A 102,681-nucleotide genomic window follows, 5' to 3' on the forward strand; every position below is an offset into this window, starting at 1 on the left:
AAGGTGAGAAAGGGCTCTGAATGGAGTAAAATAACTGAAGACAATGAAGTCAAGATTAGTATCAACGGTGATAACGGTTTTAAACAAATAATTTCTTTATTTAAAAAAACTAACCCACAGATAGCTTTAGTTAATAACTATTCTGAATTTAAGGATCAAATTAAGAGTGCTGATGTAGTTACATTTTCTTTTGGTTCTTATGATGCTCAAAAAGAGCTTATTGAATATTTACAAGATATTAACTATAAGGGAATCATTATTCCTTTTGAAAACAGCATTGTTCCTAACGAAGTAGAAAAAAAGGACAGTGAAATATGGGTAAATGAATATCCTAAAAACTTCGTTAAATCGAGCAAAATTGATAGGATTTGTCCTAATAGAGTTTTTAAAAAAGATTCTCTAACAACAGTTAATGTAGATATTGAGAATAATTATGAAATAGTTCTATATCACGATAGTGAAGAAATAAGAGATAAAATAAAATCAACTTTTTCCACTCAGTTACCCGAGAGAGATAAGAGTTTAATGATTTGTAATTCTGAAACAGAGTTTAATTTCTTCTCTGACCGTAAAAAATATTTTGTAAATGGTTTACATTTCTATTTGGCTCTTATTGCCTATGATTTATTACGTGATAGAAATATAGATAATTGGAAACAGCAATATGTAACTATCTTACAATCTGCAATTAATGAAGACGCGCATTATAAACTATTGATAGATACATTTATTAATATTCTTTCAATTCATATAATCAATAAATTACCTGAAAGCAACGATTTTACAAAAGATTACTTTCAGTTTCCAATTGATGACGAAAATTATACTTTCCTTCACAAGGAGCTACTCAATTATGCTTCGGATGTAAAAGAACGATTTAAAAACTCTAAAGATGATGCGATAACACGTGTTTTAAAAATTTTAATTGAAGAAAAATCAGGTGAAATTAAGTTACCTGATTATGAAAAGATTAAAAATAAAATGGAAATTTTTTATTCTTCTTTAAAATCAATATTTACAGTTGGATATGATCAATTATCTGCTAGTAAGAATGTAGTATCAAAGTTAGCACCAAGAGAAGAATATATATCATTCTTTAATAATTATGGGCAGATACTAAGTAATGTATTTAAAAAAACTATCTCATTTAGCAATAAGATAGTTGAAAGTAAAGACAAGGCAGTTAGCGATTCAAAGAACAAAGTTTTGCCATTCATTAGGAACATAAAAAAAATTGTAAACAAAGAGCAAAATACAATTGTTTTCTTTGATGTAGATGGGACATTATTTGACACAACAAGAACATTTGAACCTGCTATTAGGACTACTTTAGATAAATTTGGTATAACTGATTTTGAGGATAAAAGAGATTATTGGCTTGACGTAGTTGGAAAAGACTATGATACTTTAGAAAAGAAAATAAAAGAACAAGAATTTACTGGTAGTTACTTAAACTTTTTAAAAACCTTACAAGCTAAAGAGTTTGCTTTAATGTTAAAGAGTGGTGTTTTGTACAGGGACACCTCAAAATATTTAGAAAAATTAAAACAAGATGGTTATAAGTTAGGTATTTGTACAAATACTCGTGAAGGATATTATGAACAGGTAGCAAAATGTTTAGATTTAGAAAAGTTTTTTATTGATGACTTTGTTTTGTATCCAGATAAATGGAAAGATAAATTTGGAAATGGGAGGCTTCCAAAAAATAAAGGAGAAATGATTCAATCCATTTTAGATTTAGAAACCCCATACAAGTCTTTTCTTGTTGGAGATCGTATGTCTGATAAAAACGGAGCAAAAATCTCAAATTCAATATTTGTACCTATAGAAAGTCCATTTAGTGAAGATGAAATAAAAAATGACGTGGCTTGTTGTAAGTCTTTTAAAGATGTGCACGACTTCATAATTGATAATTTATGATAAAATTCTACTTAGTCAATATGCAAGTGTGTCTTTGATGATGTAATGTTCCCTATATCTAAATCTATGAAATAAATTTAATCTCCAAATCTGACCTTAATAACAAATTTTTGTCGAATTTAGAGGTGTCCTAAAATGGGATAGGCTACAAAATGGGATAGGCTACAAAATGGGATAGGCTACATATAAGGTTTACTACTACTCATATGTATGATAGATAACCAATATAACTGTTCTTCAAAATCTCTGATCACTTTATAAAATGATAGTAATTAGAAATGCGATATTAGGGGTAATCTTTATTCTAAAACCCAATCCCATTCAATATTGTCAGTTCGTGTAGTAGGTTTTTGAAACCCATCAGTTAATTCCAATACATTCTTGTATGTTAGGTCTTTTAGTTCTGATATTTTGAGGGTTTCAAGATCTTCCATGGCTTTTATAAAACTATAAGTAAAGACACCATTATTCCATTTTTCACTTTCTAAAGCGAATTGTTTGCCACCTGTTGCAGCAATAATATATGACCCATTACCGCGATTTAGATCATAGAATAAATCTCTAAGGGTTTGTAGCTCTTTGTAACTTTTTCTTAGTATTCCTTTACTTCCTCTGGTATTAACATCATACTCCTTAAGTTTATTTGATGTTGAAATAAAGCTTTCTAAGTCGGTGTCATTTTTCTCACCGCTATAGCAAGTATCAAGAAGTAAAAGTTTTTTTCGTGCTGGAATATAATTCAATAGGTTATATATTTCCTCATAAGAAAATCCCTTGGATTTTGGGTTTTCAAAATCTGTGTTATGTGTAGCGAAGTAAAAATTATCTTCTTGGTCCAATAAACCATGTCCAGAGAATGAAATAATAACAATGTCATCCACATTAGTTTGTAGAAGTTTTTCTTTAATGGACATAAGATTAGAACTTGTGACAGACTCATTGAAATATGTGTTAATTTTGATACCCGAACCGAATCTAGATTTTAAGTATTCCTCAAGTTTATTTACATCATTTACGGCATATTTTAAGTTCCAGTTAGAGTCTTTATACTTAGAGACACCTATTCCAAAGTAGTGCACTTTAGTGTGTGTGCGCTTTAATGTATTATTAATTGTTATAATTTCAGGATCACTTTCCACTCCTTCCTTATTAGTTGTTATTGCAGTAATTACATTTTTGCCATTATTTAATTCGATTTCATAATTTATGATACTTTCAAAGATCGAGTCCTTTGAAAAAACACCAACACCATTAACATAAATATTGATTTTTTCCGAATTGTTTGATACATTAAAAGACATTGGAATTTTTTCTAGCCTTACTGTAGATTGAATATTTTCTTTATTAATAATACTAATTTTTGGTGCTTCGATAGATAATAAATCAATTTGCTCACTTAGTCCGTTTTTTGCTAAGCGTTTTAAATAATAGTTTTTATATAGTTTAATGACCTTTTTATTGGCATAACCTAATCGATTTAAAATGATGTCAGGACGGTTTAAAAAGACTGAATAGTTAATAAGAGGATAGGCTTTAAGGTTTTTCACAAAATGATAATCTCTAATATTATTTTTTGTGGAACTAAAATAGCCCTCTGGTGTAACGTATAAAACTGATCTTTCAACACCCTTTTTGCTTCGTTTTTCAGATAGTACAATAGTTAGTTCTAGTGCAAATGTATCTAGATTAATAACCTTAATTTCACTATTATCTAAAAACACGAAAAGTCTTCTTCTACTTTGAATAATATCTTTACATTCTGCCGAAGATTTTAGATCTATTATCATAAGAGGTGATTTTCCGTTTTCGTTCCAAACGTATAATTCTCCATTTTCATTTGCAGATACGTACTTATTTTCTGATTTTAAATACTTAATAATAGATTTATTCCATATTCCATAAAACTTTGTGTCAATTTTCAATGTATCTTTTTCTAACCGCCCTTTTGCATAATCGCTATAACCATCACTTGCTAATATACTGCCATCATTATAAAGTTTAAAGATGTTATTATAAGTAGATTTCTCTATTTCTAATGTCTCAATGTTGATGAAATGAGTTTTATCATTATAATACTTTTCTCTACTATTATTATCATAATTCTTAGACTTTAGGCATAAATATTTACCATCATCGGAGAAAAAAGTTGTAGCTTTTTGATAGTAGAATGTGAGAGAGCCAATATCCAAAGTCTTTTCCTTTATTTTAAAATTTTCTAAATCAATAATAAAAAGCTTATCACTTCCGTCATTAACTGTTGCTATTGTGGCTGCTATTTTATAGTCCTGGGAAATGATGATTTTATGATAAGGCATGTACTCCAAATCAAAACTTTTACTTTCCCATATAAAATCGTTTAGATTTGAGAGTTTAGAAATCCTGAAAGTAAAGTTTTTATCGTCAGCATTATACTTTACGTACAATACTAAGGAATTGTTTTCTGAATTTTTAAAAATGCTAGTCGAAGAAATATTTTTTAGTTTATTATCAATTGTTCTAAGATTATTAAGGTTTATGACGAAGTCATCGTACTTTAAAATACCATTAGCTAATACTTGTGGCTTATCCCAAGTATTAAGTGTAGTTTTCGAATTCCATTCATAAATGGAGTCATTAATTGGGTTAACACTTATTAAACTATTATAATCTCTTGAAATGATGTCGTTATCATGAACAGATCGATTGGATGTAGATTCAAGATTATTGATGTGATTATCTTTTAATAGTCTATTAGTCTTATTGTTAAAGATGAGATTTTTGACTTTTAAGTGGTAGTTTATAGTGTCTTTTGATTGTGAGAAAATCGTTGTATGATCTTTGTCTAAAACTACACCAGAAATATAATCTTTATATTCTCGTTGTATAATAGTTTTTGAACCGTCGAATATATCAAGAACAACTAGCTCATTATTTTGTTTGTAAATAATTTTACTTTCAGAAAAAAAATGATACGTGTTTAATGGTCTTAAAAGTATATCTCCAGAATTTGGAACTTTAGTCCGTTTTTTTTTGAATACGTCGTATAGATAAAGATAATTAATATTATCTTTCTCAGAAACTGATTGAAAAATTACCTGATTAGAAGCCAGGAGTGATTTTAAGTGCTTAATAGCCTTTTTCTGAGACAATTCAATATCTACAAACAAACTATCTTGATTTACATAAAAAAGCTTTTCAGTTGTTTTATAAAATTGGTTTTCATAGCAGTACCAGGAATTATTGTTGATTTTCAGATTTACACATTCTAGGTTTTCATTTGGCTTAAATTTTATCATATTATCTTCATAATAGTTAAGTTTTCGCCGTTTAACTAATCCAGTTTTAAAGTCAATTATACCTATTGTACTATTTATGTCTTGGTTAAAATCGTCATATTCATTCATGCTACTTTCCTCAAAAAAGAGACAAGAATTACTATCATTGTTAAGAAAAACTTTAATAGGTCTTTTAAATTTATAATCACAGAGCTTTTTACGTTCTTTAACAGACCATATTTGGATTTGATATTTATTATGAGTTAGGATATATTCTCCATTTTGGCCTAGCTGCATTTGCATTCTACTAGATAATGTATTGTTTAAAATTTTAACACTCTCCTTTTTGTACAGTGTGTCAATCAAATTAACTGAAGGCTGATCATCGAACAAAGAATTATCTCTTACTGGATACTTGTATAGAATATTTTTATACTTAGTTGAGTCTATAGACTGATTAGGTTTGCGAAAAGATTTATCTGAAAATATGAGGAGGGTGTCCTCTATTTTTTCGAACAGTGTCACATTATCAATATTCTCAATGCGTTTTTTAACATCAGAATTGAAATCGTCATCAAAATTAAAGTAGTCATATAATGTTATACCAAAACGCATTACCCATGCATTTCCATTGATTATTTTATTGCCAATAAAGATGTCTTTCTCTGATTTTGGATGTGACAGATTTTCGGTTTTAAGTATTTCAATTATTTCATAAGCATTTGTACTATAAATTGGATTTTGGTTTTTAGTTAAGGCTAAATATTTGCCATTGCTAGAGAATTCAATTTTTTCAGGCCGATGTATTATTTCTTTTCGCGCTAAGACCTCTAAATCGGGAAGCCTTCTTGTTTCAAGTCCATAGAAAAGACTGTCATTTTGTTCCTTAATAAAATATATTACCGCAAGGTATTTGTTGTTAGGGGAAAGTTTTATTTGTCTAATTCCACTAAATGTTTTGACTGTATTTTCCTTAAATGAAATTTCTGCATTTTTTTTTAATTCATAATAAGGTGGTGTTTCTTTATTTACGGGTTTAGCTTTGTGTAAGTTAGTAGCAATGACAGCGTCATTAGTTTTAAGTGAAAAATCCAAACGAATATGACCAGGATAAACTTCTTTTGGCTTTTGTTTATTATTAAAATCAATTATAAATATACTATCTAATGGGTGCTCATAAAGCGCTTTATAATAGTAGTATCCGCCTAATTCGGTTTTTACCATAATTTCTGTGTTGCTACTTCCTTTAAATTGTATAGATTTAATTTCTCTGTCTTCATCATTAAATACTTGTATGGAATCAACTATATTAAATTTATCAAGATTTACAAGATATACGGTGTCGCCATAGAGATGTTTTCCGCCAAACATAGGAGAATAGGCAAGGAACTTTCCGTCTGCACTCAATGTTGAATTAGATACAGGGCCATTTGTTTCAATGTAGCTCTCCTGTCCAACTAATAAAGAAGAGTTAAGAAATACCAATATGAAAAAAATATAGTGAAACTTCATCTGAAAGATTTTCTAATTAAATTTAACAAAAAGAATACCTTTTTGAGGATTTTGTTAAATATTTATTTTAATCGAGACGAATAAATCTGACTACCTTTTTGTTATTCATAGTTATAGATTAGAATTATAGCAATTTGTTAAAATTAAATTTATAAATTACAAAACCTAAAGTTGTAAAACATGAAAAAAGTAATTTCTACACTATCACTGTTAGTAATTTGCTCGTGCAAAGTGCACCAAAGATCAAATATTCAATCTAACGAAGAGTTCGTTGTAGAAATGAAAAGAGCAGATACCAGAGGTGGTCTTATAGAAACCATACTTCAAGGAGTGTTTTTTGGAGCTTCTTATCTGGCGGACAAAACTTCAGAATCATTAGTAAGTACCTATTCGCAATCACTTTCAATAAATAATTATTACAATACAGATTTGGGTGACGTTGAGAAGACCTACAAACAGATTCATATTAAAAAATACTCAAAACCCAATAGTCCAGAGAAGAAAGCTCAAATTACCTCTATCGTTAAAGATGAGATCAGTGCTATGCCAAAGTCAAGGGAGAATACAGCTGCTTTAAGCATTGATGATGTTATAAGAATTGAAGAAGATGATTTGTTAAATTTTTATGCAGTAATTGAGTTAATAAGTGACCCGCAAAATCCAGGCATAACAAGATTGAGTTTTAATGAGCTTAGGGTTTTCTTTTCTAAAACTAAAGTATATACAGATGAAGATCTTAACGCAAAAATTTCAGTTGCAATTGAAGGGCAATGGAGAGGTGAAGATGGTACTCCTAAAAATGCTATATTGATAGAGCAGGAATATGATTTTAAGAACCTTAAATATGGAGTAGAAAACTTAATAGATACACCTATAGTGTCACCTTGGTATTATGATATTCCAATTACTACTCAATTGGAGGACAATGATAATTATGGAGTAGTGAAAATAAATGTAAGATTAGAAGAGTATGAGGGTAATAAAAGCAAGTATGTTAATAAACTACCGAGCATGTTAAGTGATAATAAAGATGCTATAATTTCTGATGGTGTTTCAGCAATAGAAAAAATTACAAACTAGTTAATGAAGATACGAGTTGATAAAGTCTTGTACAGAGATGCATTATTGTGTACTATAATAACATTTATAGTTGCTGGTATTCTGTATTTTGCATTTGTAAATCTTTCTATTTTAGATCCTTTTGAAAAAGCATTTAAAGACTTTAAGTTTACGGATATATTTTATTCAGAACGTATGAATAAAGAACAACGTAACAATAAAATAGTCATTGTAAACATAAAACATGCTGACCGTTTTCAAATTGCTCAGGTTATTGATAAAATTAATGCTCAAGATCCAAGTGTCATCGGTTTAGATATCATATTTAAAGACAGAAAATCAGAATTTATGGATTCTATTTTAAAGTCAGCCTTTGTATCGAATGAGCGCATTGTAACAGCTTACTTTCATGATAAAGATTCCATAGTTAACAATCACCAGTATTTCCAATTTGATGGAGAATTCAAGGGTTATATAAATTTAGATTTAAAGGGGCAGAATTCTGTTATTCGTGACTTTCAAGGTGTAAAAGGGAATAATAATGATGAGTTTGCTTTTGCGACTCAACTGTCTATAAAAGCTGGATATATGGATGAGAGTTATGCCAGAAAAGAATTAAAAAAACCGATTCCAATTAACTATACAGGTAATAAAGATGTTTTTCTCAGTTTTGATATTGAAGAAGTCTTAAATACAGATAAAATACCATCTTTTAAAGATGCAGTTGTTATCCTTGGCTATTTGGGAGATGGTAATAAAGATTATGATATTGAAGATAAACATTACACACCTTTAAATGAAGAATGGGTAGGTAGGGCTGTACCAGATACATTTGGTGTAATTATCCACGCTAATATTCTAAACATGCTCTCCAAACAGAATTTAATCCATAGAGTCTCTAAATTCACCATCTATTTATTATCATTCATCGTTTGCTTTTTTACGATATTATTTTCTATGAAACTGCATATAAAAAATGGTTTTGTTTTTTCTATGTTAGAAAAGATTATTCAATTACTACTTTCAATAATTTTGGTTTACTTGTCTTTATTATTACTACAAGCTAATATATATCTAAGCGTGGTACCTATGATTCTCTTATCTGTATTAGGAATAGGGATGATAGGTTACTATGAGCGTTTAGTTAAATATCTTAATAAAAAGTTTAAATGGAAAAGTCGTTTATCATAATAATAATAATCTCCTTTTTTACATCAATGCTATGTGCTCAAGACAGCCTTTGTGTGTTTAAAACAAGTTCAGGCGTATTAGCTAAATTTGATGGTAAAAAAAGACCATTAAACAAAGGAGATTTTTTAAATAAAAAAAGCACTGTATATATAACTTCGCCTTCAGATATTATTCTTATAGATTCTAAAGGAGAGGCCTTCAATTTAGAGGATGTTGCTTCTTATACCTATGAAAGTATATTAAATCATAAAGCTATTGAGGGTCAAAAATCATTGACCTCAAAATATTTTGAGCTTATATGGGATGAATTATTAAGCCGCAAGTCTGGTAAAACCATTGTTGGAGGTGTGTTCAGAGGAGACATACTTATGGAATTTCCTATTGATAGTACCAAAACAGCGAGTTCTAAATTAACTTTTAGTTGGAAAACTCAGACTGATGCTTCTCAATACTTTGTATTTATAAAAAGTAAAAACTTTGATGAAGTATATAAGTTTGCTACCAATGGTAATGAATTAACACTATATAAAGATAATCCTATTTTTTTTGAAGGAAATGGATTCGAATGGTCAGTATCTACATCCGAATTTCCAAACTTTAAAAATATTCCGTTTTATGCTTTTGTATGGATTGATAGGTCAGAATACGAAAAACTTAAATCTAATTATAAAGATCTAATAGAAGATTTGAAAGCTGTTGGACTATCTATTACAGAAATTGAAGACACGCTCTGTGAGAACTATGGGGTTTGTAAAAACTAATTACTATGTCCAAAACTAATTTTGTCGCATGTATTGTTTTAATTCTAGTAATAAAATTAAATGCTCAAAAGAAATTTTTAGAAACACAATATGCCATAAATGATCTTCATTTTTGTTCAAAAAATGGCGAGATAGTGTATGCAAATGATACAACACTCTATTTTGTGGACTATAAGACTTTAAAGATCAAAGATTCTATTGCACTTATTAATAATAAAACCAAGTTTATTAGCAGTTTTCAATACTTGGATACTCCTCAACCTCTTATCATAATTAAAACAAAAACAAAGCAGAAATACTATCAAAATTATTTTGAGTATCCAGAGGATTCAACTTACTTTTTTAGTCGTACACAGAATAAAATAATTAATAAATTTTCAGGAAATATTTATGCTTCATTTAATGAGGAAAATCCTTCTATTGCGGTTGTTGGCTACAATGAATACAATGATTATAAGGATGATTATGGCAATGTAAACAAATCACCTTTAATTGGGAAATTAGAGTCTTTTCCAAATCGTGTTGTGGTGGAATCGAGCGGAACAATACGAAAGATTCAGGTGAGTAATAGTGGTACAAGAGTTGCTATTATTTATCAAAAATATTTTGGAAAAGGTGACCCTTATGATCATATACTGGAAATAAGAGATTTACCAAGTTTAGATATAGTCACTTCGAAAAAAATAAAGGATAAAACAATTAGTATTAGCTTTTCTAGCAATGATGAACATGTTGTTCTTAAGAAAGATGCAAATTCTACGTATACTGATTTTTCATTATCAGAAGAAGAATACTTTAAAATTTATTTTACTTCAACGCTAGAAGAAGTTTCTGAAATACCTAAGGATTTAAAAGTAAAAGAAGCTGTAAGAAATGGAACTGTTTGGAAGCGTATTAAAACCGAGGTGATAAATGTGGATTTTAATTCAAAGCAAAGAATCCATAAAATTTGGCCTAACCTTACTCCTTTTTCCATAATAGATGGCTTTAAAGTAATAGATGATGAAATTATATTATTGTATGGTAATATGGGATATGGTTATTCTGGTGAGAAAAATGGAATCATAAAGTATGGGTTAAAGAATGAAGCTGTTTTTTCTGAGATTAAGAACGTTAGTGAAAGAGATACTTTATATAATCCATTGGATGTAAGAATAATGGATAACAAAACTTCTGTTTATGGAGTAACCTATAACTCTAAAAGTAATTTACTCTTAATAAAAGATCAGCCTAGTTATGAGTTATCGGGATTTCAGATTTGGTCTGCATTAGATAAGAAAAAGTTTTATGATGTTGAATTTCCTAAGAAGGTAAATCCGTTCATGGATAATGAAGGAGAAACGTGTTTAATATTCGAAGAATATGAAGGTACAGGTTTTCGAGAATTTAAGATGAAGGTGTTGGATATAAAGACAGGAATAGCCAAAGTCAAGTTGTTTGAAGATTCAGAATTCGATGGTTTAAGTGCAAAATGCCATAATTTAAGATCTAAATCTAATGAATGGATATGCAGTGATGGACGCTCCAAGTTTTGGAGAGTGGATATAAAAGACTTTACAATTCAGTTACTGAATGATTTATCAAATGACAAATACTATAGGGCTGATGTTGAATCTTTTAGACCTATACCTGATAGTGACAAAGTTCTTATTGCGCTAAACAGTGTAAACGTAGCTCCAAATCATAGTGTCACTGAATCTCATTTTGAAGGTTATAAAATATTCAATCCTAATAATTTATTGGTTCAAGATTTACCTGCGCTGAACAAAGCAACAGATGTATTTCCATTAAATAAGAATAAAATAGTTTTTAAAAATGGTACTAGTTTGAAGCTATATGATGTGACTACAAATAATGTTACACCAATAACAAAGATTGCAGATAATAATAGAATTGCTGATGTACTTTTACTAGACAATAAAGCGGAGATTGTAATGGACAAGAAAGATAGTCTCGTAGATAGTTTACAAATATTATCTTACGATTACGGCACTAAAAAAGTTATTGCAAACTATAAAATACCAAGCTCCAAAGGCTTATTCAAAAACTTTGAGGGCTTAAATTATTACAGTTACGATTCTTATTATACTTATAATCATAAGTTAAGAGCCAAAGTAGAATGGAATAGCCAAAAACCTAAGTATACACAATCACACGATTTAAATATTAATAGCGATGGAAAACTTCTCTATAGAGATGAGTGGTTAATTAATTTAAAAGATTTGGAAGTAGAACAACAACTATTGAGTTATACAAAAAACACCTTGTTAGAAAATGATGAAATCGTATTGTTAAATACTGATAAATACGGTGCTAAAGATTATAAATTTAGAATTGTAAATACAAAAAACACCGATTCCATTCTTTGGAAAAGTAAAACAGTTCGAATGGATTTTGGAGATAGACCAAGCTCTAGAGTGTGGACAAAAGACAAGAATTTTGTTCTTTTTTACAATTCATTCCAAACCACAGACAGTCAAACCATCTATTTATTAGATGTAAAAAATAGAGAATTAAACAGTAAAAAAATCAATTTTAAAATTAAGAAAGCCTGTTTTGCAGAAGATGCTCGTCAAGTTGTATTGACTTCGCATTCAGATATCATGCAAAAGAATAGTAATAGCGTTTTTTATAGTATTGAAGGTCTAAAGAAGATAAGAGAAATAAATACAGATTATGATGATGAGGTAGATTCAAACAACTATATCTTTACTGATTTTGAATTTCTTCTTCATTACAGTCTGGTTGATGATAAGATTGAAAAAGAGAAATCCTATTATGCCAGACGTCGATTAAGAACATCAAAATACTTAAAAGAGAAGAACTTGTTGGTCGCTGGTACCGACAAAGGTTCTCTGGTGTTTTGGAATATTGATAATAGCTCACCAAAGCATATAGAAAAGGTTTCTGACTCAGAGATAATAAAAATTGTTGAAGTAAATAATTCGTTATATGTACTAAGTAAAGACTCAGAGATTAGTGTCGTTAATCTCGATAATTTAAGCTTAGAAGTGTCATGTAAGATCTTTGAAAATGATAAACAAATAAGAATAGCTTGGTTAACACCAGAGGGTTATTTTAAAGCGAACAAATCTGATATAAGAAATTTTCATTTTGTAAAAAATGGCAAGGCATTTCCTCTAATTGATTATGAAATATACCTCAATCGCCCAGATATCATAATGCAAAAGCTCGGTTTTACATCTTCTAAATCATACGAGCTATATAAAAATGCATATTTAAAGCGCCTTACTAGAAATGGATACGACGAAAATACTGATATTTTTAATCTAGATAGACCAAAATTAAAACTTCGGAATAGGGCTCAAATCCCAATTCTGTCCGAACAGAAACAATTAAATTTAGCTATTGAAAACACATCAAATGCTGAGGAATTGATAGTTTATATCAATGGTGTTCCTACTAATAAAGAAGTTGTTAAGGATAAACATAAATTAAACACCTTAATTGAATTAAACAGTGGTATTAATCGAATTTCTATTTTAACTAAGAATGAAAGTGGCAAGGAATCAGAACCAGTTTCTTTTGAAGTTACAAGTACTGCACCGCGAACTGAATCTAAACTGTATTATATAGGTATAGGCGTTTCTAAATACCAAGATAGTACAATGAATCTGAGGTATGCAGATAAAGATGTAGAAAGAATAAGTAAGGTATTAACTTCTAAGTATGAGAATAGATCTTATATAAAAACCTTGCTCAACGAAGGGGTAAACAAGACTTCTGTCTCTGAGTTAAAGACCATATTACAAAGTACAGATATTGATGACACAGTAATTGTTTCATTCTCAGGCCATGGTCTTATAGGAAAAGACAAAGATTTTTACTTTGCCTCATACGATATAGATTTTAACAATCCAGAGGAGAAAGGAATTTCTTATACAGACATACAGAGTCTTTTAACCGATATTCCGGCGCGCAGAAAGTTATTGTTAATAGATGCTTGTCATAGTGGAGAACTAGATACAACTAATGATAAAATGACTCCAGAGACTAAAGTGGTTAAGCATGTTCCTAAAGGTGCAAAAGGGAGTAAGGCAAAAAATAAAACCGCTAAAAATGAAGAATCATTTAAGTTAATGCAAACTTTGTTTTATGATATTGATAGAGGTAATGGCTCTTATGTAATATCTGCAGCTGGTGGCTCAGAGTTTGCATACGAAAATGAAAAATGGAAAAATGGGGTTTTTACTTACAGTTTCATTAATGCTTTATATGAATTAAGCTACGACACTTGGAAAGGCGAACAAGGTATTAGAATATCAAAGTTAAAAGACTATGTTTATAAAAGTGTTGTAGAATTGACCAACAATCAACAACGGCCAACATCTAGGGCAGAAAATTTAGAATGGGATTGGGTTTTGGAGTAGTAATGTGAGTTTATAAATTTCGCATTATTTTTTTTATCAATTCCTCTCTCGTTTTGGCTGAGACTTTATATCTTAATTCCTTGCCCTTGCATTTGGTTTTATAGCTCAAAGTAATTTGGGTTTCCTCTTGCTTGTAGGTGCCAGTTATTTTACAACCGTTTGAGTATTTGTTTGCGTCCACCCAAATAACTTCATAATCTTTAGTAGATAATGAATTTAATTCTTTATCTAATAAAACAGATAATTCTAAATTGTCTTCCAACTCGTAAGTATTTAATAGATTACTTCTCACATAAACTTGTTTTGGCTCATTAATAACTATTTTACCTTGGTCGTCAGAATTTAAGATGCCGATATCAAAAGAACCTGATTTTGGAAATAAAACCAAAGGCTCTTGTATGCCGCCGATATCTTCTGCTAATCTAGGAACTTCATCTTTAGCATAGTTGAATAGAGTGCTAACGTCTACTTTTGAATTTTCTTTTAAAGCTACGCCAGACATGCCTTTTAACAATGTATAGGTTAATAATCCTTGGCCATATTTGCTGGCTTCGTAACTAACTTGATTAGCAGCGGAACCAGAAATTACAAACATACCCGTCCTGTCTTTCATCCTATCTATAGCTTTTATCTGGTCAGAGTCTATATCCCGCTTTGTCACTAAATTTTCTACCGCTTGTCCTGAGCCACAGGCATCTATAACCATTACTATTTTATTAGCAGGTATTTTTTTAATAAGTTCTACCCATTCGTTGGTAGATATGGTGGTACTTTTTCTCAAAGCTTCATCATTATAAGCTTCTTTATTGGTGAAACGGGCATCTTCTGTAAGGAAGTAGAAATCTGAAATGTTGTTGTTATCTGACCAGTTAATTCCATGCCCACTCATATATACCATAAAAACATCTTCTGCTTTAGATTTCTTAGCAATTTTCTCTACAGCTTCTTTAATGATTTCTTTTCTTGGTCGTTGGTCTATATTTGTAGCTAATTTGATAATATGTGTTTCTTTAAAGAGGTTTTTTGTGGTTAATTGCAATGCATTTTCCATAGCATCGATATCGATTACAGGATATTTTAAATCAATATCATCACCTACATAATCACTTACACCTATTAAGAGAGCATGAAAACTAGGTGTTTTAGTTTTCTTCGTTCTAATAGCTTTAGCTTTAGCTCCTCTACTGGTAACATCACCTTTTTTGTTTTTAACTTTAACCTCGTATGTGTTTTCGCCATTTATAGTTTGGTTTTCATAATTTGTGATATCAAAATAAATAGTTTGTTTGTTTAAGGTTTCATCAAAGTTTTTAGGTCTTGCGTCTTGTATAATTTCCTTACCGTTTAAATAGATATTTACATCTCCATAACCGCCCTCACGTTTGGTTAAATAAATGGGTAACATGTTATTTTCTATTTCACCTACTACGACTTCAGGATACAGTTCTACCCCGTCTTTTTTAATGTCAGCATTCCCTAAATATTCATCATTCATCACCTTTTTCCATAAACCAGGTGTATAATACTTATTTTTTAGTTGACTGAATTCTATCACCTCCAGTCCCTTTGTCCAATACATCAATTCCATAGCTTCAGGTGAGGCGTCAAATAAACCAGTAGGGTGTATATGCACCCATTTGTTATTGCCAAAAAAATAAGATTTAATTAGTTGATTACCTGACCTAATATCCCAAAATATCAAAGAGCCATTTCTTGAGCCTGAAATTAATTTTGTGTCATTTGTGCCCAATGAGACCGCCCTAACCATATCTGAGTGGCCATTTTTGTTGAACAATAGTTTGCCCGTTTCTGCATTCCAAATTTGTATCGTACCTTCTCTAAACCAAGAGACTATTTTTTTGCCTCCTGTACTAAATGATGAACTCCCAATATTAGTAGTGTCTTCTTTAAAAATTTGCGAAACCTCATTGGTTTTGGGATTCCATATTTTTACATACTTTCCAATTAATATACCTATTTCTTCTCCATTGGGGATAAATTTTATATCCTGAATCCAAGAATTAGGCATATAAAGGCTGTCGAGTAAAGCCATTGTTTTTGCATCCCTTATAGTTGTCGCTTTTCTTGACGTTGTAATGACTTTATTTCCTTCGGGATTAAAACTTGCTGCAATAATTTCAGTTTCCTGCATTTCATCTAAACTTGTATCAGGTAGTCGTGGTGTGCTTTTAAGTAAATCACCAGAATTAGTGTCCCAAATTTTAACAGATTTATGATATGATCCTGTAACTATTTTATTGCCATCAGGACTAAAACTGGCGCACTTAAACCGAAAATCGGGTTCATTTAATGTTTTAGATAATTGACCGGTTTTAACATTCCAAATTTTGACTATCTTATTTGAAACCGATAATAATTTATTATTGTCATTATTGAATTTTATCGATCGGACATAATGCTGATTTTCTAGAGTGTGAATTAATTTACCTGATTGAAAATCTAGAATCCTAATAGAACTACTTCCTTGTGCTACTGCTACATATTTCTCATTTGGGCTAAGTGCAATATCACTTATAAAACGAGCATGGTTTTCTAAATTACATATTAATTTACCTGATTCTGCATTCCATATTTTTGCTGTTTGTGCAGATACTGTAACTATTTTTTTTCCATTAGGACTAAACTCAGCATAATCATAATAAAAATATCTTTTATTTATTTTTAGACTATCTAATAATTTTCCACTTTTAGCGTCTATAATATGAGCGACGTCTTTATTTCGATAAGTAGCAATAATTTTTTTGCCATTAGGGCTAAAATTGAGGGATTTCGTACACCTTTTAAAGTCAGGTTTATATTCTCCCGTTTTGAGGTTAATAAATCTTGTTTTTAGTTTAACATCATTGTCAGATATTGTTATTAGTAGTTCTTCTTCAGGGCTAAATAAAGGATATCCTGGGATATCATAATTCATGCTTATGCTTTTTATTAGTTCTCCAGTCTCAGCATTCCATATCTTCATCGACTTTTTTGATGTAGTGATTATTTTTTTACCATCTAAACTGAATAGTGCTGAGTTGATGCTCTCTGTATGGCCCATAAGGTCGTGCAATAATTTTCCGGAGTTAGCATCCCAGATTTTTGCCATTAACTCTGTTGTTGTTATTATTTTACTTCCATCAGTATTATAAAATGCTGATTTAATACTATTTTTATGACCGACTAGTCGATGAATCATTTCACCTGTACTAGTATCCAAAATTTTAATTATGGAATCATTTTTTATAAAAGAAACTATTCTTGTTCCATCTGGATTAAATGGATTGGAAATATAGCCTTGTTGGGTATAAGGCATTGAAAACTCATAATTTGCCTCAAGATTACAGATTAATTTACCAGTCTTTGCATCCCAAATTTTAGTTGTATATCTGCGTGGTTTGGGTAATGTGTAACCACTGAGTGTAGCTATTTTGTTGCCATTAGGACTGTATATAGCATCTCTGTAGTTGTTATTTTCTTTTAAACTGAATAGATATTTACCAGTCTCTGAGTCCCAAACTTTAGCGTTTTTATCAAGTGCTATTGTAAGAACATATTTGTCGTCAGGGCTAAAAAAAGCTTTATTTACACCAGCGGTATGGCCTACAGGTAAACCCAACTTAAGTTCTTGTCCATTTAAGGCAAAAAAGGTTAATGAGATAATAATTAAAACATTGTTTTTCATAGTTTTTCTTTATTCTATTCAAACAACACAAAAGCGGCCCATTTTTCAGGATATTTTCTATATTTTTCCATCATTACAGATTGGGCTTCTTTAAATGCTTTTTTAGGATTATTAATTGCTTTCCATTTGGTGTAAAACAAATCCATAAACTCAGCAGTTTCTTTATCTGATACTTCCCATAAAGTCATAATTATGATATTTACTCCTGCCATTTTAAAGGCGCGTTGCAGGCCATAAACACCCTCAGAGCTTGGAATATCACCCAAACCAGTTTCACAAGCTGATAGAATAACAATATCTGTTTTCTTTAAATCTAGGTTAGAAATTTCTAAAGCAGTTAAGATACCGTCTTCTTCCTCATAAGGATTATTACCATGCTTCCATGCATAATTGGCATTAGCTAATATAAGACCAGAACGTAATAAGGGATTTTCAGCATGAACATAAGGTTTCTCTTCACCTAGGATTCTCTTGTCTTTTTTCTTCTCTAAATCTGGAAAGAAATACCCATGTGTTGCGATATGAAGCACAGAAGGACTATTGCCACTTAAGTTTTTAAAAGCTGTTTCAGTAGCCTCTTTACCATTTAAAACCTTACTCTGAGGAATTAGCTCTTTTATTCTGTTTACTTCTTGTTTTGTGCCATTTAAATAAGACCATGAACCAGAACCAGAACTTCTTTTTATATTGTCTTCATTACCTAAGAGTAGTTCAGACTCCAAAATAGAAAATTGTTGAGCCTCATTGACGTTTTTATTACTATCTGGTGTGTAGGTGTAATCCACACCACCAATTAAAACAATGTCCTTTAAATTAGGTTGCTTATTATATTTTTTAATATCTGCCGTATTACCCATTTGGTTTAATTCATAGACCTCGCCCAGTAGTTTATTCTCTTCATTAGGTAATGCCGCAAAAGGTATTTTATGTAAGAAACCATCTGGTGAATAATAGATGGTTTTGGAGTCTTTGGTAAACTTTTCTAAGGGTTGCCAAACTAATTGGTAAATACTATCAGCAATCGAAGTTATCCTACTGCTTTTTGAACCTCTAGTTTTATAGAGTTGATTAGCTGAGGTTATTGAGTTAAAGTATTTTGTGAGTTGTTGCTCTTCAAATAAATCAATCACTTTTGGAGTCTCCCAATCTTTTTTATAAAGGTATGCCACGTAAATGGTACTATCTGTTCGTGTTTTATTGTAAATATCAAAATATGTAAACTCTATGGCAAGTTCATCACCTTTCAGTTTTGTTTGTTTGTAATCTTTTACGTAATTAACGTCTTCACCAAAATTTTGAGTATATAGGTTAACGATTTCACGTTCTAAAGTTTCTAAATTGCTTTGCTCTTTATTAAAACTTGTTACTCTACTTGCTATTGGAAGCTGTAATTGTTTATTTAAATAGGTTTCCTTACTTCTAAATGCAGTTACTTTTTTATTAATGGTTGTATCATTTAACTTTTCAAGTTGATTGAGTATGTTTTTGGTAGCATTCAGTAGCAAGTTTTTAGTTGTTAATATATTATTAGTGGCTAAACTTATAGTTTCTGGGTAGCTATTGTTTGTTAGATAATTAAAATTTGAAGTAATGCTTAAGTTGTAATCTAATTTATTTCTAATAAATTTTTCTTTCTCCTCTCTTGTTTGATAGGCGAAATTTTTTTTGATTTGGCTTTGGGTGTGAATATTTGCTTCTATTAATAAAGGTAAAACTTTACTGTATTGTCTCTTTTTTTGATACAAACTAATTAAGTTATTTAAAGAAATTATATAATTTGAATGTTCTTTGCCAAGAGACCTTTTTGTGTTTTCCAATACTTCAATGTACATAGACAATGCTTTATCGTTTTGCTCCATGGACTCATATACTAATGCCAAGTTATTTAAACTTTTTCCATATGACGGATGTTCTTTTCCCAAAGACTTTTTAGAGTTTTTTAATCCTTCTTGCAACATGGATAAAGCAATTGAGTATTGTTCAATAGATTCATATGCTAGAGCTAGATTATTTAATCTGATTCCATAGGATGGATGTTCTTTTCCAAGTGTCTTCTCGGAAACCTCTAGTGATTCATGATATAAAGTTAAAGCTTTATTAAATTGCCCTATTGACTTATATAATAATGCTAAGTTATTTATTGTTATTATGTAAGTAGGATGATTTTTACCCAAGGTTTTTTGTTGATTTTCCAAAGCTTTTTGATATAAAGGCATCGCTTTTTCATATTGTCCAATTTCTTGATAAAAGTTAGCTAGGTTATTTAATCTCTTTCCATATGAGGAATGGTTTTTGCCAAGAGTTTTTTTTATATTTTCTAATGCCTCAAGAAGTAAGGGTAAAGCCTTGCTATATTCCCCAATATATTGATACAAATTTGCCAAATTATTTAGGCTAATACCATAAGAAGAGTGGTCTTTTCCAATAGTAATTTCGGTAATTTTCAACGCTTCTAGATATAATGATAAGGCTTTATCATATTCCCCTATAATTTGATACAAGTTGGCTAAATTATTTAATGATGTTCCATAAGAAGAATGATCTTTACCAAGTGTTTTTTCCGTGTTTTCTAATGATTCCTTGTAAAGAGGCATAGCTTTGTCAAATTGCCCAGTTTTTTCATACAATAGAGCTAAGTTGTTTAAGAAGATGCCATAAGCGGAATTTTCTTTACCAAGACTTTTACTAATATTTGTTAACGCTTGTTTAGAATAGAACAAAGCTTTGTTAAGTTGTCCTCTTGACATATAAAAAAGTGCCAAGTCATTTAAGCAAATTCCATATTTTGAATGCTCTTTTCCAAATATTTGTTCAGTTTTTTCTAACGATTTTAGATGTAATGGCAATGCTAAATTATATTTATCAGTAGATTCGTATAAAGAAGCTAAATTGCTTAAAAAAACACAATAATATTGATGAGTATCACTGTAGTAACCTTTAAATTGTCTGATAACTTCCTTATAGGTTGTTATGGCTAAATCATAACTTTCTTTTTCCTTATATTCTTTTGCCTTATTATATAGACTTAGAATCTCTTGGAATTCTTCAGTATTTTCATCTATCTCTATTTGTTGACTATAACTAGTAACAAAAAATAAAAAAGACAATATGGTGAATGAAAATCTTTTCATAAAATAGGATTACTCAAATAACACAAAAGCTGCCCATTTTTCTGGGTGGTCTTTATATTTAGTTGACATTTCTAATTGGGTATTTCTAAAAGCTTCCCTTACTTCTTTTCCTTTAGAACCAAACTTGTAAGCGACATAAATATTAATAATACCATAACCTTTTTCATAATCTTACTCTTTACTACTTACAATCTCATATACAAATTCAGTACTATAGCCATCAATTTTCCCTGTTCTTCTATTCCCAGTGTTTCCACGAGTTTGTGTATAAGATTCTCCGAGAAAATCTTCTAAGGGATTATTACTACCTGGACCTCGAGTTACAACTGGTCCTCTGGTTTTTATTGTAGGAGTGAAATTAATAGGTTTTGATGTGGCGAAACCTTTTAGAATAAGGGTTTCGTAAGGCTCTCCAAACTGAAAATAACAGGTTTCAAAAACCATGATTTTACCAGGTGGGATCAAGCGTTCATTATCATTTAAGGAACATTCCGAATTTGGCATAAATGGGACGATTTCACCTTTGGAGTTAATCTCAATGATACTAAAATAGATAGGTTTTTCACTTTTATTGGTAACTTCTAAGAATACCACATCATCTTCTGTATTTACTTTAAATTTTCCTGCTTCATCAGTAAAAGCGTTCTCTTCTACAAAATCTATTTCATCGGTTTCAGCATTATATTTACCTGGTAGTAAACGAAATTCAAACTCATAATCATAATTCTTAAGACTTAAATTTTTAAGGTATGATCCTTGTGCGTAATTAAATATCGTATTGGTAATATCCTTGAAATTATAATCACCATCTATTTTAGTTTGCTTATAAATGGTCTCTTCACTATTCAAAGACGTTTTTTGCCCACTAATAGTAAGAATAGCAATTGTATTGTCAGATTCTGCGATTATGAGATTTGCTTCTAATGTATCCTTAACGATGGCTCCAACTTTCTTCTCATTTAAGAAGGCCTCAAGTTCCTTTTTTACGGATTTTGATTTTACAGACTTATCGATATAAAGATTCATTTTAATATCTCCATATGATAATTCATCTATAAACACCCAATATCCCTTTTCATTTGTTGTTTTTAAAGGTGAATCTAATTTTATAATAGCTTCATTAAAATAGGCTTTTGTGATTTTACCTTTGGTGATTATTTTACTCTCATCCACTTTGGTAGTTCCTGCTGGCAATATTTTAATGGTGGTCTCTTCAAACAGTCGTTGTAATTTACCTGCATTAATTCTAATAATGTCTGGTCTAGACACCTTTGACACTTGGAAATAGGGTTGTTGTTTTACATACTCTCCTCCAAATAGTTTATAATCCACATCTCCTTCTATAGTAGGTGTTTGATTTGGAGAAATCACATTCATATTAGCAGCAATAGATGAGAATAACTTTCTATAAGTGACATTAGAGCCTAATTCGCTCATGGCTTTATTAAAAGCAAAGCTTAAAGATCCATAGCCTTCGTATTCGTAGTTAAGCTCATCTGCTGATGCTCCAGAAATCATAACAAATGGAGAGGCGTTAGGACTAGCTTTAGTGGGTTCCATAAGTCCGCTCCCTGATTTATTTGTTTTAGAATTTGGCATCCAGCCAGGTGGTGCAAAAGTTGCTCTGCCACCACGTGCTTTTCCACCTCTTGTTGCAGAACCAGAATGGCAGCTATCTAACAAGATTAATAATTGACCGCTTTTACCCAAAGTATTTCTAAAATTAGCAATGATATTACCTAATTCGTCATCTCTAATATGGTTTTGACCTTCATATCTTCCAGGAAGATATTCTGCAAAAGCATCATAAGGAATTATAGATTCATCTTTACCATCTATTTCTTCTCCATTGTCGTCAAATATCTGTTGACCATGAGCTGAATAGTGAATTACCACTATATCTCCTAGTTTAATTTTAGATTGTAAATCTACAATCGCTTTTAATATTCCTGATCTAGTTGCTTGTTCATTCTTCAAAACCATGATATTATCTTCTTTAAAACCCTGGTTTAATAAGACATTTTTAATTAGTGGTATATCGTTAACAGAACTAATAGAAGACCACCCCGTTTTTGTAGGATAATCACCAACAGCTATTATGAGACTATATTTTTCTGCAATAGCATTTAAACTAAATAGCAGCATTAGCGTAAGTAATATTACTTTTTTCATTTTTGAATGTTTTTTAAAATTAGTTTAAGTCAAATAAGCTGAAGGAGATACCAAAGTAGTATCCGAAATCATACACACTTCTGGTGAAGTTTTCTACATTAGTAAATGATGTTGAGTCACCAACAGACAGCCCATTGGTCAATTGTTGTACCGGTCCGTAGGCTAAACCACCAGATAGTGATAAACGGCTCTTACTACCAAAAAACATAGATGGTCCAAAAAGGAAATTAACACCTTCTATGCTATCATTTGACGATATAGGGATAGATAGACCAAAGCTTCCACCAAGGTTAAAGTTTTCTCCCATGAATGGGTAAAAATTAATCATGGTACTTAGATTTGGTACAAAGAAATCGTTTTTATCTGCTCCTATTATACCATTGTCTAAATAGAATTTGTTGGAGTTAGAACCAAAATTATTTAGCGTCATGGCAACACTTGTATTGATTTTAAACCCTCCCTTAGAAATTAATTTTATATTTCTTGTTTTTAAGGTTGTCTGCGAATCGTCTATATCTAGATTATTGGAGAACTCACTTTGGACAAATTTTAATTCAATATTTACTTTATCTGCAGATAATTCATAATCATATGTTTGTTCAAAGTTTGAAGCTTCAAGCGTCGCGTACAATGAACGTAGTTCTTCTAGATTCTCAAGACTTTGTGATGTTGATTGATTTAAATTAGACATCAATCGTTGTAAATCTGAAAGTGAAATATTGCGTGAGACCAATTCTCCTCTAGATATTTCTTCATTTTCAAATGACTTCTCAATATCATTAGACATTGCGTTGATGTTTCCTTCTAATTGTGATCGGCTATCTTTTATTAATTTTTCAACCTTCGCAAGGTATACATAGAAATTGTCTTTTGCACTAGGCAAGCGCACATCTACTTCTTTATCTGCTGTCTTTAGTAAATTTTTAAGAATAGTTTCTTTATCTAAATTTGGATTAAGCAGATTTGAAACCAACGTTGTTTTTAACGCAGATACATTAGTCATGGTGTTATTTAAATCTTCAAAATTACTACTTGCAGAGGCACTACCTCTAGTACCATTCTCTGATTTGAAAATTTTAGTGTCAGGAAGGTTAGATGTGTTTAAATTAATGTCATCATTAGTAAAGGATTTGATACCACTTAAAAGAGAACTGAAATTAAAACCTTGTCCTGCTACTAATAAGTCTTCTTCTTTTACATCCGTTTGTACTTGAACTGCAAAAGGATTTACATTTCTCAACTTAAGTTCAATTAAGCTATTCCGTTTTATTTTAGCATTATCTAAGGAGTCAGTAACCGTCCCATTTTTATCCAATTTCAAGTAATTAACCTCTTCAGTTTGGTAATCGTATGTTACTCTATATCGTTGTTGAGCCATAATGGCTTGAGATAATAATAATGTAAATACAAGTATAGAAATTGTTTTAATGTAATTTGTTTTCATAATTTTAATTTTTTTACTGTTCAATTTTCTAGTAAATATTGTCTTTAGATACACCACAATAATTCTAATCCTCTACGTCTTTAATTTCAATTTGGTTATTATCACCAAAGAGATTTTGTTGATTCTAAACCTAACTTACTAAATAGATATTAAATAATAACTTTATCTTGTGAATTAGTGATAAGAAGGAAATCACGGTAAATAGGATATTTTGATTTTTTATAAAAAATTTATTAATAGCATGTTAAAGTTATTCATTTTCATAGATTTAACAAGTAATATCTTATAATTTGTGTTAATTTTTATAACTATTTATTTACTCATAGAAAATCACTGTCTTTGAAGTTGGTCATATCTTAAAGACTTTACCGATATGTAGGTTTGCTCATCTAAGACTTTGAAGATGAGCAAATATGGAAAATTAACACATGTGTATTTCAAATGTGACTTACCACATTGTTTTCACTCCAAAATGCCATTTCCGTGTTCTGGAAGGGATAGTCGAGGCATTAGTTCAATATTATTTACAAGTAATCAGTACTTAGAAAAAGTCATTATTCAAGAAATGAATGTTTAAAAGGGATCACATTTACCTTGTTTTTTTGATATCTCCCAAGCTTTCAATATAGCAACTTATGGGAGTTCTCAAAATGAAAATAGTTATGAAGTTATTCATGCGTATTTAAATTTGAAACAGAAGCCTTATTGGGAGCCCTACTTTTAGGCACGAGGATACTTTGTTCTGTAAACTCTAATTAATGAGATAGTACCTTTTTAATTTATACTAAACCATTTTATATCAATTATAATTATTTATGTAATTTAAGGAAGTATTTTGATTTATTTTTAATTATTATGATAATATTTGTATCAAATTTGTACCAAAAATATATTAGGTCTTATGAATACTATTTATTTACTTTCTGTATCGGGAAATAGATTTGTTTTCTTTTAGTTGTAGAATGTCTTCCTTTGCTTGAGATTATAATTATAGGGCTTTTAATTTATCTTTACTTATATTTTCTTTACACCAAACTTACACCTCTTATGAAAGTACAATTAGAAAAGAGAGAACTAGCTTAGGCAAACTAGTGAATATTTTAAGTCTTCTTATTCAACTATTCATATTTTTCCTCTTAGATATCTCTTACTAAATTAAAAACGAGATCTTCTTATAAAAGAGGAACTCGTTTTTTGTCATCGAAAACTTTTTTAAGTTAGCTATGAGCACTTTTTTACTTAACCATTAAAGCTAAATAGTTTTCTGTTTTTATTATTGAACTACAATTCTTTTTGAAGTATTTCCTTTGTTAGTGGTGATTTCTACAAAATAAACATCTGTATTTACTTCAGACAGGTCTACCTTGTTTTGTTGACCCAGTGAAGATTTGATTTTTTGTCCTAGGCTATTGTAAACGGTTACATTCTCTAAGATTACTCCATCTTTAATTTTAATGTAAAAAGCATTTGATGTTGGATTTGGATATAAACTAATCTCAGAAGAAATGGCAAACTCTTCAGTGCTCAAAAGAGTATTGTTAATATCATATATTTCTACATGACCAGCAATTGAACCAGCTGATTCATTAGTAAAACCACCTATTGCTACTATTCCATTGTTTGATAAAGAAACACTAAATCCAAAATTATCTCCTAAAACATCACCTTCAATATCTGATCCTACCTGTACCCAATTACCTGACTGATTCTTATAAACTCTAGCTAAATTTCCAGTTTCTAAACCATTAGAATCTATAAAACCATTTGGGATACCTATTACAGCAAAGTTTCCATCTGGTGAAAGGTCTAAACCTGATCCGTTTCCTAATTGGCCTAACTCTATATCACCATTAATATCATTGCCTATTTGAATCCACTGATTTGTTGTGTTGTCAAAACCGTAAAATCTTGCCCTTCCTAGTGCATTCACCACTGGTGCTAAAGGAATTCCTATTCCTATTACCGTTCCATCATCAGAAATGCTAAAACCTCCAGATCCTAACTGTTCTTGTGATTCCATTCCAAGCACATCTTGTCCTACTTGTTCCCAGCTATCAGCAAAGAAGTCGTAATCAAACACTCGCAATCTTCCTTTACTATCTCCATCATTTCCAAAAGAAGTTACTGCTAATCTAGTGCCATCAGGAGTAATTGCATGATTAGATGTTCTATCATTTTCAGCTAATCCATTAATAGACTGGCCAATTTGTATCCAAGATCCTGATAAATTTTCGAATACTCTTACTTGACCTGCGTTTGTACCCGCATCACTATTAAATAAAGCGCCTACAGAAATAATACTACCGTCGCTAGATATATCAACATGATTACCAAAAGATTCATTAGGTGTAGAACCCAGAATATCTCCTCCAACTTGTACCCAAGTTCCTGATATATTTTCAAATACTCTTACACGACCTTCTGTTGAATCTGAAGCACTATCTATGTCATAATCAGGACTTGCTACAACAACAATATTTCCATTAGCAGATATAGCAACATCAGTTCCAGCATTTTCTAATTGCTGATCACCAGTTATATTTTGTCCCACTTGAGTCCATACATTAGCTATGTTTTCGTAAACACGTACCGCTCCAGTTTCTACACCACTATCATTTAAAACGCCCAGTGCCCCAACAGCTACAAAATTACCGTTAGCAGAAGTGCTTACAGCAAACCCTGAGAGCTCTCCAACTGCACCGTTAATATCATTACCTATTTGTACTTGCCCCAAGAGAGTTAAAGGTAGGCATAGTATTAAAATTAAAAATCTTTTCATAATTTGTTTATTTAAAATAATAATCTCAAGTCACTAATTCAATGAATTACTTTTTGATTACTTTATTGTTATATAAAACATTACCGTTCTCATCTATTACGTTTAGAAAATAAAGACCTGTACCGAAGTTTCTTAAATTAAGTGTACTTTTTCCTTTAAAATTTTCTTTTAGAACTACAGTACCTGAATTATCATAAACTATAATACTTGCTTTACTATCTTTTTTAATAGTAGTTCCTAAGTCTATAGTAATCTTATCTGAAGTCGGGTTAGGGTATATTAATCCTTTTACTTTAGTAGCTACCTCTTCTATGGATATACTTTGAGTCGCTCGTTTTTTTGTTTTCGCAGCTTTAACTTTAGTTTTGTTTGTTTCATTTTTACAGGCTGTCACTCCAAAAGACACTTCATAAGGAGCGCATGTTGGTCTAGAAATAGTTGCAGTATATATGTCTTCTGGCAAATTGGCAGATAAAGAGGTTCCGCTGTTAAGATTAAATGTAAAACCTAAAATTTCTACCTCAATAGGGATTAAGCTTGTACTTTTATTTGAGAATCGTATTTTTCTAGTTCCATTGTCATTACATCCCAAATCTTTTACAATAAAGTTATCTGCAAATACAGTAAATTTAGATGTGATCTTACATCCATTAGCATCTATGATATTTATCTCAAATGTACCTGGAAAAACACCAATATTTAGAGACCTATTGCTTGTAACAGTTGAGGCTTGTTGATTTGTAAATATATTTTTAATACTAAAATTAAATGGTGTTTGTCCTCCTTCTATTGTAGTATTAACACGACCACCATTACCACAATCGTTTATTGATTTTACTAAGCTTAACGATTGCCCAAAAGACTCGCAACTATTTTGTGCTTGAATATTAGTAGCATAAAAAGCTAATACTAAGATTAAGGCTTTACTTATTTGACTAATTTTTTTGCTAAGTAATCTTGTTTTCATTTTTTTCATTTTTTAAGGTTTAGAATTAAATAATTTAATTTGCTCAAAAGTAGTCTTTAACTTAAATTCCTGTTGAGTAAATACACCTTAAAAAAACTGTAATATTTCTCTATTTATATAGATATATTCTGTATTGTCTTGTTTTTTTCGGTTATCTAGCATTTTTACTTTCCTAAGTATACAGTAACATTATTTAATTACTTATTAAACTTTACTGTAAGAATAGTACTCTAGTATATCTGTTTTAAACTTATTAAACTTACAGATGTCTAGTTATATGAATAAAAAACTTTAAATATGGTATTATAAATTTGATTTTTGAGAAGTGTAAAAACTAATGGAACATTTTCTAGATTAAATTTTATTTATATAATCACTTAGTTTTACATTTTTAGGAACTTTCATTTTAGATCGTATTTTAGATCTATAGGTGTCTACACTATATACTGACAAGTTTAATTGAGCTGCTATTTGTTTTGAAGATAAATTTAAAAGTAGCATTTGAACAATATCCACTTCTTTAGGCGACAGATTTGGATAATCGTTTTTTAGATTTATTAAAAACTCACTATTATTCTCTTGAACCTTAGAATACATCTCTATTTTTGTCTTATTATACTTGATATCGTTATTTATATAGGTATGGATATTAGATAAAAGTGCTTTTAATTTTGGATCTACCTTGTATACTTCTGAAATTTTATTTTTTATATTTTCTAGAAGCAGATTCTTCTCTTTTATGTGAATAGAAAAAGTTGTGATCTGTCTTTTATTAAATTCTAAATTCTGTTTTAACTTATCTTGTTCTATTTTTTGTGTTCTCTTTTCATTTGTATAAAGTCGGCGTTGTTTAATAAAAACAATAACTGCTAGAAATAATAATAAAATAATGCAAATGATTAAGATGGTATTATACGTATTTTTTGTTTTATTTTTTTCGGATAAGTATTGATATTCGGTTTCCTTCTTTTCTAAATCTACTTTTACTTTTTCTAAATTAAACATGGTTTTAAAAAATTCTGCATTGTTAGAATTTTCTATTGCTAGGATACTATCTTTTATAATTATGTAATCATTTAAAATTTCATTGGATTTTTTATAATCTTTTAAATCGACATACAAGTCAGATAACATAAGTAATACAGTGCTTTTATGACCTAATCGTTCGTATTTGTCTATGTTATTAATTGTTTTTTCTAGTATATTAATTGCTTTTTTAGTTTCACCTAACTTATTAAAAATGATTGCTTTTTGATGCTCAGCGCTTAAAATGAAGGGAATACTATCTATACTACTGTTTTTTACAGACGTTATCGCTTTATTTACATATAATAAAGCGTTTTTATAGTCACTATTATTTAAGTGTATTCCACTAGTATAGTAATTTATATAGAACAAATGTTCTGGTTCATTTAGAGTATCTGGTAATTTATTTAAAAGCGATTGGGCCAATTCATATTTTCCAAATTCTGAATTGAGCGCAATCATATTTAACTGGTTAGAAACGATACCTTTATGATCACTAATATTTTCAAGTATACCCTCAACATCTTTTAAATAAGTGATCGCTTTTTTATAATCATTTTGCCTCATATAAATCTCTGCAATACAACTATATACTTGAGCTAGAGGTTTTTTGTCTTTCAGAGAATTTGCTAAGTCTTGTGCTGTATTTAAAAACTGTAAAGATTCTGAAAATCTTGATCTAATTGTGTAAAGAGTAGCTAAATTTGTTAAGTTTAGTATTTTTGATCTTGTGACAGTTTTTGTTTTCTGATATACAAAATTACCTAAAGAATAATATTCTAAAGCTTTCTTTTCATCGCTTAATGATTCGTAATTTTTTCCGATTAAATTATAGCAATATCCTAAATCTAAAATAGCATCTTCTGTTTCAAGTATCTCTACAGCTTTAAAAAGTAATTCATTTGACTCTCTATAGCTTGTTTTTTCTATAAATTCCTTTGCTTTTTCAATTAAAATTATCACTGAAGAATTAGTAGAAACTAACTCATCAATATTTTTATTTTGGTTTAAATTAAAAAGGACTGCACTAGAAATAACATTAGTCATTAAACCATTTACAGCTGGAGGTATACAAGAATCTAAAGTGTTATAGTTTCTGTTTGATTTTGAAAAAGCAAATTGAATTATAAGTATATATAATAAAAATGTATAACTTATTTTCATCTCGGGTGAAATTATTTAAAACAAAAATAAATGATATTGAAACATTTAACTAGTGTTTTATTGATGATTTTATGCGAATAAAAAAGGCAACCACTTTTAAAGTATTAAATTTCCATAGGAGGAATAGCTTTTTGAGAATCCAAATTTAATATTTTTTCGTCTAGCTTCTCCATTAAGGGAAGCTTTAATCATATTGAAGATATTTAGAAAGTTTACACCTCGTTTTCCTCTGTAGAGAAGTTCTTTTTTGTCATTACCGTCTGTTCTTCTTTTTTAAATGGTAATGACATTACTCAACATCATTTTGATTTCGTAAACTTTTCAAACAACATCCAACTAAAAGCAACTAAAGTGTTACACCTTGAAGTCTTCAACCCCAATGAATATGGTAATAATTACTTTCTGTATCAGCAAATAGACAGTAATTTTATTTGATGTCATTTGAACGCAAATGACTATAAATCAAATAGTTGTTAGTATCTTTTGAAACCTTTCTTTCTCTTGCCTTAACTATTCTTGTACTTTTATACCATTTCTTGTTTGGAATTACAGTAAAATAAAATAATGATTTTTTGCTTTATACAAAATATAAAAATAAAGCATAGCCTAAGTTACGGTTTCTTTTTCTATTGAAGTAGAAGGCGAAAAAGGGTGTTTTATTACGGTTATTTCAAATGAGAATTGGTATTATTACACCAGATTGACACCTCAAATAAGGTTTTTACACTTGAGGTGCAAAAAATGGTAAAAGCAGAATATGAAGTCATGAAAAGGGTATGAATTTAATTCATGACAGACTAACTAGTTGGGTTAGTTTACTCATTGAAAATTGGGTTTTACGCATTATGATTTTACTTTTGTTAGATCATGTACTTATTTAGTGAAAAATTAACCACATGAAAAAAATACTACTTATAGCCATACTGACTTTTGGAATTCAGATTATTTATGCACAAGAGAAGTACAATAAGTTATGGTCGGAAGTTGAAACCTTAGAATTAGAAGGAAAGTTTAAGAGCGCTAACGACGTAGTCAACAAAATTTTAAAAAAGGCTAAGCGGTCTAATAAGAGTAGTCAAGTAGTAAAAGGATTTATATATAAATCAAAATTCACCTTACTTCTAGAAGAAGACGCACAGAAAAGCATTATCAATGAATTAGAAACCACCATTGAGGACTCTAGTTTTCCTACTACTGCACTTTTAGAATCTATTTATGCAGGATACCTAAATCAATATTTACAAAAGAATCGTTATAAAATTCGTAAAAGAACAAAGGCCTATTTTCCTAATGAATCTAGTGATTTTGAGACATGGGATGTGAATACATTTGTCTATCAAATTGCAAGGCATTATGAGCAATCTTTACTAGAACAAGATGTGTTAAAACAAGTTTCGATCAAGAATTTTAAGGCTATTTTAACGGATAGTAAAACCTCATATAAATATAGACCGACACTTTATGATTTCCTAGCCCATCGGGCATTACAGTTTTATGAATTGAATAAATGGTATGTAAAAAGACCAAAAGATCGTTTTTATGTTAATAACCCTGTTGTTTTTCAAGCTACTGAGCAATTTACACAAGAGCCTTTTTATACTATTGATAGTATTTATTCCAATAGAAATGCTTTAAAATTATATCAAAATTTAGAGCGTTTTCATCAAAAATCGGACACGGTAGCATATATAGATGTTGTTTTATCTCGATTGAAATTTTCAAGAAAACACACTACCATAGAGAATAAAGAAGCTTTCTATATTAAGGCTTTATATAACTTATCAAATAAATTTAAGGAACATGATATCTCATCAATTATTGATTATAATATTGCAGATTTTTATTTTGAATCAAGTAAAAAATCTAATGCAAAAAAAGATCCAGTTTTAAAGGAATATAGAATTAAAGCCTTAGCTATATGTGATAGCGTTTTAAATAAGTTTCCCAATTCAAATGGAGGTTTGTTATGTACCGTATTAAAAAACAAAATTGAAGAACAATCACTAACTATTGAGGCTGAAAGATATATTGTTCCAGAAAAGCCATTTCTAGCTAAAGTAACATTTAAAAGTGCGGATAGTCTATTTGTGTCTGCATATAGAGTTTCTCACAACTATTTTAAGAACATGTATTCACATAGAAAAGATAGTTTGGTACTTGAGCTTATACAAAGAAATGAACCTATTCAAACCCGATTTTATAAGTTGCAACCGCAAAAAAACTTCTATAAATATTCAACAGAGGTTGATTTACCCAAACTATCTAAAGGTAGTTATCTAATTGTTGCCTCTAAAAGGGCAGAAATATCATCAATTAAAGAAGTTTATAGTTACGATGTTATTACTGCTAGTAATTTATCCATGTTAACTATTGACAAGGGTAAAAACTTTGTAATTAAAGTTTTAAATAGAGAAAACGGTAGTCTTGTCAAAGATGTAAATCTATCAATATCTGGGTCAAAGAATATTTACCCTCAGGGTAAAACCAATGATCAAGGCGAATTTTACCTTAAAAAAAATAAAGATTATCAAGAAAACCTAAGACTTATTGCGAGTCATGAAGGTGATACATTAATAAAAGAGAATCTTTATTTATATCATCATTATAGTAGTGATGATGAAGATGAAGAGCATTTAAGCAAGATGTTTCTATACCTAGATAGAAGTATCTATCGGCCTGGACAAACTGTTCATTTTAAAGGCGTACTAGTTGAAAAGAAGAAAGGGAAATCTAAAGTCGTACCAAATGTTTATACATCGGTTATTGTATATGATACAAATGATGAAGAGCTTAAAGAGTATAGGTTGAAAACCAATGAATATGGTTCCGTAAGTGGAGAATTTAAAATCCCAAGTAATGTGCTTACCGGAGAGTTCTATATTGAAATGGATGAAGATTATGGAACTGATGACGAGGATGAGGATCCATATTATGAGAAAATTGATGATTTAGAATATGCTGAAGTATATTTTTCTGTAGAAGAATATAAACGTCCAAAGTTTGAAGTTTTGTTTGATGATGTAACCAAAAGCTATAAAGTAGGAGATAGTATTGAGGTTTCAGGCTTCGCAAAGGCGTTTTTCGGTTCTAATATTTCCGATGCTAAAGTTAAATTTTCAATTTCACGAAAGACCATACCAAATTGGAGTCATAATTATTATGGAGGGAAGTCACAAGTCATAAAAACAGGAGCTACAAAAACCAATAAAAAAGGTGAATTCTATATTGACTTTCTTGCAATTCCAGATTCAACAGTTACTAAAAAAGATAAGCCTATTTTTATATATACTATTGAAGCTGATGTTACTGATATTAATGGGGAAACAAGGAGTGCCAATAAGACTGTAAAGGTTGGTTTTCATAATTTAAAAATGGATTTGTTTATAGGAAGTAAACTCAATAGTAATATTTCCCAACAGTTTAAGTTAAGCACAAAAAATTTGAATGACCATCCTATTCAGGCAAGGGTTGAACTTTCAATCAACAAATTATCGGGTTCTAAACGTGTACTTCGCCCAAAACCTTGGGGTGTAGTTGACTTGCCATTCCTCCAAAGAAATAGATATATTGAACTATTTCCAAATGAAGTTTATGACAGCATTGATTTAAAAAAGCACTGGAAAAATGAAAAACTAGTGTTCTCAAAGATGTTGAGTGCTGCAGATAATAAAGATGTCATATTGGAAGATATTTCCAATTGGGAGTCGGGGACGTACCTATTAGAGGCAAAAGCTATTGATATATTCAAAGATACGGTTATAGTCAAAAAACAATTAGAGGTGTACCATCCAAACGATAATTATTTATCGGATTATAGAATGTTTGAATATGAAATTATTAATTCAGATTTCAAAAAAGACGGATATGTTGGAGTAAAGTTAAAAACGGCTTCTAAAAACCTAAATGTTGTTTTAGAAGCATATTATAGAGGAAAATCTATTTTTAATGAGATCGTATCCATAGAGAATGGTCATAGTTTAGTTAAAATACCTGTATTTAAAAACTACAAAAATAAACTAGATTTCAATGTGTACTTTGCAAAGTTCAATAGTTTGCATAGTGATCAATTTTCGGTAAACTTTCCAGAAATTGAAAAAGAATTGAAAATAGAAACAATAAGTTTTAGAAATAACTTAATGCCTGATCAAAAGGAAACATGGAGTTTTAAGATTACCAACTCCGATAATGAAAGAGCAGAAGCTGAAGTGCTAGCTTCAATGTATGATACTTCTTTAGATCAATTCAAGGAACATTCATGGAAAACTAATATTGGGTGGAGAAATTATAATTATTCTTATGCACCTAGAGTTCAAAGAGGTAATTTTTTCAGCACAATCACGTTTGATGATTTCAATTATTCCAAGCATTACAACTTAAATTCTTTTATTAAAAATTATCACCGCATCAATTGGTTTGGATTTAATTTTGGGGCTATAGATTATGAAAATAAAAAGTACCTAAATACGCTTTCTATAAGGCAAGATAATCCAAAATATGTTGAGGGGAATATCAGTGGAATTATAGTTGATGAAAGTGGAATGCCTCTTCCTGGTGTAAATGTAATAGTTAAGGGAACGACTATAGGATCACAGACTGATTTTGATGGATTTTATTCTATAAATGCACCTGCAGGTTCCGAATTGGTAATTAATTATATTGGATTTACGAGTAAAGAAATAGCCATAACAAAATCAGGAACTTATAACATGACCATGACTGAAGATGTTGCACATCTGGATGAGGTGGTTGTGGTTGGTTATGGAGTTCAAAAGAAAGCCAGTCTAACGGGATCTATATCATATGTGACAGCAAAGGATATTTCTCAAGATTTTATAAGTAAACTAGGTGGTAAAATTACAGGAGTAAATATTGTTCAGTCTACAGGAGCTCCAGGGGTGAATACTCAAATTACTATAAGAGGAAATAATTCAATACCCAATAATGAACAGACACTTTTTATAATAGATGGAGTGCCTATGAATTCAGAATTAGATGCTCAATTTTCTCCAAATGATATTGAGGATATTACTGTTTTAAAGGGATCAAGCGCAACGGTTATTTATGGAGCAAGAGCTGCCAATGGTGTGGTTGTAATCACTACTAAAAAAGGATTGAAAGCACTGACTCAAGTGGAGGCCAGAAGTAATTTAAAAGAGACGGCTTTTTTCTTTCCCCATTTAAAAACCGATAAGAATGGAGAAGTCCAGTTTAGCTTTGATTCACCTCAGGCTTTAACTAAATGGAGATTGATGCTTTTAGCTCATAACAAGGCATTAGAGGTTGGTACACTGGAAAAAACTGCAATAACGCAAAAGGATATTAGTGTCATTCCAAATGCACCACGCTTTTTAAGAGAAAACGATATAATAAATTTAAGTGCTAAAATTAGTAACCTAACTGATGAATCATTGACAGGTATTTCCGTGTTACAATTGTTCGATGCTGTGACCATGGAACCAATAGATAATAATCTAATTACCATAAAACCTACTAAAAACTTTAATATTACGCCTAAAGGAAATACTTCAGTGGTATGGAGCTTTAAGATTCCTGAAGGTATACAGGCTTTGCAATATAAGATAGTTGCTAAATCTGGAAAACATACAGATGGAGAGTCTAGTATTTTACCAGTATTATCTAACAGAACTTTGGTGACTGAAGCTAGACCTTTATGGATACCGCCTGGGAAAACAAAAGAAGTTGAATTTAATAAATTAAAGCTTCCTGTGTCAGATTCTCAAACAAATCATAAGTTTACCCTAGAATATACCTCTAATCCAGCTTGGCTTGCTATAAAATCATTGCCATATCTAATGGAGTTTCCTTATGAATGTGCTGAGCAAACATTCTCTCGGTTTTATGCAAATGCATTAGCAGAAGATATTATTATAAAAAACCCTCAAATTGAGTCAGTTTTTGAAAGTTGGAGAAAAAGCAATGAATTAGAGTCTCCACTAGAAAAGAATGAAACTTTAAAATCTATTCTTATTTCAGAATCTCCGTGGATTAGAGATTTAAAAACAGATCAAGAAAATAAGACTAGAATTGCTAATTTATTTGATAAAGAAAAGCTAAAAGAGCAACAATTACAGACAATAAGTAAATTAAAGGAGTTACAACATACATCAGGAGGGTTTCCTTGGTTTTCTGGAGGCAAGGAAAATACCTTTATAACACGGCATATTGTTGCTGGTATTGGGCACTTACAAAAATTAAACGTCCAAATCGAAAATAATTATAAAATCGACCCTATTGTAAAAAAGGCAATTGCTTATCTTGATTCAGAATTTTCAAAGGATTATTATGATAGCGTTAGGTTGTCCAAGGATTCAACCAATGTTTCCATAAGTAATCATACATTACATTATTTGTATTCAAGAAGCTTTTTTATGGATACATATCCGTTATCTAGTAAAACAAAGCGAATCGTGGATGTTTATTTGAGTAAGAGCAAAGAAAATTGGCTAACACAATCGATATACAGTAAAGGGCTAATTGCTATTGTTCTATATAGAATGAAAGAAATCGAAACAGCTAAAAAGATATTAGAGGCGTTGAACGAACAAGCGGTTTATAGTGAAGATAATGGGATGTATTGGAAGGAAAATAATAATAGTTGGTACTGGGATAAAGCGCCTATAGAAACACAAGCTTTATTGATTGAAGCCTTCGCTGAAATTAAAGGAGATATAAAAAAGGTTGATCAAATGAAACAATGGTTGATTAAAAATAAACAAACTAATCAGTGGTCTACAACTAAAGCAACCACAGAAGCTATTTATGCGTTATTAATGCATGGAAATGATTGGTTGGATGTTTCAGATAATACAGTAATTACAATAGGTAATGAAAAAATAAAAACAAGTAAACTCGAACCAATAATGAAAGAAGCTGGAACTGGGTATTTGAAAGTGAATTGGAATGAAAATGAAATAGTTCCAGAAATGGCTTCGGTTTCAATAAAAAACAAAAGTAATGTTACTGGATTTGGTGGGGTATATTGGCAATACTTTGAAGATTTAGATAAAATCACCTCTTCAGAAAATACGCCGTTACACATTAAAAAGAATGTATTTATCAAGAAAGTAACAGATAGGAGTGAAGAGTTAATTTCTGTAACTTCAGAAGTTCCTATAAAATTAGGAGATTTGATTACCATTCGTGTAGAGATAATATCTAAGGATGATATGGAATTTGTCCACCTTAAAGATTTGAGAGCGTCTGGATTAGAACCGATTGATGTACTATCAGAATATAAATGGCAAGATGGACTTGGCTATTATCAAAGTACAAAGGACGTCGCTACACATTTCTTTTTTGATGAACTACCAAAAGGCACTTATGTTTTTGAGTATAATTTAAGAGCTAGCAACATTGGTGATTTTTCAAATGGTATTACGACTATTCAAAGTATGTATGCACCAAAATTTGCCAATCACTCTAAAGGTATTAGAGTACAAATAGAAAAATAAAATTATATAAAAATAGAAAAAATCAAAAATCACAATCAAAAAGTTTTTTATTTATTACAGGATTCAAATAAAGCTAGTTTTAAGTTTGAAACTTAAATAGAATTATTAGCACCATCCTTAGAATAAGGTGCATTTAAAATATCGCAAGCTATTTTAAATAATATTATTGATAATCAAAGATTTATGACAAACGTAATTTCAAATTCGTAATTAATTATTCGAACCATTTAGCTTTAAGCCTTCTAACATTCATTTCTGCAATATTTATTATTGAAATATGTTCGGGGCATTCTACTTCACACGCACCAGTGAAAGTACAACTTCCAAACCCTTCAAGTTCCATTTGTCGTGCCATCTTCAAAACCCTTGTGGAGGCTTCCTGATGTCCTTGAGGTAAACTATTTAGGTGATTAATTTTTGCGGAGGTAAATAGTGCAGCAGATGAGTTCTTACATGTAGCTACACAAGCACCACAACCAATACAAGCAGCGGCATCCATAGCTTTATCTGCAATAGATTTACTAATGAGTATGGCATTTGCTTCTGGCGCTGTACCAGTTTTTGCATTAATGTAACCACCTTGCTCTATAATTCTGTCTAACGAAGAACGATCAATAACTAGGTCTTTGATTACAGGGAAAGCTGTAGCTCTCCAAGGTTCAACAACAATAGTTTCACCATCTTTAAAACTTCGCATATGTAATTGGCATGTGGTCATGTTACTGTGAGGACCATGAGCCCTACCATTTATAAATAAACAACATTGGCCACAGATACCTTCTCGACAGTCATATTCAAATGCAATGGTTTTTTCATCTCGTTCAACTAGAAGTTCATTAAGATGATCTAAAGCTTCAAGAAAAGACATATCTTTTGTTAAGTCGTAAACTTCATAAGATTTAAAATCTCCTTTAGTTTTAGCGTTTTCTTGCCTCCAGATTTTGAATGTTACTTTCATGCGTTTTGTTTAGTTGTAGAGGAAGTATTAGAGTTTCCAAAATTTTATAACGTTCATTTGTAACTTCGAACAGAGGGCTTGACATATTCAAATTCCAATTGCTCTTTATGGAGTTTAAAGTTTCCATTATTATACTCCCAAGCAGACACGTACGAAAATCTATGATCAACACGCATGGCTTCTCCATCTTTTGTTTGGTATTCTTCTCTAAAATGAGCACCACATGACTCCTCCCGTTGTAAAGCATCTGTACACATTAGAATGCCTAACTCAATGAAATCTGCTAATCGTAAAGCTTTTTCCAATTCAGTGTTCATTTCCTTATCACTACCAGTCACTTTAACATTTTTCCAAAAATCTCTCTTTAAATCTTTGATTTGAACAATAGCTTTTTCAAGTCCTTGTTTATTTCTGCTCATTGCACATTCTTGCCACATAATTTTACCTAATTCACGATGAAAATGATCAACAGTTTTGTTACCATTTATAGAAAGAAGCTTAGCAATTTGTTGTTCTATTTCTTTTTGTACATTATCAAATTCGGGATGTTCTAGAGTAGGACGCATTTCATTTAATGTATTCGCTAAATAGTTATTGATGGTATTTGGTAGAATGAAATACCCATCAATGCTTGCCTGTAGTAAAGAATTTGCTCCAAGACGGTTTGCGCCATGATCAGAAAAATTACATTCGCCAATGGCATATAGTCCTTGTATGGTAGTCATCAATTCATAATCTACCCAAAGACCTCCCATAGAGAAGTGTGCTGCAGGCGATATTTGCATAGGTTCTTGGTAGGCATCAACTCCAGTAATTTTCTTGTACATTTCAAAAAGATTACTGTATCTGTCTTTTATTGTGTGCATGCCAAATTGTTTAATGGCGTGTCTAAAATCTAAATAAACGGCATTTTTAAGTTGCCCAACGCCATACCCTTTATCAATACGCTCTTTTGCTGCTCTTGAGGCAATATCCCTTGGAGCAAGGTTTCCAAAATTAGGGTAACGACGTTCAAGATAATAGTCTCTTTCTTCTTCAGGAATATCATTTGTGTTTCGGTTGTCACCTTTCTTTTTTGGCACCCAAATCCTCCCATCATTTCTCAGCGACTCTGACATTAAGGTTAGTTTTGATTGTGCTTCACTGGTTTGAGGTAAGGCAGTAGGGTGTATTTGAGTAAAACTTGGTGCAGCAAAATAAGCCCCTCGTTTATGAGCCTTCCATATAGCACTGGCGTTGCAGCCAATCGCTAGGGTAGAAAGTCGGAACACTCTTGAATATCCTCCTGTAGCCAATACTACTGCATCGGCTACAAAACGTTTTAATTGCCCTGTTACCAAATTTCGTGCAATAATACCCTTAGCTTTTCCGTCAATAACAACCAGGTCTAGCATTTCATGGCGAGGAAATAGTTCCACTTTTTTAGCCTTTTTCATTTTATATAACTGCGAGTAAGCAGCCAACAAAAGTTGTTGTCCTGTCTGTCCCCGAGTATAGAATGTACGTTGCACTTGGACGCCTCCAAAACTACGATTTGCGAGTACGCCTCCATATTCACGGGCAAATGGGACACCTTGTTGTACAAAATGGTCAATGAGTGGAGCCGATAATTCTGCTAATCTGTATACATTAGCTTCACGAGATCTAAAATCTCCACCTTTTAAAGTGTCATAAAACATGCGCCATACACTATCACCATCGTGTTGGTAATTTTTTGCAGCATTAATTCCTCCTTGTGCAGCAATGGAATGTGCTCTGCGAGCAGAATCCTGATAGTAAAAGCATTTTACATGATATCCCAATTCGGCAAGTGTAGCAGCAGATCCAGCGCCTGACAACCCAGAGCCCACAACAATAATACTCAGCGCTTTCTTGTTAGCAGGATTTATTAATTTTGCTTTTATCTGGTAATTAAGCCATTTGTTCTCTATAGGTCCTTCTGGAATTTTTGAATCAAGCATGTTTCGGCTATTTAAAGAATAAAATAAATGGAATGATACCAAAGCCTACGGTCATAATGGTCGCATATATTAATGAGGTTTTGGCTAATATTCGTAATCCTTTTTTATGGTAAAAACCTAAAGTCATAAAAGCACTCTTTAGACCATGGTTAAGATGTAGCCCAAGTGGAATCATTAAAACCGTGTAAAACATTACGAAATAGATATTTTGAAAAAGACCATAGGTAACTTCATAGACATTCACATGCCCATTTGCATCTAAACCTATGTTTTCTCCAATACCTAGTTTAATACGAGCCCAGAAATTAGCCAAGTGTACTAAAATAAATAAAAGAATTATAACACCTAAAAGCCCCATGTTTTGTGATGCCCAACTACTGTTTTCTCTAAAATTGTTTATTGAGTAGTGTTGTGATTTGGCTTTTCTGTTTCTTAAAGTAATTAATAAAGCATAAACTACATGCAGGAGAATGGATAGATATAGAACATACGCTATTATTTTGATAAACAGACTTTCTCTTAGAGTTGTAGAATATGAGTTATAAAGATCTCTGGCAATGTCTTTGGGAAGTAATAAAATACAATTAGCAGATAAATGTACAATTAGGAAAATACAAAGAAATAAACCTGTGAGAGCGATAATGGATTTTTTGAAAAACATTGGTTATTTATCTTTTTTAAAACTATCTAGTACTATTTCGTTTCTTCGAATATTTGTTAGAAGCGACATTTGGAGGTAATTCAATTTTATTAGTCTCAGATTCAAAAGCAGACTGATTTGGAGCATTTTTTGTTGAACCACAACTAAAAATGGTAAATATTGAAACTATTAGAGGTATAATAAATAATTTTTTCATGTCTTAAAGATTTAATCATGTAGAAGATTAATCGTGTAGAATAAGCAATGGAACAGGACTGCTAAATGTTTGCTTTAAAGTAACACTTTCTCCAAATAAACGGTCGAAAAAATCTTTCTTACCACGAATTAAACACAGTAATTTAGAATCATTTTTCTTCAGATAATCGTTCAGGTCTGCATTGGTATTACCAGTTCCAAATGCATAAGTCACAGAAGGATTTAAGTCTTTAAGTTGGTTTAAGGTCTCTTGTATATCTGATGTTTGTTTTTCCGTGATATGTAGGACTTTAATCTTGCTTTTATGCATCTTAGCGATCTTGCGTAAAGGTTCAATTACAGTTGTATTAGATAATGGGTTATCACTAATAGCAAAAACAATTTCATCGAGTGAATTGTAATAGTAGAATCTAGGAACAACAATTACGGGAGCTTTTTTAGTTTTAGAAATAACACCACCTGCAATGCTTCCTATAAAAACTTCTTTTAAGCCACTAGCACCTTTGGTGCCCATAACAATATAGTCGTATTTTCCGCTATTTCCCAGTGAGGTAATAGCAGTAACGGTATCGTTCAGAACTATTTTGGTTTTCATAGCAATTTTTGGGAACTCTTTCTGAACCTTTTCAATGAGCTCATCCATACTACGTTGTGCATCTTTTTCTAATAGACCATCTATTGATTTCATAAGGAGAGCGGTTGATTTTATCCCATAAATATGTAAGATTGTAATCTCTACAGATGACGACCCAAATAGTTTAATAGCATAAGACAAAGCATTTAAGGATGTGTCTGAAAAATCGACAGGAACAAGAATTTTATTCATTTTTCAAAATATTTAATGTGAGTATATTCTTTGATGTGAAGCTTTTATTTACTTGTCTAAGATTATAAATACCCTTGCAGTTTTATTATCTAAAAAAACAGTACTTCATTTTCGCTTATTACAAACCTATAAACAAAATCTTTAGACAAACTTTAGAGAATAAGAAATGGCTAACTAAGATTAAATATTTTCTTAAATACAAGCATTTTGTAGTAGACTATATCTTAATTAATACTTCCTTAATTCATCAATAGTATTTGCTTGTTCTTAAGTTTTTCTAAAGAATCAAATAATAGTTTTATAACAAATTACTAGTTGTGTATGCTTCTAATCTAATATCGAAAGAATTATTAATTAGCATTAAATACAAAATCTTTTGATTTATGGTTTTTAATGAAATATGCTATAGTTAAACTGATTCTTAAAAATCAAAGTATGAGATTAAGAAATAATAAAATTTAAACAGATGAAACTATTAGAAAATATTTTATTGGCAGATGATTTTAGCAAATCTTCTGATAATGTTTTACAAACTGCAATTGAACTTGCAAAAGTAATGCAATCGAAGATTACCCCTATTCATATACTCCCTGACGATATTGTTAATGAAAAGGTAAAGACATTGCTAAACGAAACGGCATTAGTGAAGCTAAACGAGACCATGAAAATTATAGAAAACGCTGGTGTAGAGGTTGGAGAACCAATACTTGAATTTGGCTCAATTAGCGATAGTGTTGTCCGATCTGCAATCGATGTTAAAACTAATCTCATTTTAATTGGTTCTGGAGAAGGGCAAAGAGGAAATAAATTTCAATTAGGAACTACAGCTGAACGGATCATTCAAAAAAGTGAAAAACCTGTTTTCGTAGTAAAAGAAGGTATACTTCTTAATGTTCAAAACATTCTTTGTCCAGTTGATTTTTCTGAATCATCAAAACGTGCTCTTAAAAATGCCATTACAATGGCTCGTAGGTTTAGGGCAGAATTAACTATTCTTGGTGTTTGCGAATTACAAGGATCTACTTGGTTTGCGTCAGAAACAGAAAGAGCTGAAGAAAACTATATCAGGTGTGCCCAACACAAAGCTCAATTCAATGCGTTTCTGGAAGAGTTCAATCTAACAGAACTGAATTGGTCTAAAGAAACTCCAAAAGGAAATCCAGCTGAAGAGATACTTAGCGCAATTTCAAGAAAAATGGTAGACTTACTTGTAATGGGCACAGCAGGAAGAACAGGTTTGAACCGTTTAATTATGGGTAGCGTTACCGAAAAAGTAGTAAGAGAAGTACCATGCTCGTTTTTAACTCTAAAATCCGAAGATGTTATCAGTTTGCAACTCGAAAATGATATCAAAGATATTGAAATGTTATACAAAACAGGAACTCAACTTATGGAAGACGGATTTTATGAAGACTCTATAGAACAGTTTAAGTCTTGCCTGAGCATAAGCAATATGCATGTGCCAGCTTATTTTGCAATAGCCAAAGTGTACGATAAAACCAACGAACCTGAAAAAGCAAAACGATACAGGAATAATGGTAGGGAAATAAAAGATAGAATCTGGTATTCAAAAATTGAAGAAGAAGTTCGAAAATTGAGAGGTAGTTAAATAATAACACTTAAGAAATTCAAATCACTTGGAAAAAGCAAAAGGAAAAGTCGTTAGTGTTAACGAATCCTTGGTAGGTGCAGAAAACACTCAAGGAGCTATAATGAATGGTGAAGTAGCTTACATTATCTTAGAAGATGGTAAACGCTTAAAAGCTGAAGTTATTGATGTTAAGCCTGGTAAATTAGTGTATTTACAAGTCTTTGAAGATACCTCATGGATGAAAGTCGGTGACATTGTAGAATTCACTGGGCTTCCTTTAGCCGTAAAATTAGGTCCTGGTATTTTAGGTACTGTAACCGATGGGCTTCAAAACCCTTTGTATAAACTGGCAGAGAAAGAGTGGTTTTTAGAGCGAGGAATGGTAGTAGAGCCTTTAGACACTAATGTAAAATGGCATTTTACACCCCAAATAAAAAAGGGTGATGTCGTTAGCGGAAGTTCTATTCTAGGTACAGTACCCGAAAAAATGTTTCAACATAAAATTTTTGTGCCATTTTCTGTTCAAGGGGATTATACAGTTGAACATATTGTGGCAGAAGGTGATTACACCATAAAAGATACCATTAGCACTATTAAAGATAGTTTAGGTAATACTATGGATTTAACTATGGCATTTGATTGGCCTGTTAAAAAACCGATGCCCTTTCACGAGCGTTCAGTGCCTACGGAAACACTTCCTACAGGAATGCGGATTTTAGATGCACTTTTTCCAATAGCTTATGGTGGTACGGCTTGTAGCCCTGGACCATTTGGAGCAGGAAAAACAGTACTTCAACATAGTATAGCTAAACACTCAAGAGCAGATGTGGTAATTATAGCAGCATGTGGCGAACGTGCAGGTGAGGCTGTTGAGGTTTTTAAGGATTTCCCAGAACTTATTGACCCAAGAACAGGAAAATCTTTAATGGACAGAACTTATATTGTTGGTAACACCTCATCAATGCCTGTTGCTGCTCGTGAAGCATCTGTTTATATGGCAACTGCAGTAGGAGAGTACTATCGTAAACAAGGGCTAGATGTGTTAATTCTTGCAGACTCTACGTCGCGTTGGGCACAAGCACTTAGAGAGACTTCTGGTAGAAAAGAAGAGATCCCAGGCCCAGAGGCTTTTCCGATGTATATTTCAACATTGATTTCTGCTTTTTATGATCGGGCTGGTGTGGAAATTCTACCTGATGGTTCCAAGAGCTCGTTGAGTATTATTGGTACAGTATCACCAGCTGGTGGAAATTTTGATGAACCCGTAACTCAAGCTACTTTACTAAGTACAGGAGCCTTTTTAGGATTGTCACGAGAACTATCTGATGCCCGAAAATATCCTGCCATAGACCGTATTGATAGTAACTCAAAATATTCATCACTCATTTCAGATGGCGAAGTACGTTTTTTAAAAGATTTACTTCGAGAAGGAAAGACCATTGCATCCAATTTAGTATTGATGGGTGAACGCGGCATCACCAATGAAGCTTATACCACATACCAAAAATCCGAATTATTGGATGCTGTGTTTTTACAGCAAAACAGTTTTCAAGATGTAGATGGTGTTACAAACCCTGAACGATTGCGTTTAATGTTCAATATGGTTAAGAAGATTATTGATACATCTGTTCATATTGAAACTAAAGAAGATATCAGGTCGCATTTCAATTTTCTTCGTCAAGCTTTTATTGACTGGAATTACATGAAAATGGATGACTCAAATTTCGATAACCAAAAATCTAAAATCTTAAATCTGGTTAAACAAAAAGCACATGTTAAAGAAAACGTATGAGAATATAGATAGTATTGGTAGAGCCATTCTTACCATTCAAGCTAAAGATGTGCACAATAAGGAGTTGGCTGAAGTCATTTACCCTGATGGTAGAAAGGCATTTGCTCAGGTCATTGCTCTCAATGGTTCTAAAGTTACGTTACAGTTGTTTGCTGGTGGTTTTGGTGTATCAACGAACTGTAAAGTACGCTTCTTGGGAAATCCAGTTCAGGTTGGTTTTTCAGATGAGATGTTAGGTCGTGTGTATGCTGGTAATGGACAGCCTATAGATGGTGGGCCTCAATTAGTATCAGACATGACACGTGTTGCAGGACCATCAATAAATCCAGTAAAACGACTCATTCCTAAGAATATGATTCGTACAGGTGTACCCATGATTGATGTATTTAATACGCTAGTACGCTCACAAAAAATCCCAATTTTTGCTAGGGCAGGCGAGCCGTATAACAGGCTGCTTGCCAATGTTGCTACACAAACCGATGCAGATGTTATCATTATTGGTGGTGTAGGGTTAAAGTATGATGAGTACCATTATTTTAAGGAACGTATTGAAGAAGCGGGGAGTAAGAGCAAAACTATTATGTTCATCCACACGCATAGAGATTCTATCGTTGAAGGTTTAATGGTGCCAGATTTGGCATTAGCAGTAGGTGAACGTTTTGCATTACAAGGTAAAAATGTGTTTGTGCTACTATCAGATATGACACAATGGTCGGATTATCTGAGACAAGTTGCTAATGCACAAGACCAAATTCCTGCCAATCAAGGATATCCAGGTGATTTGTACTCACAATTAGCGAGTCGTTACGAAAAGGCTGCCGATATTGATGGTGCGGGTAGTTTAACTATTTTGGGTGTAACCACTATGGACGACGTAACGCATCCAGTACCAGATAACACAGGATATATTACTGAGGGACAATTTTTTATGAAAGATGGTTATCTAGAATTGTTTGGGTCGCTAAGTCGATTAAAACAACAGGTTAATGATAAAACGCGTGATGACCACAGAAGTATTATGAATGCCATGGCACGCTTATTTTCTGAAGCTGAAGAACGTGTAAAAGCACAAAAATTTGGCTCGGTTAAGGACGAATATTCTTTACGCTTGCTAGATTATCGTAAAACGTTTCAAAAGGAATTGATGGATCCGTTCCGCTATCTAGAATTAGAAGATGCTTTGGATTTATGCTGGGATATTTTAGCTAATCATTTCAAAAAAGAAGAAGTTGTATTATCGTCAGAACTTGTAAATATGTATTGGCCAGAAAACCAAAAATTTAAGATTTTAAAAAACAGTACGAATGAGTAATAACACCTTAGATGAGTTAATTGCCAAGGTTAAATCTGAAGCCATTGATAGTGCAGAAAAAGAATCGCAGCAAATTATTAATGATGCTAAACAAAAGGCGGAGCAATTATTAAAAAATACAGAAGAAGAGAGGCTACAAATTTTAAATGAAGCTAAAAAAGAAGCTGATGCTACACTTGATAAAGGTAAAATTGCTCTGAAACAGGCCGCACGAGATGTTCATATTTCTGTTAAGAACGATTTACTCAAGCTATTTAAAGCTGTATTAGAGGCTGAAGTAGAAACTGCATTTACGCCAGAGCTCTATACCTTAGTAATTACCAAGATTATAGATACTATAGGTAATAATGTAGACATTGTGCTTCCTGCAAATGTTGAAGACCAAATGGTAGATGCTATTCGACAAAAAGTGGCGGATTCAAAGCGTAATTTTAAAATACTAAAAAGAGAGCAATTATTCTCAGGTCTGTCAGTTACTAAAATAGATGAAGGCTGGAGCTATCAGATTACAGCAGAAGAAGTGTCAGAGCTATTAAGTCACCACTTGAGCCAAAAGTGGGTGGAAATTTTAAAGGGAAAATAGAATGCTTGCAGGAAACCTAGAATATGTAATAAGTAGTCTTCCGAATCTATCTTTTAATGATTCGGAGGCATTGCAGCATGAGGTATCCTCAATATTCCATAAATATGCTTTAGTTACTGAAGCTTCAAGTGATTTAATTTCAATTCTAAATACAGAAACAAAGAAATTCTTGTCCTCTCGTGAGTTTGAACACTTTCAACAAATTCAGTTAAAAACCATTCATTTAGCAAAGTTTCAGAATTCTAAAAATGCAGTAATAGCTGAATTTTCAAATTTTATGTTTCAACTGAAACAAGAACTACGAACATACAGAATAGCTAAAAAATCCGATAAAACTATAAGCAAGATAAACTACGAAATTATAGAGGTCTTGTATGAAAACCCTTTGGAAGCTGAACAGCAGTTACTGGAACTACAGTGGCAAAAGTTAGAAGCATTATCTATTGGTCATTATTCTGATTTTTCCTCTCTAATTCTTTATAAGTTTAAATTAGAGTTATTATTACGTTGGTGGTGTTTTGATACCGAAATAGGTTTTGAAATTTTTCAACAAACCTTAAATGTAGAATGATATGGCGGATAAGATTCTAATGAATAAAAACACATTGACGACCTTAAAGAATGAACTTAAAGGTTACCATACAGCCTTACCTGTTTTTGAAATGAAAGAACAGCAATTAAAGGAAGTGATTCAAGTTATAGAGACTGCCGTAGACCGATTAGAAGGTGCTATAGCCAAAACTAATAAAGATACCAAAACTTGGGCTGCAGTTATGGCAGAGGACACTATCAATTTATCTCATTTTGTATTAGTAAATGAACTCAAAACTAAAACAAAAGAAATCGCTGGTGTTATCATTGAACAGTTTGTAGATCTCAGTTTTGAAGAACAAGACATTGATTATCTCACCACACCACTTTGGGTTGATGCTGCTATCGAAGCCATCAAAGACCAAAAGACCAATCAGTTGATGCTACAATTGGAATTAAAAAATTTGGAAAGTGTTAAAGAAGAATTGGCAGAGGCACGACGAATGAAAAATGCACTGAAAGAAGTCTTTATCCCAGAAACCAAGAATAATATCCGAAAGATTGAGATTTATTTGGGAGATGTAGAACGCTTGGCAATAGGCTGTGCCAAATTGGTAAAAAAGAAAAAACAAGTAAAAAGTGAAGTAGTATGATTGTGCGGATGAAAGAAATACTGCTTTTTACCAGTGCTCTTACTGTGGATGCTGCCATACAGAAGCTTGGTGAACTTGGTGTTATAGATATTAAGGAAATCAGTAAACCGTCGGGTGAAGTTCTGGAACGTTGTTTAAGTGACATTGAAGACACTAAAAGAGCGATTTCAATTTTAGAAAGCCATAATATAACTAAAGATACACCTTCAATTAATGGTTTGTATACTAATGGTAAAGACCCTAAACGCATTGTTGGGAGATTGTTGAAATCTAAAATCATTAGTCAAAATATTCAAAAAGCACTAGAAGAATTAGATGGACAATTAGAATTTTATAAGACTTGGGGAGAAAATTTCAATAAAAATGACCTTAAACATATAGAACGGAAAGGAATTTATGTACCATTATATTGTATAGATAAATCGTTGGTCAAGACCCTTTCAAAAGATAATACCATAATAACATTTCCTGAAAAAGAAGGGAAAGTACCAGTTGCTTTATTTTCACAGAGCGTTTCTGATAAGCTAGACTTTAAGGAAGAAGTAATTCCTGAATTATCTTATATAGTATTGGAAGAAATTAGAAAACGAAAAGAGCGACAGCTAGCTCAGGTTAATGTGTTTTTAAATAATCAAAAAGAGCACCAATCGGTTTTAGAAAGTTATCTTAAGGTATTGGAAGATCGTTTGAATTCTGAAACAGCGCTTGAAGGTATGGGAGATATTGAAGGTAAGGTAAAATATCTAAAAGGTTATTTGCCTAAAGATGCTGTAGGTGGCTTTTCAGCCACCGCTAAAGCACAACATTGGGGTTATTCAATTTCTGAGCCAAATAATGTTGATGAAGTGCCTGTATATATCAAAAATCCAAGGTGGATTAACATCATCAAGCCCATGATGAAGTTTATAGATATTGTTCCAGGATATAAGGAAATAGATGTATCTATATACTTTCTCATTGCCTTTGCATTGTTTTTTGCTATGTTGGTTGGAGATGCTGGTTATGGTCTTATTTTTTTAATGCTAACCATTTTATTCAGAAAAAAAATGGCATCAAAGCTACGCACACTTATTTATGTGCTTAGCAGTTCTACTATAGTTTGGGGTATATTGAGTGGTACGTATTTTGGTGCTGAACAAATTGCACAACTACCACTCCTTAAGAACTTGGTCATTCCAAATATTGCAAGCTTTGGCGTAGACAATATTTCATTTATGATGCACTTATCGTTTCTTATAGGTGCAATTCACCTTACCGTAGCACATGGTATTCGAGTGGTTCAATTTATAAACTCAATCAAAGCATTAAGTGAAGTTGGGTGGATATGCCTCATTTGGGGTTTATTTTTTATTACAGAACAGCTCGTTTTAGGAAATCCTGCACCAAATTGGTACAACTGGTTATTTATAGTTGGTGCTGCCTTTGTTATTTTATTTTCTAATGAAAGTACAAATTTCTTAAAGAGTATGGGCGCATCTGTTGCCAATTTACCCTTGAGTTTAATCAGTGGGTTTTCAGATATTGTTTCGTATGTACGATTGTTTGCTGTAGGAATGGCAACTGCTGCTGTAGCTTCTAGTTTTAACAATATGGCATTGCCAGATGGTGTTGTAGGTATGGGGATTTTAGATTTGGTGATGGCAGCTATAGCTTTACTTTTAGGACATACTTTAAATATAGCATTGGCTCTAATGGCAGTAATGGTTCACGGTATACGATTAAATATGCTTGAATTTGCAGGGCATTTAGGTGTACAATTTTCAGGCGAAGCCTATAAGCCATTCAAATTAATGGTTTCTGAAAACAATTTTAAAGAATAGTAAAAAGAATATAATAATAAAAACAAGAACATTTCAAAAACAATATAACTATGGGATTTTTAGCATTTATTGAAACAACAGTACAAGGTTTGGGAGATATGGGAATGTCTTTGAGTATTGCCGCTATTGGTTCTGCAATAGGAACAGGAATTGCAGGAATGGCCGCCATTGGTGCCTGGAAAAAAATGATAACTAGCGGACAGAAAGCAGCAACCGCACTACTTATTTTTGTTGGAGCACCCCTATCTCAAGTTATATATGGTATGATACTTAAAAATGCCATTGCTGATGCTAATCTTAGTCCAGATTCCTATGTATGGCAAATAATCATTGGTCTTTTTGCTGGTGCTGCTATGGCAGGTTCAGCCATTTTTCAAGGGAAAGCTGGGGCAAGAGCTTGTGATGCCATTGCTTCTGGTGCTAACGATACAGCCAAATATATCATGATTATTGGCGTGGTAGAAACCGTTGCCCTTTTTGTGATGATATTTACAATGACTGGGTTACCAATAGTTCAATAAAAAATGATGCCATGTTTTTTGATCCTACATAGAATTAAGGAAGTGACTTGATAAAAGTCATAGTTTAATAGCTGTTTTCTGTAAAACTTTGTAAAACTAAATAGTATTATGAAAATACTGGTTATAGAAGATAACGTAGAACTACTTAAAGATATCAAGAACTTTTTAGAAGATCAAGGTAACATCTGCGAGATTGCTTCAGACTACCAATCGGCTTTAATGAAGGCTGTTATCTTTCCTTATGATATTTTAGTTGTTGATATTATGTTACCCGACGGAACGGGACTTGATATAATTAAGGAAGTTAAGAAAGAGAATATTGATGTAGGCATAATTATCATTTCCGCTAAAAATGCCGTTGGAGATAAAGTGAACGGATTAGAAATAGGAGCTGATGATTATTTGACTAAACCGTTTTATCTTGCAGAACTTAACGCTAGAATTAAGGCACTTTACAGAAGGAAAGCTTATAAAGGTAGCAAAGAAATAATCTTTAATGAAATTAAAATAAGACCAGAAAATCATGAAATTTTTGTAAACGATCGTTTGATGAGCCTCACCAAAAAAGAGTTTGACATCATTCATTTTTTTGTAGCGAACAGAAACAGATTATTAACAAAAGAAGCTATCGCCGAACATCTTTGGGGTGACCATATCGAAATGGCTGATTCTTTTAATTTTATTTATACACATTTGGCTAATTTGAGAAAAAAAATAACCAAGTTTGGAGGGAAAGACTATATTAAGTCTATTTACAGTGTAGGATATAAATTCAGTGACTAAAATGAATTTAGTAAACAGAACCAATAAGTACTACTTAATATTTTTCATATTTCTTTTTCCACTCATGGTTGCGGTAGATTATTACCTCATCAAGTATGTTGTAAACAAGGAGGTAGATGAGATATTGATACACGAAAGTGAACGTATTACTTTTAGTTTAAATGAAAATGGAGAACTCCCATCTTCTAGCTATTTATTGTCCATAACTCCCATTGATAAGGACTTTCCTGTTTTAAATAATAAATCGAGAGACACGCTGATTTATCAAGCCTATAAAGATAAACTAGTACCGCATCGTACTTATGATTTTGGGGCTAAAATAAATTCGAAAAAAGTAAAGATATCGTTAAAGCATGCTCTTTTAGAGATGAATAAATTGATTATATGGCTTTTTGTTACAACTACATTGATTATTTTATTACTTGTAGTGGGACTGTTTCTTATCAATCAAGGCATATATAAATGGGCTTGGAAACCTTTTTTTGAAAACTTATCAAAACTTACTAATTACGACGTTACTAAAAAAAGCCCAGTGCAACTTGAAAATTCCAGTATTGCTGAATTTCAAGAGCTTAATCAAATTGTTACAGTTTTAATGGATCAAGTGAGGAAAGATTTTCAGAACCTTAAAGAATTCAACGAGAATATTTCTCATGAAATCCAAACCCCTCTTGCCATTATACGCAACAAAATGGTGCTTCTTCTAGAAAGTCAAAATCTTAATAAAAAAGAACTTCAATGGGTACAGACCGTTTATCAAGAAGCCAATAAGCTATCAAAAATTGGGAAGTCTTTGACCTTGATTTCTAGAATAGAAAATCAAGAATTTACGAGATTGGATAATGTTGATGTTCGAGCTGTTGTAGAAAATATTGTTAGTAATATGGAAGAAATGATTGCATTCAAAGATCTCAAAATGGATGTTAAATTAAATCCCGTTACGATGAAATGTGATCTCATTTTGATAAACATCCTCTTAACTAACTTAATTAAAAATGCTATACAACATAACCATGAAAGAGGCTCTATTAAAATCTTGTTGAATGAAAAGAAATTCGAAATTGTAAACACAGGTAAGGTTTCTAAAGTAGAAACTGCACAGTTATTTAATCGCTTCCAAAGAGGAGATAAAACAAAAGAATCATTAGGGTTAGGTTTAGCTATCAATAAAAAAATATGTGAACTTTATGGATTTCAACTTGACTATGGCTATCATGACGAAAAGCATAAACTTTCTTTGGGTTTTAACAAATAAGGTTCTGCTTTGTGATGTTTAATTTAACTTTGATTTGAATTAAAGGTTATAAGTGAAACTTGTTTTAATATTGAAATTATTGGTTCTGTATTTGTGCCTTTCTTACCAAAATAGCAGTTTTAACTAAATAATTACTTTCTATATCAAAAATAGGTTAACAAAATAAAAGTAACCGAATACCTCAATTACCATAGGATGCTATTGGTTAAGAATTGCTTTAGAAGCATTTAAGATTAGCTTCAATATTGCTAAAGAATAATCTTAGAATGCACTTATACATTCGTTTTAAAATCGAATGTTATGAGTTATATAAGAATAATTACTTTAGTTATAAGTGTATTTACTTTTCCTGCTTTAAATAGTCAAATAATTTTATTAGATAAAAAACACTTAAAAAAAGAGAAAAGCTTATTGCAAAAAAGTATTTTACCTGTAAGCATTATAATAAGTGGAGCGGCATTAAGTAAGAGTTTTTTTGAAAAAAACCTACAAAAGGATATTAGAAAATTTGCAGGTAATAATTTTCACTCATCAATAGAAGACTACACGCGTTACGCACCTATTATTGAATTGTACGCAGCAGATATTCTTAATATAAAAGCTAAGAATCACTGGTTTGATCAAACAAAAAATTTAACCATGTCTATCTTAATAACAGATTTTATAACTTATAAATTAAAAAGAGGAATAAAAAAGGAAAGACCAGGCAGTACTATAACACATCCTTCATACGAATCTTTTCCTTCTGGGCATACATCTTTTGCTTTTGCAAATGCTTCAGTACTATATCAGGAATTTAAAGACTCTAATAAAATCTTGGCATATAGTGGCTATGCCTTTGCTATAACAACAGGTTCTTTTAGAATGCTTAATAATGCACATTATCTTTCTGATGTGTTAGTAGGAGCTGGAATTGCAATTTTGGTCACAGAACTTATATATCATTTTGAGCCTATTAAGTGGAATCCTTTTAAAAAGAAGGAAAATATTACCTTTGTACCAAAAATAGGAAGAGACGATTTTGGTAAAGAAAACTATGGCTTATATTTTAATATTCGTTTTTAAATTTGGGTTAAACTAATCTTCAGCCCCATTTATATATTCTTTAACAACATGACCTTCTTTGTCATAGAGACCTTCAATTTCTGTTCTAACTCAATTTCGTAAAATTCTCGTTCATTTGGCTCGATAAACTCCACTTCATTAACATCATATTTATCATAGCAAGTTTGCAAATTTTTCAGAATAATTAGAGGTAGATTGTTCCTGTCAATTTCATGTTCAGTTTCTATCCAACTTCCTTGTTCATCAAAGGTTGATGAATATTTTTGGTAATTTTTATTAAAGTCAACTTCCCATATACCATTTTCATATGCCCATTTTAGATTTTTTGCTTCAGAAAACTTTGTTGCAAAAGCTTTTTTTACTAGTTCTGGTATATCTTTTTGTTTTTGACAACAAAATAGCAAACTAAGAATAATAAAAAGTATATAATTTTTCACACATTAAATTTTATCAAACCTAATCACTAATTCTAAAATTACTTTTAAGTAAATCTAAAACCATAAAAGTTTCATTAAATTTAGGCATAAGTTTATATTTAGAAACTTATAAATATTAATGAAAAACATTTTAATTATTATAGTATTGTTAATACGTTCGGCTTCCATGGCGCAAGGAAGTATGATACAAGGTCGGGTTATTGATGATAACGGAATTAACATTTCTGGAGCTATAGTGGTTATAGAAAGTATTAATAGGCAAACTTCAACAGACATTCAAGGAAACTTTTTTCTTTTAGATTTACATGAGGGAAACTATATACTAAAAATCTATTATTCAGGATATAAAACACTAGAAAAAGAAATAAAGCTTGAAGAGAATCATAGAAATATTGAAATTTTCACATTAACTACAAATAGTGTTTTGTTGGAAGATGTAGTTTTAAATGTTTATTTAAATGATAATCGTTTAAGAGACATTAATTCACAAAAGAATAAAGCGAATATCACAAATGTTGTATCAATAGACCAAACAGGTAAATTTCCTGATGCGAATATAGGAGATGCTTTAAAAAGAATTTCGGGAATTAGCATGCAGGTAAAAGAGGGAGAAGCACAGGACATAATAATAAGAGGACTCGCACCCGAGCTAAATTCTGTTACTATAAATGGTAGTAGAGCTCCTTCTACAAATGGTGATAATAGAAGTGTTCAATTAGATGTTATTCCTACAGATATGATTGAGTCTATAGAAGTGACTAAAGCTCTTACGCCCGATATGGAAGCTGATGCATTGGGCGGATCTGTAAATTTAATTACCAGAACGGCACCACAAGGATTTAGGCTTTCTACGACATTAGGCTCAGGAATTAATTTAATTTCTAACAAACGTATTTGGAATACTAATTTCTTAATAGGTAACCGATCTAAAAATAAAAAATTTGGTTGGATGATTTCGGCTACTGTGAATGATAATGATTATGGATCGCATAGTATTGAAGCTGAATGGAGCAATATTTTTGAGTATAATACCGGAAGTACAAATATGCAGGGCGAAGCAATTATAGAAGAAGTAGATGTTTCCCCATATACAAATACACTATTAGAACAAACATTTTTTTTACAAAGAGTTCGCCGTAGTCTTGCTGCAAACTTTGAGTATATGTTTAATAATAACCACACCATATTTTTAAAGTCTTTTTTAAATTGGAGAGATGACAGAGAAAATAGGTTTGTCTTTGAGAGCGAAATATTGAATCCAATTGATATAGCACAGGAAAATTTTACTTTAAACGGAACCAATCTTATAGATTTTCCAGTTGAAATTAGCAGGCAAACCATTGGAGGAGCAAATAGTAGTAGTAGCAAAAATGGGCGTTTAGAAGTTAAAAGACTGCAAAACTTTAGTATAGGAGGGACTCATTTATTTAAAAATGTAAAAACAGATTGGTTAGCTTCATTTGCTGATGCTTCAGAAAAAGTTAACGAACGATTAGCTGAATATAAATCTGAATACAATGTATTTAACGATATTTCAAATACTCGATTTCCTTTTTTAAGACCACTGGACTTAGATGATGCAAATAATTTATCAAATTTTGAATTTGAAGAAATAGTAGAAGAAGTACTATTTAATGAAGAAGAGGACTTTAATTTCTTGATCAATACTGAAATACCATCAAATATATTGGGGTTTAATAATGGTACCATAAAATTTGGTCTTAAAAATAGATTTAAGTATAAAGCAAGAAATAATGATTTTACGTTTTTTAATTTTGAAGACGAATACCCAACCTTAGGCGATGTTCCTGTAACGAATTATTCAGATCCCGATTTTTTAGTTGGTGAAAAATATAAATCTGGCTTTTTTACAGATAAGAAGTGGTTGAGTGGTTTGAATTTGATTAATGGTGAAACCATAGGAGAAGAGTTTTTAAGACAACATTATTCGATTAAAGAAAATGTCTTTGCCAGTTATATGATGCTTAATGAAAAAATAAAAGATAAACTACATGTGGTTGCTGGAGTTAGGTTGGAACATACAAATATTAAAGCGAAAGCAAATAATATTGAGAATCCAGATAACTTTAATAGGATTACTAATGAGAAATCGTACACAAACATATTGCCTGGAATTCATTTAAAATATAATTTTTATAAACAATCAATTATAAAATTTGCTTGGACTAATACTTTGGCAAGGCCTAATTATGTCGATTTAGTTCCAACATTAGAGATTGTGTTGGCAGATGAAGAAATTATACTTGGTAACCCAGCTTTAGATGCAACGACCTCTATGAATTTTGATATTTCGGTAGAACATTATTTTAAATCTTTTGGAATTATTTCTGCAGGTCTTTTTTACAAAAATATTAAGGGTTTTATCTATACTTTTAAAAGTGAAACCACAGATGATAGATTTGGTGCAGGAACCAGTGGGTTTACAACATTTAAGCCACTTAATGGTGATAGCGCATCTCTTTTTGGTACAGAAATTGCTTTTCAAAAAGGACTTTCTTTTTTGCCTGGATTTGCCAAAAACTTTAATGTCAATATTAATTATACTTACATAGATTCTAATGCAAATGGAATAAGAAATTCCAAAGGGGAGGAGCGAGATGATTTAAACCTTCCTAATACTGCCAGACATACTTTAAATACAGCTTTAGGTTATGATGATAAGAATTTAAGTACCCGATTAGCTTTAAACTTTTCTGACAGATATATTGAAAATATAGGAGGCAATAGCTTTGAAGATATTTATTATGACAAACAACTATTTTTAGATTTTAACATAAATTATGTATTAAAAAAACATTTAAGCATTTATGTTGCAGTAAATAATATAACAAATCAACCGCTTCGATTATATCAGGGGACATCCGCAAGAACAGCACAAGCTGAGTATTATGATAGAAGGTTTGCTTTTGGGTTAAAATATGACCTCTTTAAAAAACAAAAATAATTTATTGATGAGAATAGATACTTTTGTATTTATTAGACTGTATTTTTTTTAACTTAGTTTTTTGCTCATTTTTTAATGTAAGTGTGTCACGGTGCGAAATAAGTATTAAAAAAGGAGTTCTTATTTGCAATGCTTCATTGAATTGATTTGAAGTCATTAATTTAATTTTACCATTTGAATAAAATCCGCTAGAATAACTTTTCTTATGCAAATGATAAATTGGAATACCTTCAATGGTTTTATTTTTCAACAAATATTTGTCGGTTTTACTATAAAACTCTAGACTTTTATTCTGAAGAGAGATAGAAAATAAAATAACTGCAATTACTGGTATCATTAAACTGGTTATTAAATAAGTTTTTTGCCATTTTATGGATCTCCACCAGAAAACAATCAACAATGCTAACGGGATCATAACAGGCATAATGTATGGATGGATTAAACTTTTGGAAAGGGTAAAGAAAAAGGGTGTCCATAAGAGCCATAAAATGAGGAACAATAACCATTTGTTTGTTTTTAGATTAAGTCGCACATTCCATACTTTTTTAATAACTAAGGTAATCCACGGAAGTGTAAATAAAATAAGGAATACCCAAATCATACCTATAGGTTGAGATTTTGGAAAACCGTATTTATCACCGCTCCAGCTAGAATCTAAAAAACGTTTAAAGTGCTCTCCCACTATGAAATAGTCCCAAAAACCAGGAGTAGCTTTTTCTGCAAGATAATACCAGGGAACACTTATTATGCCTATAATAAGTATTCCTATTAACCAAGGCATTTTAGTTATTACTTTTATATGATCTTTAAAAAACAACAGCCAGAGAAACAGTGGAGGCAAAGTTAAAATTATGATGATAGGACCTTTTGCCAGTAGTCCTAATCCTATTCCTATAAAGAATAAATAATTCCAAGCAGTTCTTTTTTCAGTGTTACTACTTTCCCAAAAAGAAAGCATAGTTAGCACAATGCAAAAACAAAGTGACATGTCTGTAGAGACAACACCAGTGTGTAATAAAAACTCAGGAATAGTTAATAGAATAAAGGCAGGTAAAAAGAAAGGTAGCCCTTGCTGCCTAGAATATTTACCAATCACAAAAAATATTAAAATGGCAAATATTAAAGAAGGTAACCTGACCGCAAATTCTGTTACCCCAAAAAGATTTATACTAAAAGCAGATAGCCAGGTTGATAGAGGCGGTTTAGCCCAAAAAGGAATGTTATAATCGATTTGTAACGTTACCCAATGATTAGTCTCGGACATTATTCGGGCAATCTCGGCATATCGAGCCTCGGTTTTATCCATTAGAGGAAGAGCAGTATTTATAAAAACCCTTATTATTAATAAAACCAATATGCTTAACAAATAAAATATAGGCTTGTTTAAAGCATGCTTTGAAGAACTGCCTTCCATGAGGTTTTTGTTTGTGTTTTATACTTTTTTGAGATTAATATAAGGTCGTACCAAAGTGTAAAGAAATAAGATATCTTGACTTTAGAATTGCTAGTGTCTATCCATGACTCTAAAGGGATTTCTTTTACAGTGTGTTTAATACTATTTTTGCCTATTAGCTGAATTAAACGATGAAATAGCTCAACATCAAATAACCATTTTGAAAGAAATCTTTCTTTAAACAATTGCCTGGCTAAATCTGCTCTAAATACCTTACAACCACACTGTGAGTCATAAATAGAAAGTTCTAATTGCATAGAAATTAAGGTAGCAATAAGCCGTCCAATAAAAAACCTAAACAACTTTCTATTAATAATATTATCTATTTTAGATATTCTTGACCCAAAAACAAATAAAACCTTGGTGTCTATAAGTTTACTTAATTTTAAGCATTCATCTAAAGTTGTCGATAAATCCGCATCCAAATAAGCAATTTTACTAAACCTTAAGTGCTTTTCTGCAAATAGAAACCCCGAACGAACTGCTGCTGCCTTCCCTCTATTTGTTTTTAAGTTATTAATAAAAACATGGTTAGTAGCTCCCGCTTTTATTTTTTGAAGTACTTTAAGTGTATTATCGCGAGAGCCATCATTAGAAAAAACAATAGCTACATTATTATTCTCCTGTAAGAAAGAATGGAATACCTCCGTTTGTAGCCTTCCAAATTCATTATAACAAGGAATAACTAGTAACAAAGAAAAATTTGTATGATTATAATGATTCATAAAATAGTTAAACGGCTAGTTTTTTTACTGGATTTAAACTATTTTTTATTTTTTTAATAATATCTTCTGTTGATTCAATGTTTGTATTGACAGCAGTACTATTATTACTATAAGGATAGTATCTTTTTATATCAGAAACAGAGAACAAACCAATGGTTGTGGTTTGTGATGCAGATGCTAAATGCATAATACCGCTATCTGCACCAATAAAAATTTCTGTGTTAGCAATTACAGCAGCTATTTCTCGGATATCCTTACTGTAAAATGAAGGTGCCTTAAATTGAATCTGGGAGACATTTTCTACAGGTAAAATTTCAAGAATATTATATTCATTAAATTCGGCTTTTAATTTTTCATAAAAAGGAAGCCACCAAGATTCACTGTAGCACTTTTCATCAGTAGCATAAGTAAATATGCTAATGCTTTTATTTTTTTTGTTAGTAGCCAATTTGTCTACAATTTTTTTTCCATGATTTATTTCTGCAGGATCAAGCTTTATATCTAATGAAGGAATAACTTCTTTACTTTTATTACCAAAAAGGGTTAGGTATTCCCTTAACAAATAGATCTGTTCTTTTGCAATATGATTTTCAGTTTTATGTATAAGGCGCTTATTTTCATCAGGATTACCTATTATTTTATGCCTTGAGGATGATAATAGAGTGAATAACCTCCCTGAGGATGAATCGCTTACCCCATTAATAGCTATATCGTAATTTTTTTTTCTTAAAGACATACACCTTTTTATATATTGTAATGGGTATTTAAAAGGTCTTTTTGGTAGTTGGATAATCTTATCTACATTATTGTAATTTTTAAAAATAATAGGAGATAAATCACCATTTACAATTAAATCAACTTTACAATTTGGAAATGTTGAAATAACTTCCTTTACCAAAGGAGAAGTAAGTAGTTGATTGCCTAACCTATGGTTTGGTCTACAAATTAGTATGTTTTTTATTTCATTTACATTTATGCTGTCACCTTTTTTTGAAACCTTAGTGTTAGAAATGTTTTTGGTGATAGCATGCATGAATTTCCTCTTGTAAACATTTATTCTTTTTAAAAACTTTTTACGCTGATTCATTAAAATTTATATTTGAAACCTATGAGGTAATTATTGTTATTATTTAAAAAAGAGAGGTTGAGTTTTTTCTTTTGATAAGGTGTTGTAAACAAGTAAGAACTACCAATACCAATAAAAGCACCAACAAGTATATCCCAGAAGTCATGTTTTTTAGCATGTATCCTGCTAAAAGCTGTGAATCCAGCTAAAGCATAAAAAGGGATACTTTTTTTAAAGCCGTATCTTTTATGAATAAATGAAGCTGCTTGGAAAGTAACAGATGTATGACCCGAAGGAAATGAGTTTTCGTTGCTGGCGTCTGGTCTTGATTTGTTAATCGTTAACTTTAGGCCATAAGTAATGATACTTGAAAGGGTGACACTTTTGGTGAATTGACAACTTCCTTCGCTATCATCAAATAACAAAGTTGCTGCAACTGTAGCAACAGGAGCAGTAAATAGTATAACATCTCCTGTAGTTTCTATAGTTTTGTTTTGTGAAAACGAATAGAAACAATTAACAAGTAGAGTTATTAATAGCCAAATTGTTGTGAAAGAATCATACGTATGTTTTAAGACTGGCAGCATCTGGTTTTTCTAATGAATCGCCAAAGTAGATGCAGAATCTTAAATTACTCTTAAGAGAAGTTTAAGAAGATCTATAGTTAAATGTTGGTAGAAATGATTAACCTTCTAAGATCTTTTGAGAACTAGGGCATGTAGTATTACCATAAGAACAGAAAATACAACAGCTACCCTCAAGCGGTCTCAATATTTTTTTGCAATTATTGCATTCGTGTATAAAATGAATACTGGTTTCGGACATTTTTATATTCATTTTATGATTACAATAAGGACAAGAAATAGTTGTTTCTAATAGTATAGGCATCATTAGTTAAAAGTTAATTTAAAAACATGCATATTATTGCTAAATGTGTAGCTAATGGTATAACCATAATTATCACAAATTTTCTTAACGATAGCCAGTCCAAGGCCAAGAGATTTTTTGGTTGTATTCTCTTTATAAAATCGATCGTATAATTTTTCAGGATTTTTAATAGCCGCTTCTCCAGAGTTTGAAACTATAAATTCATTAGTAGTGGTTTTTATAATAATCTCTCCTTCAGAAGACGTGTATTTTATAGCATTTGATAATAAATTATCAGCAATTATTCCTGCTAAATATGGATCACCATTAATTTCAAGGGGCTCCATTTCTCTCGTTAGAATAGGAACCTTATTTAATCCTTCAAAAGATTCTATAGATTTTTTTAGAATATTGGTGAAATTAATCTGATTAGAGGTTTTAAATTGTTGATTTTCAATTTTTGCTAATAGAATTAATTTTTTATTAAGTGTCGCTAGCCTGCGGGCATTATTAGATATTTCTATTAAAAGGTTGTACTGTTTTTCATTAATTTGATTCTCATCAAATAAATTACCAATCTTAGCTTGAATATTAGCTAAGGGAGTTTGGATTTCATGAGAGACATCTTCTGTAAATTGTTTTAAATTTTGGTAGTCTGAAATAACTTTATTCGTTAATGTTTTTATTTCTGTATTTAATTCGGAAAACTCTTCTATATCTGTTTCTTCCAGATTGATAGCTTTGTTAGATTGTATAGAAAACGTTTTTATTTTTTTAAGGTTATTAAAAAAAGGCTTCCAAACTAATGCGGTGTTTTTTCTGCTTAAATAATACTGTGCCAGAAATACTGTTAGAAGAATTACGATATAAGACAAAATAATAGCTTGTAAAATATCATATAACTCAACAACCTTGGTTCTAACGGAAATTTTATACGCCCTTTCATTTATTTTTTTATATGTGATTAGCTCCATATAAGGTTCTAATTCTTCCTCTGCAGGATCATATAAAATAGTGTCTTTTATTCTCTGTGTCCCTATATATTTAACTTCTTGGGTGTTTATTATTGGATGTACATTAATAGGAACTCCTTCTTTTTCAATTAATTTTTCAATTCTAAATGCTTGTGAATTTAACGACTCTTCAGTTTCGTCTTTTATAATATACTTGGTAATAAAGTATAAAGCAATAACACTCAAAATCATTGCAAGCAAACCATAAGTCAAAAAACTTCGAGATATTTTTTTTAGTAATTTTATTTTCTTTTTATGGTTCATAATTTACATGTCTTCATCCATAAATTTGTACCCAATTCTGTAAACTGTTCTAATATAGTTAGCAGCAACATCTGTTAGTTTTTTTCGTAAATGATTGATGTGTACATAGATGAAATCAAAACTATCAACAGTATCAATATTATCGCCCCATAGATGTTCTGCGATAACTTCTTTTGAAAGCACTCTGTTTTTATTAGTAATAAAATAAACCAGTAAATCATACTCTTTTTTAGTTAACTGTATTGGTTTTTCATTAACGTAAGCTTGCATAGCATCTGTTTTAATTTTTATTTCGTTAAAAGAGATATTGGAATCTCCATCGTATTTACCTCTTCGCATCACAGCTTTAATACGTGAATTTAGTTCTGTAAGATGAAAAGGTTTCGTTAAATAGTCATCAGCCCCTAAATCTAATCCTTCTACTTTGTCGTCAAGCGAGTTATTTGCCGAAATAATAATTACAGGAATTTTTTTGCCCTCTTTTTTTATTAGCTTTAATAAATCCAATCCATTACCGGTTATTAAATTTATATCTAAAAGAATGAGGTCGTATTCATAAATAGAAACTTTGGAGATTGCTTCATAATAATCGGAAGCAGTTTCACATATGTGAGCATCTCTATTTAAAAATTTAATGATAGATTCTTGTAATGTTATTTCATCTTCAGCGATTAATATTTTCATTTATTCTTTAATTGTGATTTTGCAAAATATATTAAGAATCTTAAGTTACTCTTAAGTACCTCTAAAGATAAGTTTTATAAAAGTATAAAAATTCAGAGTTTCTAATCTAAATTTTTGCCCTAACTTATCTGTTGGTAATTAGAGTCTTTTACCAAATTTATAGGTACTCATCCAGATACTTGATAAGTCGAAGTCGAAGGTATATTGATTTTAAGTACAAAATCCCCTCAATTCAAAACCAGTTTTACTAAATTAACGTGAGATCGATATATTAAAACCTGACAAATCTGTTGTTTAATTGTTTTAATAAAGAAACTATGTCATTCCGGAAGAAGAACGAAGAGGAATCCCATCCTTAACGAGATTTCTCGAAAGTTTATCTTGAGCACTTCGACTCCGCTCGGTATAAACTAAAGTCGAAAGGCTCATACATCGATTTGTAGAAATGACAAATACTTGAAAATCATTTTTTTAAAAAATTAAATCAAACTGACGTTAAATTAATTGAGATACTTAATAATAAATAATCTTAATCTCTCAATTTATATGGCATCTATTTTTAGAAAACTATTAATTTGTTACAGCAAAAAATATAAACACTGGCATAACAAAATGATTCACAACCTACTCAGAAAGCATGACATTTTTTATATAAGTAAATAAAATAGTGAAGAAAAAACAATCTATTTACAGTAAATACTGACGTATTTTACTTGCTATTTTTCTTAGATCATTGATTAAGAGCGAGTAATATTTCGCATTTAGAAACAAAAATTTTAATTTTTATCTAATTGTAACTCACTATTATACTATAAAATTTAACAAAATTCAGGATAAAATGCAAAAAAATCGGTTAAAATGTTGTTTTTTAAGATTAATTGCATAGTTTTGCTATTCATAATCAAGAAAATTTTGTAATATGAAAATGAAAATTATATTTTTTAGTCTTAGTTTATTTTTAATAACTGGTGCTACCTTTGCCCAAAAAAAGGATACACCTAAAAGTATTATTAGTGAAAAAGTTGGTATAAAGAAATACCACGATAAAGAAGAATTAGACCGTATGCAAAAAGGTCAATTATTAGAGCTTTATATTGAGCGAATAAAACTTCTTGTAAAAACGTTACCTTACATAGCATTTGCAACAAAACCAGGTGTTACAATGTCTACTTTAGGTATCCCTAATACAAAAGATAACAGAGAAACTTTGGAGGATGAGTTTGAAGCTTCAGATGCTTTTCTTGAAACGACTCTGAATTTCCAGCGGACTATGTTGCCATATTCAGATAAAAGTAATTTGATTGCTGCGATTATCTTTTATGAAGATACTATGAAATCATTGCATCAATACAGTGAATTTCATAATTAAGAATTTATTTATACATTATTTGTGTTCATCTGATACTGAATGATGATTTACAAATAGTTAAAATTTTCATTATATAATATAATAAGGTATAAAATAATTAAACCTTATTCCTTTTATTCTATAAATTATTTTTATAGTACAAAATAATTTGTGCAAAAGATAGGATAACAAAAATCATTATAACATTACAGATTTTCTATAAGTTTTAAACCTTAATAAACACAAGTTTTTTTTATTTATTAAGGTTTAAAACTTTAGCTATATAACATTTTCTATTCGTATTAAAGTAGAAGAAGTAGGCAAATGCATTACATCGAATAAATTAATAAGTAAAAACTTACATAATTATGCATTTCATCGAATTTATTCGCTTTTTATGGAATTAAATTGTAAATAATTGTAAATTTGAATACTGAACTTAACAAGTGTTAATAATAACAGCTATGAAAAAAATTATACAAATAATGGTGTTCCTTTTACTGGTTGGAAGTGCATCAGCGCAGCAAGAAAAAGGAATAATTGGTACAGATAATTGGTTAGATAATTGGACGGATTTTTATCCTAAAAGTGCTGACTATGGAGAACCTAATCAGATTCTTACAGGAAACATTACTAAGGATACCAAATTATATAAGAAAGATACTTATCTATTAATGGGTAATGTTTTTGTTACAGATAGTACGACGCTTACCATAGAACCAGGAACCGTAATCATTGGTGATTGGGAATCAAAAGCATCTTTAACTATTGCCAAAGGAGCAACTATAATGGCTGAAGGTTTAGATACCGACCCCATAGTGTTTACTTCTAATAGAAGTGTCAAAAAAGCTGGTGATTGGGGAGGCATTATTTTATTAGGTGATGCTCCAACTAATAAATTTGGAAATGGTTCTGTTGCATCTATGTATGCGAATCTTGACCAATCTTCTTATGGACATACAAATTACGGTGGCAAAAATATTAAAAGTAATTCTGGGGTATTAAAATATGTTAGAATTGAATATGCAGGAAAGAGAAAAAGAGGAGGAACAAATTTTAACGGCTTATTATTAGCTGGTGTAGGTAATGAAACTATATTGGAAAATATAATGGTAAGTTATTGCGCTGGAGATTCTTTTGAGGTAATAGGCGGGGAAGTTAATTTACTTAAAGCTGTTTCTTATAGATCTAATAGTAACGATTTTAAATTTAATCTAGGAACACAATCTAGATTAGATAATTCATTAGCAATTCGATCTCCATATTCAACCAGTAGTAATGGAGCAAGATGTTTAGAAATTACTTCATACGATAAAAAAGAAGAAGTTGATTTCACAAAAGCAGGAACAACGGTAATTGCTAAAAATATGACGATGTTAAATCTAAGTGATGATTTAAATGCCCATATAGGATTAGGGTTGATTAAAGAAGCTGTTTTTATTGGTGAAAATGCTTCACTTGATATTAATAAGAGTGTTATTTCTGGATTTAATCCAGCAGTAATATTAGATGATAAAATAATTATAAATCAAGAAAATTTAGAAAAAATTAAATTTGTTGATATGTTTTTCAACAATTGTAACGGAAACATATTTAAAGAGTATAATTCTAATAATGAAGACTTGGAAAATTGGTATGGTAACAGATCTTTTTATAATGTCTATTCAAAAACTCAAAATTCAGAAACGTTTATTGATTTGAAGAATAAGAAAAGACCTGATTATAGATTGCGTATTAATAAAATAATAGCAGCCAATGGAAAAAATTAAATTTAAAGGGAAGGTTCTCATCTAAAAATAAAAAATGTGAACCTTCCATAAATTTAAAATAAGTTTTCTTTTTATTAAACCAACCAACAATTATTAAAAGTGATTTTCAATTATTCTAATGGTATCGTTAGAACGATAATTGTTTCCCAAAGTTTTTTATTAACTAAAGAGAATGATATCGTATGAAGAACTTTACTATTACAACTAATCTTATCATTGTTATTTTTCTGTTTTTTGCGGATCAGATGAAGGCGCAAATTGTAAATCCTCCTAGCACAGAATTTACAAATGCTTGTGCGAGTCCTTCCTTTAACACTTATAATGTAAAGTTTTCATTTGAATCTACATTAATAAATGCCTCTAATCAATTTATATTGGAGCTTTCTGATGAAAATGGGAGTTTTTCAAGCCCGGAAATACTTTTCACATCTGCTGCTGGAACAATTACAACGTCGCCAGCTACGATTAATTTTCCTGTACCAACTACAATTGCAGGAGAAGCGTATAAAGTACGAGTAAAAAGTACTTCACCGGCATCAACAAGTAGCGGTTCTAATTCTTTTGCTGCATATTATAAATTTCAAGACACGCCTTTTACTATTAATAACTTAAATGAGACAGGTGTTTACTGTGCTGGCGGAAGTTATTTGCTAACTATAGATAATCCGGGAACAGGAGACAACGATTCGCCATTACAATATCCTTCATTAACATTTAATTGGTTTAAAGAAACAAGCCCAACGACATCCGTTTTTGTAGATTCTGGGGCTAGTTTAGCTGTTAGTGAACCTGGAACCTATTTTGTTGAAACAAATTATGGGTCCTGTTCTTCAAATTCGTTTTCAAATAGAGTAACCGTTAGTCAAGCCTCATCTGGAGGCTCTACTAGTATAAGTTCTAGTTTTGGTAATCCATATTGTTCTAGTTTAGGGGCAACCACCTTAAGTACTGTTTCTGGTGGTGTTAGCTATCAGTGGTTTAAAGATGGTAATGAGATTGCAGATGCTACAAGTGATACATATACAACAGACCAATCTGGATTATACGAGGTAAATGTTTCTTTAGGAGGATGTTCAACAAGTGGATCCATCAATTTAGATGCCAATCAATTTACAAGTAGTATTGATGTTGAGGAAATACCAGCTGTTAATTTAATGCCAGCAAGTGGGACTTTAACAATTACTTTAATAGATACAGCTACTAATCCAGAATATGAATGGTATTTAAACGACGTATTAATTCCAGGAGCTACTGGTGATAGTTTTGAAGCATCGCAGACAGGTGACTATAAGGCTGTTATAAAACAAACGGCAGGATGTATATCATCAAAAGAGTTTCTTTTTGTTATACAAGAAACCTTTCCCGATGTTGAAAATATTCCCAATTTAATAAGTCCTAATGGAGACGGTGTAAATGATACTTGGGTAATTCCTAAAGAGTATATAAGCGGAACAAATGCAGAAATTATATTAATTAGCTCTCAAGGAGAAATTGTATTTCAAACAAATGATTATCAGAATAATTGGCCTCAAACCGAATTAAATTTTATAGATGTAAACCCAGTTTATTATTACATTATAACAACTGAAGACCAAAAAACAAAAAAGGGTTCTATTACGGTTGTAAAATAGCATGAAGAAATATTTAATACATATCGTTTTATTTTTATGTTTTACGCAACAATTCCATACTCAAGAAGATGGAGTTGTTTCGTTTGCTATACCTGTAAGGAATTCTTTAAAATTTAATAGACATATTATTAACCCTACCTTTAGTTTTGTAAGAGAACAAAATAAATATATTAGTTTTAATAATAAAAGGCAATGGGTTCAATTCAATGATGCCCCACAAACATATTTATTTGGGTATTCTGGTAGGTTTAGAGAAGACATAGGAGTTGGCGTTAGTTTATTTCAACAAAACTATGGCGTATTAACAACTTTTGGAGGGCTTTTAAATTTTGCATATAATGTTGTTTTAAATAGGGATAGTAATCTAACTTTTGGTATAAATTTAGGGTTTTACAAAAGTGGCTTAAACGATGGTAAAGTGGTGACAAATTTCCCGGATTCATCATTAGATAATATCCCTTCAAACTCACTATTAACCATAAACCCTGGAATAAATTACGGTACAGACTTTCTTGATTTTGGACTCTCAATAAACAATGCTGTTTTGTATAATCTTAATGCATCTAAAATAGTTGAAGAAGATCCAGAACAAAGTGTACAAGCTCATGTTATGTATACTGGTTATACAAATACCCGTGGTTTTTTTGACGAAAGTAAATTTTCTGGACTAATCAAGTCAGAATTCAAAAAAGATAATACAGTTATTTCTGGAATAGCCATGCTAACAGTACCCAAAGGTATTTGGGCACAAGCAGGGTATAATACTTTGTACGGATTATTTGGTGGCATAGGTTTTAATATAAGCACTCAGATCTCTATAGAGTATAATTATGAAAAAGCCATGGGAGACCTAGTAAATTTTGGTAGTTCCCATGATATTACTTTAGCTTATAAATTTAAAAACCGTTACAGATATAGATATAGTGGTGATGATGAAGAAGGTTCTGTTATTATTCCAGATAAAAAATCAAGACGTTATGTTGCAAAGCGAAGAGTTCCTTCCAAACCAAAAGTATCAGCTCAAGATAGAGCATCGGCAAGAGCCAAAGCTAAAGCTGATGCTGAAGCCAGAGTAGCAGCAGCGGAAGAAAGAGCAAAAGAAAGAGCAGCTGCAGCAGAAAGAGTTAAAGCTGAAGCTGAAGCCAAGGCGGACGAAGAGGCTAGGCTGAAACGAGAAGCAGACGCGGCAGCGGCCAAGGCCAGAGCAGACGAAGAAGCCAGGTTGAAACGAGAAGCAGACGCGGCAGCGGCCAAGGCCAGAGCGGACGAAGAAGCCAGGTTGAAACGAGAAGCAGACGCGGCAGCGGCCAAGGCCAGAGCGGACGAAGAAGCCAGGTTGAAACGAGAAGCAGACGCGGCAGCGGCCAAGGCCAGAGCAGACGAAGAGGCCAGGTTGAAACGAGAAGCAGACGCGGCAGCGGCCAAGGCCAAAGCAGACGAAGAGGCCAGGTTGAAACGAGAAGCAGACGCGGCAGCGGCCAAGGCCAAAGCAGACGAAGAGGCCAGGTTGAAACGAGAAGCAGACGCGGCAGCGGCCAAGGCCAGAGCAGACGAAGAGGCCAGGTTGAAACGAGAAGCAGACGCGGCAGCGGCCAAGGCCAGAGCAGACGAAGAGGCCAGGTTGAAACGAGAAGCAGACGCGGCAGCGGCCAAGGCCAGAGCTGACGAAGAGGCCAGGTTGAAACGAGAAGCGGACGCGGCAGCGGCCAAGGCCAGAGCTGACGAAGAAGCCAGGTTGAAACGAGAAGCAGATGCCGCAGCAAAAGCCAAAGCAGACGAAGAAGCCAGGTTGAAACGAGAAGCAGATGCAGCAGCAAAAGCCAAAGCAGACGAAGAAGCCAGGTTGAAACGAGAGGCCGAAGCGGCAGCAGCAACACCAGTTGATGATATTACTAAATCGATGAATGATTTATTAACAAGGCTAGATGAAACGGTAGCTAGTAGAGATAAAGACCTTAAAGATTTGAAAGAAGAAAATGATTTAGGCGAAAAAGGAATTGTTACAGCTCCAAAACCTTTTAAAAGTATATCAGCAGAAAATGCAGCACTAGAGTCTTTGAAGTCAGAGCTTGATGGTGTTATAAACACCCGAAATGAAAAAATTACAGAGTTAGAAAAATCATATAAAGGTTCAATAAATCCTGCAGAATTAAAAATGCTGGAAAGGTTGAAATTAGAACAAACACAAGCTTTAAATTCAAGAAAAAATTTAATGGCCACATTAGAAAAAATTAAAATAGCCACAGAAATAGAGAGAAAACGAAGAATTAAACGAGCGGCTTACGATAATGCAGATGATAGATATTCTAAGGATATGGCAACATTAAATAGAATTAAGCAAAATACTCCTGTAAGTTCAGTACCTCTTAAAGAAGAAGATTTTGATTTTGGTGAAAAACAGAGTGGTAATATACGGATTGTAAAAGATGTTAAAAATGTAGAGAGTGGTTATTATTTAGTAATTGCTGTACATGATGATGTTGATAAAAGAGACGAATTTGTGAAGAAAACAGTATCTGCTGGACAATCAAACGTAAACTTCTTCTACGATGAAAACACTAGTAAATATTTCATTTATTATGAAAAATATAGTAGCGTAGAACAAGCAACAAGAGCTTTACAGTCCAAAGGAGATAAGCCATATAACGGAGAAATGTCTATGGTTAAAATAGAAAATTAAAAAAATATATATGTAATAAAATTAGCCCAGCTTGCTTTATCTGACTATGCCCCTAAACCTATGAGGATAAAGAAGCATCAAATATAAACTATTATGAAAAAACCTACTACTTTAAAAAAAGAACTAATTGTGTTGCTGATATTACTATTCAGCATACAATTATTTGCTCAAAATCAAGTGCCCTTCACACCTAGATTTAATCAAGATTTGAAGGGTGATATCATACTGATAGGTAATAATATTTTGGGACCAAATAACAATGATTTCAATAATAATTCGACATATAACGATGAGGTTAATATGCGATATATTGACATTGATTCTGATGGAACCACGTTTAGTTCATCAAGTGCGGATTTACTAATCCCTATTAATCCTAATATCCCACCCGCAGCTAATGATTGTTATGAAATTGTACATGCCGGCTTATATTGGAGTGCCGTTACAGATGGTACAGAGCCTATTGATGCTGTGAAATTAAGGGGGCCAACCGGTGGATATAATGATATTACTGGAACCGTTATTTTCAATGCAGGAAGCACATCGGTAGATGGGGGTAATAGTTTTCCATATGCATGTTATGCAGATGTAACAAATATTATAAGGGCATTAGGTACCGATCAAGGAACATATACTGTTGCTAATGTATCATCAGCCCAAGGTCAGACAGAACTTTTTGATAATTATACAGGAAACTCAGCTGGATGGTCTTTATTTATAGTTTATCAAAACCCGTCATTACCAGGTAAATCCATAACTAGTTTTGATGGTTTTAGTACTATTACAAGAAATACTCCTGGATTAGATGTTACGGTTTCAGGATTTAGAACCGTACCAGCACCAGCTCCAGTTAGAGCGAATTTCGCATTTGCTGCTTTAGAAGGTGATAAGCCAATTACAGGTGACCGATTAATAATTAATGGAACCAGGTTGTCTGACCTGAATCGAGGTGAAAATAACTTTTTCAACAGTTCAGTAACAGGTCCACCTGTCAGAGTACCTAATAGTAGTAATGCTTTAGGGTTTGATACGGGTATATTGGCCGTACCTAATCCAGCAAATGGCGTTATTAATAATAATGACACAAGTGCTACAGTACGTTTGGAAACAGGTAGAGATACCTATTTCCCATATTTCTTCGCTTTTGCGGTAGATATTATTGCGCCTAACATGGTGCTTACAAAGACCGTTGAGGATGAATTTGGAAATAACATTGGAGGCGGATTAGTAGATCTCGGAGATGAATTAAATTATGTAATAGGTTTTCAAAATACAGGAAACGATGATGCTACGGGACTAACCATTAGAGATGTACTTCCTAATAATATTGAATTTGATTACCCAGCCGATATGGGTTTATTGCCTCCAGGGGTTACAGTTCAAAGCTATAATCAAGCAACGCGAGAGCTTATTTTTGCTGTAGATGATTCTGTAATAGAGGAAAATGACCCTGTACTGGAAATCCGTTTTAGAGTTACAGTAGTAAGGGAATGTAGTTTGCTGAATGATGCCTGTGATAATATTGTAAGTAACCAAGCTTTTTCAACTTATAGAGGTACTTTAAATCCTTTGTTTGTTATTTCAGATGATCCAAGTTTCAGCACCAATACAGGTTGTCTGTTAATACCTGGGGCTACTAACTTTATTGCCGATATTGATTGTACGTTTGAAGAAGATGTGATTCTTTGTGGCGATAATGTGGTATTAATGGCAGGAGATGATTACGATTCATATTTGTGGTCCACGGGAGAAATAACACAATCCATAACAGTTACAGCCCCAGGAACGTATACGGTTCGTAATACAGCAACCGCACCTTGTCAATCTATCGACCAGATTTTTAATGTAATTACTTATGGAGCAGGAGTTCCAAATCCAGTGATTCCATTTGCAGATCAGGTCGTTGAATGTCCTGATGACGGAACAGAATTACCTAATATTTTTATGTGCGGTGCCTCCGATACAACATTTATTGATACAAATATTACTGATGCCAACTCAATAATTTGGCAAAGACTGGACGAAACAAGCTGTGCAGCAGTTGCAGATATAAGATGTGCCAATGAGGAAGCAACTTGTACATGGAATACAGTACAAACCGGACCAGATTATTTAGTAGACACGGCTGGACAATACCGATTAACGTTAAATTATACAGGTGGTTGTTTTAATGAGTATTATTTTAATGTTTATGAAAATGTATTGCTGCCAACTGCAACATCAAATGATATTATTTGTACAACACCAGGAGAAATAGTTGTAGCAGATGTGCCTTCTGGCTATGAGTATAGTATTGACAATGTGAATTTTCAACCTAGTAATGTTTTCTCTATTACTACGGCAGGTATCTATACCGTTTATATTAGACAGATAGGTGTTACACCTAACCCTTGTGTCTTCACAATACCAGATATTCAAATAAGAGAAAGAAATTTTACTGTTACAACAGACATCACACAACCTTTATGTCATAACGGACAGGGAAGTGTCTTAGTAGCGGCTAATGATGTGCGCCCACAATATTATTTTTCAATTTCCCAAGGAGGTACATTAGTAAATAGTGTAGGTCCTATTGTAGCAAGTGATTATACATTTCCTAACTTAAATCCGGGAACATATACTATAGACGTTACTACAGACGATGGTTGTGTATTTAATGGTGATATAGATATTATAAACCCGACATTGTTGGAAGCTACAGCGGCTTTAACAAGTCCTTTAACTTGTACCGATGGAGAAATTACCGTGTATCCTGTTGGAGGAACATCGCCTTATTTCTATTTTGTAAATAGTACAACGGTATTCCAAACACTACCACAAATACCAGTTACAGCAGCAGGAACATATGATATTAGAGTTGTAGATTCTAACAACTGTTTTGTAGATATCTCAATAGATGTAGATGCCATACAACCTCCTGCCTATACTGTTTCTAAGACGGATATTTTATGTGCAGGTACTGGAAACGTTGGAGAAATAGATATTAATGTTACGAATGCTAACGGAAATACATTACGATATAGTATTGATAATGGAGCGACATATTCCAATTCACCTGTTTTCACAGGACTTGCAGTTGGAAGTTATGAGGTATTAGTTGAATATACTTCAGGAACAGATGTGTGTGTTACGGCACCACAAACTATAGATATCATAGAGCTTTCTGCGGTTACAGGAACAGCAACCTTAACAACTCCATATACGTGTACTACTAATGGAGAAATAACGGTTTCAGGAGTTTCTGGAGGAACTGCACCTTATTCATATAGTATTGATGGCATAAATTTTCAACCAGGGCTTACATTTACAGGTTTAATTAATGGTAATTATACAGTAACAATAAGAGATGCAAATAATTGTACATCTGTAACAGCTCCTATAACTATAGATCCATTAAACCCTCCAACGGATTTAACATTTACATACGGAGGTTTTGATTGTGATGATGAGACCTCTTCTTTTAATGTTAATTTGCCATCATGGGGTGGTGGTTTACCACCAATAAGATTCCAAATTATAGCAGTCCCACCACATATAACAGTTGGTTCTCCTCTATATAATTATTTAACTCAAGTAAATTCAGATGGACAATATTCTGGAGTACCTGCAGGAGTATATACATTCGAGGTAACGGACAGAAATGGTTGTGTTTACCAAGAAGATTATAGTCTTGCACCAGAACCACCAATAGAAGTTACAGGAACATTACTAAGCAATGTTGACTGTTTTAATTCAGCAACAGGATCAATTGAATTTAATGTAATTGGAACTTTTACAGGTGGTAACGATGTTTATGATTATGATATTACTGGTCCTGTAAATAGTTCAGACACTAGACAAACAGCACCAACTATTACATTGAATAATTTACCAGTAGGTACTTATTCTATTACAGTGACTGAAAGAGGTACGGGTTGTACTTCGACAGCATCAGTTACTGTTACAGGTCCCCCATCGGGATTAACAATTACAGCAACTGAATCTCCTATTACCTGTCTTACAGATGGTAGCGTTGTTCTTAATGCCGTAGGCGGTTGGGGTGGAAATTCATATACATTAACACAACCAGATACAACTGTTTTAGGACCACAAGGAAGTAGTACTTTTGGAGGTTTAACACAAGCAGGAACTTATACAGCGACTGTTACAGATTCAAATGGATGTACGGCGACAGATACATTTACCTTAAGTTTGCCAATATTACCAGTTGCTTCTATAGATGTGGCATCAGACTTATGTTATGATACGACTAATGCAGCAACACTAGTGGCAACGGTAACATCTGGAGGACAAGCTCCTTTTGAATATAATATTAATGGAGGCCCTTTTGGTTCTAGCAATACATTTACTGGTTTAACTCCTGGTAGCTATACCATTATAGTAAGGGATGCTTACGGTTGTCAAGTTACTTTACCAGCGCAAACCATAGCACCACAATTAACATTAAGTGCCGTTTTAACCAAAGACATAGATTGTTCTGCTGCACCTGATGCTTTAATTACAGGTAATATTTCGGGAGGCACACCACCATATGAATATACAACCTCTTTTAATGGAGGGGCGTATAATCCATTGTCTACAGCAATAGCGGGAACAACATTTGTTAGAGCCGTAGCTTCCCCGGGAGATTATAGATTTAGAGTAACCGATGCACAAGGATGTCAGGTAGAATCTGGAGTTGTTACTGTAAATCCAGCAGTAAACCCAACGGCTTCGGTAACTACGGTGAACCCTACTTGTAATGGCGGGGCAAATGGTTCGGTACAAATAATAGCCTCAGGAGGTGAAGGTCCTTATGAATATCGTTTTAACGGAAGCGCTTTTACAACAACATCATTTTATGATACATTAAGTGCTGGTATTGCTTACACATACCAAGTGAGGGATAGTAAAGAGTGTCTTTTTAATGGTACGGTAACTTTAACAGAACCTGATGCTTTAGCAGCAACACATGCGGTAACACCATTTAGTTGTAGTGCTACAAATGCAAGCCAACCAGCTACGGTAACTGTAACTGCTACAGATGGAACAGCACCTTATCAATATAGCTTTAATGGATCTGGTTACAGTGCTACCAATACATTCAATGTGAATGATGATGGTACAAACCAAAACATTACATATTCAGTAAGAGATAATCAAGGATGTATTTTTAATGGTTCAGTAATTATTACAGCTCTAAACCCGCCAACGGCAGGTACCATTACTAGTACACCTATAACATGTATAAGTACAACAAGTACAGCTACAGTAACGCAAGCAGTTGGAACGGGTGTAGGAGTATTGACTTATGAAATAACGTCACCTGCAGCTTTTGTAACTTCAAATGGAACAGGAGTTTTCCCAGGATTAGCACCAGATACTACTTATACTTTTAGAGTAACAGATGCTGATGGTTGTTATTATACAGAATCACATAGAATAGAGCCTGTAGTAAATATTACAGTAACAGGAGCATTGGTAAACGATGTAAGCTGTAATGGTGGTACAGATGGTGCTGTAACTTTTACAGTTTCTAATTTTGCTACCACATATAGTTATACTATTAATGGTGTATTACCAGCAACAACAGGACAATCGGCAGTAACAATTCCTTTAACATTATTACCTGCAGGAGATCAGGTAATTGTTGTAACAGATGAAGCAACTGGATGTACAGACACGTTTACTGTACCAGTTAGTGAACCAGCAGCTGCTTTAGCACTTAGCGCTACGTCAACAAATGTATTTTGTACGAATGATAATTCACAAATTACAGTTACAGCAACAGATGGTACGCCAGGTTATACTTATGCCGCAGTTATTACAGGAGCTCCAGCTCCAGCAATTGGAGCATATAGTAGTGGTAATGTTATAACAGTCGATACAAATTCGGCGGCAGATTTAGTTTGGGATGTATATGTAAGAGATGCTAATGATTGTATAGAAATGACTACGGTTACTATTGTTAGCGATCCATTACCAACAGTAAGTACACCACCTTTAGCATCTAATCAATGTAGCGTAACTTCTGGATTTACTTTTACAGCAACTCCAGGGGCAGGTGCAATTACACCGCTAACATATAGTATAGATGGAGGAACCTCTTATCAAACTAGTCCAACGTTTACAGTTAATGGACCAGGAACTTATACCGTAACTATTAGAGATGGTAATGGGTGTACGGCAACTAGTGCTACCACTACAGAAGTTTTTGCACCAGTTACAGCAGGTGCTATTTTAACAAAAGACTTAACATGTTCAATACCGCAAGAAGCGACCATGGATATAACAGTATCTGGAGGTAATAGCCCTTACTCTTATAGAGTTAGTATAGGAGGCGTTGCTTATGCAGGACCACAAATACCAATTGTCGGGTCAGTATTTACTTATACGCCAGTTTCTCTTGTTGGAACTACGTATCGATTTGAAATTACTGATGCCAATGGTTGTACAGTAGAAACGAATATCATAACAACAAATACTGCGGTTAATCCAGTTATTACTAGTGTAACACAAACACAGTTTATTTCATGTTTTGGAGACCCGACAGCTGCTATTGATATTGTTATAGATAATACAGTAGGTTTAGCGCCTTATACCATAAATGTTAATAATGATACAACAACCACAAATTATGGTACGCAGACTAGTGGACTGCCAGCGGGAAGTTATACTATAACTGTTACAGATGCCAATGGGTGTACGACTACTGATACTATTGCAATTAGTGAACCATCAGTTATTGTTACGACTCATCATGAAATACCTATTACATGTAGCGGAGCAGGAGTAACCAGTGGATCTATTATAATTGACGGTGTTACAGGAGGAACAGCTCCTTATGATTATTATGTTACAGGAATAAATGGTTATTCTAATTCTGAAAATAACCTAACTGGTACAACATCTACAAGTTTTGATGTTGTTGATTTCGGATTATATCAAATCCGTATTGTTGATGCTAATGGTTGTACTGATTTGATTCAGGATGTATTAGTCGCATCACCACCAGACGATCTGGATATAAGTATTAGCGCACCACCACCACCAGATTGTTCTACTGGAGGATCTGTTTTGGTAGAAGTGGGAACTACATTGGCAGGAGTTGGTCCGTATCATTTTGCTATTTATACTGGACCTGGAATGACTTATGCTCCAGGACCACCATGGCAAGATGAAGATGCACTAGGTAGTCAACAAACAACATTTACTAATTTATTGCCAGGGGTAACCTATACGTTTATTATATATGATGCAGGAACAAATTGTTATTATTATGAAACATCGACAATTCCGATTCCAACAAATTCAACATTAACAACTAGTCCAGTTGTTGAAAATAATATTACTTGTACAGGAAGTGACGATGGAAATGTAAGCTTTGATATTACCAGTGTTTATCCAGCAACGACCGATGTTACTTATGAGATTTTTAACTCCGATACAGTAGCTACAACGGGTGTGACTGGCTCGGGAACAGTTCCTGCTAATGGGACATTATCAGTCTCTAATTTAGGCCCATTGCCAGTAGGTAATTATTTTGTTCTAGTAACGGAGTCCGCCGGAGCCACTAATGCAGGTTGTAGTGTTTCAACTACTACATTTAGTATTACAGAGTCAGCGGCCTTATTAACCATTAGTGCTTCAGTTTCAAAAAATGCAAATTGTAATGAATTAGGTACTATTACAGCTACAGCAGCGAATGGTACTGGACCATATGAATATCAAGCGGTAGTATCAGGAAGTCCTGTAGTGCCAGCCAATTGGGCTGCTGCTAATACGTTTAATTTAGCAGGAAGCACAACTTATCGTATTTATGTAAGAGATGCTTACGGATGTGTTCAATTTGATACAGAGGTATTACCTACAGATCAACCACCTACTATAAACCCAGTTGCTCAACAATGTTATACGGGAACTCCTATTAACATTACGCTATCTGGAAACGTATTTGTAGGTACAGCTGCATACAGTATTAATGGGGTTGCTGGTCCTTACCAGGCAAGCCCTAACTTTACAATTGCTTCACCTGGAACCTATACTTTAAGTATTCGTGATGGTAACGGCTGTACTGCAACGACATCTTATGTTGTAGAGCCTCAATTATTACTTAATGCTAATATGACACAGGATTTAGAATGTCAAGGCGTTGATGCAAGTATTACGTTAACACCAACTGGTGGAGTAGGACCGTACACTTTTGAAGTGAGTTTTAACAGTGGAGGCTTTACTCCTGCTGTTTCTCCTTTTACAACAAGTGTCGCTGGAGATTATGTGTTTAGAGTTACTGATTCTCAGGGACCTCCTGCATGTCCAGCTTTATCTAATACTGTTACAGTAACACCAAGAACAACGCCAATCGCTACAGAAAGTCATTTTGATGTAACTTGTATTGGTCTGGGAGATGGGCGCATTGTAGCAACAGCATCTAATGGAATACCACCATATCAATACAGTAATGATAATGGAGTTACATTCCAGGCATCTAATGAATTTAATGGATTAGTGCCAGCAACATATAACATTGTTGTGAGAGATAGTAAAAATTGTGACTCAGCAGCGGTACCAGTAGTTATTGATGAACCTTTAGTGGTTACTTCAGCACCAGTTTTAACACAAGGATTAACTTGTGGAACGGGTAATGCTGCTCAAGCTGCTACGATAACGATTAATGCAGGGGGAGGTACCTCTCCGTATGTATATAGTTTTGATGGAGGTGTGAATTTTACACCAGTAAATATTTTTACAACCACTACAGCTGGTTCAGTAAATACTATGGTTAGAGATAGTAGAGGATGTTTAAGTGCTGTAGTACCAATAAATATTCCAGCATTAGTGCCTCCAACAGATTTAATTTTTAGTTCAACCCCAGTAACGTGTACAAATTTAACAAGCGATATTACTTTAACTACAACAGGTGGTGTAGGCGTGTTAGCTTATGCTATTTTATCTCCGGCAAGTGCCACAGGAAATACTACAGGAGCTGCTTCTGGAATTTTTACAGGATTAGCCCCAGATATTTATTTATTTGAAGTAACTGATGCTAACGGATGTACATATGAAGAATCATATACGGTAGAAGATGTAACAAACATTACAGTTTTAGGAGTGTTTGGTAACGATGTAACTTGTAATGGTACTCCAACTGGAGCAGGAAGTTTTACAGTTGGAAATTTTGCTGGAACTTATAGCTATAGTATTAATGGAGCAGCAGCAGTGGTTGGTCAATCAGCTACAACAATTAATTTGCCGCCATCAATTGCTGGAACCTATACAATCGTTGTAACAGACGAAACAACAGACTGTACTGCAACCGATTCAGTAGTGATTAATGAACCAGCTTTATTAACACTTACTGAAACAGGAAATATAAATGCGAATTGTAATGAAGATGCACAGGTAACTGTTGAAGCAAACTTTGGAACACCAGGTTATACATATGCCTTTGTTCAAGATGGCGTTGCGCCAGTGCCTGCGGATTTTACAAGTAATGCGACTGCGTTTTTAAACCCAGCAACAAACACAGATTGGGATGTTTGGGTACAAGATGCTAACGGATGTCAAGAACAAATAGATGTTACTATAGCTACAGATCCATTACCATCGGTAACAGCTGCTGTAGATAATCAGTGTACAGGAACTGCATCATTTACTATTACAGCAACACCAGGAGCGGGTGCAATAACACCATTAAGCTACAGTATTGATGGCGGTATGTCTTATCAAACAAGTCCCGTATTTACGGTAAGTACAGCTGGAAGTTATACTGTAACTATTAGAGATGGAAACAATTGTACTGCCAATACTGTGGCGCCAATAGACGTTTTTGCACCACTTGCAGCAAGTGCCACTTTAACTAAAGATTTAACATGTTCAGTTCCAACTGATGCCTCTATGGATATTGAAGTGCTTGGAGGAAATGGACCGTATTCTTATAGAGTTAGTATAGGGGGTGTTGCTTATGCAGGGCCACAAATACCATTTGTAGGAACTACATTTACTTATAACAACGCTACGGCAGATACATATCAGTTTGAAATTACTGATGTAAATGGTTGTACAACAGAAACAAATGTAATAACAACCAATGCTACAATACCTGTAACATTTACAACAGCTGTAGTTGATGTTAGTTGTACTAATGGTAATGATGGTTCCATTACTGTAAACCTAAGCCCTGGTAATGATGATCCAAATTATACTTATGAGATTATTGCAGGACCTATTTTAAGACCTTCGCAAACCTCAAATCTTTTTGAAGATTTAGTAGCTGGAGATTACACAGTAGAAGTAACTTCTGGTAAGGGGTGCACTAATACTGCAGTTGTTCGAGTTGATGAGCCGTTAGCTTTAACGGTTTCAGGAACCGCAACGCCTTATACATGTGCACCAGATAATTCTGTAAACACAAGCACATTAACTATTAATGAAGGCGCAGGAACAGGAACCGCACCATATACATATAGTATTGATGGTACAAATTATTTCACAACGAATACATTTGATATCATTGATACAGGTGTTCCGCAAACCATTAATATTTTTGTAAGAGATAATAATGGGTGTATTGAGAGCAATACTGTAAATATTGCACCATTACCAACGCTAACTGCTGCAACAGTAGCGGTAGCTACACCTATTGATTGTAATGGCACAGGTTCGGTTGATATAACTGTAACAGGAGGATCTGGTAACTTTACTTTTCAAATGTTGCCTAGTGGAACGCCACAAGCATCTAATATATTTAGTATAACTAATCCAGGAACTTACCATTTCCAAGTGAATGATTTAGATACTGGATGTACTATAGATGCATCATATGAAGTACTGCCTTTTGATACTATTGATGCAGTAATAAATACACCAACTCAAGTCACCTGTTTTACAGATAATAATGGTGGATTTGAACTTAATATAAGTGGTTATACAGGACCTTATAATTATGATATATTAGATAGCACAGGAGCTTCAGTAAGAGGTCTTACAGCAGCTAATACATTAACAAACCCTGAACTGGTAACAGGATTAACAGGAGGTAATTATACTGTGGTAGTAACAGAAACGGCAAGCCCATTCTGTACTACAACATCAAATGTAATTACTATAGATTCTCCTGCCAGTGCATTAACATTGGTAGCAACAGAAACAGCAAATGTAACCTGCGATAATAATGTAGGTACTATTACGGCTGTAGCTAGTGGGGGAAGAATACCTTATGAGTATGAATTAACAGGAGCGGCAACGGTAGCATATTCTCCAAACGGAACGTTTACAAATTTATCAGCAGGTGCTTATACAGTAAATGTTAGAGATGCTGGGGGCTGTATAGCTTCCGATCCAATTACTTTGGATATTCCAACACCAATTTCAGCGACTGTGACTCCAAGTGCAAGCTTATTATCTTGTTTTGGTGATACAAATGCAACAATAACTGTAAGTGCAGTTACAGGTGGACAAGGAAGTAATTTTTCATATACGCTTAATATGGTTTCACCTGCGGTAACGTCGTCAGGACCTCAAACAGATCCAGTATTTACAAATCTGGGTGCAGGAACTTATAACGTTACAGTAACCGATGGATATAATTGTGAATTTAATTCGCCTAACGTCGTTATAAATGAGCCAACTCAAGTACAAGTAACTTTAGCAAAAGAGACTTCACAAACTTGTTTAACAAGTGCTACGTTAACATTAAGCGCTACAGGAGGAACAGGACCCTATACATATAGTGATACTCAAAATTTTGTTACGACTCTAGGATCATTCCCTTCATCGGTAACATTCCCTGTATCAGTAGGATCTCATGTTTATTATGTAAGAGATGCTAATGGTTGTAATGCGAATGTTTCTAATGAAATTATAATAGACCCACTACCAGCTTTAACAGTTGATTTGGAGTCTGTTAATATAAATTGTGCTGGTGATAACACGGGTGTTATAACCGCAACAGCTCAAGGTGGTTTAGGCAGTTATGTTTATACCTTACAGGATACATCTGGAAATGATATAACTCCAGTAACTCAAAATAGTCCAGGTGTTTTCACCGAACTTGTTGCAGGAAGTTACCAGGTAAGAGTAGAAAGCCTTGATTGTTTAATCACTTCTGCAAGAATTGATATTACTGAGCCTGCACAACCATTAATCGCAGATTTTGTAACGACAGAAGTGACTTGTCCAGGTTCTGATGATGGTATTTTACAAATAAATGCATCTGGTGGTACTGGATTGATTAGATATGCCATTTCACCAAGATTAGATCAGTTTTTCGAAACATCTACATTTGAAAACCTTGCTCCTGGTACTTATCAGGCCATTGCACAGGATGAATTAGGATGTTTCGTGTTTGATACTTTTACCATTGGTTCGCCAACTCCAGTATTAGTAAGTCTAGTACCTGGTTCATTAATTCCTGAGATTTGCGAGGGTGATGCAGATGGATCATTTAGCATTGATATTTCAGGAGGTAATTTACCATACAGTGTCGCTATAGATGATATAAATGGTACTTATGTGGCTGGAACAGCCACTCAAACACAGTTTGATTTTGATAATCTAGGTGGAGGAGACCATATTGTGTATGTTAGAGATGCTCGTAATTGTGAATCTGAATGGACTATCGCATTCCCGTCATCAGTAAGGATTAATCCTGAAACTGCTGTAGAGTATGCTTGTACTGGAAATATAACAACAAACACCGTTACGGTAACTGTAGATGTTAGTATAACAGACTTAACAGATCTTGATTATTCATTAGATGGTGCACCATATCAAGCTAGCAATGTATTTGTAAATGTGCCAGCTGGGTTAGATCATTATGTAGATGTAAGACATACAAATGGATGTATTCAAAGAACGGAAGGTTTTGATATTGATCAATCGGATCCATTAACGCTTGTTTTAGAAGATGGCGGATTAAACGAAATCGTTGCTGTGACAACAGGAGGATCAGAACCGTATGAATACACGCTTAATGACGAGTCTTATGGCAGTACTAACACATTCCTTATTTATTCATCTGGAGATTATACCGTTACTGTAACAGATAGAAATGGTTGTGTGGCGACTGTTACCAGATATTTTGAATATATAGATGTATGTATTTCTAATTACTTTACCCCGAATGGAGATAATGATCAAGACGAATGGGGACCAGGTTGTACATCTCAATACAAAGATCTTACTTTCGATATTTTCGATAGATATGGTCGAGCAATTGCAACATTACATGTTGGAGATACATGGGATGGTAAATATAATAATGCAGAGCTTCCAACTGGAGATTATTGGTATATATTAAAACTTAATGATCCAAAAGATGATCGCGAATTTGTTGGACACTTTACACTTTATAGATAATGAAAATAAAGGATTATGATATTGAAAATTAGAATGATACGAATACAAAAATTATTTATATATATGTTTCTCTTGGTTATAGCTAACAGCTATAGCCAAGAGTTAAACTTACCTGTTTTTACACAATATTTGGCAGAAAATAATTTTGTAGTCTCTCCAGCATATGCAGGAATTGGAGACAATTTAAAGGTTAGAGCTAACGGATTAACACAGTGGGTAGGTATAAAAGATGCACCACAGAATCAATCTGTCTATGCTGATTTTAGAATTGCTGATCGTTCTGGAGTAGGTGTGTCGCTTTATAATGATAGCAATGGGCTTACCATTCAAAAAGGTGCTAAATTTTCGTTTGCACATCACCTTATTTTAGATTACTATGCAAAAATGTACTTATCATTTGGTATTTCTTATAACTTGAATAGTTTTAGAATTGACGTTGATAAATTTGAAAATAATTCTCAAAACCCAGTTACTAATATTCCAACAGATGACAGAGCAATTACAAATAATAACTTTGATGTTAGTGCTTTGTATCGATTTAAAGGGTTTTTTATGAGCTTTAATGCAAATAATATATTAGGTAAGGGTAAAGATTTCGATGAAACTATTAGAGCTTTAAAAGATGAGCCTAATTTACTTTTAAATTATCAAATTTATTCAGGATACACATTTAGAGGTCCTAAAAAGAGTGGTTTAGAATATGAGCCATCAATTTATTATCAATTATTCAGTAGTGATAGCAGATCAAGTACCGATATTAATTTTAAATTCAGAAAATTTAATAGAAAGGAAGATTATTATTGGGCTGGGATATCCTATCGTTTTCTTAATGATCAATTTTTTAAACCTTTAAACATAGGGCCCATGGTAGGATTTAAGAAATCTATTTTCTATTTAGGATATGCGTATCAAATAACAACCAATAACTTATCTGGGTTCAACTCAGGAACTCATATGGTAACTATCGGATTAGACTTTTTACGAGGTATTAGTAACTGTCCATGTACACAAAGCCCAGTGCATTAATTAGTCGATCATCAGATTATTTTTATAATATCCAACTAATAATCCGTTATCGGTTTGTATTAAGAGGGTTTATATTGTATTAGTGAATAATAATTCGTTTCATTTTTTTGGTGTGTTTTATTTTAAATAATTTAACAATCTAATTTCTTTTTATAGATTTGTTTAAATTTTAATCCCTCACCTAACTTAATGAACCTTGTACTAAAGGAAATAAGTAAAAAAAATGAAAAAGTCTTTAAAATCTTTTTTGATAAACATTATAAAGATTTAGTTGTTTACGCGAATACGTATCTTTTTGATAAGGATTCGAGTGAAGATGTTGTGCAAGACATTTTTATTTATATCTGGGAAAATGCAGGGAAATTAAAAATAGAAAGCTCACTAAAAGGCTATCTATATGCCATGGTAAGAAACAAGTGCTTAAACTTTTTAAAATCTATAAAGATTACCGATAGTTATGAGCTTTTAGAGTTTAATATAAATTTGATAACCGAACACGTCTTTAATTCTACTTCCAAAGAAGAAAAAAAAATAGTATATCATCAAATATTAAAAATTGTAGATACGCTACCGGAAAAAATGCAACAAGTAGTCAGACTAAAGTTTATGCATAATTATAAATATTCTGAGATTGCCACTGAGTTAAATATTTCTGTAAATACGGTTAAAACACAGCTTAAAAGGGCAAAAGTTAAAATTATAGAAATGGTAACAGCCATCCTTATTTTGCTTCAAATAAATCAATAAAAGAACTTTTTTTTTGATTTATTATTAAGCTTTTTTCATTTTTATTAAAAATAAATTATTTTTTTGTCACCCATTATTAATTTTTTGTTGTCTTATTGTTAAAAGAAAGTAAATAATGGAATTTAAGCTAATTATAAAGAAGCTAAATAACAAACTCACAAATCAGGAGGAGGTTATTTTTAATACTTGGTATAATGAGTCGGCTAAGCATAAAGCTTATTTTGATAATGTCACTGAAAATTATTCTAAAGATTTAGATATCATTGATCTTGAAAAAGGATGGAATGCTATTGAAAGACAAATAAAACCAGCATCTAATACTAAGAAAAATTATTGGAAATATGCTGTTGCTGCATCTATAGTGTTATTGATTTCTATCATTTTTATCAAAAATAAAAGGGATACCTCACAAATTGTTACTCCCATAATTGCAAACGACATTATTGAACCTGGTACCAATAAAGCAATTTTAACTTTAGAAGACGGCACCACAATAACACTAGAAAAGGGACAAAAATATACATCACAAAACCTTAGAAGTAATGGTGAAGATTTAGTTTACGTTGCTTTAAATGAAAAAAAAGTGGAAATAGCATATAACTATTTAACGATTCCTCGCGGTGGTCAATACCATGTAAAACTATCTGATGGTACCGAAGTTTGGTTAAATTCAGAATCTCAAATAAAATATCCCGTAGCATTTATAGATGGAGAACCCAGGCAAGTGGAATTGGTTTATGGAGAAGCTTATTTTGATGTATCTCCAAGTACCGAACACCAAGGGGCAACATTCAAAGTATTTAATAAATATCAAGAAGTTGAGGTTTTGGGAACCGAGTTTAACATAAAAGCCTATAAAGATGAAGATCGCATGTATACCACACTGGTCGAAGGGAAAGTTTCTGTTTTTAACGAGGTAAAACAGGATGTTTTAAGCCCTGATCAGCAATATGTTTTAAATGTTAATACTAATGAATCTCAAATCAAAACAGTTGATGTATTTAATGCTACAGCTTGGAGAAAAGGTGTTTTTAGTTTTGAAAATATGCCACTTAACAAAATAATGAAAGTCATATCAAGGTGGTATGATGTAGAGGTGATTTTTGTTAATGCTGAAGTTGAAAATGTAACCTTTAATGGTATTCTAAGAAAAAATCAAAAGATGGAAGATATTTTACAACCAATAAAAACCATAAATAATATAGCCTATGAAATAAAAAACAACACTGTGATTTTTAGATAACAAAAAAGGGAATGAGGTTCGAATATCTCACCAAACAAACCATCATTTCCCCTTAAACATTAATTAATTAAATATTAACTAACACACAAATTTATGGAAATTAAACTAACCCATGTGCTTTCCCTTAAAAGAAAAGACATGCTAAACATTATTATGAGAACACTGATTTTCTTGTTTTGCACCACCGTTTTTAGCTTTTCTTCAGAAGGTGTATTTTCTCAAAATACAAAAGTTGAAATTGAAACAGACCAAATTTTAACCATTGATGAAGTTTTTAATCTGATTAAACAACAAACAGATTATAATTTTATTTATAAATCTGATATGTTTAAAAATTACCCTAATGTTAAGGTTAAAAAAGGGACTATAAAAGCCAATAAATTACTTGAAAAAAGCCTTTCAATAGGAGATTTTAATTTTGTTATTTCAGATAATAATACCATAATCATTAAACAAAATTCTGAATTTCAGGAGTTAAATATATCTGGTAAGGTAACAGACATTAATGGGCTTCCTATTGCAGGAATTACAGTCTATGTTACAGATAGAAAACCTGAAAGAGATCGTGTTTCGAATGACTTTATTGTACGAGGAACCTCTACAGATTTTGATGGTGCTTTTTCTTTAGAAGCAAAAGAAGGGTATTATTTAGTAGCTTTTGGTTTAGGTTATGAATATTTTACGCAACAAGTAACATCCCAAACAGTTTATAATATTACATTAAATGAACGAGCTAGTGCTCTTGATGAAGTAGTGGTTGTAGGATACGGCTCAACCGTGAAAAAAGATTTAACAGGATCTGTTGGTACTGTTAGTGCTAAAGAAATAGCGCAAATTAAAACTCAAACAGTAGAAAACGCCTTGTATGGTAAAGTGCCAGGAGTTATGGTAACAAGTGCAGGTGGCCGTCCAGGAGCAGCGTCTTCAATAATTATAAGAGGGCTTAGCCAGATTAATGGTGATAATCAACCCCTATATGTTGTAGACAATATACCAATTAATGTAACAGCCAACAGCAGAAATGGCACTGATGGATTACTTAACAATAGTCGTTTCTCAGGTACACGATCTAATCCGTTGTTGACTATTAATCCATCAGATATTGAGAGCTTAACTGTACTAAAAGATGCTTCAGCAGCAGCTATTTATGGATCTCGTGCTGCAAATGGTGTTATAATTATTACAACCAAAAGAGGTAAACGTGGAGAAAAACCTAGATTTACTTTCGAAACAAACATGAGTATTCAAAATCCAAGAGCAAGACAGCCATTTTTAAATATTCAACAATATAAAGAAGTGTATACAGACCTTGCTTTAGCTAATGGTCAACCTGAACCTGTTTTTGGTGATGCAAATACCGACTGGCAAGATGAAATTACTAATAATGATGCTTTATGGACAGATTACCGCATAGGTTTATCAGGCGGAACTGATAAAGTAAATTATTCTATGTCTGCTAATATACAAAATCAGGATGCCCTTTTTATTGGGGGTAATTTTAAGCGTTATACATATGCTGGAAATATTGACGCAAATGTTTCAGATAAAATAAAAATAGGAGCTTCGGTTAGTTATGGTCATACAGTTGACAAAAGCTCAGGTATAATCAGTCTTAAGAGTGATGGTAGTTTTAGACCAGACGTCCCTGTATTTAATGAAGACGGTTCTTATTCTGATAATGGTACTATGGTCTTTGGGGTAATACGAGACATAAACCCAGTGGGTATGGATGGTCGCGTACGTAATAAAACTGTTACCAATAATATTTTTGGTTCGATATATGGCGAATTAAAAATATTAAAGAATCTAACGTTCAGATCGCAGCTTAGTGCAAGCATATCAAATGATAAAGTGGGCAACTTTACCCCTTCATTTACAACGGCTGCAGTAATAGATGGTATTACTGGTAATTTAACTTCTTTTGGAGACGCTCCAGTTAGCATTTTAGACACGCAACATAATGATTCTCATTCAATCACATTTTCAAACACATTAAATTATAATACTACAATTGCAGAAGACCACAATATAAATGCTTTAATAGGATTGTCTTGGGACAGTTCACAAAATGAAGCAATAGGAACTTCTTTTGCAGGCTTTCCAGATGATTTTAAATTAGTCGATCCAGCATCTTCTTCCTTCATTTTTAATGGTGATAGTGATTTTGCACAAAAAGCATTAAATTCATTCTTTGCAAGACTTAATTATAATTATAAAGATAAATATTTATTAACCTTAACTGGTCGTGCCGATCGTTCTACGCAATTTGGAGAAGATAACCGAACTGGTTTTTTCCCTTCGGTAGGTGCTGCTTGGAATATACATAATGAGTCCTTTCTGGAAAACAGTAATAGCATTAGCCAGTTAAAATTGCGTGCTACCATGGGTAGAACGGGTAATGATAATTTACCAGCCTTTGCATTTAAACCACTTTTTGGGGTAGATAATAGTGGAAATCTTACTAACGCTTCCAGTTATAATGGTCTTAGCGGAATTAGATTACAAGGCGTATCAAATTCAGAAATACGTTGGGAAGAAACTGATCAGATAGATATTGCTTTAGAATTGGGATTATTTAATAACCGTTTAAATGCTGAAATTGTATGGTTTGACAAGAAAACGTCTGACCTTATCCTGCTAACACCTGTATCGGCACAAACGGGTTTTACTGATTACAGGTTTAATATTGCCGATGTAAGTAATAAGGGTTGGGAATTTCTAATAGGAGGAGACATTATTAGAACAGACGATTTTAACTGGAATTCCTCATTTAATATTTCATTTATAAGCAATAACGTAGATGATTTAAAAGGAGGTCAAGCAGATACTTTCAATAATTTTGGTGTAACCGAGGGATATCCTTTAGGTACAATTTTTGGTAGAGAAATTATTGGTATCGCGCAGACTCAAGCAGAGATTGATGCCTTAAATGCAAGCGCACCAGATGGTCAATACGATGTCATTCTTAATGCTCCTGGTGATTTTATCTCCAGAGATGTTGATGGTGATGGTCAATATACTTCATTGGATGATGTAGCTCTTGCTGATGGAAATGAATCTGATTTTTTTGGTGGCTGGAATAACACGCTTAGATATAAGAATTTTGACCTATCATTTAATTTTCAATTTGTACAAGGTATAGATAAATTAAGAAGTTTTGATGAAAGTATAAGCGGTATTTTATTTGATCGGATGCCAAATTTATTGGATGATGTGTTTGAGACTTGGACTCCAGAAAATACAGATGCCAAATATGCCAGAGCTGGTTCTAATGGTTTAGATATTCCAAACTCTCGTTTAGTATCAGATGCCTCTTATATATCATTACGTTCAGCCTCAATAGGTTATAGCTTCTCAGGAGACTGGCTAACAGAAATGGGTATTAGTAACGCTAAATTAAACTTTGCTGGTAATAACCTGTTTTTGATTCATAATTATGATGGCATAGACCCAGAAACTAGTGAAGAAACTATAGGGCAATTAACTACCCTAAATAATGGTAGTGATAGTAATTTTTCTTACCCACAAGCAAGAACATTCACTTTAGGCTTAAGCGTAACCTTTTAAAAAAATTTAACATGAAAAATATTATAAAAATAAAAATATTAAGTATCGTAGCGGTATGTGTATGTTTTACTTCATGCGAAATAACCGAACCAATTGATGATCAAGAATTGCAATTTCAGTTAGATGCTGAAACAGCTATAAATGATGAATCCTCAGTTAATTTAGCATTGGCTGGTGCTTACGCAAGTTTTAAATTAGGTCCAGAAAACCTCACATTAGTACCAAATGTATTAAGTGGAATTGGGGTTCCTACTTCAAATCCTTTCCTTGATTTGTTTGAATTACAATCATGGCAAATCAATCAACCATTAAATAGTGAATCTTCTGGTAGTGTGACTTCTGCTGGTATGGCAGGATTATACAGGGTAATTAATGATGCCAACTGGATCATTGAAAAGGTAAGTGAATTAGGTGATGGCGTGTTTACAACTCCTGGTCGCCGTGAAGAAGTTTTGGGTGAAGCCTATGGCCTACGTGCTTTGGCACATTTTTACTTGTTACGCAACTGGGGACAATGGTATGATGAATCTTCGATTTACGGAATTGCATTAAGATTAGAACCTATAAGAAGTGGACTCGCATTACCTAGAAATAATGTTGCTGATACTTATGCGCAAATTCATAGTGATCTTGATTTTGCCATTACAAACGCACCAGATCTTACAGAAGGCTTTTATATGAATAAAATAGCAGCTAGAGCTACAAAAGCCAAAGTGTATTTGTACCAAGGAAATTACCCTATGGCTGCAAGCACTGCAAAAGGATTAATTGACGAGGCTGGTGGAGCATTTAGCTTGTCTCCTACTTTTTTAGAAATGTTTGATAATACTTCAACTGATTTGTTTAATAACCCAGAATTATTATTTGGCCTTAGAGGAGATATGCAAGCACCATTAGCTTTTGGTGGATGGGACTTTTCTGTAGCTGTTAATCCAGCATTTATTAATAATGTTAATGCAGGAACAATGACTGTAGGTACTCAAACTATAAATTATGATTCAGATAGGGTGACCAGTACAACTTTTAATAATTTTGGAAATGTATTCAACTTAAAAAGAGTAGATGTTTTTGCGTTTGTACCTGAAGAGAATGAATTGGTTTACTTTTCAAGATTATCAGAAGTCTATTTAATTTATGCCGAGGCTGAGGCACGCAGTACTAATAGCGTTACTACGGATGCTTTAAATGCGTTGAATGCTATTCGTCTAAGAGCTGGAGCTACAACTACTGGTGGTGATGGTTTTGAAACTTACCCTGCTACTATAAGCTTAGATCAATTTTTAGAAGCTGTACGTATAGAAAAAATGGTAGAGTTTGCAGGAGAGATAGGTGAAGAATGGTTTGATTTAGTACGTTACGATTGGATAGATGGCTTTGGTTCAGGATTTCAGGTGTCAGATTTTAAAGCATCTGCCACAGATCCTAATAAATTTATTTTACCAATTCCTTTATCGTCCATTCAAGCTGGTGGAAACGTAGAAATACAAAACCCAAGCTACGAATAATAAATAATAATGAGCCTTTTGGATAATTTGTCCAAAAGGCTCATTTATTATAATTGGTTTTTTTGAAGCCTTCAATGTAATGGACTAATCTTTTAGTCCCAAAGATGTTTTGAGCGAAGTTGTTTTTCGAAAATAACATTTCCAAAAGGGAATAATTTATCTACATCTCATTAGCCAATTAAGAGATCTATAATATAAAATTCAAGATGGTTTTTGCTAATCTTAAATAAATATAGCGTATTGAACCAATAATTAAAATAAATAAAAATGAAACGACTAATTATTCTTATGGGCCTTTTGTTGCAAATAGTTAGTTTACAGGCTCAGGACTGTAAAGTAATGTTAAAAACAATAAACGAAGATTATACTGGTGATTGTAAAAATGGTAAAGCTGATGGCACTGGAATAGCAAAAGGGATAGATAGTTATACAGGACAATTTAAAAAAGGCTGGCCAAATGGAGATGGCATTTATACTTGGAGTAATGGTAACTCATTTGAAGGAATTTTTAAAAAGGGCAAAAAAGAAGGCCAAGGTAAAATGACCTATAAAACAAATACATTAAAAGATAGCGTAGTTACAGGTTTCTGGAAAAAAGATACTTATGTAGGCTTATTTGAAAAACCCTATAAAAAAATTGATAAATCACAAAATGTTACAGGTTTAAATTTTACAAAAACCAAAGGAGCTACAAATAATATACGTTTATATGTTAGGAAAAATCGTAGTCAGGTTAGTTATCCTGAATTTAATGTTGTTTTGCATCATGGGACATTTCAAAATTTAAATATCCTTAGTGATTTTATAGAATTGACTAATGTAACTTTCCCTATAAAGGTGAGAGCAACTAGTGGTCAAGATTTTATTGAATTTGAAATTTTAGAATCTGGTAATTGGGAGGTTAGAATCGCAATTGAAGAAATTCAAGGTTTGAGTACTAACAATTAATGCTTGACCATAATTAAGGTGAAACTCTTCATTATAATTATAACAAATTACTATAGTTACAAATATTAAATAGGTAGATGAAAACAACTACTAAAATTTTTCTTATTGTAATTGCATTACTTGAGGTTAATTTAACTTTTGGTCAAAATCCCGTATTTAAAGAGTTATCTGTATCTATAGGGATTGAAGATGTGACAAAGGTTTCAGACTGGGCTGGGAACGGTGCATCATTAGCAGATTATGACAATGATGGAGATATTGACTTCTTTTTAGCTACAGCTTTTGATATTCCAGATCGATTATATAGAAATAAGGGAGATGGAACGTTTGAAGAAATCGCAAATACAGTTGGCTTAGCTTCCTCCACCAGAAGCCGTAGTTCTGTATGGTTTGATTACAATAATGATGGTTTACTTGATTTATTAGTATTAGGAGATTGTTTTAATACAGATATTTGTACCACTAATATAATGATGACCTTATATAAGCAAACTTCAACTGGTAATTTTGAAGATATTACCAATATTTCAAATATTGTTTTTAATATTAATGACTATCCTAATGCATCAAATATTGCTGTGGCAGGATCTGCAGCTGGAGATATAAATAATGATGGCTTTTTAGATATTTTGATTACTGTTTGGGGAGGAAAATCCATTTTCTTTCTGAATAATGGTAATGGAACTTTTAAGGATATTAGTAAGACAAGTCATCTAGGAACGCACACCAGATTCCATTGGCAACCCATTTTTTATGATTTTAACTTTGATGGATTACTTGATATTTATTGCAATATAGATTTTGATGCTAATGTGCTTTGGCTTAATAATGGCGACAATACTTTTGATGAAGTAGCAAATACATATAATGCCGATAGTAGTTTCAATGAGATGGGTATGGCATTAGGTGATTATGACAATGATGGCGATATGGATATATATGCTACTAATATCACACGAGATGGAAAGCACAATATTTTATTGAGCAACAATACTAATAAAGGAATTTTTATTGGCTTTACAGATGTTTCGTTAACTAAGGATGTTGCAAACAATGGGTGGGATTGGGGCACCACATTTTTTGATGCCAATAATGATGGTTGGTTAGATTTGGTGGCAACAAATGGATGGAATGATACTGAAGAACCTATAGATAAATCTAGACTTTGGATTAATGATACAAAAGGTGGGTTTACAGATGATTCTAGCGAAGCAAATTTTAATGATTCATGGCAAGCTACAACCTTATTAGCATTTGACATGGAACGAGATGGTGACTTAGATTTAATACAAACTCTAAAAGAAAACACAGGTACTAATAAACCAGCTATTATTTATGAAAATCAATTAAATAATAATACAGGAGACCTAACAAATTATGTAGTTGTAAAGCCAAGGATGTTGAAAACCAATCGTTTTGCTATTGGAGCTGTAATTAAAATAAAAGTGGGCAATCTCATTTCTATGAGATTAATAACAGCAGGAACAAGTACTTATGGACAAGAACCCGCAGAAGCCTTTTTTGGATTAGGTAGTGCTACTAGTATTGATGAATTAAGAGTAGAATGGCCTGATGGAGAAACAACTACTTTAGAAAATATTGATGCAAATCAAGTGATTGTTGTTACTAATGAAAATATCGACACAGAAATTCAAGGTTGTACAGATCCTAATTCGTGTAACTATGATTTTAAAGCTACAGTAGATAATGGTTCATGTGTATACTTAACAACTAGTAATATATTAGGAGCGGAGAGCTCAACTTATTTTAGTACTGAAACCTATAGATATGCTATTGAAAACAACGAATCCGTTACTTGGAGTGTTAAAGGTGGTGAGGTAATAAGTAAATCAGCAAACACTGTTACGGTAAGATGGGGTATAGAAACTTTAGGAGAAGTTATTGCAAATGTAAGTAATGATATTTGTACGAATGAAAAAAGATCATTACACGTACTATTAGGAGTGCCTGAAGCCTCCTCTAAATATTCCATAGCCAGAATATGGAACGAAGCTTTGCTTGAGGCTATTCGAGGCGACTACGCCAGACCTACAGTACATGCCAGAAACTTATTTCACACTTCAATTGCGCTCTATGATTCTTGGGCAATTTATGAAGGAACTAATACGTATTTAATTGGAAATATTGTAAATAATTTTCAAAGTTCTTTGCAAGTATTTAAGCCTAACAAGTCTATTGAAATATCTAAAAAAGAAGCGATGAGTTATGCAGCTTATAGATTGTTAACGCATCGATTTAAAAACTCTCCAAGTGCTTCAACTTCTTTAGAAAGATTTGACTTAATTATGAACCAATTAGGTTACGATACGAGCTACACATCAACGAATTACACCTCAGGGAATCCTGCAGATTTAGGTAATTATATAGCCCAAACAATTATTGACTATGGATTAACCGATAATTCACGAGAAGTTACCGATTATGATAACGCATTTTACCAACCGGTGAATCCTTCTTTAATTTTAACTCCATTTGGGCAACCTACAAACATTGTTGCTTCTAATCGTTGGCAACCTTTAACTTTTAATACATTTATAGATCAAAGCGGTAATGTAATTCCTGGAGCGACTCCAGAATTTCTGAACCCAGAATGGGGTGCTGTACACCCTTTTACCTTGTCAAGCTCAGATAAACAAACCCTTTCTAGAGATGGGAATAATTATGTGGTGTATCACAATCCGGAGACACCTCCACAATTAAGTTCAGCAACTCAAACCTCAAGAGAACAGTATAAATGGAATTTTTCACTGGTTTCGTTATGGAGCTCTCACTTAGACCCATCAGACGGCGTCTTATGGGATATCTCTCCTAACTCTATTGGGAACATTGATATTAACCTATTCCCAACATCCTATTCAGATTATCCTGATTTCTATGATGAGTTAAACGGAGGTGATATTAGTGCTGGCCATAGCATGAATCCTGTTACTAGACAGCCCTATGCAACTCAAATGGTTCCACGGGCGGATTATGCCAGAGTTTTAGCTGAATTTTGGGCAGATGGTCCAGATTCTGAAACACCGCCTGGGCATTGGTTTACAATTCTTAATTATGTTACCGATCATGAGCTCTTCGAGAAAAAATTTAATGGACAAGGAAATGAATTAAGTCCATTAGAATGGGATGTAAAAGCATATTTTATTTTAGGAGGCGCCATGCATGATGCAGCAATAACAGCTTGGGGCATCAAAGGATGGCACGATTATATACGCCCTATTTCTGCAATTAGATATATGTGTGAACTGGGTCAGAGTACAAACAATTCATTGTCAAATTATAATCCAGATGGTATTGCTTTAAAGCAAGGCTATATTGAAGTCGTTGAGGCAGGAGACCCTTTAAGTGGATCGAACAATGAGCATGTTGGAAAGATTAAATTATATGCATGGAAAGGTCATGACTTTATTAATAATGCCTCAACTGATGTCGCCGGAGTTGGTTGGATTTTAGCAGAAAACTGGTGGCCTTATCAAAGACCTAGTTTTGTAACACCCCCATTTGCTGGGTTTGTTTCCGGGCATTCTACATTTTCAAGAGCTGCGGCAGAAGTAATGACCTTAATTACAGGAGATGAATATTTTCCTGGGGGTATGGGAGAATTTGTAGCTAAAAAAGATGAGTTTTTAGTGTTTGAAAAAGGACCATCAGTAGATGTGAAATTACAATGGGCAACCTATCGGGATGCGTCTGACCAAACAAGTTTATCTAGAATTTGGGGTGGTATTCATCCGCCGGCAGATGATATTCCTGGGCGTATTATTGGCGAGCAAATAGGGGTAGAAGCCTATAATTTTGCACTCCCTTATTTTAATTTAAATTCGACAATTTCTGAAGGAAAAATATCGGTGTATCCAAACCCTGCAGATGATACATTGTATTTTAAAAATTTAGCCAAAGAAAGCGAGATTATTGTATATGCTCTTAGCGGTAAAATGATAAAAAAAGATGTTGTACAATTTGATACTGATGGTTATAGTTTGGACTATTTACCAGTAGGCGTGTACTTAATTAATGTGCATAATGCTAATCAAAATCACCGTCAATTAGTTATAAAGAAATAATAAAAACATAAAATGAAAAACATATTTAACACGAGATTTCTAATTATAGTCACATTATTATTAGTGACATGCTGTAAAAATGAACCAAAACATGATGGTTTTACCATTTCAGGAACCGTTGTAGGTCTAGAGACAGGTGAAGTTAAAATAGGATACGGTATACAAGGACCAACAAACCTAAAAGTTATTGATAGCACGCAACTTGTTGATGGTAGATTTGAGTTTAATGGTAAAGTTGACTTTCCTGATATGGTTAATATTATCATAGATTCGAAATACATGGGTCAATTTTTCTTAGAAAACAGCCCAATCACGGTTCAAATCAATGAAAATTCTTTTAAGCCCATTGTTTCTGGGTCTAAGTCGCATATTATTTATAGTGAATATGAGGAGAAGGCCTTTGCTGTATATGAAAAAGAAAAGTACAAGCCTATAAAAGAAGTCAGTGAAGAAATAAAAAGTGCTAGGCGCGCGAAGAACCAAAAAATGATTGATGAAGGCATGGCTCAAATGAAGACTTTAGAACCTTTAATAAATGAGCGAAAACAAGAAGTAATGGATATTAAATTAACCTATGCCAATGAAAATCCTAGTTCTCCAGTAGCTGTATATGTATTAGGGTATCAGTACATGGAATATCTTATGAGTAAAGAAGAATTAAAAAAGTACTACAATATGTTTACAGGAGATGCTCGTAAGACTACATTTTTTAAAGAGCATATTTCCAAAGTTTATAAAAATGCTTTTGAAACTGTAAATGCAGGAAATGTAGCTCCAGATTTCACTTTAAAATCATTAAACAATGAAGTTGTCACCTTATCTAAGGTTAGTGCCAACTATGTTCTGGTCGATTTTTGGGCAAGTTGGTGTGTGCCTTGTCGTGCATCTTTTCCACATTTAATGGAGCTTTATAAAACATACAAAAAGGATGGGCTTGAAATTGTAGGCATTGGTACAGCCGATAAAGAAGAAAGTCTTAAAAAAGCCATAGAAGAAGATCAAACTACTTGGATTCATGCATTCGATGTGGTTAAAAAGAGAGAATATGGTACCGTAGCGGTTCAATATGGTGTGCCACATCTTCCAACCACATTTTTAATTGATGGTGGTAATCTAGAAGTGCTACTACGAGATCCTACAAAAGAAGAATTAGATAATAAGTTAAAAGAGCTCTTCGGGCATTAAAACAAGAAAATGAAAACACTCCTAAAAATAAAATACTTAGTAATTTCTTTGTTTATTATCATACTAACTGTTATAAACTGCAAAGAAGACCCTAAACATGATGGCTTTACCATTTCAGGAACAATTAACGGCTTGGATTCTGGGTGGGTAAAACTGATTAAACCAAGAGTCTTTTTTACTGACACCATTACTGTTTTGGATAGTACAGAAATAAAAAATGGAAAATTCACCTTTAAAGGAAAAGTAGATCATGTAGATTATGTACAGTTAAATCTTGCTCCTCGCTTAAACGCTTACTTTTTTTTAGAGAATAGTCCTATAACCCTTGATGTTAATATTGATAATGCCGAAAAAGGGAGTGGTTATATTCCACCCATAGTTACAGGTAGCAAAACTCAAGACTTATATGATTTGCAACGTGCCAAAATAGATAGTATAAGAGGCCAAAACAAATACCTTGTCTTTAAGAAACAAAGACAAGATGTAATAGAAGCAAAAAGGACGAACGACAAAGCATTCTTGGAACAAGTACAGGCGAATATGGTTGCTTCAGAAAGTCTTGAAGATGAATTACAAGAGGAGTTAAAAAAATATAAAATTCAGTTTCTTAAAGAAAATCCAAGCTCTCCTGTATCAGTGCATATATTTGGTATTACTTTCAGTGAAATTGTAATGAACAGAGAAGAGATGAAAGCCGTTTATAGTTTATTTCAAGGAGATGCATTAAAAGCGAATAGATTCCGAGCCCTAAAAAAAACGTATGAAGATTATATTGAAAAATTTGCCATTGGAGCCACGGTTCCTGATTTTACATTAAAAACGCTAGAAGGGAATGACCTTACGCTTTCTAAAGTTAAAGGAGATTATATCTTAGTAGATTTTTGGGCAAGCTGGTGCATACCTTGCAGAGCTTCTTTCCCTCACCTTAAAGACATCTATAATAAATATAAAACCAATGGATTTGAGGTTGTGGCAGTAGCCACTGGAGATAAAGACGATAAATGGAGAAAAGCCATAGAAAAGGATCAAACAGTCTGGAAACATGTATTTGACACAGCGAAAGATAGTAAAGGAAAGAATGGAGACATTGCTGATGCTTATGGAGTTCCGTATTTACCAACAACATATTTACTGGATAATAATAGAAAAATTATAGGGAGAAATCTTAGCAAAAAAGAGCTTGAAATTAAATTAGAAGAGCTTTTTGGATATTAACATTAACAATATATTAAATTTATAAAATGAAAAATAAATTAATTTACAGTTTGGGAATAGTATTTTTTATGTCTTTAATAAGTTACGGACAAGAAAAACAAGACATAAAGGTACTCTATGTTGGCTATAGCCCAGAAAAGCCAATGCCTGAAAATATAGAATCTGGACGTATTCCTGCAGGTATGCCGCCCGAGCGCTATAAAGAAGAATACGGTAAAAGAATGCCAGCATTTAAAACCTTATTAGAAACCTACTTCACTAAAGTAACTACAGTTGACCCAAGAGATTACAATGAAAAGATGTCGAGGAATCATGACGTAACAATATTTGATCAAGCTCCAACACAAATAAAAGAACGTGTTATTCACAACGATCCAGAAACCGGAAAATTTGTGAGCATGGAGCCTGCAAAATATGTGAGCGATGATTTTAGCAGCGCTTCTGTTTTTATTGGACACACCTCATCTGTTATAGGAAGTAGTTTGGGTTCTAAACTCGATTGGTACTGTTTATGCTTAGACAGACATGCACATCATATCAAAACTGAACATGAGATTTTTAAGGGACCTTTTAAAACAAAAATTACCTTAGAAAAAAGAGAAACTCCAAAAGGTGTTTTAGAAGCTTATGATGGTTATAACATTCCTAAAGAAATCCCTATGTGGGAAGTAGATAAGGAAGGGTATCTGGATGGAAAAGGCTTTAGAATTGGTATGGTAGCGCGTGGATGGAATTTTGAGGATTCACCAAATTCTGAAATTATTTCTGGAGGTGTAAGTTCAAAACAAAAAACAGCGGTAGCTTTGGGTAGGCATGGAAACTTCTTTTTATGGGGGTTTGCCGGCTCACCTGCTTACATGACTGAAGAAGCCAAAATAGTATTTGTTAATGCGATCGTATATACCAACAAGCACAAAAATGATAAATTAATCGTTAGAAAATATAATGAGCGCATTGCTACCAAAGAATATATTGATGAGCTATTATTTTATACTACCAAACCATCTTATGTATCTTATGTTGAAGCTTATAAAGGATTTAATAAAAGTACTGTAGAGGAACAAAAGAAAATCAAGAAAAAGCAAGCAAAAGGTAATGCATTAACAGAGATGGAAAAAATGATACTCACTAGCAAGCCTCAAGAAATTGGCACAAGAGAAGATTACCTCAAAAAAAATATCGGAAGACAATCTTGGTTTGAGTTAACGGGTATAGATACATTGGCTATAAGAAAATATCTTACAGAAAATAGAGATTATTTTTATTCCGAACCAGATGGGTTTTACGATTTAAAAGTAGACGAAGACATTAAAAGCCTTGGTATAGCTAATACAAATATCAAAGTACTTGACAAAGCTATAAGCATGTTAGAAACAAATGTAGAAATAGATAAAGCTTATAGAATTTTACTACGATATACTTTAGAAGATTTTAAAACAGCTAAAGAATGGAGAACTTGGTATAATGGTAACAAAGACAATATGTTCTTTACAGAAATGGGGGGATTCGTTTGGTTAATTTATAATGCTAATGCTAATGCTAACCCAAAGGTAAGGCCAAGAAATGAAAAAGACATTGCTTTATTGAAGTTTAAATAGAGCTTGTAATTTTAAAAATTGACATATAATCTTATGAAGAATTTTATATATATCTTGTTTTTGCTCGCACAGTTAAGTGGAGCACAAACAACAAAAATAGTACCCACACTGAAGCTAAAGGCAGAAAAAGTGGCAACGGAACTTACAACTAATGAAACAAACCACATGGATCCAGTATCTGTAAACGCAACGCTTGTTTGGTCTCAAAATAAAACACAAATAGCTGTTGTAATGAAAGTGAGTGTCGAAGATCAATGGCATATTTATGCTTATGTGCCAAAAACACAGCCTTATATTACTTCAGAATTACAATTAGAGCTCCCAAAAGGCATATCAGCTATTGGAGAATGGGAAAAACCATATAGCGAGCCTTATGACAATGGTGTGTATGTATATCATGACACCCTTGTTTTTGTTCAATATTGTTCGGTCGCAGATTATGAGAAAGCATCAAAGATTAATTGTGGATTGTATTACCAAACATGTGATAAATACAAATGTTTTCCTCCTGAAACAAAAACAAAATCATTAAAACTATAATCTCAAACAAACCTAGAGGCAAATGAAAAAAATCATCACATTACTTTTTTTAAGCATACTTATGGCCAGCTGCACGCAATCAAAAGAAAAGCAAGATTTATCTTTTAGATATACGGGCATAAATTGGGATAAATATGAGGGGCATACCATAGATATTGTTGTCGGAGATACAACAATTGCAGGTGTGCATTCTGTAACAGATAAAGTTATTATTAAAAATGGCACGTTTAAGATTTCAGATACGCTCAAGCAGATTAGAAATGCCTATTTTGGATTGTATAGTCCCGAGGGAAAATATGTATATAAACAAGAATTTATATTAGAACCGGGGGAACTTGAGCTTGACCTAA

56 protein-coding genes (1 of these 56 running past the window's edge) are annotated in these 102,681 nt (G+C 32.5%); 35 read left to right on the forward strand and 21 right to left on the reverse strand.

Translation table 11 applies throughout. From position 1 onward, the window contains the following. Positions 1-1,920: the 3' portion of an HAD hydrolase-like protein gene (locus EM932_RS01545; protein ID WP_135874755.1), read on the forward strand. Its footprint begins 1,212 nt before the window's first position; the window shows 1,920 of its 3,132 coding nt (coding positions 1,213-3,132); the start codon falls outside the window, past its left edge; it ends in the stop codon at positions 1,918-1,920. A gap of 299 nt (positions 1,921-2,219) precedes the next feature. Here the strand turns inward: EM932_RS01545 and EM932_RS01550 are convergent, their stop codons facing one another. Next, positions 2,220-6,686, reverse strand: coding sequence for a caspase family protein (locus EM932_RS01550; protein ID WP_135874757.1), 4,467 nt, complete (start codon positions 6,684-6,686; stop codon positions 2,220-2,222). Positions 6,687-6,866: 180 nt separating this feature from the next. Here EM932_RS01550 and EM932_RS01555 point away from each other — a divergent pair, with 180 nt between their 5' ends. From EM932_RS01555 to EM932_RS01570, 4 genes are read left to right on the forward strand one after another with little or no spacing between them, the layout of a single operon-like run. Then, positions 6,867-7,766, forward strand: a complete 900-nt coding sequence (locus EM932_RS01555; RefSeq protein WP_135874759.1) for a hypothetical protein — start codon at positions 6,867-6,869, stop codon at positions 7,764-7,766. A 3-nt stretch (positions 7,767-7,769) separates the two neighbouring features. After that, the gene (locus EM932_RS01560; protein ID WP_135874761.1) at positions 7,770-8,936 is read left to right on the forward strand and encodes a CHASE2 domain-containing protein; all 1,167 of its coding nucleotides are present in this window, start codon (positions 7,770-7,772) and stop codon (positions 8,934-8,936) included. Further along, a complete protein-coding gene (locus tag EM932_RS01565) occupies positions 8,915-9,697 on the forward strand; it encodes a hypothetical protein (protein WP_135874763.1) in 783 nt (260 codons plus the stop codon). The genes EM932_RS01560 and EM932_RS01565 overlap by 22 nt, the downstream gene beginning before the upstream one ends. Before the next feature lie 5 nt (positions 9,698-9,702). After that, positions 9,703-14,088, forward strand: a complete 4,386-nt coding sequence (locus tag EM932_RS01570) for a caspase family protein (protein WP_135874765.1) — start codon at positions 9,703-9,705, stop codon at positions 14,086-14,088. Between the two features lie 10 nt (positions 14,089-14,098). Here EM932_RS01570 and EM932_RS01575 read toward each other — a convergent pair whose 3' ends face one another. From EM932_RS01575 to EM932_RS01605, 7 genes are all read right to left on the reverse strand, one after another. Further along, on the reverse strand, positions 14,099-17,773 hold the full coding sequence (locus EM932_RS01575) for a WD40 domain-containing protein (protein WP_135874767.1): 3,675 nt from the start codon (positions 17,771-17,773) through the stop codon (positions 14,099-14,101). 14 nt (positions 17,774-17,787) lie between these two features. Then, positions 17,788-20,904, reverse strand: a complete 3,117-nt coding sequence (locus tag EM932_RS01580) for a CHAT domain-containing protein (RefSeq protein ID WP_135874769.1) — start codon at positions 20,902-20,904, stop codon at positions 17,788-17,790. Positions 20,905-21,075: 171 nt separating this feature from the next. Further along, positions 21,076-23,076: a caspase family protein gene (locus EM932_RS01585; protein ID WP_135874771.1), complete on the reverse strand. Its 2,001-nt coding sequence runs from the start codon at positions 23,074-23,076 to the stop codon at positions 21,076-21,078. 19 nt (positions 23,077-23,095) lie between these two features. Then, positions 23,096-24,520, reverse strand: a complete 1,425-nt coding sequence (locus EM932_RS01590) for a hypothetical protein (protein ID WP_135874773.1) — start codon at positions 24,518-24,520, stop codon at positions 23,096-23,098. Positions 24,521-25,793: 1,273 nt separating this feature from the next. Next, positions 25,794-27,299 (reverse strand): T9SS type A sorting domain-containing protein, encoded by a 1,506-nt coding sequence (locus EM932_RS01595; protein ID WP_135874775.1) that lies wholly within the window; start codon positions 27,297-27,299, stop codon positions 25,794-25,796. Positions 27,300-27,345: 46 nt separating this feature from the next. Then, complete coding sequence (locus EM932_RS01600; protein WP_170179691.1) at positions 27,346-28,266, reverse strand: T9SS type A sorting domain-containing protein; 921 nt, start codon at positions 28,264-28,266, stop codon at positions 27,346-27,348. A 354-nt stretch (positions 28,267-28,620) separates the two neighbouring features. Next, the gene (locus tag EM932_RS01605; protein WP_135874779.1) at positions 28,621-30,456 is read right to left on the reverse strand and encodes a tetratricopeptide repeat protein; all 1,836 of its coding nucleotides are present in this window, start codon (positions 30,454-30,456) and stop codon (positions 28,621-28,623) included. Positions 30,457-31,352: 896 nt separating this feature from the next. Between EM932_RS01605 and EM932_RS01610 the strand changes: the two genes are divergently transcribed. Beyond that, positions 31,353-37,928: an alpha-2-macroglobulin family protein gene (locus EM932_RS01610; protein WP_135874781.1), complete on the forward strand. Its 6,576-nt coding sequence runs from the start codon at positions 31,353-31,355 to the stop codon at positions 37,926-37,928. Between the two features lie 214 nt (positions 37,929-38,142). On the opposite strand, the gene EM932_RS01615 is transcribed toward EM932_RS01610, so the two are convergent. The 5 genes from EM932_RS01615 to EM932_RS01630 are packed head-to-tail and all read right to left on the reverse strand — an operon-like array spanning position 38,143 to position 42,529. After that, positions 38,143-38,886, reverse strand: coding sequence for a succinate dehydrogenase/fumarate reductase iron-sulfur subunit (locus tag EM932_RS01615; protein ID WP_135874783.1), 744 nt, complete (start codon positions 38,884-38,886; stop codon positions 38,143-38,145). Between the two features lie 53 nt (positions 38,887-38,939). After that, a complete protein-coding gene (locus tag EM932_RS01620) occupies positions 38,940-40,847 on the reverse strand; it encodes a fumarate reductase/succinate dehydrogenase flavoprotein subunit (protein WP_135874785.1) in 1,908 nt (635 codons plus the stop codon). A 7-nt stretch (positions 40,848-40,854) separates the two neighbouring features. Then, the gene (locus EM932_RS01625) at positions 40,855-41,508 is read right to left on the reverse strand and encodes a succinate dehydrogenase cytochrome b subunit (RefSeq protein WP_135874787.1); all 654 of its coding nucleotides are present in this window, start codon (positions 41,506-41,508) and stop codon (positions 40,855-40,857) included. Positions 41,509-41,530: 22 nt separating this feature from the next. Further along, a complete protein-coding gene (locus EM932_RS20800; protein WP_170179692.1) occupies positions 41,531-41,704 on the reverse strand; it encodes a hypothetical protein in 174 nt (57 codons plus the stop codon). Between the two features lie 27 nt (positions 41,705-41,731). Continuing rightward, the gene (locus EM932_RS01630) at positions 41,732-42,529 is read right to left on the reverse strand and encodes a universal stress protein (RefSeq protein WP_135874789.1); all 798 of its coding nucleotides are present in this window, start codon (positions 42,527-42,529) and stop codon (positions 41,732-41,734) included. A 466-nt stretch (positions 42,530-42,995) separates the two neighbouring features. Between EM932_RS01630 and EM932_RS01635 the strand changes: the two genes are divergently transcribed. The 11 genes from EM932_RS01635 (at position 42,996) to EM932_RS01685 (ending at position 54,435) form a co-directional block, all read left to right on the forward strand. Further along, on the forward strand, positions 42,996-44,138 hold the full coding sequence (locus EM932_RS01635) for a universal stress protein (protein ID WP_135874792.1): 1,143 nt from the start codon (positions 42,996-42,998) through the stop codon (positions 44,136-44,138). 28 nt (positions 44,139-44,166) lie between these two features. Then, positions 44,167-45,912 (forward strand): V-type ATP synthase subunit A, encoded by a 1,746-nt coding sequence (locus EM932_RS01640; protein ID WP_135874794.1) that lies wholly within the window; start codon positions 44,167-44,169, stop codon positions 45,910-45,912. After that, positions 45,893-47,224: a V-type ATP synthase subunit B gene (locus tag EM932_RS01645; RefSeq protein ID WP_135874796.1), complete on the forward strand. Its 1,332-nt coding sequence runs from the start codon at positions 45,893-45,895 to the stop codon at positions 47,222-47,224. Before EM932_RS01640 ends, EM932_RS01645 begins: the two co-directional genes overlap by 20 nt. Continuing rightward, entirely contained in the window at positions 47,217-47,807 is a 591-nt protein-coding gene (locus EM932_RS01650) for a hypothetical protein (RefSeq protein WP_135874797.1), read from the forward strand. Before EM932_RS01645 ends, EM932_RS01650 begins: the two co-directional genes overlap by 8 nt. Position 47,808: 1 nt before the next feature. Further along, positions 47,809-48,378, forward strand: a complete 570-nt coding sequence (locus tag EM932_RS01655) for a hypothetical protein (protein ID WP_135874799.1) — start codon at positions 47,809-47,811, stop codon at positions 48,376-48,378. 1 nt (position 48,379) lies between these two features. Next, positions 48,380-48,991 (forward strand): V-type ATP synthase subunit D, encoded by a 612-nt coding sequence (locus EM932_RS01660; protein ID WP_135874801.1) that lies wholly within the window; start codon positions 48,380-48,382, stop codon positions 48,989-48,991. Between the two features lie 8 nt (positions 48,992-48,999). Then, entirely contained in the window at positions 49,000-50,811 is a 1,812-nt protein-coding gene (locus tag EM932_RS01665; RefSeq protein WP_135874803.1) for a V-type ATP synthase subunit I, read from the forward strand. 50 nt (positions 50,812-50,861) lie between these two features. Continuing rightward, positions 50,862-51,332, forward strand: a complete 471-nt coding sequence (locus EM932_RS01670; RefSeq protein ID WP_135874805.1) for a V-type ATP synthase subunit K — start codon at positions 50,862-50,864, stop codon at positions 51,330-51,332. Positions 51,333-51,440: 108 nt separating this feature from the next. After that, positions 51,441-52,115, forward strand: coding sequence for a response regulator transcription factor (locus tag EM932_RS01675; RefSeq protein ID WP_135874807.1), 675 nt, complete (start codon positions 51,441-51,443; stop codon positions 52,113-52,115). Position 52,116: 1 nt separating this feature from the next. Further along, positions 52,117-53,370, forward strand: coding sequence for a sensor histidine kinase (locus EM932_RS01680; RefSeq protein WP_135874809.1), 1,254 nt, complete (start codon positions 52,117-52,119; stop codon positions 53,368-53,370). A gap of 300 nt (positions 53,371-53,670) precedes the next feature. Beyond that, a complete protein-coding gene (locus EM932_RS01685) occupies positions 53,671-54,435 on the forward strand; it encodes a phosphatase PAP2 family protein (RefSeq protein ID WP_135874811.1) in 765 nt (254 codons plus the stop codon). A 29-nt stretch (positions 54,436-54,464) separates the two neighbouring features. On the opposite strand, the gene EM932_RS01690 is transcribed toward EM932_RS01685, so the two are convergent. Next, positions 54,465-54,872 carry a PepSY-like domain-containing protein gene (locus EM932_RS01690; protein ID WP_135874813.1) on the reverse strand — a complete coding sequence of 136 codons (408 nt, stop codon included), beginning with the start codon at positions 54,870-54,872 and terminating at the stop codon, positions 54,465-54,467. A 118-nt stretch (positions 54,873-54,990) separates the two neighbouring features. Between EM932_RS01690 and EM932_RS01695 the strand changes: the two genes are divergently transcribed. Continuing rightward, complete coding sequence (locus EM932_RS01695; protein WP_135874815.1) at positions 54,991-57,837, forward strand: TonB-dependent receptor; 2,847 nt, start codon at positions 54,991-54,993, stop codon at positions 57,835-57,837. Position 57,838: 1 nt separating this feature from the next. Here EM932_RS01695 and EM932_RS01700 read toward each other — a convergent pair whose 3' ends face one another. From EM932_RS01700 to EM932_RS01730, 7 genes are all read right to left on the reverse strand, one after another. Then, positions 57,839-59,251, reverse strand: coding sequence for an ArnT family glycosyltransferase (locus tag EM932_RS01700; RefSeq protein ID WP_135874817.1), 1,413 nt, complete (start codon positions 59,249-59,251; stop codon positions 57,839-57,841). After that, entirely contained in the window at positions 59,221-60,015 is a 795-nt protein-coding gene (locus EM932_RS01705; protein ID WP_135874819.1) for a glycosyltransferase, read from the reverse strand. The genes EM932_RS01700 and EM932_RS01705 overlap by 31 nt, the downstream gene beginning before the upstream one ends. 7 nt (positions 60,016-60,022) lie before the next feature. After that, positions 60,023-61,102, reverse strand: a complete 1,080-nt coding sequence (locus EM932_RS01710) for a glycosyltransferase family 9 protein (protein WP_135874821.1) — start codon at positions 61,100-61,102, stop codon at positions 60,023-60,025. Continuing rightward, complete coding sequence (locus EM932_RS01715; protein WP_135874823.1) at positions 61,102-61,668, reverse strand: phosphatase PAP2 family protein; 567 nt, start codon at positions 61,666-61,668, stop codon at positions 61,102-61,104. The genes EM932_RS01710 and EM932_RS01715 overlap by 1 nt, the downstream gene beginning before the upstream one ends. A gap of 97 nt (positions 61,669-61,765) precedes the next feature. Then, a complete protein-coding gene (locus EM932_RS21345; RefSeq protein WP_317129349.1) occupies positions 61,766-61,972 on the reverse strand; it encodes a GDCCVxC domain-containing (seleno)protein in 207 nt (68 codons plus the stop codon). After that, positions 61,972-63,225: a sensor histidine kinase gene (locus tag EM932_RS01725; RefSeq protein WP_135874825.1), complete on the reverse strand. Its 1,254-nt coding sequence runs from the start codon at positions 63,223-63,225 to the stop codon at positions 61,972-61,974. Before EM932_RS01725 ends, EM932_RS21345 begins: the two co-directional genes overlap by 1 nt. A gap of 3 nt (positions 63,226-63,228) precedes the next feature. Next, on the reverse strand, positions 63,229-63,909 hold the full coding sequence (locus EM932_RS01730; protein ID WP_135874827.1) for a response regulator transcription factor: 681 nt from the start codon (positions 63,907-63,909) through the stop codon (positions 63,229-63,231). 919 nt (positions 63,910-64,828) lie between these two features. Here EM932_RS01730 and EM932_RS01735 point away from each other — a divergent pair. The 17 genes from EM932_RS01735 to EM932_RS01815 all read left to right on the forward strand — a co-directional run. Further along, the gene (locus tag EM932_RS01735; protein ID WP_135874829.1) at positions 64,829-65,278 is read left to right on the forward strand and encodes a hypothetical protein; all 450 of its coding nucleotides are present in this window, start codon (positions 64,829-64,831) and stop codon (positions 65,276-65,278) included. Between the two features lie 443 nt (positions 65,279-65,721). Continuing rightward, positions 65,722-67,026, forward strand: a complete 1,305-nt coding sequence (locus EM932_RS01740) for a hypothetical protein (protein ID WP_135874831.1) — start codon at positions 65,722-65,724, stop codon at positions 67,024-67,026. 182 nt (positions 67,027-67,208) lie between these two features. Continuing rightward, on the forward strand, positions 67,209-68,657 hold the full coding sequence (locus EM932_RS01745) for a T9SS type B sorting domain-containing protein (RefSeq protein ID WP_135874833.1): 1,449 nt from the start codon (positions 67,209-67,211) through the stop codon (positions 68,655-68,657). Position 68,658: 1 nt separating this feature from the next. Continuing rightward, positions 68,659-71,337 carry a PorP/SprF family type IX secretion system membrane protein gene (locus tag EM932_RS01750; protein ID WP_135874835.1) on the forward strand — a complete coding sequence of 893 codons (2,679 nt, stop codon included), beginning with the start codon at positions 68,659-68,661 and terminating at the stop codon, positions 71,335-71,337. Between the two features lie 93 nt (positions 71,338-71,430). Next, complete coding sequence (locus tag EM932_RS01755; protein WP_135874837.1) at positions 71,431-84,675, forward strand: T9SS type B sorting domain-containing protein; 13,245 nt, start codon at positions 71,431-71,433, stop codon at positions 84,673-84,675. 33 nt (positions 84,676-84,708) lie between these two features. After that, positions 84,709-85,701: a PorP/SprF family type IX secretion system membrane protein gene (locus EM932_RS01760; RefSeq protein WP_246040829.1), complete on the forward strand. Its 993-nt coding sequence runs from the start codon at positions 84,709-84,711 to the stop codon at positions 85,699-85,701. Positions 85,702-85,890: 189 nt separating this feature from the next. Then, positions 85,891-86,448: an RNA polymerase sigma factor gene (locus EM932_RS01765; protein ID WP_135874841.1), complete on the forward strand. Its 558-nt coding sequence runs from the start codon at positions 85,891-85,893 to the stop codon at positions 86,446-86,448. Positions 86,449-86,563: 115 nt separating this feature from the next. Next, on the forward strand, positions 86,564-87,691 hold the full coding sequence (locus tag EM932_RS01770) for a FecR family protein (protein WP_135874843.1): 1,128 nt from the start codon (positions 86,564-86,566) through the stop codon (positions 87,689-87,691). A gap of 93 nt (positions 87,692-87,784) precedes the next feature. Further along, entirely contained in the window at positions 87,785-91,258 is a 3,474-nt protein-coding gene (locus EM932_RS01775) for a SusC/RagA family TonB-linked outer membrane protein (RefSeq protein WP_135874845.1), read from the forward strand. An 11-nt stretch (positions 91,259-91,269) separates the two neighbouring features. Continuing rightward, positions 91,270-92,763 (forward strand): RagB/SusD family nutrient uptake outer membrane protein, encoded by a 1,494-nt coding sequence (locus EM932_RS01780; RefSeq protein ID WP_135874847.1) that lies wholly within the window; start codon positions 91,270-91,272, stop codon positions 92,761-92,763. A 267-nt stretch (positions 92,764-93,030) separates the two neighbouring features. Then, positions 93,031-93,711 (forward strand): MORN repeat-containing protein, encoded by a 681-nt coding sequence (locus EM932_RS01785; protein ID WP_135874849.1) that lies wholly within the window; start codon positions 93,031-93,033, stop codon positions 93,709-93,711. 77 nt (positions 93,712-93,788) lie between these two features. Beyond that, positions 93,789-97,793, forward strand: coding sequence for an FG-GAP-like repeat-containing protein (locus EM932_RS01790; protein ID WP_135874851.1), 4,005 nt, complete (start codon positions 93,789-93,791; stop codon positions 97,791-97,793). Positions 97,794-97,805: 12 nt separating this feature from the next. Beyond that, entirely contained in the window at positions 97,806-98,978 is a 1,173-nt protein-coding gene (locus EM932_RS01795; RefSeq protein ID WP_135874853.1) for a TlpA disulfide reductase family protein, read from the forward strand. A 9-nt stretch (positions 98,979-98,987) separates the two neighbouring features. Continuing rightward, positions 98,988-100,193 carry a TlpA disulfide reductase family protein gene (locus tag EM932_RS01800; RefSeq protein WP_135874855.1) on the forward strand — a complete coding sequence of 402 codons (1,206 nt, stop codon included), beginning with the start codon at positions 98,988-98,990 and terminating at the stop codon, positions 100,191-100,193. 26 nt (positions 100,194-100,219) lie between these two features. Next, on the forward strand, positions 100,220-101,791 hold the full coding sequence (locus EM932_RS01805; protein ID WP_135874857.1) for a hypothetical protein: 1,572 nt from the start codon (positions 100,220-100,222) through the stop codon (positions 101,789-101,791). A 33-nt stretch (positions 101,792-101,824) separates the two neighbouring features. Continuing rightward, positions 101,825-102,331, forward strand: a complete 507-nt coding sequence (locus EM932_RS01810) for a protein-disulfide reductase DsbD domain-containing protein (protein WP_135874858.1) — start codon at positions 101,825-101,827, stop codon at positions 102,329-102,331. 22 nt (positions 102,332-102,353) lie between these two features. Next, positions 102,354-102,681, forward strand: a 328-nt coding sequence (locus EM932_RS01815; RefSeq protein WP_135874861.1) for a hypothetical protein, incomplete at its 3' end; no start/stop codon positions are given.

Source organism: Flavivirga rizhaonensis (assembly GCF_004791695.1).
Lineage (GTDB): Bacteria > Bacteroidota > Bacteroidia > Flavobacteriales > Flavobacteriaceae > Flavivirga > Flavivirga rizhaonensis.

Coding starts and splice junctions, on each gene's coding strand:
- EM932_RS01550 (WP_135874757.1), bottom strand. CDS start 6,686: ATGAAGTTTCACTATATTTTTTTCATATTGGTATTTCTTAACTCTTCT.
- EM932_RS01555 (WP_135874759.1), top strand. CDS start 6,867: ATGAAAAAAGTAATTTCTACACTATCACTGTTAGTAATTTGCTCGTGC.
- EM932_RS01560 (WP_135874761.1), top strand. CDS start 7,770: ATGAAGATACGAGTTGATAAAGTCTTGTACAGAGATGCATTATTGTGT.
- EM932_RS01565 (WP_135874763.1), top strand. CDS start 8,915: ATGGAAAAGTCGTTTATCATAATAATAATAATCTCCTTTTTTACATCA.
- EM932_RS01570 (WP_135874765.1), top strand. CDS start 9,703: ATGTCCAAAACTAATTTTGTCGCATGTATTGTTTTAATTCTAGTAATA.
- EM932_RS01575 (WP_135874767.1), bottom strand. CDS start 17,773: ATGAAAAACAATGTTTTAATTATTATCTCATTAACCTTTTTTGCCTTA.
- EM932_RS01580 (WP_135874769.1), bottom strand. CDS start 20,904: ATGAAAAGATTTTCATTCACCATATTGTCTTTTTTATTTTTTGTTACT.
- EM932_RS01585 (WP_135874771.1), bottom strand. CDS start 23,076: ATGAAAAAAGTAATATTACTTACGCTAATGCTGCTATTTAGTTTAAAT.
- EM932_RS01590 (WP_135874773.1), bottom strand. CDS start 24,520: ATGAAAACAAATTACATTAAAACAATTTCTATACTTGTATTTACATTA.
- EM932_RS01595 (WP_135874775.1), bottom strand. CDS start 27,299: ATGAAAAGATTTTTAATTTTAATACTATGCCTACCTTTAACTCTCTTG.
- EM932_RS01600 (WP_170179691.1), bottom strand. CDS start 28,266: ATGAAAACAAGATTACTTAGCAAAAAAATTAGTCAAATAAGTAAAGCC.
- EM932_RS01605 (WP_135874779.1), bottom strand. CDS start 30,456: ATGAAAATAAGTTATACATTTTTATTATATATACTTATAATTCAATTT.
- EM932_RS01610 (WP_135874781.1), top strand. CDS start 31,353: ATGAAAAAAATACTACTTATAGCCATACTGACTTTTGGAATTCAGATT.
- EM932_RS01615 (WP_135874783.1), bottom strand. CDS start 38,886: ATGAAAGTAACATTCAAAATCTGGAGGCAAGAAAACGCTAAAACTAAA.
- EM932_RS01620 (WP_135874785.1), bottom strand. CDS start 40,847: ATGCTTGATTCAAAAATTCCAGAAGGACCTATAGAGAACAAATGGCTT.
- EM932_RS01625 (WP_135874787.1), bottom strand. CDS start 41,508: ATGTTTTTCAAAAAATCCATTATCGCTCTCACAGGTTTATTTCTTTGT.
- EM932_RS20800 (WP_170179692.1), bottom strand. CDS start 41,704: ATGAAAAAATTATTTATTATACCTCTAATAGTTTCAATATTTACCATT.
- EM932_RS01630 (WP_135874789.1), bottom strand. CDS start 42,529: ATGAATAAAATTCTTGTTCCTGTCGATTTTTCAGACACATCCTTAAAT.
- EM932_RS01635 (WP_135874792.1), top strand. CDS start 42,996: ATGAAACTATTAGAAAATATTTTATTGGCAGATGATTTTAGCAAATCT.
- EM932_RS01645 (WP_135874796.1), top strand. CDS start 45,893: ATGTTAAAGAAAACGTATGAGAATATAGATAGTATTGGTAGAGCCATT.
- EM932_RS01650 (WP_135874797.1), top strand. CDS start 47,217: ATGAGTAATAACACCTTAGATGAGTTAATTGCCAAGGTTAAATCTGAA.
- EM932_RS01655 (WP_135874799.1), top strand. CDS start 47,809: ATGCTTGCAGGAAACCTAGAATATGTAATAAGTAGTCTTCCGAATCTA.
- EM932_RS01660 (WP_135874801.1), top strand. CDS start 48,380: ATGGCGGATAAGATTCTAATGAATAAAAACACATTGACGACCTTAAAG.
- EM932_RS01665 (WP_135874803.1), top strand. CDS start 49,000: ATGAAAGAAATACTGCTTTTTACCAGTGCTCTTACTGTGGATGCTGCC.
- EM932_RS01670 (WP_135874805.1), top strand. CDS start 50,862: ATGGGATTTTTAGCATTTATTGAAACAACAGTACAAGGTTTGGGAGAT.
- EM932_RS01675 (WP_135874807.1), top strand. CDS start 51,441: ATGAAAATACTGGTTATAGAAGATAACGTAGAACTACTTAAAGATATC.
- EM932_RS01680 (WP_135874809.1), top strand. CDS start 52,117: ATGAATTTAGTAAACAGAACCAATAAGTACTACTTAATATTTTTCATA.
- EM932_RS01685 (WP_135874811.1), top strand. CDS start 53,671: ATGAGTTATATAAGAATAATTACTTTAGTTATAAGTGTATTTACTTTT.
- EM932_RS01695 (WP_135874815.1), top strand. CDS start 54,991: ATGAAAAACATTTTAATTATTATAGTATTGTTAATACGTTCGGCTTCC.
- EM932_RS01700 (WP_135874817.1), bottom strand. CDS start 59,251: ATGGAAGGCAGTTCTTCAAAGCATGCTTTAAACAAGCCTATATTTTAT.
- EM932_RS01705 (WP_135874819.1), bottom strand. CDS start 60,015: ATGAATCATTATAATCATACAAATTTTTCTTTGTTACTAGTTATTCCT.
- EM932_RS01710 (WP_135874821.1), bottom strand. CDS start 61,102: ATGAATCAGCGTAAAAAGTTTTTAAAAAGAATAAATGTTTACAAGAGG.
- EM932_RS01715 (WP_135874823.1), bottom strand. CDS start 61,668: ATGCTGCCAGTCTTAAAACATACGTATGATTCTTTCACAACAATTTGG.
- EM932_RS21345 (WP_317129349.1), bottom strand. CDS start 61,972: ATGATGCCTATACTATTAGAAACAACTATTTCTTGTCCTTATTGTAAT.
- EM932_RS01725 (WP_135874825.1), bottom strand. CDS start 63,225: ATGAACCATAAAAAGAAAATAAAATTACTAAAAAAAATATCTCGAAGT.
- EM932_RS01730 (WP_135874827.1), bottom strand. CDS start 63,909: ATGAAAATATTAATCGCTGAAGATGAAATAACATTACAAGAATCTATC.
- EM932_RS01735 (WP_135874829.1), top strand. CDS start 64,829: ATGAAAATGAAAATTATATTTTTTAGTCTTAGTTTATTTTTAATAACT.
- EM932_RS01740 (WP_135874831.1), top strand. CDS start 65,722: ATGAAAAAAATTATACAAATAATGGTGTTCCTTTTACTGGTTGGAAGT.
- EM932_RS01745 (WP_135874833.1), top strand. CDS start 67,209: ATGAAGAACTTTACTATTACAACTAATCTTATCATTGTTATTTTTCTG.
- EM932_RS01750 (WP_135874835.1), top strand. CDS start 68,659: ATGAAGAAATATTTAATACATATCGTTTTATTTTTATGTTTTACGCAA.
- EM932_RS01755 (WP_135874837.1), top strand. CDS start 71,431: ATGAAAAAACCTACTACTTTAAAAAAAGAACTAATTGTGTTGCTGATA.
- EM932_RS01760 (WP_246040829.1), top strand. CDS start 84,709: ATGATACGAATACAAAAATTATTTATATATATGTTTCTCTTGGTTATA.
- EM932_RS01765 (WP_135874841.1), top strand. CDS start 85,891: ATGAACCTTGTACTAAAGGAAATAAGTAAAAAAAATGAAAAAGTCTTT.
- EM932_RS01770 (WP_135874843.1), top strand. CDS start 86,564: ATGGAATTTAAGCTAATTATAAAGAAGCTAAATAACAAACTCACAAAT.
- EM932_RS01775 (WP_135874845.1), top strand. CDS start 87,785: ATGGAAATTAAACTAACCCATGTGCTTTCCCTTAAAAGAAAAGACATG.
- EM932_RS01780 (WP_135874847.1), top strand. CDS start 91,270: ATGAAAAATATTATAAAAATAAAAATATTAAGTATCGTAGCGGTATGT.
- EM932_RS01785 (WP_135874849.1), top strand. CDS start 93,031: ATGAAACGACTAATTATTCTTATGGGCCTTTTGTTGCAAATAGTTAGT.
- EM932_RS01790 (WP_135874851.1), top strand. CDS start 93,789: ATGAAAACAACTACTAAAATTTTTCTTATTGTAATTGCATTACTTGAG.
- EM932_RS01795 (WP_135874853.1), top strand. CDS start 97,806: ATGAAAAACATATTTAACACGAGATTTCTAATTATAGTCACATTATTA.
- EM932_RS01800 (WP_135874855.1), top strand. CDS start 98,988: ATGAAAACACTCCTAAAAATAAAATACTTAGTAATTTCTTTGTTTATT.
- EM932_RS01805 (WP_135874857.1), top strand. CDS start 100,220: ATGAAAAATAAATTAATTTACAGTTTGGGAATAGTATTTTTTATGTCT.
- EM932_RS01810 (WP_135874858.1), top strand. CDS start 101,825: ATGAAGAATTTTATATATATCTTGTTTTTGCTCGCACAGTTAAGTGGA.